Here is a 96573-nt window from a genome sequence, read left to right as displayed (position 1 = left end):
AGCCTCGGCCGGGTGCCGCCCCTCACCTTCATGCCGAGGCGAGCAAGCGCTGGAAAGTCTACTTTGGAGTTGTGTCCTTGACGGGGGAGCTTACGACAAGATGACTGGACGAAAGATTCTGGATGGTCTTTTCGTGCTGCTCGTCATTGCAATTGGTGTGGCTTTCGCCGCGGAGCTTCTCTATCAAAGTTCTAGCAACTATTGGAGCTGCGATAGTTCTGTGCCATCCAACTTCGCGCAATCAGCGGCGCTGGATGATGCCCGCTCAAGGTGGGCGGATGTCTGCCTCAATTCGCAGCGCGTTTGCACATTCTCAATCCAAGCGGAGTCCGATGGCACGGTGAGGATCAGTCTCTATCTTTCTGAGAAGCATCCCGCTACAGGCTGCATCTACAAGGGGCAAGACGCGGATGTGTTCGTTTACAGCCGAGAAGGGAAATTTCTCCGAACTGATGAGGCTCCGTTTGGTTAGTCGGATGCCACCTAACAAGCGCATCAACACTGCACGCACTGCGTGCCCGACCGCCCAAGCGCTACGCACTTGTGCGGCGAGTTATGCGCGGCGCTAGCCATGCCCAAGCAGGGTCTACCTGTTTGGCGGGTTGGCCTTGTTGCTCGCGCTGGCGTATCTCGCGCAGCATCTTCTAGGCTTGTGATGCAGAAGGCAGCTACAATCGCGTCGAGTCTGCGCGCAGTGCGCGACTGACTTGAAAAAGCGATGCGCTTTTTCTGACGCCTCACGCGGGACGTTATTCGGAATCAGAGCGTTCATTGAATCCCGCCAGACGCTTCGACCGCTGGCAGCCCACAGAGAAAGATTGTGCGAAGGACTCATCTACCAAACGTCACGCTCGTCGCCCTGGCGGCAAGCTACCTGATTCAGATCGGCGCGGGATTCTTTGCGCTCGCTACCATTGCCCGAACGGTGAGTTCTGCACCCCCGCGCTCGCTTGCAGTGCTGCATGGCGCGTATCCCTACGACAGTAGCGTCTTCTGGCAAACCGTCCCGCCAATCACCGGAGCGCTCTTTCTGCTGGCGATCATCGCCAATTGGCGGACACAGCGCCGTAGCTTGCTGCTCGGGGCACTAGCTGTCTTCGTGCTCGCCGGCGTGGTGACTGTCGCTTACCTTGATCCTCTCTTTGCTGACATCGTCGCGACAGGCTACCGTGACACTGTGGACTCGGCTCTGCAGCGCCGGGCGGCTTCCTGGTACGCCTTTGACTGGGGCATCCGATGCATCGAGGTGACAGCAGGCGCCACACTGCTCATTGCGCTCACTCGGCCTCCAACCGAGCCTGTGGTGTTGCCCGCCTAACGAATCGCTAGAACCTGACGCCGTATCAGTTCAAACAACAGTTGTCACAACCACGCCCGGAAGAAGCCATTTCCTAGAATCCTTTGGTCCGCAAAAAGCCAGCAGGTCACGAGCCCGAGCGCTTACCTCATCGTCCCTTGGGCCGGAACGCCAGCAACACGTTCCCGGGCGGCTGCCCGAACATGCCATAGCCCGACGAGACGAAGAGCTGCCCGTTGGCTGCGACGATGGTCGCATTGTCGATCGCGCCCCCTCCGCCCGGGACGCCGTTGACCGTCGAGAACTTCCTGGCGGTGTCGTACGAGAACAGCACGGCGCCGCTCTTTGCGTCGAACACGCGCAGATAACCATCGTTCGAGCCCTGCGCGACGGCGCCGTCAATCACGGTCGGCGCGCCCGAAAAACCAATGTTCTCGCAAGTGCGCAGGCGAGTCTTGCGCTCAACGCTGCAGTCGGGCTCGGCGGCGAATGTCCACAGTACCTTGCCGGTGCTCGCATCGATCCCATGAATGCCGGGCTTTTCTTTTTGCTGTACTTCCGGCGACGGATAGAAGCCGTTGGGGAAATTGATCGGCGCGTACACGCGCTCGCCGTCGAACGCGATGCCCCAGTGAATGCCGCCGAGAGACGAGCCTGGACCGAAGCTGTCCTGCCGCCAGATGAGCTTGCCGTCATCCGGATTCAGCGCCCACACCGTGCCGGATTTCTGACCGGCGAACAGGACATCGCGGCCGTCCTTGAGTTTGCCGAGCACCACGGAGGCGCCGAAATCGGCATCGCGATTCACTGAATGGGGTGGCGGACAATTCAGACCAAGCTTCAGAGGCGGTGCGCCCGGCGGCACCGCGGACGTGTCGCAGCCGGACAGATAGATATCGTTGGCAGTGGCTTGAAAGCTCCAGCGAATCGAACCGTCCTTCAGGTCGACGGCGAGAATCGCATCCGTCGTCTTGGTCGCGGGCTCCGAAGTCGCTTCTCCCGTGCCCACGAACAGTAAACCGCGTTCCGCGTCGATCGCCGGCGAATTCCAGATCGGCGCCCCGGAAGGCCCCCAGATCATCTTGCCGTCGCCGCGGTCGCGAACCGGTTGGGCATCCGGCATGGGACGCATCGTCCACAGCTTCTCGCCGGTCTTGCCATCGAGCGCCGTGACGCCACCATGCGTCTTGCAGCACTCGAAGTTATCGACGTGCGCCACCGAGATTTCATATTGCGAGATGGGCACGTAGACGCGATCGTCATGAATGATCGGCGTGCCGGTACCGATCGAGAGTGAGAACAGGCGCACTGACTGTGTCCACAGCTTGGTGCCTGTCAACGCATCGATTGCATGAACCGTCGCGTCGGCACCATTGACGACGAGTACTTTGCGTCCGGCAATCTCGCCGTAGGCTGCGCCCGAGCGCAACGGCGACGCACTGTTGTACACCCACTTGAGACAGGGCTCGCTCTGGCTGATATCGATTGCGTATACCTGCAAGGCTTCGGCAACGGGCAGGAACAAGGTATTGCCGACGACGACCGGCTGCGAGCGCATCATCGTCGCACGTGGGAACGCCAGCGCCCAGGCGAGCTCGAGATTCGCGAAGTCCCCCGTCTTCAATCCAGTCTGTGCTTGCGTCAGATGGCGGTGATTGCGCGGATCGAAACCGAAGCCCGTGACGCTTGCGGCCGGGCTCACGTCCACGGCGCGACGATCGGCCGGGCACATCATCTTCGCGATCCAGGCATCGTTCGCCTGCTCTGCACCCGCCAGATAATCCGCCACCGCTCTTTTCTCGGCGTCGCTCAAGCTTGCGGCTTGCAGCTTCATCTTGCCTTCCACCAAGGCATGGTTGATGTTCGAGAAACGCATCTGGCGCAGTGCATCGAGCCCCGGCGAACGCGTGGCTTCGGGATTGTTATGGCAGGCGGCGCACACGCGATCGTAGATCGCCTTACCCGGGTGGCCATCGTTGCTTGCGGGCGGCGGGCTTGCACTCGAGGTGTGCGGCGTTGCCGGAGCATTCGATGCGCCAGCGGAAGCCGGCTCCTGCCGACCAGACGACGCGCAACCCAGAACCAGCAAAGCGGTGGCGGAGCACACCAGTCCCAACCATGAACGCAACGACATCGTCATCGAGACTCCTACTGAAATCACAAAAATCGATTTGCCAAATCTGACCTATCGATTGCCCTGATCTCAACGCAGTTGCAATCGCTTGTAACGCCAGGTCGATCGAAATCGATAGTTGAAGTCTCCACGGGATCGCGGGTACCTCAGGGTCGTGATTTCAGCGCAGGAGGGAGCAATGAGCAAGCAACGTTTACGGACGACGTTCAAGGTGCGAGGCTGTGCGTGACTTCGCTGCGCGCGATCATGCGGTATTGGAACAGCAGCAATCACGTGATCACAATCCGCACACCAACAGCGTGAGTCAACGCTTCCGAGTCGTCCCTTGGGCATGACATATGTGTCGGGTGGTCAAGGTCTACGGTCCACCGTCGACGACTACCTCGCCTTCGCGCGGCTGTTCATCGAAGGAGGAACGTTGATGGCAATCGTCTTCTCAGCTCTTCCACGCTGTCGTTGCTGATGAGTAGCCAGGTCCCCCAGTGGCAACGTGCCGAAGCAACGATTCTTGGCAGCCGCTCTTCGATGAAGGACACGGCTTTGGACTGGGCGTTGCCGTCGTGCTCGATGAGGAGCAGGCAGTTTGACACTGGAATTGGGCTCGAGATCTATGGCGTCATTCGCCAATTCCAGCACCTGGCAGGCCAGGCGGTGTAGGCCGGGGTTTTCAGAACGAACTTTCCAGGCGAGGCGGGCGTTTCGCGGACACCGTAAGCCCGGTAGGTGGTGTCACAGTGTTTGCCGTTTGGATGCTGCTGGGTGCGCTGCTCACGCGCATATATCTGCTGTTTGCGCACCAGCGTCATACACCGTATCTGGAACTCGACCTGGACGCGCTGCCGGCGCTGGAAGATGGCCTTGAAACGCTCGCCGGGCTGACGGATGGCGCCATTCACGAAGGCAACGCGGTGGCGGTCTTGCAGGATGGAGCACTGTTCCCCGCCATGCAGGCGGATATTCGAGCAGCGCGCCACACCGTTCACCTGGAGAGTTTCGTCTGGACGAAGGGAACCCTGGAGAACCAGTTCGAGCGGCTGCTTTGCGACAAGGCGCAGCAGGACGTGAAAGTGCGGCTGCTGGTGGATGCCATCGGTGCCTCGGGTGCCGGCAAGGCCTGTTTCAAACGGTTCGCAGAAGGTCCGGTTGAATTTGCGGAGTACTGCAAGGCGCGTCTGGTCAACCTGCGCCGATTCAATCAGCGCACGCACCGCAAGCTTCTGATCATCGACGGAGAGATCGGCTATGTGTTCGGCCACGGCATCGCCGACCAATGGCTGGGTCGCGGCGAAGATCGTGAGCACTGGCGTGACACGGCCGTGCGCCTGGAGGGTCCGGTCGTGCGGGCGCTGCAGGCGGTGTTCATGGAGAACTGGATCGAAGAAACGCACCGCGTTCCCTGCGGTCCCGGTTGCTTCCCGACGCTGGCTGCCAAAGGACCCGTTCCCGTACACGTATTCAGTAGCGCGTCAGGCGACACGGTGTCGTCCGTGGCACTTGTCTACACGGTTGCGATCGCATCGGCGCGCCGTGAGGTAATCATCCAGAATCCCTACTTCGCTCCTGACGATGGCGTGTGCGAGTTGCTGGGCAAGATGGTCGACCGCGGCGTGGCGGTCCACCTGATGGTGCCGGGTAAGCACACGGACAGTCCGTTCGTACGCGATGCAGGTTGCCACCTGTACGATTCGCTGCTGCGCGCAGGCGTACGCCTCTACGAGTTCGAGCCCACGTTGCCGCATCAGAAGGTCGTCGTCGTCGACGGAGTCTGGTCGCATGTGGGTTCCACGAACTTCGACGCTCGATCGCTGGCATTGAACGAGGAGGTCGGCGTCGGCATTCTTGATCGTGATATCGCGAGTCAGTTGCGAAGTGCATTTGAGGCAGATCTCAAGCGCAGTTCCGAGATAACGCTTGCTCAGTGGCGAAAGCGCTCCTGGCGGGCGCGCGCGTGGAGCTGGCTTGCCTACCGCCTCCATGATCAGCTCTGATCGGCTCTGAATGCGTGGTCACGAGAGTTACGACCGCATGAGAAACAGCCTGTGCCGCATCGTCCGGTTCCTCGTAGTCGCAGCCGCGACGCTCGCGCCCTGCGTGTCATCCGGTGCCACGCCTGTCGTCGTCGAACTGTTCACTTCGCAGGGTTGCAGTTCGTGTCCTCCGGCTGACCAGTTGCTCGGTGAACTGGCGCGGCGGCCCGGCATCATTGCGCTCGCCTATCACGTGGACTACTGGGATGAACCGGGATGGAAGGATCGCTTCTCCATCCCAGCGGCGGCGCAACGCCAGCGCGGCTATACGCGCCGTCTTTCTCGTGCGGGCCCCTTCACGCCGCAGGCGGTAGTGAGCGGCGACACCAGCCTCGTAGGATCGAACCGGACCGCCATGAACGAGGCACTCGCTCAGCAGCGCGATTCGCTGATGATGAGGCTTTCGAGATCGGGCAACAACCTCATCGTGGAGTTGCCGGAGCGATGGCGCGAAACACTCGACGTCTATCTCGTGTCCTATCTCGATGCAGCCGTCACGCATCCGGCACGTGGCGAAAATGCACGACGCGAGCTGAAGGAATTCAACATCGTTCGTTCCTTCTCACGCCTCGGCAAATGGAACGGCACGCCACAGCAGATGAAGGCACCCTTGGCCTCGCTGCCTGCGGATGCGACTTCCGTGGTCGTGCTGCTGCAGCGTCAGAAGCAGGGAGCGATCGCGGGAGCCGCTACGCTCCCGTTGCGCTGAAGTCGCAATCCACTGTGTTGGTCTTCGTCTTCTTGTTCAAAGACGGTCGTGCATCGACGCTCAGATGAGTCCCAGCCAGCGACCGGCGACGACCACCGCACTCCACAGAAGCAGGGAACGATTGCGGCGACGCGAACTAGCGCCTTCGCGCAGCAGGCTATGAGTTCGACGTCGCTGCCGCGCTTTTGGCGCGAAACTCTCCGGGCGTATTGCCGGTCCATTGCCGGAAGCTGCGGTGTAGCGAGCGGGTTTCGCTGAAGCCGAGTTTCTCGGCCACATCGTCGAGCGACAGCGATTCATCCTTCAGATACTGAACAGCGAGTTCGAGACGCACGGCGTTGAAGACATCCTTGTAGGACGAACCCTCCATCAGCAGACGGCGCTGCAGCGTTCGGCTGCCGACATGCAGCCGATCGGCAACGTCTTCGCGGGTCGGGGCGCTGTCGTGAAACATCCTCCTGATCAGGGACTTCACCTCATGGCTGAACGGTGGTGTCGTTTCGATACTTCGAATGCGTGTTGTCGCATGCCCGATCAGTACGTCGCGTAGCGCCGGGTCGGCACGTGCGATGCGGGTGTTGCGCAGGAATGCACGATCGAAGACGACCGAATACTGTTCCTGGTCGAAGAGCAGCGGACACTTGAAAGTTTCTTCGTAGAGCTGCAACGCCCGTGCACTCCTCGGGGCAGCGTGCTTGAAGGTGACGAACTCGACGCCTCGCTCCATCTGCAGATTCAGGCGACCGAACCGGACGTAGGTTGCCAGCAGGCTGTCGGCAAAATTACGTTGTGCGATGTCGCTGCGTTCCGCCAGCTTCCAGTGGCAGGTCACATATTTCTGCCCTTCGGTCACATGGAGCACTCTGTGATCGGAAAGAACGCGGTAGTACTCCGACGTCAGCGTCAGCGCCTCGAGCAGATTGGCGCAGTTGATCGATATGTAGCCGTTGATGTCGTAGCTGCCGACGTCCACATACTTCGCCGAATGCAGTCCGATCGATTCATTCCTCGACGTCTGGATGAGGCGATCGATGACCTCCATGAAGCAGGTCAGCGGTAGTCGCGATTGCGGTGTCTCGATGGTATCGATGCTGAGATTCAGATCGGCGAGAAGCCCGGCCGGATCGACGCCTAGCTCGCTGGCAGTGCGCAGATACGGGGACAGGGTGCTGGATGCCAGACGGTAGTCTTCCACGGATCGTCTCTTTAATCAGTGTGCCGCGTTGTGCTCAGGGCGATTTCCCGCTGACCGGGAAAGTGACTGTCTCGTCCGTTTTCGACACTGCGCGGCGGAATGATAGCCCAAAGAATGACCTCGCATCGTGCCGGCCGGTCCGCACGCGACGCAGCATGAAACCGCAAGCACTGGCATGTGACGCGTTTCCGGGTTCAGGTTTTGACCAACTCATTCCCAGCGAGACTCTGTGAGACGAATCCTTGCGGCCGTCGCAGCGGCGATCTTTGGTACATCGAGCCACGGGGCGGATGCTCAATGGGAGTTTCCGGCCGGTGACGCAGGAGGGCAGCGTTACTCCTCGCTGACACAGATCGACAAAAGGAACGTCGACCAGCTGGAGCAGGTGTGGACCTACCATTTCAAAGAGCCCGAAAGCGTTCGCGGTCTACACAGCCTGCAGATGACACCGTTGTTCCTGCCGGAGCGCGCCGGCGGCAGGCTGGTCACGTGCAGTCCGTTCGGACGCATCGTCGCCATCGATCCGGAAACCGGTGTCGAACAATGGCGCTTCGATTCGAAGCTCGATGAGTCGAAGATCAGGAATCACTTCAAGTGCCGCGGCATCACCTGGTGGGAAGACCCGGGCAAGCAGGCGGGGGAAGCATGCAAGCAACGCCTGTACATGGCGGTAATCGACCGCCGCATCGTGGCGATCGATGCCATCACCGGCCGACCCTGCAACGAATTCGGGCAAGCCGGTGTGGTGAAGCTCTATGAGCGGGAAGGGTGGGACGAGCGGATTCCCACAGTGTTCTCCACCTCGCCGCCCGTCGTTGCAGGAAGCAACTTGATCGTCGGATCCCAGGTCGAGGATTTCAATCACGCGAACATGCCGAGCGGCACGGTGCTGGCACTCGATGTGCGCACCGGTGAGCTACGTTGGTCGTTCAGTGCGATTCCTGAACAGCAGCAGTCGACGGACAGCTGGCCTGCGAATCCTCGATCCGTAAGCGGGGCTGCCAACGTCTGGGCCCCCATCTCCGTGGATGAGGCGCGCGACATGGTGTTCGTGCCCACGAGTTCGCCTTCGCCGGACTACTACGGCGTTGCCCGCCCTGGCGACAATCGCTACGCGAATTCAGTCGTGGCGCTGCAGGGCTCCACCGGCAGAGTGCTCTGGCACTTCCAGTTCGTCCATCACGATCTGTGGGACTACGACACGCCGTCGCAGCCGATTCTCACGGATGTCAGGCGTGACGGAAGAACCATTCCGGCGCTGGTGCAGACCACCAAGCAGGGCATGGTGTTCGTGTTCAATCGAGAAACGGGTGAATCGCTGTTTCCGATCGAGGAGCGACCCGTCCCACGCTCGCGCATCGACAACGAACTCGCATCGCCGACGCAGCCCTTTCCCGTGAAACCGGCGCCGCTTCTGCAGCATCGGCTTTCGGAGAAGGACGCGTGGGGTCTGACGTTCTGGGATCAGGGAAAGTGTGCCGAAACGATCCGCTCCCTGCACAACGAAGGCATCTACACACCGCTCGGCAAGGAGCGGACCCTCTATAACCCCAGTGCACTGGGTGGCATGAACTGGGGCGGCGGCGCGGTCTCGTCGGCCGAGCAATTGCTGATCGTCAATCTGAGCAACGTCGCGATGTTCGGGCAACTCGTTCCGATCAATCAGGCGAATGCGCAGGGTCACGCGAATCCGGCATTCACTCAGGTGAACGCGATGAAAGGCACGCCGTACGCCGTGGTGATGGGATTGATCCTGTCGCCGCTCGGCATTCCGTGCTCGGCGCCGCCATGGGGCAAGCTCGCGGCAATCGATCTCGAATCGGGCGACATCCGATGGCAGAGAACGCTAGGGTCCGCGCATGAGATGGGCCCGGTGAAACTGCCGTTCGAGATCGACTGGGGCACACCGAACCTCGGCGGCCCATTGCTGACGAAAAGCGGACTCGTCTTCATCGGTGCAACGACCGACCGGCGGTTGCGCGCGTTCGACAGTGCAACGGGCGAGAAGCTCTGGACCTCAGAGTTGCCGCACGATGGCTCGGCCGCGCCGATGACCTTCATGCATCGCGGACGCCAGTATGTCGTGATCGCCGCGGGCGGGCAGATTGCCTTCGGACGCCCGCTCGGCGATTCGCTCGTCGCGTTCGCCTTGCCCGCGCCCAGACACAAAACGAAGTGAGGCCAACCAGGTGTCCGAACCAATGCAGCCCATGCGGCCGGCGGAACGTTTTGCCCGTGCCTTGCTACGACACGGAGTCGAGTATCTCTTCGGTCAGAGCAATCCACCCTCGCTGACCCTGGCGGCGGCAGATCTGGGAATCGAGCAGATTGGCTATCGGCAGGAGAATGCCGGCACCTACATGGCGGATGGCTACGCTCGCGCGACGGGCAAGGTGCCGGTCGTCACCGCGCAAAATGGGCCTGCGGCTACGCTGCTGGTGGCGGGCCTTGCGGAATGCCTGTCCGCCTCCATCCCCATCGTTGCGATCGTGCAGGACGTCGGTCCGCGAGCCCGTGATCGCAACGCGTTTCAGGAACTGGATCAGCTGGAGCTCTTCAAGGGCGTGGCGAAGTGGATCAAGCGCATAGATATCGCTGATCGCATTGAAGACTACGTCGATATGGCGTTCGCGGCGGCGGCAAGCGGCCGGCCGGGGCCCGCCGTGCTGCTCGTGTCGATGGAGTTGCTGGCGGATTCCGAAGAGCGTCCGCCTGCGCCGCGTCGCATGAGGCTGGGTCACTATCCACTCGATCGCACGCAAGCCGATCCGCAGCGGATCGCAGAGGCGGCCGTGCTGATTGCCAATGCCCGGGCGCCGATCGTGTACGCAGGCGGCGGCGTGATCGGATCGGGAGCGCAGCAAGAACTGCGTGCACTGCAAGAAGGTGCGCATCTGCCCGTCGCCACGAGCACGATGGGAAAGGGCGGGGTGGATGAGACACATCCGTTGTCCATTGGTGTGATCGGTTACTACATGGCGGCTCGCGGCATGACCAGGTTCGCGAAGCCCCTGATCACCGAGGCGGACGTGATTCTCCTGATCGGAAATCGCACCAATCAAAACGGCACCGATTCCTGGAAGTTGCTGCCCCGCGACGCTAGTTACATTCACATCGATATCGATCCGCTCGAGATCGGACGCAACTACGAGGCGCTGCGGCTCACGGGCGATGCCAAGCTGACGTTGAGTGCCTTGAATGCAACACTCGCGGCGTGCGAGCTCACGCGCCGACGCGAGGGGCGAGCCGCACTGGAAGCGACGATAGCGGCGAGCAAGCTGCGCCACCGGGAAGAAATCGCGACAGTCACGCGATCAGACGCGGCGCCCATCCGCCCGGAGCGGTTCATGGCGGAGCTGGAGCAGCAGCTGGCTGACGACCACATCGTGGTGGCGGACGCAAGCTTCTCTTCCATCTGGGTCGCAAACTATCTCACTGCGAAGGGGCGTCGCCGCTTCATCACGCCGCGCGGCCAGGCTGGGCTCGGGTGGGGCTTCCCGCTGGCGATGGGTGCACGACTTGGCAATCCCGCCACGCCTGTCGTCTGCATTGTCGGCGACGGCGGCTTTGGCCACGTCTGGTCAGAGCTCGAAACTGCAAAACGCCATGGCATCAGGGTCGTCATCGCCGTGATGAACAACGCCGTACTGGGCTATCAGCTGCACTCGGAAGATGCATTTCTCGGCAGACATACGAATGTCTGCAAGTTCGAGCCTGTGGATCACGCAGCGATCGCGCGCGCCTGCGGCGTGCAGGGAATCCGGCTGGAAAAAGCACAGGACACAGCGCGGGTGATCCGCGAGGCGCTGGCAACGGATGAATCGGTGCTGATTGACGTGATCGCGGATCCCCAAGCGATGCCGCCGGTGCCCGTCTTCTCGCGCCTTCCCAACTATTGAGAACGTGGCAGATCAATCCGCCAGTCTTTTCAGCACCGCCTTGCGAAAGCCGGTGAGACGTCCGCCATCGACGACGATCGTCTGACCCGTGATATAGCGGCTCTGATCGCTGGCGAGGAAGTGATACACGCCGACGAGATCGTCCACCTCGGCAATGCGACCGAGGGTGGAGAGGTGCTTCGCCAAAGTGTTCAGGTAGTGCTGCGGTGGCAGCATCGGAGTTTTCACTGGGCCTGGAGCGATTGAGTTGCAGCGGATGCCGCGCAGACCTAGTTCGACGGCCGCCGTTTTCGTCATGCTGATCGTGGCGGCTTTCGTTGCGCTGTAGTCGAAGAAGCCTTCGTTCTGCTGCAGGCCCGCGACGGAAGCGGTCGTGATGATGGATCCGCCGTCGCGCATGTGTCGCGGGCCGTACTTCAGGAGGTAGTACGTCCCGTAGAAGTTCAGGCCTACGACGCTGTCGAGAACCGCCTCGTCCGAATCCGTCAGATGATCGTTGCGGCCCGGCTTGCCGGCGTTGTGAATGATCACATCCAGTTTGCCGATGGTTTCTTCAGTTCTGGCGAATGCTTCGATGACCTGAGAGCGGTCGCACACATCGACACTCAGATGGAGCGCGCCGGCGGCGAGCAGCGGTGCCGGTGGAGTCTGGATATCCGCCACGACGACTCGGGCGCCTTCCTGCAGGAAGCGGTCGCATACGCCGAGGCCGATGCCCGAAGAGCCGCCGGTCACGAAGACAGCCTTGTCCGCAAGACTGAAGGGATGAGGGTTTGTCATGGAGGCGCAGTCTCATTGCATGTGAGCGTCAGTGCCATGTCGAGGGTGGACAGCGGCTGCACATGTCTGGCCAACGCAACGCCGGCGCTGGCAACGACCGTTGTCCGGATTTGTCACTGCCGTGACCGGAACGGTCACTGAGTTTTTCCTGTCGAGGCGACTACTTTTACGCAGCCGACCGGAATGTCGGTGATATCAGCGCGCCTGAAGGAAGCGTCGCGGTGTATCGCGACGACAACAGCTGCGCCTGTGGATCAACGTCAAGAGAGATTCGTCAGCGGGGGACTATGAAGCAGCGCAGAAAGTCATGCATTCCTTTGTGTGCGGCAATGGCCGTGGCAGTGGGTCCGGTTTGGGCGCAGAACGCTGGAACCGAAGGATTCACTCTCGAAGAGATCATCGTTACCGCGCAGAAGCGCGAAGAGAATCTCCAGGACGTGCCAGTGGCCGTCTCCGTGGTCGAGGGCGCGCAGCTTGCCCAGCTGAACATCGAAGATTTCGCGGGCATGTCCGACTACGTTCCCAGTCTCAGCGTAACCAACGCAGCCAATGTAACCGTCATCAGCATTCGCGGCGTCGGCACTGCTGATAACGGCGGTTTCGAGCAGTCGGTCGGTTTGTTCATCGACGGGGTTCATCAGCCACGCGATCGCATGTACCGTGCCACTTCGTTCCTGGACGTGGAGAACGTGCAGGTGCTGCGAGGTCCGCAGGGTTATCTGTTCGGCAAGAACACCACCGGCGGTGCACTCATGGTCGCGTCCGCCCGGCCGGGCGACAAGTTCGAGGCCGGCTTCAGCGGCACCTACACACTCGACGAGGGCTATCAGAACGGCGGCTACAACGTGGTTGGCTTCCTGTCCGGACCGCTGAGCGATACGTTCGGGATGCGGCTCGCGGTGCGCCAGCTGGAAGACCACGGCAATTTCAAGAACGTGCTCGATAGCGGCACGATCGACGCGGACGATGAAGAGCAGCTCGCCGTGCGCCTGAGCATGCAATGGCAGCCGAGCGACAGCTTCTCGGCACTGCTGAAGCTCGAAACCGGTCGCAGTCGCATCGATGGCGAACCGAATCGAACCTTCAACTACGACACGGCGCAGTTTCTGCTGAACCCTGCCGTTTCGCCCGCCATGGTGAACGCGCTGGTGGGCGCGTCACCTCTCGTCGAGGGCCCCTATGTTCAGAGCTGGACCGAGGGCATGTTCGATGACACCGACAGCGAGTCCGCGACGTTGACCCTGGATTGGGATCTGGGTGAACACAACCTGCTGTCGATCAGCGGCTATTCCGAGTACGACTTCACGCAGAAGCGCGATGGCGATCTGATCAACGCCGATCTCTTCAACCAGGATGACACCGAGGAATTCGATGTCTTCAGTCAGGAGTTCCGCCTGGTATCGCCGCTTGGCGGCAAAGTCGACTACGTTGCCGGTCTCTACTATCAGCAGCAGAGTCATCAGTCGCTGGAAGTGAGAAACATCAACTTCGCCCAGATTGGCGTCGCGGATACCGACACCAATCGCAGCTTCTCGCAGGAAGGCGAGACGATGGCCATCTACGGCAACATGAACATCCACTTCGCCGAGAAATGGACGGTATCGCTGGGTGCGAACTACACGCACGAAGAGAAGGAAGCCGAACGTGTCCTGACCATTGGCGGTGCTGTGCCGCTGGCCAACGCCGTGAATGAATTCGCACATGATCTGTCCGGAGATCGCTCCGGCGACCAGGTCATCGGCTCCGCGAAACTGCAGTACAACCTCTCCGATGACTTCATGCTGTACGGCAGCGTCAGCCAGGGATTCAAGTCGGGCGGCTTCGACGAAGTGGGTACGCAAGGTGACGAACCGGGCGAATACAACCCCGCCGCCGGCCCGGCGCAGTTCGAGTTCGACGACGAGGAACTGCTGTCATATGAAGTGGGCGGCAAGGGCGAGTTCGTCGATGGCCGTCTGGTCGCGAACTGGGCTGCCTTCTACCTGGATGTGACCGATCGCCAGTTCAGCCGCTACACCACCGATGGTTTCATCGTGGGCAACTCCGGCGAGACCAACTATCGTGGCGTGGAACTGGATACGCAGTTCCTGATCACCGAGAACTTCCGCTGGGACCTGTCGGTTGCCTACGTGGAAGGCAAGGTCGTCGAGCCCATCGTGGCGGGCGACTTCACGGAGGAGGTGGGTACGCTACCGGGGGCGAACTGGAACTTCACCAATCATCTCGGCTACGAGGTCGAGATGGGAAATCTGCTGGTCAAGGCCGAGATGTACAACATCTACGAGGATGCCCAGGAGTTCACCAGCGCCAACCTGGACCGCGATTCGGCAATCCGCACCAATCTGCGCCTTGGGCTCGGCAGCAGCGATGACGTGTGGGAGGTGGCGCTGCTGGCCAACAACGTCACGGATGAAGAGGTCGTGATCTTCCCTCAGTTCAACGCGATCTTCCCGAACTCCGCAGCGGGTCCGAATACTGCGGCGGCGGGGTTCATGTTCCCGTCGCGTAGCTACTCGCTGCAGTTCAACTACAACTACTAAGAGTGCATCGGGGCCTTCTCTGCGCGACAGAGAAGGTCTCCCATCCGCTGTTGAGACGAGGTATTGAGCATGAACCGAACTGCATCTGTTGTGATCGCACTGATGACCGTCGGTGGAGCGGCAAGCGCCGGCACACTGACGGGTACGATCAAGGACGATGCAGGCAAGCCTGTTGCGGGCGTAATCGTGCGTGTGACCGAGTCCGTGCCGAATGGCAATTCGGAGGTCGTATATTCGAACGCGCAGGGTCTGTTCTCGCTGCAGACCGCTCTGAACGGCAAGCTCGAGGTTCGCCTGCGCTCGCCGTATCTGGAGGATCTCAAGGAGACATTGATACTGGGTCAGTCCGACGCCGCGAGTCGCGACTACAAGATGAAGAGGATGACCGATCCGCAGCAGATCTCGGACAGCCTGCCAGCCGGCTATCACTTCGGACAGCTCCCGTTCGAGACGGCGCCGGACTCACCCTTCACCAAGTACCAGTTTCAACGCGACTGCCTGACGTGTCATGCATTGGGCAACTCGCTGACCCGCTTCCCGCGCACGCCGGAAGGTTGGGTCGGGACGATCGAGCGCATGCACCGCTATCTGGGCAACTTCGACAAGGAACTGCGCGAGAAGCGTGCCGTCATCCTCTCAAAGGGGCTCGATGGCAAGCCGCTCAAGGTTCGGCCCGTGTTCCCGATCGACCCGGAGGTGTTCACCGCGAAAGTCTACGAGTACCCCATGCCCAAGTCCGCTCAGCCGCATGATGCCGCGGTGAGCCCGGCGGATGGTCTGGTCTACACGGTTGATCAGGCCTCGGATCTGATGGCTGTGACCGATCTCGCCACTCGACAGACGAAATACTTTCCTCATCCCAAGGAAAGCAAGCCAGCGCAGACGGTCGGCACGATGAGCGGTTCGGTGGTCAACGGTCCGCATTCGCTGGCTCTGGGACCGGACGGCAAGTGGTACACCACGAATACGTTCACCTCGCGCATCGGCGTCTTCAATCCGAAGACGATGCAATGGGAGCCGTCGATCGAGATCGGCAGCAAGGCCAACTATCCCCACACGATCCGTTTCGACAAGCAGGGCATCGCTTGGTTTACGATCTCGCAGAGCGAGCAGGTCGGACGGCTGGATCCGAAAACCCGGGAAGTGAAGGTGCTCGATCTGCCGCCGGTGAAATCTCTGGGTACGGCGTTCGTCACCGTGCCCTATGGTATCGATGTCAGTCCCATCGACGGCACCATCTGGTATACGCGGCTGTTCGGTGACAAGGTCGGGCGCATCGATCCGAACACGCTGCAGCTCAAAGAATATCAGTCGCCTGTCAAAGGCCCGCGCCGCATGCGCTTCGACAAACAGGGCGTGCTGTGGTTGACGGGCTACTCCGACGGCATTCTGGCGCGCCTCAAACCCAAGGACTTTGCATCGGCCGAAGGGTTCACGTCAGAGCTGTATCCGTTGCCGCAGTTTGCGAAGGGATATGAGCCCGCGCCCTACGCATTGGGTGTTCACCCGCAGACGCAAGACATCTGGATCAACGAGAACCTGACGGACCGTATGTTCCGCTTCATTCCGGGCGAGAAGCGTTTCGTCGTGTATCCGATGCCGCTGCGGGGAACGTACACACGCGACTTCAGCTTCACCGCCGACGGCAGGGCTTGTACAACCAACAATCCATCGCCAGCGGCTGCGCTCGAAGGTGGAGTGCAGGAGCTCTTCTGTATCGCCCCCTGACTCGAAGCGTGCATGAGGCAAGTGCCATGGCGCACGCGTGGTTCCTCGCCGCGATTCGCTGACTTCTCGCCGCCGGTCGCGGCTCGCCGTCGGACCCCCTGATGGCGGCTCGCTCCGGTCGGCGAGAAGTCGCACATGATTGTTGAGGCGGGTGAAAGCAGCCTAGAGGACAGCGCGAGCTGCCGGAGATCGCGCTGAGCAATCGTGCAATGCGCGTTGCGCGGCGCGCGTTTTGTGCTGCAATGCCCGGTAGTCCCTACGTATAGAAGGGTCGATCGGTGCGGAATAGAATCCGGGCCGTCCCAGGGCGCGCTCATGAAAAGAACAGGCGCTGAGGGGTCCGAGTTCGAACCCAGGCCAGCAAGCATGTCCTCTGAGGTAGAGCAATCCACGCTCAAGTTCTCGATCGCCCTGACCCTGTTGCTTGGCGTGCTCGGCATTGCGAGCGGACTTGCCACCGGTTCTCAGGCGATTGTTTTCGACGGCATGTACAGCTTCGTCGATGTTGTGCCCACCGTCGTTTCGTTGGTCGTGGTGCGACTGATCGCTCACGGGTCGAGTCACCGCTTTCAGTACGGCTACTGGCATCTGGAGCCGTTGGTGGCTGTGCTTCGCGACAGCATCCTGGTAGTTGCATGCATCTATGCGGCCGTCGATGCTGTGGGCGCTCTGGCCGGCGGGGGAAATGAGGTTGCTTACGGCATGGCGGCGGTTTGGGCGGGTGTCCTGTCCACCATCGGGCTTGCGATGACGCTGTACCTGAGCCGCCTTGCCCGCAAGCTGCGATCTCCGATGCTGCGGCTCGACGCCAGAAGCTGGCTGGTGAGCGCATTTCTCAGCCTGGCGCTTCTGATCGGCTTTGCCATCGCCGCCGGACTCGCCAGGACCCGGTATCAAGGCTGGACACCCTATCTGGACGCCATCGCGCTGTTGGCCATCGCACTTTGCATGCTTCCAATGCCGCTCATCGGACTATGGCGCTCGATGAGCGATGTCTTGCAGGTGGCACCGGACGATCTCGACAAACAGGTGCACGCCGTAATGAACGGCATCGTGGGGGAGCGTGGTTTTCTCGACTATTCGAGTTATGTCGCGAAGGTTGGTCGCGCGCGCTTCGTCGAGATCCATGTACTGGTCGCGCCGGATGCCCGAATCGACACTGCTGCGGCTGATGCGATCCGGCGGGACATAGCCAAACGGCTCAATGCCGTATGGCCGAACTTCTGGCTCACAGTTGATTTCACCGCTGATCGCGCCTGGCTCTGAAGAGCGCAAGGGAATCGCAGTTGTCGGCGAAATCGCGGCTGGCGGCTCTCGGTGCAGTACAGTATCTGCGACGAAGGCGGGTGCGTTATTGAGGCAACGCTCGCGAACGGACAGTCAAATGCCCGACTCGACGGTCGCCACCGCCATGACCCGCTCCTGACCCGAAACTACTACGCCGCCCGGTTGCTCCAGTGTGACCACGAATGCTGCGGGTTTCCCGACCGGCAATTTGGCGATGAAAGGAATGATCACGTCGCCGCTGCCATCGGGGGCGACATCGAATACACCGCCGTCGACAGGTTGCGGCTGGGCGCGTCCAGCGTCTGCGATCCAGAGCTGATACTGGGCAAGGCGCGGGTCGTTGGCGGGGATGCCGCGGAAGCGCAAGAAACCGCGTTGTGTTACTGGATCAAACACGACATCGCCGACGATTGGCGAGGCTTCCTGCGGGGCCCACGAGACTTCGAGCGCCCGGCCGCTGGCCAGCAGTTCGGTGCGCTGCTGTCCAGCCGTCTTCGCCACGGATTCAATCTCAGAGCCGGTGCCGATGAGTCGCGGCCACCACCCAAGTACCGCCAGGACGAAACAAGCCGCAGCGACCCACCAACCGGCCGCCGACTGAGTGCGCGTCAGAATCCGTGCGGGCTTGAGCCCGACCACTTCCGCTGATGCGGGACCGCGCGCAGGCGCAGCAGCAACGATACGTTCGCGCAGCGCCTGCGGCATCTGTTCTCTGCCTGCATGTGCAGCGACAGTGATCGCAGCTACCGTGTTCTCGATCTCTGCTCGTTCGGATGCTGTCAGGGACTGCGCAAGCGCCTGCAACTCACTAGCTTCGTCGCGAGTAAGTCCCTCAGTCGCTTCCTTGATGAGTAGATCGACCAGGAGGTCGTTGTCGCGCCAGGAAGTGCTCATGACTGCACCTCACCGAGCAATGCCCGTATTGCGAGCAGGCCGCGGCGCATCAGGGTCTTGACCGTGCCGAGCGGCATTCCCGTTTGCGCTGCTATCTCGCTCTGTGACAAGCCCTCGACTACCGCGAGCGAGATCACTTGCTGTTGCTCCGGTCTCAATGCCGCCAGCGCGGTCGCAGCGCGACTGGCTTCCAAACTGTTCTCGCCATTCGACGGCGCCACCCACGCCAGCGGCTCGAGATCGTCCATCGGGACTTCGACAGGCCGGCGCTGTCGCTGCCGCAATCGATCGATCAGTGATCGCCGCGCAATTGTGGCGATGAAGGTGGCCTCTGAGCCCTTCTGGGGATCGAAGCGGCTGGCATGCTTCCAGAGCGTCAGGAAAATCTCTTGCGTTGCATCCTCCGCATCGGCGGCATTGCGGGTCATCTTTCTGGCGAGCGACCACACGAGGCCGCCATAGCGGTCGATGCATTCGGTGAATGCTGTGTTGTCGCCTTGAGCGATGCGGGCCAACACCGACATCACCGTCGCAATCCCCTTTGTTCTCCTTGTACAGGATCGGGAGTATAGCGCGCCTGAGACGCTGGCTGGTGTTCACGACATGTCAGGCCCCGACAGGTAACCGACAACCGGGCTTGGCAAAGAGAATCTGAACGTCGCCGAGCTGTCGTTCCAGGAAGCCACCCTCGCAATAGCACAGATAAAACTCCCACATCCGGATGAAGGTGTCCGGATAGCCGAGCTGACGCACCTGGCTCAGGTTACCCGTGAACCCTTGCCGCCAGCGACGCAATGTCGTTGCATAGTGTGGGCCAATGTCTTCGAGGTGTACCGCCTTCATATCGGTCTGCGCGGCGAATGATTGCAGGATGGCCGTGATCGAGGGGATGAAGCTGCCCGGAAAGATATAGCGCTGGATGAAATCGACCGAGCGCAGCGCGGACCGGTAAAGTTGGTCCCGCAGCGTGATCGCCTGCAGCAGCATCGCGCCGTCCGGCTTCAGCAGGCGCGAGCATGTGGCCGTGTAAGTATCGAGGTAATTGGCACCGACTGCCTCGATCATCTCGATCGACACGATCTTGTCGAACTGACCCTGCAGGTCACGGTAGTCGCTCAGCAGCAGAGTGACACGGTCGGATACTCCCGCCGCGTCGATGCGCTGTCGCGCCAGATCGTACTGCTGACGAGAGATGGTCGTTGCAGTCACATGGCATCCGTAGCGTGTGACCGCATGCAGCGCAAAGCCACCCCACCCGCAGCCGATCTCGAGCACGCGATCGTTTGGCCCGAGCTGCAGCTTGCGGCACGCGGCGTCGAATTTCTCGACCGAAGCCTCGTACAGCGTACTGTCGGGCGTACGAAAGATGCCGCAGGAGTACGCCATGGTCTCATCGAGCATGAGTTTGTAGAGATCGTTGCCGAGATCGTAGTGCGCGGCAATGTTGCGTAAGCTGCCAGCCCTGGTGTTGCGCCGCAGGTGGTGGAAGGCCGCGAGCAACGGCCGGCTCAACCAAGACCAGCCGCCGTCGACATCTGTCAGGACGTCGCGATTGCGAATGAAGAGGCGGATCAGCGCCACGAGATCGTCGCAACGCCAGCGGCCTTTCATGTAGGCCTCACCGGCGCCAACGGTGCCGCCGAAGGCAATATCCACGAACAGTTCTGGATCGTCTGAGTGGATCGTCACGGGCAGTTTGCACTCGTCATCGCACTGGCCAAATCGGTGCGTCGTCCCGTCCGGCTCGATTAGCGTGACATCGCCGTGCTGGATCCGGGCGAGCTTGGCGAGCACTAGCCGGCGGGCCAGCATCACGACTGCGCTGCCGCGTTCAGACCGACCCTCGTCGTCAATGGCAACCGATCGAACCTCTGAGTTCATCGAGATAGACTCCCAGGATGGGCGAAGAACGGCGTGCGACGTAGGGCCAGCTTGAGCGCCTGCCAGTAGATGAGCGCGGACACTTTCAGAGTCATGAGCGGAAAGCGCAGCAATGCACCAAGCGCAGAGGTGCGCGTGAGCGCACGGCGCCTCAGGTTCAGCGTCGCATCCAGCATCAGCTGACCCGCGTGGCGCGTCTGCATGTGGACGTACAACGCTTCCGCTGGCGCACAGAAACGCCAGTCGTAATGCATGTCCATGGGCAGGAACGGTGACACGTGAAAGTCCTTGTCGAATTGCCAGCGCCACACGTCGCCACCATGACCTGCGACACGCCGTTCGCCGGCGTCGGTGGGCAAGACGTAGGTATGGCGTTGCCTCCAGGGTGTGTTGGTGATCTCGGCGACCACGTAGTCAACGCGAGCACCGCTCGCGTCATAGACGTAATAGAAGCTCACGGGATTGAAGTTGTGGCCGAAGTAGCGCAGATGCGTGAGCAGGCGAATGGGGCCCTCCGGCCGCACGCCTACATGCTGTTCGACCAGTTCGCGCACGCACACATCGAGCGGACGCGACGGGTCGCCGTAGTAGTCGGCACGACGGAATCGCGCGGGGGCGGCATGACGCGCTGACCATAGCCACAAGCTATCGAACGCGTGAGGCAGCTCGGCGAGGTCGATGAAGGCCATGAACAATCGGTAGTGAAACCGGTTGGGGCGCGGAGCGAAGCGCCGATGACGCACCGAGCCCACGTAAAGGCAACTGTTCACGCGAGCACCTGCTTCGCGGTGTCGATTGGTCGTGCCGCAGCGGCCATCAAGTCAGCCGCAGCACGTTCACCGCTTACTACAGCGTCCTCGTGAAAGCCGCTGGCCCAGTAGGCGCCACAGTAGAACGTGCGTTGCTGGCCGCTGATCTCGCCCAGGCGGCGTTGCGCATCAACGGCCTGCAGTGTGTAGACCGGGTGGTGGTACGTGAAGGTGCGCAGGATTGATGCGGGGTCGATGGCGGCACTGTGGTTGAGTGTCACCATGAAACGGTCCGCTGCACTCAAAGACTGCAGCACGTTCATGTCATACGTCACTGCGGCCGCTGCCTGCGGCTGGGCCAGGATGTGATAGTTCCAGGCGGCGCGCGCCAGCGGTCGTCGAGGCAGCAGGCTTGCATCGGTGTGCAGCACGACTTCGTTGCGTTGATACGCGAAGGCACCGAGAAGCCTGCGCTCCGCATCCGTCGGTGCCTCCAGCAAAGCCAGCGCCTGATCGCTGTGACAGGCGAGGATGACCTGGTCGAAGCGCTCGATGTCGCCTCGGCGCGTGCGCACCCACACGACATCCGCATCGCGACGCACACCGGCGACGGGCGTATTCATGCGCACGGTGAAGAGTTTTACGAGTCGCTCTACATATGTGCGCGAGCCGCCGCGCACGGCACGCCAGACAGGACGTTCGTCGATGCTGAGGAAGCCGTGGCGATGGAAGAAATCGATGAAGAACCGGGCCGGAAAACCGAGCAGGGCGCTTTCCGTCGCCGACCAGACTGCGCGGCCCATCGGCACGAGATAGCGATCGCGAAAGTCGTGCGAGTAGCGTCCGGCATCCAGGTATTCGCGCAACGTCGTGGAGTCGTCGAGCGTGCCCGTTCGTGCAGCCCGGTTGAATCGCAGGATCTCCAGAAGCATGCGCAGGAACGCGGGCCGGAAGGCATTCGAACGCTGCGCGAACAGCGTGTTCAACGAGGTGCCGTTGTACTCGAAGCCGCTGCGCTCGCAGCGCACCGAGAAGCTCATGTTCGAAGGTTGCGAGGCGACGCCGAGTTCCTCGAGCAGCGCGATGAAGCGGGGATAGGTCCAGTCATTGAACACGATGAAGCCCGTGTCGATGGCCCAGTGCTGCCCATGGTGCTCGACGTCCACAGTCGCCGTGTGCCCGCCGGCGTAGTCGTTGGCTTCGAACACAACGATTTCGTGATCGCGATGCAACCTGTAGGCTGCTGTCAGGCCTGCGACACCTGCGCCGACAATGGCGATCCTCATGGCACTCTCCGCAGGCGGCGTGAAACATCCTCGCGGATCTCTACTGGGACGGTCTTCAGGTCCCAGATCAGGCCAACCTGTGCCAGCCCCTTGAGTGCGTAGTAGGTGAGATCGACCTCCCACCAATAGAAGCCCTGCCGCGCCGATGCGGGATAGTGGTGATGATTGTTGTGCCATCCCTCGCCCAGCGTGAGCAGCGCCAGCCATGCGTTGTTTCGGCTGTCGTCGTGTGTCTCATAGCGCTTGCGTCCGAAGCGATGACACAGAGAGTTGATGGTGTACGTGCCGTGGTAGCAGGCAACTGTTGAGATGAAAAATCCCCACACCAGCATCTGCGAGCCGGAGGTACCGAGCCCCGGAACCCAACGCTCGAGGGCGATGCCGAACCCGAAGAGCAAAACCGCAAGTGCAACGGGGACTAGCACATCGAACCGGTCGAGCCAGCGCAGCTCCGGGAATCGCGACAGATCGCGCACGCGGTGCAGGTCCGCAGAGAATCCTTTGCGCGTCAGGAACCAGCCCATGTGGGCGCGCCAGAATCCATGTTGGGCGGGCGAGTGCGGATCCTCAGGGCGATCCGAGTGCGCGTGATGATGGCGGTGATGGGCTGCCCACCACAGCGGGCCGCGCTGCACCGCAGAGGCGCCGAGCACTGCGAACGCAAACTGCGCCGCGCGCGATGTCTTGAACGATCGATGCGAAAAGTAGCGGTGGTAGAACGCCGTCACCGCGAACATCCGGATCCAGTAGAGGGTGACGGCCACGGTTACAGCGATCGCGCTTGCGCCCACGAATACCACCGCCAGGCAGGCGACATGCATCAGGGCGAATGGCACCACCCGCAGCCAGTCAATGGGATCGTCACGCCATGAAGCCCCGGTCTCCGACGCATCGGGTGTGGCGTCGAACCATCGGCGCAGTCGCGCCGTGTAGCTGAGTGCGCCACGCGGCGCTGAGGTGGAAGAGATCATGTACGACTATTCGTACGACGTTACGTTCCGGATTCATGTGAATCCGAATTCGCCGTGCCGACGAATAGTCGAAGAAGCTGCTCTCCATTCGGTGCGCAACGCCTCAGTCGAGTCAGTTGGTGGGTTTGAAGAAGCGAGGGACGTCATGACGGTAGCGATGTCGCTGGTCGAAAGAGGGCTCGTGCCTGACTTCCTGGTCCGGCACGGCATCCGACGCCTTCTGGCGCAACGGCTGGCCAATGAGGATCTCGGTAACCCGGAAGCGCAGCAGGCTCACCTGATGAGCTTTCTGGAGACATTGCGACACAGTCCGATCGCCACTCATGCTGACGCGGCCAACGACCAGCACTACGAAGTTCCGCCGGCCTTCTTCGAGGCCGTGCTGGGTCCGCACCTCAAGTACTCAAGCGCCTGCTTCAAGCCCGGTGTAGCGACCCTCGACGAGGCCGAACAGGTCATGCTCGATCTCACCGTGCAGCGTGCGGAACTCGCGGATGGGGACCGCATTCTGGAACTGGGGTGCGGTTGGGGCTCTCTGACGCTGCACATGGCCGCGCGCTTTCCTTCCAGCCGGCTTGTTGCCGTATCCAATTCCCGCAGCCAGCGTGAATTCATCCTGTCGCGCGCCAGGGAGCGGCGCCTTGCCAACATCGAAGTCATCACCTGCGACGTGAACCGCCTGGAGTTTCCCGTCGGGCAGCACTTCGATCGCGTTGTGTCGGTGGAGATGTTCGAACACATGCGCAACTATCGCGAATTGCTGAGGCGCATTTGCGGATGGCTCGATCCGGACGGAACCCTCTTCGTGCACATCTTCACGCATCGTTCGTTCGCTTATCCATTCATCGTGCGGGACGATTCAGACTGGATGGCCAGGCACTTCTTCACCGGTGGCATCATGCCGAGCGACGACACCCTGCTGTACTTCCAAGAGCACTTGCGGCTCGAGCGGCATTGGCGATTGGATGGGCGGCACTACCAGAAAACGGCCGAGGCGTGGCTGCGAAACATGGACAATGCTCGCGGGCGCATCGCGCCGATTCTCGCCGCGACCTACGGACCACACCACGCGGTACGCTGGTGGAACTACTGGCGCGTGTTTTTCATGGCGTGCGCCGAGCTGTGGGGCTACCGAGATGGAACTGAGTGGGGCGTATCGCATTACCTCTTTCGCAAAGGTCAAGCATGAAGTCCACCACACTCGTTCTAGTTGCCGCCATGTTCCTCTCAGCTTGCGCCAACAGCCCGCCGTCGCAGCCGCTGCGCACCGTCAAGCAGGTCGATCTCGCACGGTACATGGGCGATTGGTACGTGATTGCCAACATTCCGTACTTCGCCGAGCGCAATTGCTTCGACTCCGTCGAAAGTTACGCCCTGCGCCCCGATGGCCGCATCGACAATTGGTTCAGCTGTCGCCGCGGCTCACCCGACGCACCCTTCGAGCGCAAGGTGTCGGCGCTGGCCAAAGTCGAAGACGCCACGACCAATGCCCGCTGGAGCGTGCGCTTTTTCGGTCTGATCAGCGTGCAGTACCTTGTCATTGATCTCGATGAACAATACCGCTGGGCGGTTATCGGTCATCCTTCGCGCAACTATGGCTGGGTACTGGCGCGCGACAAGATGCTGCCCGATGCAACCTACGACCAGATCCTCAGGCGCCTGGGCGAGCAGGGCTATGAAGTCAGCCGCTTCGCCAAGGTACCGCAGCGGACGTGATTGCGTGCTGCGCACCGTTTGGAATTTCGTCGCCTATCAGATCGTCTGGTTCGCCTGCGTGCTGAGTGCGGCTCGCGGCGCAGCCTGGATCGGTGTACTGGCCGCAGTCATTGCGATCTGCACGCACCTCGTTCTCGTCCGTGGCGCAAGAGTCGATCTCCTGCTTATCGGAGTTGCTGCAGTCGTCGGCTTTGTCACTGACAGCGTGCTACTGCTTGCCGGTTGCATCTCTTTCGCACCCGCCGCGGCGCTGCCGGGCGGGCAACCTCTATGGATGCTGGCGTTGTGGATGGCGTTTGCTACCACGCTGGGACACTCGATGCGCTGGGTGACTCAGCAGATATGGGCCGCGGCGCTCGTCGGCGCGGTCGGCGGACCGCTTGCCTATTGGGGCGGCGCAAAGCTCGGCGCTTTGACCGTCATCCCGGAGTGGCCTGCGCTGACCGGTATCGGCGTCGCGTGGGCTGTCAGTCTCGCCACGCTGGCGGTGGCCGCGCGCAGATGGCTGCAACCACAGCAGGCTGGGTCGACGGTTACCGATCTCAGTCGGCAAACACCAACCGCACTAGCGGTCGCCTTCGTGCTGGCAGCCGTGCTCGATCCCTCACCGACCCATGCCGCGACGCGCGAGTGGCAATTCGATGTCTTCCTCGATGACAAGCGCATCGGCGAGCACCGATTCGAAATGCACCAGACCGATTCGGTGCGCGAGATCCGCAGCGATGCATCGTTCGACATCCGCTTTCTGTTTATCAACGCGTACCGCTACCGCCACAGTGCCCGCGAACTGTGGGAAGGTAAGTGTCTCGAACGCGTGGACGCGACTACTGATAACAATGGCAAGAAGCTGAGGGTGACAGGGAACCGTCATGACTCCGCGTTCGTCGTCACGAGCACCGCAAGCGGCGATGCCACGAGTATCGCCGCGACGTGCGTCCAGACCTTTGCGTACTGGAATCCTGGGTTTCTGGAAGCCGATCGTCTGCTCAATCCGCAGACCGGCGAGTACCTGACCGTGGACGTTCAGTTCGTCGGTCCCGAAGAGCTGAATGGCGTGGCTGCCAATCGCTACCGGCTGACCGGTACCGACAAGACCGCGCCGCCGCTGCAGATCGATCTCTGGTACTCACAGGCAGGCGACTGGCTCGCGCTGGAATCGCTTGTGACCGAGAAGCGCCGCCTGCGGTACGTGCGGCGCTGATCCTTTCGCGACCGGCGGGGACGAGCCCTGTCTTCGGCAAAAAGCCGCCAGCCTGAATCCAGTCAGCACTTCTCAGCGAACAGTCTGCGGGGAGGCGCTCGCTCGACGCGAGAATTCTCTATTACTTGTCCCGACAGGAGACGGCCATGCCATTTGCCAATCGCTCGCTGCTCGCAGTGTTTCTGTCCACCATCCTGTGCCTCACCGCAGCCCAAGCCGAGGAGCACAGTCCGCGGCCCGAGTTCACAAGACTCACCCGGGTCCATGGAACGATCGTCGATGTCGCAGTCTCGAATCCGGACTTCTCAACGCTGGTCGCCGCGCTGCAGGCAGCCGATTTGGTTTCGACGCTGCAGGGACCAGGGCCATTCACAGTGTTTGCGCCGACCAACAGCGCATTCGCAAAAATCCCGGAGGGGATTCTGAACTTCCTATTGGCTGATCCCGCGGCCTTGACGTCGGTTCTTACGTATCACGTCACTGCCGGCCGCAAGGACCTTCGGTATTCGTTCATTCCGTGGAAACTGAAGACCGTTCAGGGGCAGGTTGTATATGGAGATCGTGACCGCTTCAGCCTGAGCATCAACAACGCGCAGGTACAGGGCCGCGTGATCGTGGCGGACAATGGATTGATCTACGTGATCGACAGCGTTCTGCTGCCGCAGTTCCAGTAGTGATCGCACCAGCGCCGGACTCCGACGCACGAATTGTCCGCCGAGGTGTTCGGCGCTGCTGCGTATGCAAGGAGAGGAACGCTTGTTGAGTACGCGGGAGGAGTTGGCGTTCGAGCCGCGAAAGCCCGCGACAAATGTTAGTTGCGCGTACCGCCCGAGGCAGATAAAAGTGCGTGGAGAGTGGCGTTACCTGGTCACGGTCATAGGAGAGCAGCGCACCTCGCAGCTATATCTGCAATCCGCACTTTCAATTGACGGATCCTGGTGGTCGCACTCATGAGTATGAGCGCCATGTGCTGGAACTCTCGGCGAGCGCGCTCTCAGCCAAGCAGGTAGATACGAGCCTGCCCGGCGTTAGCAATCTCGGCCACCGCAGCCTCGATGGCGTCTCACGGTCATACGCCCCAGTTTCGCGGGGATCGTTCGTCCGTTTATCCAGGAGGTTGCGGGAGTGTTTGCCGCAAACCATCCGCGGCATTGCCGAACTGGCATTGCTCGGCTCTTGGACATCAGCGCCCACGAAACCGCAGAGCGTCAACAAGCAATGCAAATGCCGCCGACAGGTGACGTCGGCTCGGATAGTAGAGGTGGTATCCAGCGAAGGGCGGGCACCAATCCTCGAGCACTCGAATGAGCTTCCCCTTGGTGATGTGGGAAAGCGCGAGATCCTCGGGCATGTAGGCGAGCCCGAGGCCCTGGAGTGCCGAGACGACTCGCAGAGCCGAATTGTTGAAGATCAGCTGCCCTTCAACGCGAACATTGACCTCGCGTCCATTCTTCTCAAGATCCCAGGGGAAGAGACCGCCGTACGTCGGCAGGCGCATGTTGATGCAGTTGTGTGTCGTCAGGTCCTGAGGGGACATGGGGATGTCATGGCGCTCGAAGTACGAAGGTGCACCGACGACCGCCATGCGCATATCGGGTCCGATGCGGACTGCAATCATGTTCTTGGCAACCTGCTCGCCCAATCGCACACCCGCGTCGTAGCGCTCGGCCACGATGTCGGTGAGTCCATAGTCGACGATGATCTCGACTTTGATATCCGGGTACTGCGGCAGAAACTTTCCGAGCGCCGGCTGGAGGACAGTCAGCGCGGCGTGCTCACCGGCAGTGATGCGGATGGTGCCGGCAGGCTTTTCCCGCAGTTCGTTCAACGACGCCAATGCAGATTCGATTTCATCGAAGCGCGGCGCTATGGCGCTCAGCAGCCTTTCGCCCGCTTCCGTCGGCGCAACGCTGCGCGTCGTTCTTGTCAGCAGGCGCAGCCCGAGACGTGTTTCCAGCGCACGAATCGTCTGACTCAAGGCCGACTGTGAAACGCCCAACTTTGCGGCGGCCTTCGTAAAGCTGCGCTCCTTGGCCACGGAGGCGAACGATGCCAGGTCGTTGAAGTTTTCAATCGGCATTGATTAGTCCACCTTATGACTGCATGCCGATTAGAGCACCTTATCGTTTAGTGCGGGGAGTCCTATAGTGCTCCGGTCGATAACCTCAATGAGCGCCTCCCGGGGTGTGACCGCATGAGTATCAGATCGCATTTTTCGGCACACAGGGTCCTCATTACCGCAGGCATCCTGGTCGCGGCTTGTGTTTCGCCGGTCAAGTCGCCTCAGGCGCAGAGCTTGGGCGAGCTCCAGACTTCCAGCACGCCATTGGTGCTGAAGGCACAAGGCAGCTTCTTTGTGGGCGGCGAGAAGGTCGAACAAACGAAGGGCGAACTCGGCAACCTGGGTCCCGGCGGACACATCACCGTCAATCAGATGTATGTGCGCTATATGGTGCCGCAGCAGGGCGGCAATCTTCCGATGGTGCTCGTCCACGGAGCCACGCTGACAGGCAAGACGTGGGAGACCACGCCGGACGGTCGCATGGGGTGGGATGAGTACTTCGTGCGCAAAGGCTATCCGGTCTACATACCGGATCAGGTCGGGCGTGGGCGATCAGGCTTCAACCAGGGGCCCTTCAATAATGTGCGTGCAGGCGCCGCCACGCCTGCCAGCCAACCGGAACTGTTTCGCTTCAGCGATGAGAACGTGTGGACGAATTTTCGCTTTGGTCCGAAGCCTGGCGTCGCGTTCGACGACAACCAATTTCCTGTTGCAGCCCTTGACGAACTGTCGAAGCAGGCGGTACCCGACCTCAACCGCGGGCTACCAACGCCGACACCGACGATCAAAGCGCTTTCGTCTCTCGCCACACAGCTGAACGGTGCGGTCCTCGTGGGTCACTCGCAGTCGGGCTCGTTCCCGCTGGCCGCGGCGCTCCTCGATCCGAAAGTTACCAAGGCGCTGGTGCTCGTGGAGCCCGGGACATGTCCGGCGAACTACACAGATGATCAGGTCAAGGCATTGGCAACAGTGCCGGTCCTCGTCGTCTTTGGCGATCATCGGACCAATCCGACCGGGCTTCCGACGCTGCCGACATGGCAGGCGCGATTCGAGGAATGCCAGAAACTCATCGAGCGACTCAAGACCGCTGGCGGTGACGCTCAGATGCTGGACCCGGCGGATCGCGGCATCCGTGGCAACACGCACATGATCATGCAGGACAGGAACAGCCTGCAGATTGCGGATCTGATTCTGCAGTGGCTCAGTGAGCGCGCCGGCAAGCAAGGCGCGAGGCAATAGCGATAGGGCATTCAACCTGGATGTGATCGTGGGAGATTTGTCGATGAAACTCATGACTGCGACAGCCGTCGCCGCAATCCTCGCGAGCGCAGTAGCGGAAGCACAGGAGCGTCCTTCTGTTGCGCCCAAGAACATGCAGGCGATTGCGCCGGCGCTTGCCAACTACACGGACGATGTCTTGTTCGGTGACGTGTGGTTGCGGCCGGAGCTGGCGCCCCGGGACCGAAGTCTCGTCACCGTGTCCGTTCTCATCTCGACAGGCAAGACGGCCCAGCTCAAGGGACATCTGAATCGTGCACTCACCAATGGCGTCAAACATACCGAGGTTGCCGCAGTCGTCACGCACCTTGCCTTCTACTCGGGGTGGCCCAACGCAGTGTCAGCGCTCAATGTGGTGGAGGAAGTATTCGGGGAGCGGAAGATTGAGATCGCGGCACCGGAGCCGCCACGCAAGGTACATGCAACGCCCAGCGGTGAACGCGAGCGCGTCTCCGGTGCTGCAAAGCTCACTCAACTCATCAATGACGTAGTGGTCGCGGATCTATGGCGGAGTCCCGATCTGAGCCCACGTGATCGCAGCCTCGTCACGATCGCTGCGCTGGCTGCGAATGGCGATGACGCAGCGCTTGAGCTCCAAATTCGCCGTGGCCTGGACAATGGCCTGTCTACCATCCAGATCGACGAGGCACTCACTCATCTTGCTTTCTACGCAGGTCTGCCCAAGGCCACAACCGCGGTTGAGGTCGCAGGCAAAGTCTTCGGTAGCCGACCTACCGGGAAGACAGGCGATGCGCCCCGGCTCTCCGTGTTCGAACCGAACACCGAGCCCCGCGCTGCTCCTGTGAGCAATTTCACAGGGGAGGTTTCCCTTGCATCCTCGTTCAAGGGTACCGGCGACTCGCGCATCGGTGGCGCGACCGTCACCTTCCAGCCAGGCGCCCGCACGCATTGGCACGTCCACCCGATTGGTCAGCTTCTGGTGGTGACCGACGGGGAGGGCTGGGTGCAAGCTGAGGGAGAACCGGTTCGCGCGGTCAAGAAAGGAGATGTCGTATGGACCGCTCCAGGCGTCAAGCATTGGCATGGAGCTAAGCCGACACAGGCCATGACCCACGTGGCGGCTTCCGAAACGTCGGCGGGAAGTACGGTCAGGTGGCTCGAGCCCGTAACGAGCGGCCAGTATCGCGAGCGCTGAGCGTTCTCGCGCTCGGCTCCGTGCGGGGAAGCGTCAACTGGCTGCCACCTGCTTTAGATAGGAAACTGCCCCGTCCGAAGGTGTGGCCAACGCATGACCGGACGCTGTAGGCGCACGCGAGTTTCACTGCAACGCTCGGGCGGTGAGACTCAGAAACTTCAGCACGCAAGGCCTGCTTGCAGTATCGCTGCTCGCTGTCTCGCTGTGTGGGCAAGCCACTGACGCGATGCTCAATCACCAGGTCGCGTCGAACGCGATGTCCACGTCTCGGTTATCGGAATTCGCACTGCTGCCGCCGATCATCGCGGCGATCGAGCGCGGTGAGTTCGGCAGCACCGCTGAAGATAAACGCAGGGCTACCACCGGCGCGACAAATTTCTTTGCGCCGTTTCCAGGAGGGAACGGCAGGTCGTGCGCGACGTGCCACAATCCCAATGACGGGTACTCGCTCTCACCGCATACCGTTGAAGCACGCTGGCGTCGATTGCAGGAGGCACCTCGCACTGACCCTCGTGCTGATGATCCGCTGTTTCGCAACATCGACGCGGATGATGGGAAGGACGACTACACGCTGCTGCGAACGCGAGCGCTCATCAAAGTACGTGTTCCGCTGCCGCCGCGTGTTCGCTTGACCGATGCGCCGAACGCCACGCATGTCACCGTTTCACGGGCCGTACCTGCGTTGAGCGGACTCCAGTTCACAGCGCCGTACCAACAGGATCGCACCATTGCGACGCTTGAGGAGCAGGCGAGGGCAGCGCTCAAGGCTCACATGCAATCAAGCGTCGAGCCGACCCCAGAGTTTTTGGAAAGCATTGCTTACTTCGAGCGCCAGCTGTTCGCCAATGCGGGCGCACGGCGAGTGGCTGCCGCCCTTGTGGAGGGTCTCGCAGCGCCGGAGGTGGATCCACCTCTCACGGCACTCGAGAAGCAGGGCAAGGAAAAATTCGAACTCTTTTGTGGGAAGTGCCATGGAGGTGCTGCGCAAGTGAAGAACCTGGAGAACCGAATCTTTCCGCCATTCGATGGCACCACCAATCCCGTCTCCATCAACGTCGGTGTGTCAAATCCGTTGCCGAGCGGAATGACGAGTGAGATCCATGGCATCGGGTTCGATCTGCCGACTCAGCGCTTCACGATTGACCTTCCGGCAGGTGGCAGTGTGCAGCTCCTTTCAAGCGACCCTGGCACGGTACTCACTGACGTTCACGCACTGGAGACGGTTGGTGGCAATCAGGTCTTCAACCGCTTTGACATCCCGCAGTTGCGCGGCATCAACGATACCGCGCCGTATTTCCATGATCACAGGGCGCAGTCGCTGGAGGATGTGGTTCGGCACTATCAGCGGTTCTTCGCCTTCATCAACGAAGTTCGCGGCTTTCCGCTTCCGAAAATACCGGACGAGGATGTCGACCCCATGGTCGCGTACATGCGCAAAGTCTTCTGAGGTGAAGGTTATGCCATACACCGTATCTGGAACTCGACCTGGACGCATTGCCGGCGCTGGAAGACGGCCTTGAAATGCTGGTCGGGCTGACGGATGGCGCCATTCACGAAGGCAACGCGGTGGCGGTCTTGCAGGCCGGTCACGAAGTGCTACGCCAGCGGGTGGTGCATAAGTTGTTGATAGACTGGTCGCCGCAGCAGATCAGTGGCTGGCTAAAGGTTGCGTATCCCGATGATGAGACGATGCGCGTATCCCACGAAACGATCTATCGCAGCCTGGTTCTCCGGGGGGGGGGGCGGCTGCCAAATGAAGGTGGCCCAACAAATTGCTCCACGCGTGCGAAGACGCACGCGCGTGAGCAATGGCGTTGGGCTTCGAACTGAGAGGAAGAATGGTCGTACTACGAGCGACGCAGAAGGTGCTGAGGTTGCTGCCAGATATCGCTGGCGATCCTGCGGCTTCCTCGGCAGCACTCGGAGATTGGTACGTCAATCGCATCGTGATCGACCGGCGGCCGTTGTTGCTGCTTGTAAGTTCGGCTTCGCGCCTCGCCATTGTTGCGGCCGCGAGAGATGTCAAGGAATTGCCGCAGCGCTTGGCGGTGCTAGTTGAAGGGCGTATTCAACGCCTAGGAATTGAGGCAGCAGCACTGGTCTCGGAAGTCCAGGCTTCGACCCTTGTGCGTATCGGAAAGACCGTTGATCGTTCGGTAACCGGTCAGATGGTCGACTTCGCCAAAGCGATTCCTTACTACTTGCCAGAGCGGGAATGGGGCGAAGCGGATCTGGAGTTCGTGGAAAACAGGCTGGCGGAAACCCCATGTCGGGCGGGCGGTTCATTCAAAGACGTCATCTTTCCAAGAGAGACTGCAATCCGTCTTTTGGAAAGCCACTGGAGTAGGCGTGTCAGACACTAGCGCGGCATGAGAGATACACGATATGAATGCGGAAGGAACTACCGTTGAACGCCCCGGGGTGGGTATGGGTGATCTCCATTTTTCTCGGGATGTCTGCGGGGTGGTCGCTCATAACTCGCCCACCACCGTTTAGCCCAACCGCACCCAATCTACGGCTTCGAGCGCATAAGGAGCGAACAGGAAATCGCGGATCGCGATGATCTGGTCTGACCGCCAGTCGATCAGGACAAAATGCGCAGGTCGTTCCATCGGGCCGGTACTGTCGAAGACCAACATTGCCGGTTTCCCTTCAATCGCACCGAAGGAGAACCGCCACTTCTTCACTTCCGCATAGCGCGTGAAATAGTGGCCAATCTTGTCGCGGCCTTCGAGCTGGAGCCGGTTGACCAGATCAAGCTTCACGTCATCGGCAAGCATGGCGCGAATCGCATCGAAATCGCCGACCTGAAACAGATGAACATAGTCCGCAATCTTCTTGCGGGCCACATCGGACATCAGCGGCAGCCGCGGGTCATCGGAGGCCTGCGCGAGTTGCCGCAGTGCTACGCGACCGCGTTGAAGCGCTGATTTGGCGGCGGCAGGCGTGCATTCGGCGATGCTCGCGATCTCGTCCACCGAATGGCCCAGCACATCCTTGAGGATCACCGCGCAGCGCTGAAGTTCAGGTAGCTGCAGGAATGTCTGAACGCCGACCGCGACAATGTCAGCCTCGGGTATTGGTGCCGCTTCGGTGTCTGCAGTAAGCGGAACGATCGGGTTCCGGGACTTGCCGCGCAGGAAGTCGAGGCTCGCATGATGGGCGATTCGAAGCAGCCAACCCTCGAAGTTGTCCACCTTTGTGCCGTCGGCCTGCGCGCGCAGGGCCTTGACCAGTGCGTCCTGCAACACATCCTCGCCGTCGACCGCCGAGCCTGTCATGCGTGCGCAGTAGCGGTGAAGGCGTGGCCGGAATGCTTTCAGACGATTCTCGAATTCGTCTGTGTTCATGTGTCGAGACCAGCAGAGCGACGGCGATCGTCAGTCGCCGAAATTCCAATGAGAATTTTCGACAGGGCGGCCGGTTGTGACAGAAATGGCGAGTGGCTGCTTTCCAATGTGTGGATAGTTGTCTTGCCGCCGATGGCGCCGTCAACCGTCGCAATCATGTGATCCTGGCCGGCCAACGGAATCGCGCGATCCTGTGTGCAGCGGATGTAGTGGCGCGGCACCGCGCCGAATCTTCCAGGCGTGATTGCCGATGGAGTTACGGCGCCGACCGGTTCATCGCAATGAAGTTGCGACGTTGCCAGCGCGAAATCCGACTCCGACACGTCGCCGTAAAACGTGGCTTTGAGCCGCGATCTGTAAGCGTCGTCGGATGATCCAGTGTTGATCCTCGTCGCGCCGGTGGCGGCGGGGTTGCCCACGAACAGCCCGGGCCCTAGAGACGAAGACATGGTCTCGTGCTGGAGCATCTCGAACACCTGCATGCCGTTCGGCAGCATGAACCCACTAAGATACACGACAGCGAAGAGCAGCTCTGGAACTTGCTCGGCGACGGCTGAAATCGTCAGCCCGCCGGCCGAGTGACCGACCAGGATGACTTTGCCGTCGCCGAGCGACGCAGCTTCTCTTACCAAAGAGACTACCGCTTGCGTCCGTTCCTCCTGCGTAACGCCTGCGACGGGTGACCGCTCGGCGGCGAACACAGCGGGGTCGAATGGGCGAAGGTTGAGCGACTTTGGCGCGATTGCATTTAACCCGGCGCCGGGAAGGTCGATCGTTAAAGCCGCGAAGCCCTGAGCTTCAAGCATGGGTACGACCTTGTCCCACGTCGAATGATTGTGCCAACCACCGTGGACCAGGACAAAAGCTGCTTTGGATATGGACATCGTCGATCCTTCTTCGTTCGTATTACGGTCTTTCCGACCCGCGTCAGCCGCAGCCGGCCGTTTCGCCGTCATTTGCCGCTCTCGCCCACCGAGGCGATCGAAGGTGGACGGGGTTCAAACTTCCCGGTCCTCAAAAAGGAACATTTGAACGCCCGTGTCGTTGGGCGCATAGACTTGACGGTCCGCTGCGGCTGCTTGTCCTTCCGGGCTTTCGAATGCTCTTTTCATCGCCGCAAGGTCGTCGAAATGCACCGTCCCTATCAAATAGACGTCGGTCGATCCGGCGAGTACTGCGACAGGGCCGTAACTGATTTCGTATTTCCTGAGACCCGGAAGTTTCTTGGCGAGCGGTATGTGTACGTCGAAATAGTGTCGGTCGAATGCTTCGACGTCCTTCGGCGTGCGGTAAATTACTACCATTCGAGCCATCGTGATTCTCCAGTTGCTGCTCGAGTGAGGGAAGCTCACTTGTCTGGCCCGTCCTCACGGGCTTTCGCTTAGCACAGTCGCGCCCACAATCGAGTCGACGCTCGCCAATTCCAGGATCTTGGGGAAACAGGCTTTCATGCGCGGGTCGTCACGCATCGCCTCGAAGGCGGCGGGTGTCTCCCACTCGGAGCAGATGACGACTGTCGCGCCGTCTGCGGCGACGATCAGTCGGCTCGTTTTCCAGCCGTCGAGGTTGCGGACCACTGTGTCGATGTTTTGCTTCAAGAGCGCGATCAGCGCTTCCTGCTTCTTCGGTTCGACCTTCAGGACATTGATGAGGACGACAGGTTTTCTGGGCATGGGGGTGATCCATTTACTAGGGACGCACCAAGGACGAAACAGAGGGTGGAAACGGATCGGGAGGGTGGAAATATCCAGCACCTGCCGATGACGACCTGAGCGTGTGCGAGAGAGGCCGCCCGCAGGAACCCGATGATCTGCTCCTCGGTGTATCGCTTCTTCTTCACGTCCAACCTCCTCACTTGGGGTCGGACTCTAATCACCGTGCTACTGAAAAGTGGGGGGACGTCGGCATGACATAAGCAGTTCGGCTCTATACATAAACCGGAGAAGCCTGTGCGAACAAGCAGAGTCCGTCTTCGGTGTGTTGCCGTGTCAACGCCTCGGGAGATTCCTGACGCCGCGAGTCAATTATGGAAAATGGTCGAGAAAAAATGCGACGCACCCCACATCTTCGCCGCAATTGTGAGACGTGATTCACAACTTCCTGGCTGATCTTGCGAGCAAAGTCCGCCTCGATTTAGCGACAAGGGCAAAGCCATCGAAAGGTGGCGACGCAAAGTCTCCGGTCTAACGAGCTGCTCGACTCGGGCACTCCACGATAGCGGGACCGCCGGAATCGACGTCCGACTCGAAGTCGGGCTACCTCGATCCCACGCGCAAGCGTGCCCTGTGAATGGAGGTGGCTGATGACTCGACGGAGCATGATTGCGAACACACGCACGCCGGTGCGGTGTTCGACACACGGCGCACTTGCTGCAACGGCAATGACGCCGAACCCAGTGGCCGAGCCCACTCTGTGGGCGCTGGCAGCCACGCATGCCGGCCCCATCCATGGCGGATGCGCATCGGCCTCTACCTCCTGGCGCGGTATCCCTGGCTCTCACTGAGCCGAATCTTTTCCGTCACTCAACGGACGACCAACATGCGAAAGATTTCCTGGACCTTGTCGTTCAGCACCCTCGGTGCGCTCTGGTTTTCCGTGAGCTGCGCTGACGACAGCTATCGCGCGCAGATGAAGGGCCTCGATGAGCAGGTGCAGGAGATCAAGTCCGACGTGCTCAGCATCGATGCGGAGCTGCGACGTCTCGAAGAGAAGCTCCTGTATCCCTCGAACACGCACGTCGCATTGTTCATCGCGCTTGCCAAGGACGATTCGCTGCGGGTCGATGCGGTCCAGATCCAGATCGACGGCAAGCTGGCCGCCCACTACATCTACAGCTTCAAAGAGCTCGAGGCGCTGCAGAAGGGCGGTGTCCAGCGAATCTACACGGGCAACCTGCCGACTGGTTCGCACCGGCTCGACGTCTCCGTGATCGGCAAGCTCGACGGCGGCAAAGACTACGCGCAGACGCAGAGCTTCGCGCTGGACAAGGGCATCGAGCCGAAGCTGCTCGGCATCACGCTCGCCGGACCGGCTTCGGGCAAGTCCATCGCCGTCTCGGATTGGTAAACGATGCGCACGATCAAGACCAATGTCGGTGTGGCAGTGGCAGCGTTGCTTGCTGTCGCAGGCGCAGCGCGTGGTGGCGACCTGAAGGACCTGCACTTCGGCGAGGCGCTGTACTACGCGCATCAGGGGCAGTACCTGGAAGCGCTCGAGCGCCTCGATGCAGAGCTCGGGCAGCATCATGACCTCGACGAGCCGGAGCTGGACACGCTGCACTTCCACATCGGCGAAGCGGAGTTCTCCGTCGGCGATTTCGAGCTCAACTACCGGATGCACCATCGCGCTGGTCGCGCCATCAAGGCCGTGCTCGAGAGCAATGTCGACGAAGCGATCCGCAACGAGGCGGCGTTCCGTCTCGCACGAATCCATTTCCAGAAGGACCAGCTCGACGAAGCACTACGTGCGCTCGACCGTATAAGCGGCCGCATCCCGGCTGGGATAGAGGACGAGATCGAATTCCTGCGCGCCAACGTCTACCTCGCCAGCGGTCGCCCGGGCGATGCGGTTGGCGTGCTGAAGACGCTGCAGGGTGCTGACGGTCTGACGGGTTTTGCCGAGTACAACCTCGGTATCGCGCTGCTGCAGGACAAGCGCTCGCAGGATGCGGTCGACCAACTCAATCGCGCAGGCCAGGTCAAAGTCAGGGACGACGCCTCGAAGGCGATCAGGGACAAATCCAACCTGATTCTCGGGGACCTGTTGTTCGAATCGAATGATTTCGATCGTGCGCAGCTCTCGTTCGATCGCGTGCGACTCGATGGGCCGTACTCGAACCAGGCGCTGCTGCGCGCGGGCTGGGCTGCGATGTCGGCAGAGCAGTACGACCGGGCGGTGGTGCCGTGGAGCGTGCTGGTTGATCGTGATGTAACCGATGGCGCCGTTCAGGAAGCGCTGCTGGCGCTGCCGTATGCGTACGGCAAGCTGAACGTGCATGGCCGCTCGGCGCTCATGTACGGCCGCGCGCTCGAAACCTTTCGCAATGAACGCGAGCGCGTCGACGCATCGATCGAGAGCATTCGCGACGGCAAGTTCCTCAAGGCGCTCGTGCGCGAAGAGATCAGGCAGGACAAGGACTGGGTCATCCGCCTGCGCGATCTGCCGGATTCACCGGAGACCTACTACCTCACGGCGCTCATGGCGTCGCACGATTTTCAGACGGCACTCCAGAACTACCTGGATCTCGAAGATGTCCGCAGGAAGCTCGAAACCTGGCAAGGCAGTTTCGCTGCATTCGAGGACGTCATCGCGAAGCGCCGCGCCAACTACGAGCCACTGCTTCCGGAAGTCGACGCGAAGTTCCGTGAACTCGACTCGCAGATCCGCCTGCGCCAGGAGCAGCGCACGAACATCGAGAAGCGGCTGCAAGGGATGCTGACGATGCCGCGGCCGGACTACCTCGCGACCGCGGACGAGCGCATCGTGCGCGAGCGTCTCAACGCGATCGAGTCAGCGCTGAAGACACAGGAAGGGCCCGCCATCGAGGCGCTGCAGCAGCGCGCCGAACGCCTGAACGGCGTGCTGACGTGGAACCTGCGCACGCAGTATCACGAGCGTTTCACCGCAGCCTACCGGCATCTTGAGGAGCTGAACGCCGACATCGCGCGCATGACGACGCAGTACCAGTCATTCGTCCGCGCCCGCCAGGCGGCGGTGCATGGCTACACGGGCTACGACACCGCGATCACCCGACTGCGCCGCCGTGTCGATGATGAGCTGGCCCGGGTTGCGCGCGTCATGGCGCGCCAGGGGAACGTACTCGAGATCGTGGCGATCACCGAGCTGGGCCTGCGCCGCGATCGGCTGGAGTCGTACGAGAGCCAGGCGCGGTACGCGGTTGCGGACAGCTACGACAGGGCCACTCGTGCGCAGGCGGATGAGGGAGTGCAGCAATGAAGCGTCCACTGCGCATTGCGTTGATGCTCCCGCCTGTCCTTGCGGTCGGCTGCGCGCCTGCGCCAGATCGGCAGACGCTCGCCGAACTGCGCAAGGTGGCAGCGGACACTGCAGACGTGCGAGTCGAGCAGGGACTCGACAAGGCGATGGAAGGCTACAAGCGCTACCTGCAGGAAACACCGAAGACTGCGCTTACGCCCGAGGCGATGCGGCGTCTCGCCGATCTCAAAGTCGAGAAGCAGTTCGGCATCCTTGGCGACGGCAAGTGGGTCGAGATGGAAGCACCCGAGCCCACGACGAATGCGAGTGCCGTTGCAGTGGGCGCGCCAGTGACCTCCACCGCTGGCGCAAGGCGCCAGTCGGCGCCGGCCAGGCAGGCACAGGCCAAGCCGGTACAAGCCCAGCCGCCCGAGCGCATGGCGCTCAGTACGACAGACAGCGCCCGCCCGCAGGCCGCTGGAATCGCCGACCTGTCGGAATCGCAGAATGACTTCGAGCGCCGCGCGACGCAGCAGACGCCGGTTGCAGCGAGCGAACAGGGGTTCAGCGTGAGCACGCCCAGCGGCGCGGCCGGGGAATCTGCGTCCGGACCGCTCGAGGCGATCGCGCTCTATGACCAGCTGCTCGCCGAGTATCCGAACTACGAGCACAACGACAAGGTGCTGTACCAGAAATCGCGCGCCTACGACGAGCTGGGGCGCACCGAAGAGGCCATGGAAACCATGCAACGGATGATCGCTGCATATCCCGGGTCGAGATACCTCGATGAGGTGCAGTTCAGGCGCGCCGAATACTTCTTCACGCGTCGCAAGTTCCGCGAAGCGGAGCCCGCGTATGCGTCGATCATCGCACTCGGCCCACGCTCGGAGTACTACGAGCTTGCGCTCTACAAGCTCGGCTGGACGCTCTACAAGCAGGAGTTCTACGACGAGGCGCTCGACCGCTACATCGCGCTGCTCGACCACAAGGTGTCCATCGGCTACGACTTCGATGCGACGAACGAAGAGGGCGACGAGCGGCGCATTTCCGACACGTTCCGGGTCATCAGCCTGAGCTTCTCGAATCTCGGTGGTCCTGAGATCGTCGGCGAATACTTCGGCTCGAAGGGCAGCCGCACGTACGAAGACCGCATCTACAGCAACCTCGGTGAGTTCTATCTCACCAAGCTGCGCTACCACGACGCAGCGAATGCATACAGGTCGTTCGTCGGTCTCTATCCATTCCATCGCAGCTCGCCGCACTTCGGCATGCGGGTGATCGAGATCTACACGAAGGGCGGTTTCCAGAAGCTCGTGCTCGATTCGAAGAAGGACTTCGCGAAGACCTACGGGCTGCAGGGGCAGTACTGGCGGCACTTCGAGATCGGCGAGTCGCCTGAAGTGCTCAGTTACCTCAAGAGCAACCTGAAGGATCTCGCCAACCACTACCACGCGCAGTACCAGCGCGAAGACCTGCGCGCGGAGAAGCCGGCGAACTTCCGTGAAGCGTCGCAGTGGTACCGCGAGTTCCTCGTTTCGTTCCCGAAGGATGCCGAGTCACCGCCAATCAACTACCAGCTCGCAGACCTGCTCCTCGAAGAGAAGAACTTTGGCGAGGCGGCCCGCGAGTACGAGCGTACGGCCTATGACTACGCCATCCACGACAAGGCGGCTGCGGCCGGCTATGCGGCGATCTTTGCGCATCGTGAGAACCTGAAGGGTGCGACCGAGGAGCGCCAGCCGCAGATCAAGCGCGACACGATCGCGAGCTCGCTGAAGTTCGCGGACACGTTCCCGGCGCACGAGCACGCACCGAACGTTCTCGGCGCCGCCGCCGACGACCTGTATGAACTCAAGGACCTGCGTCCAGCGCTCGCAACCGCGCAGAAGCTGCTTGAACGCTATCCCGCGGCGGACCTGCCGATTCGTCGTGCGGCATGGACGGTTGCCGCGCACGCTTCGGTCGAGCTCGGCGAGTATCCGCAGGCCGAAGTCGCCTACACGCGCGTGCTCGAACTCGTGCCCGGGAACGACGAGAAGCGTGCGGCGCTGGTCGAGAATCTCGCCGCTGCCATCTACAAGCAGGGAGAGCAGGCGAACACGGCACAGGACTATCGGGCCGCGGCGGATCACTTCCTGCGCATCAAGCAAGCGGCGCCAACTTCGCAAATCCGTGCAGCTGCTGAATACGATGCGGGCGCGGCCCTCATCCGACTCCAGGACTGGACTGCTGCTGCCGAAGTGCTCGAGGCTTTCCGGCGGACGTATCCGGAGCACGAGTTGCAGCGCGAATCGACGAAGCAGATTGCCTTCGTGTATCGCCAGAGCGGCCAGGTGGCGCGTGCAGCCAGCGAGTACGAGCGCATCGCTGCGGAGGCGGACAAGCCGGAGCTGCGTGGCGAAGCCCTGCTGCTCGCCGGCGATCTGCACGAACAGGCCAAGAGTGCCGACCGCGCTCTCGCGGTTTACCTCGCTTACGTCCAGGAATTCCCAAAGCCGGTCGATCTTGGCGTGGAAACGCGTTTCAAGATTGCGGACATCTACAAGGGAATGCACAACGAGCAGCTCTACCACGAGCAGTTGAAGCAGATCGTCGCCATCGACGCGGCGGCAGGTGCAGAGCGAACCAACCGAACACGCACGCTCGCGGCCCGCTCGGCGCTCGTGCTCGCGGAAAAGTCCTATGAGCAGTTCGCGCAGGCGCGGCTCGTGCAGCCGTTCGAACAGAGCCTGCAACAGAAGCAGAAGCTCATGGACGCCACGATGAAGTCGCTCGGCGCGCTCGTCGACTACCAGGTCGGAGAAGTGACGGCAGCGGCGACGTTCTACATGGCCGAGGTCTACTACGGTTTCAATCGCGCGCTCATGGAATCGGAGCGCCCGCGCAACATGAAGGCAGCGCAACTCCAGGAGTACGAGCTGGAACTCGAGGACACCGCATTCCCGTTCGAAGAGAAGGCGATCGGCGTGCATGAGAAGAATCTCGAGCTCATCCGCTCCGGGATCTACAACGCCTGGATCGAGAAGAGCCTGGCGAAGCTGGCCCAGCTCATGCCAGTCCGCTATGCAAAGGCGGAGATGAGCAGCGGCTTGCTCGGTTCGATCGACCGCTATGCCTATCGCACACCGTCCGCGCCGCCGCTCGACGGCGTTGCGCCGCAGCCCGGTGCACCAGCACCGGAGATCGCAGGCGCAGAGCCACAGCCTTCTGCTCCGGCGTCATCGATACCCGTCGCAGCAACAGGAGCAGCCAATGCGATCGCAAACTGACACGGGCTTTGCGATGCCGGGTCGTGTCGCGCTGCTTGCGGTCGCCTGTTGCTTGGCCGCGTGCTCGGCGCCCGCGCTGCGTGAGAAGCCGAAGCAGACAGAGAAGGCGGTTCAGCCCCTGCGCGTCGACATCCAGCAGGACGCAACCGGCTTCACGATCATGGAGGACGTTCGCGTGAGTCCCGCCGTGCGCGCTGAGTACGAAAGCGCCGTTCGCCTGCTCGAGCAGGATCAGTACGAGCAGGGCATTGCTGCCTTGCTCAAGGTGATCGAGAGCGCGCCGAACGTGACAGCTGCGCACATCGACCTCGGCATCGGTTACGCCCGTGCGGGCGAGCTGACGAAGGCAGAGGAGAGCCTGAAGAAAGCGGTGCAGCTCAATCCGCGGCACCCAATCGCGTACAACGAACTCGGCATGGTCTACCGGCGCGATGGCAAGTTCGACCAGGCGCGTGCGAGTTACGAGAAGGCGCTCGAGCTGTTCCCGCTCTTTCATTTCGCGCAGCGCAACTTGGCGATCCTGTGCGATGTGTACCTCGCCGACCTGAGCTGCGCGAGGCAGCACTACGAAGCGTATCGGCAGGCCGTGCCTGGCGACGCCGAGACCACGAAGTGGCTCGCCGACCTGGATGCACGGGCATCGCGCTAGGAGAAGCACATGTTCCAGAAACTCGTCATTCCCGCATGTTCACTGCTTGTGGCCGCTTCAGCACTCGCCGCCGAACCGCCGACAGCGAGCGCGTCGGTCGCGGCGATAGCAACTACCCCGGCGCCGGCAGCGACGCCCGCACCGAAACCGAAGGCGGCGAATGCGACGGACTCCGGCGCGAAAGAACTGTCCGGCATGTCGATCCTGGGCAATCAGGAAGCGCCGAAGGCGCTGGTCATCGTGCCGTGGAAGAGCTCGCAGCTCGGCGACACGCTCGGTATCGCGAAGAGCCTCGACGATGGGCGGCAGCCCGTCGACAAGGAAGTCTTCATGCGACAGCTCAGCTACTACGAGATCCGGACCGGCGCGAAGAAGTGAGCCCGGTGCGAGCGCGCATTCTCGACGTGAAATTCGTTTGATTCATCGTTAGCCAAAGAGGCCTGCAACAGTGGACATTTTCTACTCGATCGTGGATTTCTTCGTCCGGGGCGGCGTATTCATGTACCCGATCCTGCTCGTTGGCGCCGTCGCGACCGCCATCGCGGTCGAGCGCTACGTGACGCTGACGCGGCTTTCCATCAAGAACCGGGCGGCTTGGAATGCCATCGAGCCCGTTCTGACAGAAGGTGATTTCGACAAGGCGCGTGAGGCGACCGCCAAGGATGAAACAGCGGTCGCGCAGTTGATGGCCGTCGGCCTGGCGCGCCAAGGCGCGGTCCGTCGCGTCGATGACGTCGAGAAGGCGATGCGCACGAATCTGATGGAGCTCATTCCGCGGCTCGAGAAGCGCACGCACTACCTCGGCACGTTCGCGAACCTTGCGACCCTGCTCGGCCTGCTCGGTACGGTGAGCGGTCTCATCCACGCGTTCACCGCCGTCGCTTCGGCGAATCCCGCCGAGAAGGCCAACCTGCTCGCAGCCAGCATCTCGGAGGCGATGAACTGTACGGCGTTCGGCCTGATGGTTGCCGTTCCGTTCCTGTTCATCCACGCGTTCCTGCAAACCAAGACAGCCGACCTCATCAGCGGCCTCGAGACGGCGGCGATGAAGTTTCTGACGCTTCTCGGCGACCGCCAGTCTGCACGGATGCAGACGCGCCTCGAACTGGCGCAGGTGCAGAAAGACCAGAAGGCGGCATAGGGAGCCGTCATGCCATCCAACTACACACGTTCGTTCGCGTATGACGGACCGCTCATGCAGTCGAGCTACAAGACTCGCATGCGCAAGCCCGTCGAGCTGTTGCTCGTGCCGATGATCGACATCTTCACGGTGCTGGTCACGTTCCTGCTGATGACGGCAGTGTTCTCGCGCATCACGATCCTGCAGCTCGACCTGCCGAGCGAGAACGCGACCAGTGCCGGTACGCCACCGGCGTTCCGGCTCGAAGTCATCGTGCGTCACGAGGGTTTCGAACTCACGAACGGCACACAGCTGATCGCGACGATTCCCAAGGTCGACGGGGAGTACGACTTCAAGGCGCTGACCAACATGGCAGTGACGCTGAAGCGGGAGTATCCGGACGCGAAGGATGCGTCCGTGCTGCTGGTGCGCGATGTGAAGTACGACTACCTGATTCAGTCGATGGATGCGATCCGCGCCGCTGAAGTGACCGAACCCGCTTCCGCAGCGACAGTCGGCGCGCCTGCGGGTGCAGCAACGAGGATGGAGTTGTTCACCAGCATTGCCGTCGGTGAGGCGCCGTGAGCAAGACGCTTCAGCCAACCTCTCGAACATCGAGGAAACCAGTCGCATGAGTCTCCTGAATCGATCGAAGCCGCGCGAAGACGCCGAGCTCAACCTGATCCCCCTGATCGACATCATGTCGGTCCTGGTCGCGTTCCTGCTCATCTATTCCACCGAAGTGGAAAGCGTGCAGAACTCGAAAGGCGTCGAGATTCCGCAGTCCACGGCGGAGGTGAAGCCAGAGAGCTCGGTCGTCGTGATGATCACGAGAGAACACCTCTTCGTACAGGGCGAGCCGGTCGCGACGATTGCAGAAGTCCAGAGTTCGGCAACGGTGCTCGTCGAACCGCTGCGGGAAGTTCTCGAGCGGCCAATGCTGGCAGGTTCCGTGGGAGCGGAGGAACTGTCGTCGCGTGAAGTGACTGTGATCGCCGACAAGAACCTGCCGTTCGAGGTGGTGAAGCGAGTGATGGCCACCTGCAGCTCTTCCTCGTACGGAAAGATCTCGCTGGCCGTGTTGCAGAAGGAGAAGCCCGCCAATGTCGCGAGCTGAAGCACATATCGAGATCGACGATCTGCAGGCGGTGCTCGACATTCCCGATGCCGTTGCATCAGAAGGCATCGCCAGGCCGGATGCGGAGAGCATCTCGGATGAACAGAATCGGGCTGCGCTCGCGGCCGAACTCGCGCAGGCGCGCCAGGTGCTCGATGCGCTGACGGGTGACCTGCGCGCCGTCGATGCCGAACTGGAAAGCCTTGCGATGGAGCGCGAACAGCATCGCCTGGCCATCGATATCTGCACCTCGCTCGACAGGTTGGCCGGCATCGGCGGTGCCGCGGTGTTCTGGGGCGCTGGCGGCGAAAGCCGCGCAGGCGCAGACCATGTGCGCGCTGTGCGTATGCGCGTCGACCAGTTCAGCCAGCGCCTCGGTGAAATCGAAGCGCGCCGCGCGGATGTCATCGACCGCATCGGGCAGCAGGAAAGCCACGCCGGCTTCATGGAAGACGTGTTGTTCGAAGCACTCGAAGAGGAGGAGCGGCGCAAGCAGGAATGGATCGTCGAACGCGAGATCAGCAAGCTGCCGGCCTACAAGGCATTCATGCCCTGGAGTCGCGGCGGCGAGGACGACCAGCGGTTCCGCAAGAACGTGGCGACTGCGCTGCTCGTGTGCGTCATCTTTGCGCTCGTCGTGCCGTTCATCGAACTGCCGCAGAGCATCCTGAAGCCGGAGGTGGAAATCCCCGAGCGGGTCGTACGCCTGCTGATCGAATCCCGGCCGAAGCCGCCAGCACCGGCACGCGAGATGCCGAAGCCGAAGCTCGAAGAGAAGCTTGAGCAGCAGAAGCCCAAGGAAGCGCCGAAGATCCAGGTCGCGAAGCGCGAGACTGAGGTTCCCGAGCCCACTGTGGTTGAGCCCGAGGCGAAGGACCAGGGCATTCTCGCGTTCCGCGAAAAACTGGCGAGCGTGCAGGAAGAGCAGGCGTTGTCGCGGCTCGGCTCGCAGGCGCAGATCAACAGCGCGGGCGATGCAGGACCTGCGCAGCGCGCGATGCTGACGACGAATGCACCCGGCTCGAGCGGTGGCATCAACCTCGCATCGATCAGCCGCAGTGTCGGCGGCAATGGCGGCTCTGGCGGGATGACCCGCTTGGCCACCACTCGTGCGACCAGCGCAATCGGCGGCATCGGCCGGCCTGGTGCGGATCGTCCGCTGAGCGGCGACAGCGTCGCGAACTCGCGCACCGATGAAGAAATCCAGATCGTGTTCGACCGCTACAAGTCGGCGTTGTACCGCCTCTACAACCGCGAGCTGCGCAAGGACCCCACGCTGCGCGGACAGATGGTGCTCAAGCTGACGATCGAGCCGGACGGTAGCGTGTCGATGTGCCAGCTCGAGGCCTCCGACATGAATGCGCCGGAACTGTCCGCGCAGGTCGTCGAGCGCGTGAAGACGATCAACTTCGGTGCCAAGGATGTGGCTGCGCTGACCATTCTCTATCCGATCGACTTCCTGCCCGCCGCCTGAGAAGCGGCACGAGACAGTTGAGGAATCGAAGCTGGATCTTTCGTAGTCAATCGACAAGGGCAAAGCCACCGAAAGGTGGCGACGCAAAGTCACCGGTCTAACGAGCCCGTTCGCGGGCTCCACGACAGCGGGACCGCCGGAATCCGCACCCGACGTGCGGACACTCCCTCGGTCCGTTCGTGACTTGCTTCGCAGGCGAATGGAACGAGGGTTATGAGATCAAGGGTCACAATCAGTCCGGGAACGAAGCACAGCTGGATCGCGATCCTGCTGGTTGCATTGTTCGTGCTGAGTCCGGCGGAGAGAGCATCCGCGGCCGAGATCACCTATCAGTCCGTGACCGGCATCTGGCACGACCCGACGGTCACCGACGCGAGCAATCCAGGCGATCCGGGTTATCCCGTCGCGGTCAACGGCAGTCCGGCCGCGAGCATCAACTGGGGCATCACGACGGGTCCCCAGAGCGGTTACGACTTCATCGGTTCGCCTCCGCCGCCCCTGCAGTTGCCGGGGCCGATTCCATTCTTCTCCCTCGGATCGTTCGCGCATCGTAACAACGTGGTCGACGAACCCTGGCTGTCGTCAGTCCAGCTCGACGTCGTTCTCGCGATCAGCGTGGACGGCACTCCGCGCCCGCCGTTGACCTTTACATTCACGTTCAACCACGTAGAGACCCCGAACGACCAGACGCCGTGTCCCTTCCCGACGCCGCCCAACGAAGGCTGCACGGATCGCGTGACGATCGTCGCGTCACCGACGCCCACGACCTTCGAAGTCGACGGCATGGAGTACACGCTGTCGCTGAACTTCCTCGTCAACGGCCAGCCGACGAACGAATACATCACGCGCGAAGGCGGCGTCTCGAACAGCTCCGGCCTGGTCGGCGAATTCACGTCGCCGCCGATCCCGCCCGGCACGCCTACGCTGGTAATGGACAAGTCCGGCCCGCCCACGATGGTCCCGGCCGAGTGGGGCAACTTCATGCTCGACGTGCGCAACACCGGCACAGTCGAGGCGTTCAACGTGACGCTGCTCGATCGCCTGCCCGATGGTCCTACCGGAGGCATGTGCGACACCACACCGCAGGTGACGAGCGCGCGCGTGTTCGCAGCCGACGGTGTTACACCGGTCGCCGGCAAGGGCCCGCTGGTGCAGGGCACGGATTATTCGCTTCTCTACGACAGCGCGACCTGTCAGCTCACGGTCAATGCGATCACCTTAGCTTCGGTGATCGGCGTCGGTGAGCGCCTGCGCATCGGCTACCGCACGCAACTCGACGACGGCAGTCAGTACAACGTTCCGCTGACCAATGTGGCTGGTGCGATTCAGTGGTACAACGCCGCCGCCAACAATCCGGCCCGCAGCACCTACACGCGCACGCTCACCGATGGCACGACAGCAGTCGTGGACCATGAGGATGCACACACCGTTCGCATCGTCCCCCGGTTCTTTGCGGACAAGGCGGCGGCGCTTCAGGTTGACTCCATGTCGCCCGGCATCGTTGATGCCGGCGACGTGCTGCGCTACACGATCCGCGTCTACAACAATGGCTCGTTGCCGCTCACGATGGCCATGCTGCGCGATGCGGTGCCCACCAACACGACATACGTTGCCGACTCGCTGACACTGAACGGACAACCGGTAGGCCGTCCCGACGGCGGCGTGTCGCCTCTGGTGGCAGGAATCGCTGTCAGCTCATCCGACCTGACGCCGCCGCTGCCGGCAGCGGGGCAGGGCACGCTGACACCGGGCGGACAGTCGGCCATCGTGCAGTTCGACCTGCGCGTCAACGACGGCGTGCCGCCCGGCACGGTGATTTCAAACCAGGCCGTTGTCGACACGGCGGAACTGCCGGATCTGCTGACCGACGGTGACGGCAATCCCATGACCGGACCCGAGCCGACAGTCGTTGTCGTCGGCAACCTGCAGGAACTGCGGATCACCAAGGCCGTGAGCGTCGTCGGCGGAGGCTATGCAATCGCGGGCGCGACACTCGAATACGTCGTGCAGGTTACCAATGTCGGCGTCGTGCCGGCCTATGCAGTCGAGATCCGCGATGACATCGCGATGCCGACGCCGGGGTACCTGTCGTTTGTGGATCAGTCATGGTCGATGAACGGCTCGACGACTGGCATCACCGTCGTGGGATCGCTACTGACTGCCGACTATTCGACGACCTATGGTGCCCTGCAGCCGGGTCGCGTGATCACGCTGCGTTTCCGCGCGCTCCTGAATTCCACTCTCGCGATCGGCACGCGTGTCACGAACACGGGCACGGTCTATTGGAATACACCGCAGCGGCAGGCGAGTGCGACAGTTGCGATCGACATCGGCGGCATGGTCGGCGTCGCAATGCTGAGCGGCACCGCGTGGCACGACGCGAACTTCAACCAGACGGTCGATGCCGCGGAAAGGTTGCTCGAGGGATGGACGGTCGGGCTCTACCGCGACGACCAGCTCGTTCACTCTGCTGTTACCGATGCTTCGGGCAACTACGCGATCGGCGGGATCGCCCCCAACGCTTCGACCAACTATCGCTACGAGCTGCGCTTCACGGCGCCGGGCGCCGGGACGGCCACGGCCGCGCTGGGCAGAGCACATTCCGTCTTCACGAATGGCCTGCAGCGCATCACCAACATCGTCGTGCAGTCGGGCAGCAACTACCTGAATGTGAACCTGCCGATCGAGCCGAACGGCGTCGTCTACAACACAATCACGCGTGCGCCGATTGCAGGTGCCACGCTCACCATGCTGGACGCAAGCAGCCAGACACCGTTGCCAGCAAGCTGCTTCGACGACACTGCGCAACAGAACCAGGTGACGTTGCCGTACGGCTACTACCGGTTCGATCTCAACTTCTCGGATCCAGCCTGTCCGAGTGGCGGCAGTTACATCGTCGAGGCTAGGGCTCCTGCTGTCGGCTACATCGCGGGTCCGTCGCAGATCATTCCGCCAGCCTCCGACGTTGCGACGGGTCCGTTCTCTGTGCCGTCATGCCCGGCAAGCACCGATGACGCCGTCATCGCGACCGCCCAGCACTGCGAGGTGCAGGCCTCCGAACTCGCACCGCCAACGTCGGTGCGCGCGCGTACCGCCGGCACTCGGTACCACAGGCACTTCACGTTCAGTGATGCGCCCATTCCGGTCTCATCGCAGGTTTTCAACAACCACATCCCGCTCGATCCGGACCTGCAGGGCGTGCTGCAGCTCTCGAAGACGACGCCGCTGTTCAGCGTGACGCGCGGCCAGATGATTCCGTACACGATCACGTACACGAACGTGACGGACGTGCCGCTGTTCGATGTTTCCCTGGCCGACCGATTCCCGGCCGGCTTCCGTTACGTCGAGGGGTCGGCACGCATCGATGGGACGCCGGTCGAGCCGACGCTCGTGGGCCGGGTGCTCACCTGGAATGACCTCATTGTCTATGGCAGGGAGCGTCATTCGATCGTGCTGCTGCTGGCGGTAGGCGCTGGTGTCAGCGAAGGCGAGTTCACGAATCGTGCCCAGGCATCGCACGCGCTGACCAACAGTCCGTTGTCGAACGAAGGCGCGGCGACCGTGCGCGTCATCCCGGATGCGACATTCGATTGCACGGATGTCACCGGCAAGGTGTTCGACGATGCGAATCGCAATGGCATCCAGAATGCGGGTGAACGCGGTCTGTCAGGCGTACGCCTCGTCAGCGCGCGCGGGCTGACGGCGATTACCGATGCCTTCGGTCGCTTCCACATCACTTGCGCCGTCGTGCCGCGAGAGGGACGCGGGAGCAATTTCGTCCTGAAGCTCGATGACCGGACGCTTCCCGCCGGATTCCGTGCGTCGACGGAGCAAGTGAAGGTGCTGCGCGCTACCCGCGGCAAGGCGCTGCGATTCAACTTCGGTGCCTCGATCCATCGCGTGATCGGGCTCGACATTGCCGACGCCGTGTTCGAGCCGGGTACGGCGAACATGCGCCCGCAGTGGCAGCCGCGCCTGAGCCTGCTCCTTGAAGAGCTGCAGCGTGGCCCGGCCGTTCTGCGCCTGTCGTACATGGCTGATCTCGAAGACAAGCAACTCGTCGATCAGCGCATGGCGGCGGTGAAGAAGCAGATCACGCAGTCGTGGAAGGGAATCTCTGCGTCTGCTTGCGGCGAGGAGAGTGCCGCTGGACCTGCAGGCGCCTGTTACCAGCTCACGACCGAACAGGAAGTGTTCTGGCGGCGCGGCGGACCCAGGAAGCCCGCGGCCGTGCAGGAACTCGGGCAGGTGAACGAATGATGCACACGAAATACAGGTCCGTGCAGGGCGCGACCCGCAGCGTGCGCGCCTCATTCTTCGTTGCGATTGGTCTGACGATCGCGTCCGCGCAGGCGCAATCCGTCCAGGAGGAGGCACTGGGCGAATCCGTCGAGCGCCAGCTGTCGAAGGACGAGGCGCTCACGCAATGGGTGTCCGATGCCGACCGCGTGAACAGGGAGGCGGGCGACATGATCATCGCGACGCAGGTCACGAAGGAGGAGATCGAAACGGTCAAGCTCCGGAACGTGATCCCGCCGATCCGCTTCGAGTCGGGCGTTGCCGGCATTTCGCCTCAATACATCGAGGCATTGCGCAAGGTGCTCGACGACATGCGTGACCACCGCAATGTGCGGCTGCATCTTGTGGGGCACGCCGACGACCAGCCGCTGTCAGGGATGCTGGCGCAGCGCTACGGCGACAATGCCGGTCTGTCGCGCGAGCGCGCGGGCGAGGTGGCCGAGTTCCTGAAGTCCCGCCTGAACCTGCGGCCAGAAGCGATCTCGTACGAATGGTTCGGCGATGCAAAGCCGGTGGCGACCAATCTCACGGATGAAGGTCGCGCGCTCAATCGTCGGGTCGAAGTTGAAGTGTGGTACGACGCGACGGGGCACCGGGCCGGCGAGGAGGAGGTTCTGCTCAGGGAGAACTTCCGGCGCATGAAGGTTTGCCGCATGGAAACAGTCTGCAGAATGCGATTCGTGGAAGGCCACGCACGCCGAGCCCGCATCAGAAACCTCGTGCCGGCGCTGCGCTATACGGAAGAAGGCGTCCAGGTCACCGACGCATTCGTTGCGCAGGTGCGCAAGACGCTGCTCAACCTCCAGGACAAGCAGAACGTGGTGGTGAAATTCACAGGTTTCACCGACGACTTGCCTCTGGCGGGTCGCGACGAGCGGATCTATGGAACGCATCTCGCGCTCTCGAAGGCTCGTGCGCAGCGCGTGGCGCTCGATATCCAGGGGCGGCTGGGACTGCCGATGACGGCAGTTGCGAGCGACGGGCGCGGCGAGGCATTGCCGCTGGCATCCAACGCGACCGCGCAGGGGCGTGCGTTCAATCGGCGCGTCGAGGTGGAGTTCTGGCATGACGATCCGTTGCAGGAGATGCCGGAGGATGTGCAGCTGTGCCCGAAGGACAGCGATGCCGCGATGGTGACGAAGGTCCACGATCCGGCCTGGGGCCGTATTGCGCCGCTCGAACTCGAGGGGGGCAGGGCCGTGATTCCCGCGGGGTACGTCGATCAGTTGCGGCGTGCGATGGCTGACGTCGATGGCAAGACCAATGTTCGCCTGCGCTTTGTCGGCTACACAAAGAACGAGCGCATCGATCGCAGGACGGCCAGCGTGTACGGCGACGACATCGGCCTGTCCGCCGCGCGGGCACGGCGGGCGATGGAGACGATCCGCGAGCAGATGGCACTCACTCCCGAACAGGCAGAGCACGAAGGTCGCGGGTACGTGCACTCCGACGACGTAGTCAATGCAGGCTTCACGCAGGGCGAGACCTCGCACGTCGTAGTGCAGGTGGTCTACGACGAGCGTGCCGTGGTCGATGACCTCGATGGTGTCGATATCACGAAGCTCACGCGCGAGCTGTCGCCGGAAGATCCATTCGCCCTGAACCTCATGCGAATCACCGTCGACGGCAAACCGATCGATGATCCGAAGCGCAGCTCCGCGGACATCCAGCGCTGTACGGACGTCGCGCTGGAGGAAGCAGATATCCAGTTCCAGTTCGACAGCCTGTCATCGAGCCGGCGGCTCAGTGTTGCTGCAGCTCCGTCGACGATTGTGTTGCGGGATGCCGCCATTGCAGGGGAAGTCCCGCAGGCAGCACCAGCGGATGACGCTGGTGTGCAGGATGCCGAGACCGAGGCGCCAGATGCAGAGCCCAGCGAGTCTCCTTCTGAGGAGGACGAGCAGGAAGTCGCGGCGCACGGTGATGAGGAAGCATTGACCGACGCACCAACGGAGCCGGCTACCGCCGCTGGGGACGAGCCAGCAATGTCCGCTGGCGAAGCTGCCGGCGAAGCGAAAACGACGTCGCCGGTTGAACCACGCTACATCGGCGATCCGGTGCGCTTCCGCATGTACGCGAACTACTCCGCGTTCATCGAACGGTCGGAGGTTCGCATCTTCACTGCCGATCAATCGCCCCAGGCGCATCCGCTCGACGTCATCCCGTTCGATGCCAACGGCTTCGCGGAATGGGTGCCGACTTCCGGCGTCGTTGCGGCGCCGGCACGCGATCTGAAGTACGTCCTGAGGGCGTACGACACGAAGGGAAATTTCGATGAAACGGTCCCGCAGCCTCTGTGGCTCGTATACGGCCATGCAGGCGAAGTCGAACCCGACCAGGAGAAGGTGAAGCAGCGGCGCGATCAGGAACTGCTCGCGGGCTATGGCGACAACGCGTTGTCCGTCAGCAATATTCGCCTCGGCAGCGGGACGGTGAAAGTGCGGGGCACCGGCATCCCGGCGCAGCACACGGTCTGGGTCGCGGGCCGGCAGGTGCCGGTCGACCACAGCGGCAGCTTCGTTGCGGAAGAAGTGCTGCCTTCGGGCATGCACACGGTCGAAGTCGCCGTGCTCGACGAAGGTGGAAACGGTTCGATGTATCTGCGCGATCTGAAGTTCGAGCGCGACGACTGGTTCTATCTCGGCCTCGCCGACGTCACCGTGTCCGAGCACCGGGCACGCGGTCCGGTCGACCTGTTGCAGGGCGAGAACACGCCGTACGATTATGACTCGACGCTCGACGGTCGCCTTGCGTTCTACATCAACGGCAAGTTCAGCGAACACTGGGGACTCACCGCAAGCGCGGACACCCGTGAGGGGCCCGTGAAGGATCTCTTCAGCAACTTCCTCGACAAGTCGCCGGACTCGCTGTTCCGCCGCATCGATCCCGATTACCACTATCCGACCTTCGGCGACGATGCGATTGTCGAGGAAGTGGCGCCGACGCTCGGCAAGTTCTACGTGAAGGTCAATCGCGATCAGAACCATGCGCTGTGGGGCAACTTCCGGATCAGCTACATGGGCAACGAACTGGCGCACGTCGACCGCGGCTTGTACGGCGGCAATCTCCACTTTGAAACGGAAGCCACGACAAGCTTCGGTGAGCAGCGGGCGGCGATCGATGGCTTTGCTGCCGAACCCGGCACGCTCGCGAGTCGCGAGGAGTTCCGCGGTACTGGTGGTTCGCTCTATTTCCTGCGTAACCAGGACATCCTCGTGGGTTCGGAGCGTGTACGCATCGAGTTGCGCGACAAAGACTCTGGGCTCGTCACAGGTGTGAAGAACCTGCAACCGATCCTCGACTACGACGTCGACTACCTGCAGGGACGCATTCTCCTCGCCGAGCCGCTCAACTCCACCGTCGACGACGGCTTGCTCGTCCGCACGGGTGGGCTGAGCGGTGACGAGGCGCACCTCGTGGTTCGCTACGAATACACGCCGGGCTTCGACGAGATCGACGCCATGGCGACCGGTGGGCAGGCGCACTACTGGATCAACGACTACCTGAGGATCGGCCTGACTGCGAGTACCAATGAAGAAGGCACGAGCGACAGCACATTGAACGGCGCCGATGTGACGGTACGGATGAGTGCCGACACCTTCCTGAAGGTCCAGGGGGCGCAAAGCGAGGGTCTGGTGTCGAGCTCGCTGTACTCGAGCGATGGCGGGTTCGACTTCGTCGGCGATTCCTCCACGGGGTTCGATGATGCTGACGCGACTGCATGGCGAGCGGACCTGAGCATTGGGTTCGGCGAGTTCACCGAGGCACTGCCGGGTCGCATCACGCTGTACACGCAGTCGCAGGGTGCGGGCTACTCGGCGCCAGGCCTGACGGCGCTGACGGACACGAAATACCAGGGCGGCACTCTGAATACGGAACTGCCGTTTGGTGTGCGGCTGCGGGCGAAGGCCGACCAGAGGGAACAGGATCAGGGTTACTCGGTGAATGCCCAGGAGCTCGATGTGGGCTACCAGATCACCGAGCGTTGGGACATCAGCACGGGTGTGCGCAAGGACGAGCGTGAGTATGACGGCACGCTGACGCCGTTGAACCTGCAGCAGGGCGAACGCACAGATGCGGTCGTGCAGCTCGGCTACGACTCACGCTCGACCTGGCGCACCTATGGCTTCGTGCAGGAAACATTGTCGAAGTCAGCGGAGCGTGAAGAGGATAGTCGCGTCGGCGTCGGTGGCGCATACCGGTTCACCGACCGATTCCGTGCGGACTTGGAAGTCTCCGATGGCGACCTCGGCCCGGGCGCCAGAGTGGGCACGAACTACCAGTACTCCGAACGCACGAGCCTGTATCTGAACTATGCGCTCGAGAATGAGCGCACGGACAATGGCCTGCACGGGGAGCGTGGCAACCTGATCTCAGGTGTGAAGCGCAAACTGTCGGATGCGAGCAGCGTGTATCTGGAGCAGCGCTACCAGGAAACCGAATCGACTTCCGGACTCACGCATGCGACCGGCATGAGCCTTGCGCCGAACGATCGCTGGAACCTGAGCGCTAACACCGACATCGGATCCCTGGTCGACCAGCGTACCGGTTCGAAGATCGATCGCGAAGCGGGTGGCGTCAGCGTCGGGTACGGCTTCGAGACCGTACAATTCTCGAGCGCGGTCGAGTATCGCCTCGACAAGACGCAGCAGCCGGACCAGACGATGGCGGAGCGGACGACCTGGCTCTATCGCAACGCTTTCAAGTATCAGCTCACGCCCGACTGGCGCGTGCTTGGCAAGTTCAATCATGCCGACAGCACCAGCTCGCTCGGGCAGTTCTACGACGGTGGTTACACGGAAGCCGTGATCGGATACGGATATCGCCCCGTCGCGCACGATCGCCTAAATGCACTGGCCAAGTACACGTACTTCTTCAACGTGCCGACGACCGAGCAGGTGACGCCGCAGCACCTGCCAGCGCAGTTCATCCAGAAGAGCCACGTCGGGGCACTCGACGTGACCTATGACATCACCGATCGCTGGTCGCTGGGCGGAAAGTATGCGTATCGACTCGGGCAGGTGAGCCTGGACCGGGAAGACCGGCAGTTCTTCGACAATCGCGCGCACCTCTACATCGTGCGCACCGACCTGACGTTCGGCCTCTGGGAGGGGTTGATCGAAGGACGCATGCTCGATATGACCGATCTGAACGAGCAGCGCAGCGGCGCGCTCGCGGCGGTGTATCGCCAACTCGGGGATCACGTGAAGGTTGGCATAGGCTACAACTTCACGGATTTCTCGGACGACCTGACCGACCTGAGCTTCAGGCACGAAGGCGCGTTCCTCAACATCATTGGTGCGATGTAGAGATCCCGCCGGTTCAGACGACGCAGTGCACGCAACATTGATGAGGCACTCCCGCTGCCTGCGTGAATCAATTGGAAACCAAGACAGTTTCAGCGTCGTACTCCAATTCCGACCGCCGCGCACTTTGCTCGCGGCTCATTCGCGACGGTGGAGGGCCAAAGATGAGTAGAGTTGCCCCGATACTGTTTGCAACGTTGCTGCTGCTCAGCGCTGGCGATGCTGCCGCGACCTGGGTGAGGCCGGATACCCAGTTCGCATTCTCATTGCCCGCTGCAGATGCGAAGGATGCCTTGAACGAGATTGCCGCAGCACTTGAGCTACTGAACTTCAAGCTCACGCTTAACCCGCCGCCGCTGATGCGCAAGGATGGGTTCATTGGGGCCGAATTCTGGGGAGCTCATAGGGCCGCGGTGACTGTGTCCGGGTTTGCCGCGTGCGTGCGCGTGGCGATCTATACGTCCAGCCCGTCCCAGGCGCATGAACAGTCGATGTCGGACGCAGCGGAACTGTCGGCCTATTTGGTGAGCCATCTAAGGTCTCGCGAAGGAGTGCTTCTATTCAAGTCCTCGGGTGCGCGCGCGACCTGTGAAGAAGCGCTCTAGCGAACGATCGGCGCTGGACTAACAACAAGGCTCCTGTGCGTTGATGTCGTCGTCGGTGGGATTCGAACCCACGAACACCCGTGAAGGTGTTACTGGAATTCCAAGTGTGGGCATCGGTCAACAAGCAGATGTCGACCTGAGCGAAGACAACGGGTTAGCGACAATCTGGTTGATGAGAAGTGATGCTCAGTGACCTGGAATTCTGCTGGTTTGGAAACCAAGTGGAAACACAGTTTCGCCAGCAGAAGCTCCCTGTGCCGCTGTCCGAGGCCATTGAGTTGTATGTCGCGGTTGGTTCTCTTACCTGATCGTCTCTATCTGCGGGAGGCGTTGCTGGGCTGTCCGGCAGGACGTCCAGGGGACTTCGAGTCCCCGCTGCCGAGGAGGGCAGCACGTGGGTGTAGATCATCGTCGTGCTGACGTCGCTGTGCCCGAGTAGTTCCTGTACTCGACGAATGTCGACGCCGGCATCGAGCAGGTGAGTCGCGAACGAATGGCGCAGCGTGTGGGCTGTCACTTTCTTCTCTATCCGTGCGCTGGCGGCTGCTCGCGCGATCGCGCGGCCGACGGTTTGCTCGTATCGATGATGGCGGCGTCGAATTCCGGTTCTGGGATCGGTGGACAGCGCAGGTGCTGGAAAGACCCAATGCCAAGTCCACGCCAGCGGCGCATTCGGGTACTTGCGCGCGAGCGCGTCGGGCAGTTCGACACCGGGATGACCCTGAGCCCGATCATCAGCCCACAACGCGCGCGATACCTTGAGCTGGTCGCGCAGTGATGTCTCGAGCGCCGCGGGAAGCATCACCACGCGATCCTTGCCGCCTTTGCCTTCCCGCACGACAACGACCTTACGGTCGAAATCGACGTCCTTGACGCGCAGGCGCAAGCACTCCATCAGTCGCAGCCCCATGCCATACAGCACCTGAGCGATCAGTCGATCGTTCGGTTCCATGGATTGAAGTAGCGCCGCGATCTCCAATCGGGACAGAACGACGGGAATGCGGGGCTGCGACTTGGGGCGGCCGATCTGCTGCATCCAGGGCAGGTCGATATCCAGGACCTGTCGATACAAGAAGAGCAGGGCGGCCAAGGCCTGCTTGTGCGTCGAAGGTGACGCGTTTCGCTGGACGGCGAGGTCAGACAGGAATCGCTCGACGTCTGTGGCGCCCAGCGTGCGTGGATGACGAATGCCATGGAAGCGGACGAAGCGACGTACCCAATAAACGTACGCCTCTTCGGTGCGCAGGCTGTAGTGAAGGTAGCGCACGCGTTCGCGCACTTGGTCCAGCAGTCGCGCGGCGCGCAGTGGCGGACGTTGCCCAGGTCGACTATCCATGCTGACCTCCGGTGGGGACGGTTAGTGCTGTTGTTATATACAGGTATGGCGATCGAGATCAATGGTTCTTATGGCAAAAACCAGGAATCCATCGGCAAGGTTTAACGGATAGCGCCAGGTTTAATCGCAGCCGGTCTCGCCGGCGGGTGGAGACGAGGCGGATTGTCTGGAATTTAGGTAGGCTGACGAACGATGGCGGCGTCAAAAATTACAATGGGCACTAAAGTTTGCGATCGTGACCTGGTCCAGGTTTATCGCCTGGTCGCCAGGTTTAACGGCAGGCTGGTGCTGTCTAAATCAAGTTGGGCTTAAGAGTAAAGCCAGAGATGAGCGTGCCGCCGGATAAGGTTCCAGGTGCCGACGAACTGTGCAACCAGTGCGGGCATCTCTTCAATCCGCACAGATTGTGCGGGTATGGTTCTCCTCCGACGGAAGGATGGATGGAGTGCCCTGTAGAAGGCTGCAATTGCAAAATGACATGGAGCTTGGAGCCAGAGGTGGCAGCGCAGATTAAGGCGCAAGGCGACAACGGTCGGAGCGGGAACGAGGCACAGAAAGAGCGCGTTCGGCGTCCGTGGCACCACTACCTTCTGCTGTGGCCTATTGTTCTGGACAAAGACAAACACAGGCGCAACGGACGCCTTTTTACGGCCCGTGAGTGGGTCGGCTGGGCAATAGTCGTGTTGGTCATTGTCTTGGCAGTTGCCTTCACGTAGCGAAGAGGATGCGATGCACGTGGAAACAGAGCCCAACAAATTGCTGCACGCGACCGCGCAAAGCGCGGCGCGTGAGCAGTGGCGTTGGATTGCATGAAGAACATCCTTAGGAGGTCGGTGAAGTTCGTTGCTTGGGGCATTGTCGTCGGCGCGGCCGTTCTATTCTTTCGCGTGTGGACGGCTCCGGGTACATGCTTGGACCTTGGTGGCAGCTTCAACTACGAAACGTGGCAGTGCAACGATCAAATCAATCAGTTCGTAGCTGTCCATTTCTACGAACTCAAGAGCTTCTGGTTGCTCGTGGTCTCGTTCGGGGCTGCGTACTCGCTGCAGCGAGGTTGGCGGGGAGCAATCCAACAATCCGTTCAACCCGATCGCCGCGAAGACGCGGCTCCGGGTTAACGGTACGTTAGCCGGAGAAGAAGGATATGCGCGGAAGCAAGCGACTCATCCTGTTGTGTGCGGTCTTGCTCGGCTGCGGCAGCTCCGTCCAATGGCAAGCAGCGTGCGGATGCATGCCTACGTTCCAGCATGTGGCGTTCGAGCTGGGTCTAGACGGCTACAGCATTCAAGACAATGCTATGACGCCCGAGTTCGTGGCAGCAGCCACCATCAAGAAGCTGCAAGGCAAACCGTTTCATCCGGACTCGGTCAGGGGCCTTGGCAGCACGTTCGACTCCTCCTGTACATGGGATGCATGGAGCAGACTGGGGTGCACATTCTGGATGTGGAGCTTTGAGGAACAACATCGCGGCCTTGAGCTACGATTCGGAAGATCTGAGGCCGACGGATCAATCGCCACCGTATCGGTGAGGTATGTGTACGACACCTACGAAGTCTGGAATCGCGGCTAACAAGTTGTTCAAGAGCCGACGTGCGAAGACGCACGCGGCTTAACAACGGCGTTGGCCAGATCAAATCTGATGGAACTTAGAGACTATCTCTTGGCGTTCGGGCTGGGCCTGTTGGCAATGGGGGCTGCTGCGTTTCCTCTCATAGCTGCTGCCGTCGTGGCATGGTGGCCGGGTGCTCGACCGAAATTAAAAGCAAGATTCGTTATAGCTTGTGCCGTAGTTGTCTACGGAGTGGCAGGCATCTTCATGGTGGTCTCCTTGCCTTTCGAGCTCTTCGGAACCTATTTATCGCCGCAGCTTCAGTATGAAGGCCACGAAGCCGTTCCCACCGCGGTTTCTTGGGTCTATGGGGCGGCTGTTTGGTTGCTCTACATCATCATTGCAGTCGGTTCAGTCATCGTGCCCATCGTCGCGCGGCGCAGCTTCTGGGCCCGCCTCTGTACCGGGATGGCCAACAAACCCATGCACGCGACGTGCGAAACGCACGCGCGTGATGGGTAGCGTTAGGCATCGAAGAATGAGAACCGCAGGTGTCTTAGGGCTGGTCGGGGGTACGCTCTTCGCAAGTGCGGGAATTTTCTTTGCACCGTCTCCCGCCTACGATCCTAGCGGATGGGGCAACTGCCCATTGCGCGCGGCCTATCCCCTTCGGTATCCGACAGAACCAGTGTTCGGCCTCGATGCCTATGAATGCCTCGTAGATCCCAGAGGGGTTGTGCTATTGCTGATCTATCTCGCTGTAGTGTTCGGAATTGCAGGGGCTCTTGCTGCGCGCATCGGTGATTCAGTGTCACCGCTTCGAGGAGTGTACGCAGCGGCGCTGGTGGCTGCGCCCACACTCGTGTTCATGGTTGTCGATCGAGAAGCTGTTAATCTCGTTTCAACGACGGCGGTGGGGTTGGCAGTCTTTGTTGGTGCAGTGCTTTCAGCCTTCTGCGGTGGCTGGCTAGCGAGGCGGAATGCCTAACAAGTGGGTCAAGTCCGTGCGCGCTGCGCACCCGACTCACAAGGTGCGATGCACCTTGTTCGCGGCTTACCCACGGCGTTGATATGACTTCCGCCGTCAAGTGTGGCGGTGAGTTGATCGAAGCGATTCTTTGGCTACGTCATGACGGTCATCGAGTCTGCTGTGAGCGGCGCAGCCAGCACTCATCGACGGTAGATCATGCTGATATTCGCGGGTTGGTTACCGCAGTGCTGTGATCCGTCTGTGCGCCTGCCGCGCCTCTAGAAGCGCGAGTCGGAACACGTCCGTCGCGTAACGCCGTTGCGGGTTGCGCACCTTACCGGGGCTGCGCCGCCGACAGCAGACTCGATCTCCTGCTTCAATAACCGAATCAAAGTTTAGTGCGCGACCTTGGTCGGCGCGCTCATTCGCCCGATGTCCCAGATGAAGCCCGCGAGCTCGCGCGCCACCGCGACCAGCGCCACGTTGTGCGGTTTGCCGCGGGCGGTGAGTTTGCGGAAGCGTTTGCACAGACGCAGCTGAGCGTCCCAAGCGCGCTCAAGGATCACTTTGGGCAAGCCCGCATGTCGCTGCTGGATGGAAGGGCTCACCTTCGGCGGATAGCGATACGCCCAGGCGGCCTCAACAAGCAACCGCCGTGCGTTCGCGTTGCCGCACCTGGTGATCGCGCCCTGGCGACGGCGCTCGCAGGTGGAGTGCTCACTTGGAGTCAGCCCCAACCAGGCCATCAACTGCGGCGCCGAGGCGAAGCGGGAGATCTCGCCAATCTCGGCAATGAGTCCGACCGCGACCTTGAACTGCACGCCACGCAGCGCCTGGAGAGCAAGAATGGCCGGGTAGAAGCGCCAGTAAACGGCTGATTCACGCAGCAAGGCTTCGACTCGCTCGCACTGCGCGAGACGATCGTTGATCGCATGCAGGTGTTCCTGGAAGGCGAGCTGCGAGTTCGTCTCCTTGAAGACGAACCTCGCCAGCCAACGCCGATGCGCTTCACTCCAGTTGGCGGTACCGGCATAGCGCACATCGTGCACGAGCAGGAAGGACTTCAACCGCTGCTTGGCTTTGGCCAGGTCCTGACGTGCCGCGCTCCACACCCGCACCAGATCACGGAATGCTTCATCGGTGGCGTCAGGAACGTGCACGGCCGACAGATCGTTCATGCGCAGTGCCCGCACCAGCTTGCGCGCATCGCGCTGATCGGTCTTGACCCGATCCCCGGGCTTGCGGGCAATCAGCGAGGGAGCGCACACCGTGCAGTCGAAGCCCTTGCCCGTGAGGTAGCGATAGACCGCATAGCCGCAGGGACCCGCTTCATAGACGAAGCGAACCGTCTGCGCCTTACGGCGCATCTGCTGACATAAGCGATCCAGATCGCGCTGCAAAATACCGATATTGCCGAGGTCCTCGGGCTCTGCCGCATCCACTGCGTAAGCCGCAACGATCGACTTCTGGTGGACGTCCAACCCGACAAAGACGGTGCTATCGTTACGCATGCTGACCTCCATTGAAGAGACCGCGCAATGAGCGTCAGGTCCACACCTCGCTCCTGCGGCTCTGGCTCTACGCTAACCCGCGTTGCGGCCTTCGTGGGGGTCAGCACTACCCACAGCGGAAGTCATACTGTCTAGGTGATGTAGTGAGTAGCACAGCAAGTCAAGAGGTCGACCATCCGGGATCACTCCGCGCCGCCTGGTCGGGCCTCGAGCCGCTGTGGCTTGTGTTTTGGATATACGGTGTAATCGGTGGCAATGCCTTGAGTTACGCATTCGAGAAGACCAGTGAAAGGCTTCCTTCGTACGCAGTGTTATTGCTCTGTCTGCCGCTGATGGCCTTCCATGTCTGGCTGAACGTGGCCATCTGGCGTTGTGCGGCCAACTCGAGTCCACTGTGGTGCTTTCTGGCGCGGGCGACCGTTGTGCTCACCGTACTCTATGTTCCTTGGGCATTCTGGAGTGGATTTAGTGGCGGGGACACCTAACAAGTTGTTCAAGTGCCGACGCGCGAAGACGCGCGCGGCTTAACAATGGCGTTGGGCCTGATGGAAACGAACTCAAAGCACCGTGCGTTCCGGGAATTCGTAGTCTCATGTGGCTTTGTTCTCTTCTGCGCCGCTCTTGTCTGGCTTGACCGGAATGACTCTACCGCTCTTGAGCATGTGACAGTCTCGGGAACATTGAAGGAACACGAGGTGTTCGGTCGCCGCAAGTCGCCGACGCTGCGCTTCAAACTGGCTGAAAGCGAGTTAGATTTCAGAGTGGACCCTTCTCTATATAGATATGCGATGGAGAAGGTACTTCCACCTGGCTTCGAACCGGGTGCCGCTATCAGCGTCTTGGTGATGAAGAGCGAACTTGCCCAACCCGACTCGCCTATTCTAAATGGGAATCTGCGCATCGCTTGGGTCCACGGATTAACGGTCAATGGTCGCGAGATCTTTGGTCTCAGCGAAATGCGTACGTGGGAAAGAGAAGATCAATACTGGGGCTACGCATTGCTTGCCGGCTCACTGGCGGCGGCAGTCTATTTTGGCGTCAAGTGGCGCCGCAGTTCAGGCCCAACAAGCCGTTCAACCCGACCGCGCGCGAGAACGCGCGCGCCGGGTTAACGGCAGCGTTAGGTGACGAATGCAGATGCGCAGCCGCTGGTCCAAGATCGCAAGGGCATCTGCACTGATTGCGGTACTTGCGGTGGCGCTCGTCAGTGTGGGCGTGCTGTCACCCGAGGGCCGCGAGGCGATTGAGCACTATCAATGCTCAAAGCGTGACGAGGCGAGGGCGGAGGCCGTGTGGAAACTGATCGGCGCTAGGCTCAAGGAGGGCGAATCCACGAGAACCGACGTGCGCAAATTTCTCGAGCAGAACTTTACCGACCTCTCGATTCGCGAATCGGAAACAGAGATTTCTGCTGGGCCCATGTTCTTTTCCTTTGACCAGGTCGGTGTTCTAACTGAATTTGCACAAGAGGTGGGGTGCCCGATCGATTAGGCATATATTTGCATTGCACGGTTTTAGTCCAACAATGAAGACGTCACCTAACAAACGGCTGGTTCCGACTCGCAACGGCGAAGCGCCGTTGCTCGCGGCACAGCCGTGGCGTTAGGTGGCAAGAATGGAATCTGTTGGCGACGTAGTAGACCTCGATCCGGCAGTAGTACGCGCGATTCAAGAGAGGGAAGGCTATGTGGCCCTCATCTTCTCGCAGCAGCCCGCGTACTCCCGAGCAGTTGGTAACAATCCGCGGTTAGTCCCGCTATACGACTGCGAGATACATGTGGAGGGCGCGAGAATAGAACTGCTTCAGGTCGAACTGCCGTACGAGACGACCGAATGGGAGATCGAGTACAACGGTGGGAGTAGAAGCTACTTCCTTCCCACGCAGTTCGCAGCTGCCGGTCCAGTGCGGCTCAAGCTAGGGCCATCTGATGAGCCAAGAATTGTGGTTAGCGGAAGCAGCGTCAGGCTGCACCTGGGGGAACAAGTTGGAACGTTCGAACAGCGCGCTGCCACCTAACAAGTGGGTCAAGTCCGCGCGCACTGCGCGCCCGACTCACAAGGTGCTTCGCACCTTGTTCGCGGCTTACCCACGGCGTTCGGCTTGAAGGAAGAATCGGAATGGTCGTGTATGTTGACGTCGACGACACATTGGTTCGCTGGGTAGGCACGAAACGAATACCAATCCCACGTGTTGTCGGGCGCGTCCGTCAGCTTCACGCGGAAGGCGCAACTCTTTACCTATGGAGCACGGGCGGAGCAGAGTATGCGCAGTCGGTTGCTAACGATCTTGGAATCAAAGACTGCTTCATCGGCTTCTTGCCAAAACCGACACTCATCATTGACGACCAAGCAGTTCAAGACTGGAACAACTGCCAGCATGAGCGTCCAATCTGAGATCGCCGAACAATCCGTTCAACCCGATCGCCGCGAAGACGCGGCTCCGGGTTAACGGGACGTTAGATGTTATGAGCAGCAAAACCCACCCAGATCGTGACGGCCCTGAGTACGTCGATGGGCATGGCGACAAGCTCGAGATCTACCCAACCATTGGTGGAAGGGTTTGTATTCGCCAGACCAAAGCAAAGGTTTCAGAGGACTATCCCTGCATCTTCATCCATCCAGACAATGTCGGCGCACTCATTGATGCGCTTCGGCTGATCAAGCAGGAAGCTGCGGCTCTGGCGGTAGACAATGCAGAAAGAAACATCTAACAACACATTCAACGCCGACCGCCGCAAGGCATGCGCCTTGCGGTTCACACTGCGCCAGCGCAGTGTCGGCGGGTTAATGTGAGCGTTAGGCATCGAAGAATGAGAACCGCAGGTGTCTTAGGGCTGGTCGGGGGTACGCTCTTCGCAAGTGCGGGAATTTTCTTTGCACCGTCTCCCGCCTACGATCCTAGCGGATGGGGCAACTGCCCATTGCGCGCGGCCTATCCCCTTCGGTATCCGACAGAACCAGTGTTCGGCCTCGATGCCTATGAATGCCTCGTAGATCCCAGAGGGGTTGTGCTATTGCTGATCTATCTCGCTGTAGTGTTCGGAATTGCAGGGGCTCTTGCTGCGCGCATCGGTGATTCAGTGTCACCGCTTCGAGGAGTGTACGCAGCGGCGCTGGTGGCTGCGCCCACACTCGTGTTCATGGTTGTCGATCGAGAAGCTGTTAATCTCGTTTCAACGACGGCGGTGGGGTTGGCAGTCTTTGTTGGTGCAGTGCTTTCAGCCTTCTGCGGTGGCTGGCTAGCGAGGCGGAATGCCTAACAAGTGGGTCAAGTCCGTGCGCGCTGCGCACCCGACTCACAAGGTGCGATGCACCTTGTTCGCGGCTTACCCACGGCGTTAGCGGTCAGAGGAGAGAAGAGATTGGGGCGTTGGGTGGCACTGATGTTCGTTGTTGCCGTACCTCTGTCCATGCTGATTGGCCGAGCAAGATCGATGCTCATTGACGGCTCCTGGCGCCGTAGAGTTTGGCTGTTCCTTGCTGTTCTTGCCGCGCTCGGTCTCATCGCCCTGATGGGATACTTCCCAGTGGAAACACGGACAGGTCCGGCGTTGCTTTTGACCATTCCTGCGATTCAATCGCTGATCTTCGTGGCGTTACATGCGACCTTCACAGCCATCGTGCGCCGTGCGCCTGTGCCGCTCTCGCAAAGCCAGGTTTCCGTGGCAGGGTTTCGCTATATATTGGATGCCGGGTTCTGGGTGATCTTGTCTTTTGCACTTATCGCAGGGGCCGCACTTGCTTGCGCACATTGGGACGTCGAGCTACCTACACGTGGCAGCCGCTAACAAGTTGTTCAAGGGCCGACGTGCGAAGACGCACGCGGCTTAACAACGGCGTTGGATGTGAGAGATCGGGAATGAGAGTACTACTCGCGACGGGGCTCTGGGCAGTTTCGACGGCAGTTCTTGCGTGCGAACGAAACGAGTACGGCGTGTTTGAGGATATTGCCTGTGCTGCTGAGGCAGTCGAGAACGCGCGGAAGGAGATGGAGTCCGTGCTGGACAATCTGGCGGCTCGGCTCGACCCCGAGGTGCGAGAGGCATTAGAGAAGGCCCAAGCGGCTTGGTCTGACTACAGAGAGGCTGCGGTGCAGTTCGTATATGCTCAAGAAGGAGGCTCTTCCGGCCGCCTTGTAGTGGCAAATGACACCGAGCGAGCGATCCGGGCGAGAACGGAAGAATTGAAGCAATGGCAACCTCAGTGAAGACATCCAACAAGCCCATGCACGCGACGTGCGAAGACGCACGCGCGTGATGGGCAGCGTTATCCCTCATGAACTTGCGCAACTTTGGCATCGTGGCTACGCCGGGCCGTCGATTTGCCGGTTTCGTCGAAATCACCTGCCCTCTCCTGGTATCGCAGCTTGAGCCGCTGCTGGCCGCTCTCCCAGTCGAGGCCGAGATCTTCACTCCCGACCCCGAGAGTGGGGACTGCCGGCGCGAAGTTCGTCGGACCGCCAAAGGCTTGGAGAAGAAGCGTGGGTGCCACGGTGCCTATGGGACATGGCGTGGCGCAACGTTGGAAGAGTGTGTTGCTTGGCTTTCGGATGGCCTACCGGCGATCGGAAGGCTTACCAAGCCAGGCTTTGGCGCTGGGCTGGTGATACCCGAAGTGGAATATGAGGGATAACAGGGCGGCTCACCTTCACGTTAGCCATCAAAGGAAAGGTATGAGCTACGACTACATCTTGATGAAAGGAGAGGCGAAGGCGGGCTTGGAAGCGCTTGCAGCGTTGTCTGAAACAGTAGGCCAAGTAGAGAGCGTCAAGACATCGATCAGCCAAGCCGTCCCCTCGGTGCGCTGGAAGGAAGGGCCGGGCAACTGTTGGCACGGTCGGTCAGAAGAGGCCGAATTCATGTTCTTGGTGGCAGGCACCGATGACGTTCGGATGTTGCACATGTCGCATTGCGAGCGGGCGGTTGTTGAGCGAGTCGCCAAAGCGCTCGGCCTGGTAGCCATCGATGAGCAATCTGAAGAGTTGTTTGATGGCTAACAATCGCGTCAAGTTCGCGGGCTGCGCCCGCCCGACCAGCAAAAGCGAGGCGCTTTTGCTGGCGGCTTACGCGAAGCGTTATAACTCATGAAGAAAATTGTACTCGCGCCATTGCTGGCTGCCGTCGCGCAAGTGAGCGTCGCCACGACCGTCACGTGCCCGGCACAAGAATCTCTCGCAGGCGAGTACGAAGCTGCCGCCGCTCCGGGTTTCACTTCGAACAAGCTGATTGTCAGTGCCTCGTCCCGTGCGTCGTATTCGATCGCTCTGAGCAGCTATTGGGCACCGAAACCTTTCGACGACGGTGCGCAAGGAACCGTCGGCGATTTCAGCGGTGAACTCGTTGTCCCGCACCCTTGGTCGTGCGTGGCCTTCCTTGAAGTATCAGACAAAGGTAAGAGCGACGAAACCACTCCTGTTGCCTGCTTTCTGCTTCTTCGCTTTGTCGATACATCGTCAATCAACGTCTCGACCTTAGGGCAGTGCGAATACTTTCATGGTCATCGAGCCACACCGGCCGGTTCATACAAGCGCCGCGGATCATGAGTTATAACAAGCGCATCAAGTTCGCGCACTACGTGCGCCCGACTCGCAACGGCGAAGCGCCGTTTCTCGCGGCTTATGCGCGGCGTTGGGCGTGAAACCAGAATGACAAAGAAAGTAAAGACGTGGACTGCCGAACACTTCTCGCAAGCGAATCCTGTTGGACCGGGACAAAGTGATGTCGTCTCCCTTTTACGTCGTGTTGCAGGAAGCCTCGAAAGGCTTGGGCCTGTTGAGGTGCAGGACCTCATCCTTCACACGGAGGTAACAACCGATGGCCTTCACCCCTCGCTAACAGTCTATTTCCGTCGGTCGCGTGCTATACCAGCGAAGAATCGCAGATCATCGAAGGGTCGTGCTTCAAAATGAGTGACGGTGTGTTGCCCAACAAGCGGCTCAACAACGCACGCGTTGCGTGCTCGACTCGCAAAGTGCGATGCACTTTGCTCGCGTGTTAGCCGCAGCGTTGGGCGTCATGAACGAAGAAGCCAGCGCAGCAATCAGAGTCTATCTTGGAGCCGGGCCAACCGGCGGGTATCAGCCGATCGGTCAGATGGATCGGATGAAGCAGGCTTTCCCGCATGATCATGAGCAGAAGCTGACGCGGATCAAGAAGTATCTGGAGGAAGATCATCCGCCGGCTGAATGGTCTAGCCGCGAATTGGCTAAAGAACAGAAGGTGTTCGAAGCAATGCTAGCCAAGAAATTTCCAGAGCTGGACAGCGTGGCAATCAATGCTCTGGCCTGCTGCTGGTCGTATCAGTGGAGGTAGGCCGGATGCGAAGCGCAATCAAGGCATGCCCAACAAACCCATCAACGCGACGTGCGAAGACGCACGCGCGTTATGGGTGGCGTTGGACCCCAGAGAGAAGACATGAAGAAGATCGCCTCGCTACTTGTTGGTCTCGTATTGGCCGCGACATCCGTGGGTCAGACAGCTCCGCCCATCAGCAAATCGCAGCTTCAATCCATGTTTGACTCCATGCGGCGAGATGCACCGTGGAACGTCGATGGGCCGCTGCTGTGGGGTTACTTCTTTACGAACAAGACACCGGAGCCGCTTCGCAGAGCCGGTGAGCAGCTAGAGGTAATGGGATATAGAGTCGTGGATCTCTCCGAGAGAGCAGATGCGGCGGCTTCTGCTCGATGGTGGCTGCATGTTGAGAAGATAGAGACTCACACCGTCGAATCGCTTCATGCCAGGAATCAAGAGTTGCACGCCTTGGCTTCAAAGATGAGTTTGAATTCATATGACGGAATGGATGTCGGCCCTGTACCGTAGAAGGTCCAACAAGCCCATGCACGCGACGTGCGAAACGCACGCGCGTGATGGGCAGCGTTGGGCTGCATGAAGAAGATCTATGAACTGAAGACCGATGCAGCGACTATCGCTGCCCTGCAGAGAGCGTCTCTGAGTTCCGGGGTGACCGGATTGAAAACGACGCATGGGCTCATCGGCTCCGAGGAATGGTGGAGCCAGATTCGAAACGGAGTATTGAGGTTGCAGACTCGAGAAGGCGTCGTGTCTGGGTTTTGGCCCGGCCAGCATGGTGAAGGACCTGCCGAGTTCCAGTTGAGAGAACCGGATGGAACCGAATCAATCTGGATGTGCGAGCTGGAGCCAAGCGCAGCACGCAGCGAGTTCCGGATAGGGCGAGACGTGCGTGTCGAGTTCGTACTCCAGCAGCTCAAGACCGCGTTTGGCGGCGCCAATGACACGAAGGTTGTCGTTTCCTTGGCAACTGGAGAAGCCCAACAATCCGTTCAACCCGATCGCCGCGAAGACGCGGCTCCGGGTTAACGGTAGCGTTAGGCATCATGAGTCCTTCGATTGCATGCCCCAATTGCGGCCAAGCGCTTGGGGTCGAGACTTTCCTGGATAGGTGTCCGAAGAGCTCGACGGAGGCTTCGGCCGTCGTGCTTGAATGCCACAATTGCGAACACGAATCGACGTACATTGTCGAAGACGGAAGGATCACGTCAGAGCGCGGTGCGCAAACGACGATCATCCCTGGGTTGCGTGCTCGGGCTTACGAAAACTTCGTGCATGTGTGGTACGCAGAGAAACATTGGGCGTTGCCGGACTACAGGAAGCGACAATGATGCCTAACAACCGCGTCGAGCCCGCGCACGGTGTGCGCTCGACTCGCACAGGCGAGGCGACTGTGCTCGCGGCTCACGCGGGACGTTGGGCGTCATGAACGAAGAAGCCAGCGCAGCAATCAGTGACCTGCTAGGCGTTTTTCGGACCAGCTGATTCTTGAGAAGATGGCTCCCAAGGGCAAGCGAGGGAGTCATGAAGAAGACCCGATTCACCGAAGAGCAGATGGTGCGGATTCTGCGTGAGGCGGATGCCGCGCCGGTGGCCGACGTCGCCAAGAAGCACGGGATCTCGGACGCCACGATCTACGCCTGGCGCAAGCGATTCGGCAAGCTCGAGAGCGTGGACGTGAAGCGATTGCGCCAACTCGAGCAGGAGAACGCGAAGCTGAAGAAGCTGCTCGCCGATCGTGACCTTGAGATCGACGTGATGAAGGAGATCAGTCGAAAAAAATGGTAAGCGCGCGTGTGCGACGTTCTCAGGTCGCTTATGCTCACGCGCGCGGAGTCTCGTGGCGAAGGGCGTGTGGATTGTTGTCGGTGGCGCGCTCAGCGCTGCACTACCGATCACGCCTGGCGGCGAAGGATGCGCCGATCCTGACCCACCTGCGGGAGCTCTCCATGCAATACCCACGGTTCGGCTATCGACGCGTTCAAGTATTCCTGGATCGTCTCGGCTACTCGATGAGCGCCGATCGAGTCCACCGCCTGTGGCGCTGCGCGGGGCTTCAAGTACCGAGGAAGCGGCCACGCCGGCGTATTGCGGCATGCCGGCCGCGGCCATTGGCACCGACCGGCATGGGCCAGATGTGGGCCTATGACTTTGTGTTCGACGCCTGCGCCAACGGCCAGCAACTCAAGTGCCTCACCATCATCGACGAGTTCACGCGCGAGGCGCTGGCGATTGATGTTGCCGGCAGTATCCGAAGTAACCGGGTGATCGAGGTTCTCGCCAAGCTCGTCAGCGTACATGGGGCGCCGAGATACCTGCGATCCGACAATGGCTCGGAGTTTCTGTCTCGTGCCATTCTGCGCTGGCTCACGCACGAGAAGATCGAAACCGCGCTTATCGATCCGGGTAAGCCATGGCAGAACGGCGCCAATGAATCCTTCAACGGCAAGTTCCGTGATGAGTGCTTGTCGATGGAGTGGTTTCGCAATCGAGTCGATGCGAAGATCGTGATCGAGAACTGGCGGCGGCACTACAACGAGGTCAGGCCGCACTCCAGTCTCAAGAACCTGACGCCGTTCCAGTTCAAACAGCAGTTGTCACAACCACGTCCGGAAGAAGCCATTTCCTAGAATCTTTTGGTCCGGAGAAAGCCAGCAGGTCAAATCGGCTTGGCTGGGTTCGCGATTACCTCTATAGGATTCGTGCTTGGCTTTGTGCTCGAGCTTAAGGGCGCCATATTCGTTGTTATGCTCGGAGTGCTGCTGGGCCTGATCGGCACCGTCCTGCACTTTGTTCAGTTGTACCGTGAGGCGCGTGCGAAGGTCATATCGTTGTATCGGAAAGCGCAGGGGAGGAGGAGCAATGCGTTCTAACAAGCGCATGAAGTACGTGAGCTGCGCACACCCGACTCACTACGGCGAAGCGCCTTTGCTCGCGGCTTATGCGCAGCGTTGTATCGCCTATGGCTAAGCGTCACTTTCGGCTTGCCCACTACTACGGCGTCGTCGCGGCCGTCTATTTCGTAGCCTTCTTGGTCATTGGACTTGTGTTTGACGGCTCTGCGCCATCAGGCACTCTATTCCTGGCTTGGTCGGCTCCATTCGTCGGTGCAGCGTTCGGCTGCGTTGTAACGTTTGTGTTTATCTTTCGCTTTGGGAACATGGGCGGCTCACGCTACTTCGCACCGACTGTAGCTCACATCGGCCTGGTTCTGAGTGCCATTTGGGCGTTTTGGTGGGCTGCACATGCGAACTAGGTCGAGAAATGCAGCTAGTGGGCGTTACTACGCGCATGGTGCAGCTTCATGTCGAGAATGCACATCCTATGGGACTGTTTACCAAGTGAAGGGTGAGATGCCGAGCAACCGCATAGGTACGCGCGCGCGTTGCGCGCCCGACTCGCAAGGGCGATGCGCCTTTGCTCGCAGCTCACGCGGGACGATGTGATCAATAGCCCTCCGCAGTGAGGTTTTGACCAGTTTTGCGTTGAAACTCAACGATACTTTGCGTTTCGCCGGCGCAATACTTATCCCGTGATCTCTCGTCCTGGGTTCATCGTAGCCACACCACGTGAGTGACCGCGATGCATGAGCGGTTGCGCTTTTCGGAAAGCGCGAGTGGTGAAGGGAGGGACGAGCGTAGCGATTCGACACCGTTGCCACGGAGACTCGGCTATGCACGGCAAGACATCGAACGGACTTGATCGAGCTGCGTGGAACCGCCGCAACCTGGCACTCGAGAATGCGCTCGCGGACCCCTCCGTCGTCATCGTAGCGTTGCCGGGCATCGGAACGCTCAAGCTACCGAAAAAACTCTTCGACCAGCATTTGCTGCAAGAGTCTTCGGCAGGATCGACAGACGGTCCCGCACCCGCGCAGTTGCTGGATGCCGCGCAGCTCGAAGCGCGCACTGGCATCCCGGCGACCTGGTGGATGAACCAGGCGCGGGAGCGTCGCATCCCATTTCACAAGTACGGACGCTACGTGCGCTTTGACTTCGCAGAAGTCATGGGATGTGAGGCGTTCAAGCGCCGCGAGGTCAAGACCACGGGCTATCCCATCCTGGGGCGCAATTCCGATCCCGACTTAAATGCCTAGAACCGTCTAGACAGAGTGCGCGATCTTCGTTCGAGTGAAGCGATGCATGATGCGTCCCGGCGCTGCGTCGAACACCGCAGTCTTGCTTTCTCGGCTACATCGCGTCCTCAGGGGCAGTTTGCGGAGTAGTGCATGGCAGTCGTTCGCAAGAATCGCGGTCGTTGGGTCGCAGACTTCCGCGACCAGCACCAGCGTCGACGGATCGAAGCGCCGCAGGGCCCATTCGACAGCGCTGCATTCGAGAAACGCGCCGCGGAGGAACTGCTGCAACAGCGCCTCGCGCAGGTGCGCGGCCAAACCTATCTCCCCGAACGCCTTCGACCGAGTTTCCGCGAACTGGCCCAGCAGTGGCTCGCGAGCAAGGTGCGCGTCGGTCAATCGACGCGCTCAGACTACGAAACGATGCTCGAGTGTTACTTGCTGCCGTACTTCGGCACCCGCAAGGTGGAGGTGATCTCACGTTTCGACATCGAGTGCTTTCGTGCCGCCTTGCGTGCGGAGGTGCTGCCGGACTGCATCGTCCAGGCGCGCGATGAGAAGCGCCTTCAACTCCAAGCGACGAATCCCAGCGCGGTGTTGAAGCCCCTGCGACCCGGTCCGCGCACCATCAACAAGTGCCTGGGGATCCTGGTGTCGATCTTCGGCTACGCGCAGGACCACAAGGTGCTGGTCGGCAACGTGGCGGCGCGGATCGACAAGCTGCGGGCGACCCAGGGCGATGAGTCGCGCGTCATCGCCGAGAACATTCTCGCACCGGCAGAGCTGTCGGCGCTCCTCGCGCACGCCCTCGATCCGTATCGCGTCCCGATCGCGCTCGCGGTTTTCTGCGGACTTCGCATCGGGGAAGTGGTGGGCCTCAAGTGGAGTGACATCGACTGGGTGGGCCACACCGCGAACATCCGTCGGCAGCAGCGTCGCGGCGTCTTCTTCGTGCCCAAGACGCGAGCGAGTCAGCGCACGATTGAGCTGCCGGCTGCTCTACTGGCGTTGCTCGAGCCGTGGCAGAAGCGCATCGGCGTCAACGAGCATGATCTTGTGTGCCCTTCGGTGCTTGGCAAACCGATGCAGGGCAGTGCGCTCTTGCAGCGAGGACTGCGCCCGGCACTTGAGCGCGCGGGTCTTCGGCCCGTGCGCTTTCATGACCTTCGGCACTCGTTCGCGAGCAACCTGCTCGAGGCCGGCGTGAACATCGTCACGGTGTCGAAGGCGCTCGGGCATGCGAACGTGCAGATCACGCTCACGATCTATGCGAGCGCGGTCCCGAAGGCGCGGCAGGGCGCGAGCGACCGGATGGCGGCGCTCGTGGGGCTTCCAAAAAAAGTGGAAACCAAATGGAAACAAATCGAGGCAAATGAGCAAAAGGCAGCGAGAACCGACGTGAAGCCGGCCTCGCAAGTCCTTGAAATGGCGGAAAGGGTGGGATTCGAACCCACGAACACCCGTGAAGATGTTACTGGAATTCCAGTCCAGCGCCTTCGACCACTCGGCCACCTTTCCGCGGCAGGAAAATCGCTGGGGCGCGAAGGTTACACGTCGCCCCTAGGCCCACGCAAACGGACCTAGGCGAACGCGATTCCGGCGGTCTGCAAAGCGTCGATGACCTGGCGGTGGTACTGGCTGGCGAACGGGGTCAGGGGAAGCCTGATTCCGTCGCCCATCAGGCCCATGCGGGCGAGGGCCCACTTGGCCGGGATCGGATTTGACTCCAGAAACAATGTCTTATGCAGCGGAATTAAAGTGTCGTTGATGCGGCGTGCTTCGTCCGGGTTGCCGGCCAATGCGGCTGCGATCGCGCTGTGCATGGCACGGGGGGCGACATTGGCGGTCACGGAGATGACCCCGCGGAAGCCGGCGAGGGTGCTTTCGACCGCAATGTCGTCGTCGCCGCTCAGCAGCGCGAGCTTGTCGCCCACCATCGAGATCAGGCGGCGATTGCGATCCATGGAGCCCGTGGCTTCCTTCAGGCCGACGATGCCGGGGACGCTTGCCAGGCGCGCGACGGTTTCAGGCTGCATATCGCAAGCCGTGCGGCCCGGCACGTTGTACAGGACGAGCGGAATCTTCACGGCTTCCGCGATCTTCTTGTAGTGCTGGTACAGGCCTTCCTGGGTGGGCTTGTTGTAGTACGGCGTGACGAGCAGGCAAGCATCGGCTCCGACGTCCTTCGCTCGCCGCGTGAGCTCGATCGCTTCAGTCGTGGAATTCGCGCCGGTACCGGCGATTACAGGGATGCGTTTGGCGGCCTTCTCGACGGTGCGGCGGACGACTTCGATGTGCTCTTCGACATCGAGCGTGGCGGATTCGCCCGTCGTGCCGACCGAGACGATGCCGTCGGTGCCGTTGTCGAGATGGAACTGGATCAGGCGATCGAGCGCGCCATAGTCCACTGCGCCGTCCGCCTGCATCGGCGTGACGATCGCCACGATACTGCCGCTGAACATGGGAATCCTTGGAAATCCGCGGGAGACAAAGATCGTACTGGCCGTCGTCATGCGCGCGCAAGCGGGTTTTAGGGTCCGCGACGCGAGACAACAAGCGAATAGATCGCCGCTACGCGAGGCTGTACACTCGCATGCGGTTAACTTATTCGCTCACTCTTTTGCGCCTGCTGTCAGCGCCGATTCCGTAGGATGCAATTCATCGTCATTTCCGCACTGGGCAGCGATCGGACCGGACTGGTCTATGACCTGACCCGTGTCGTGCTCGACTGCTCGGGCAACATTCACGACAGCCGCATGAGCGCGCTGGGCAGCGAGTTCGCGATGTTGCTGCTCGTGTCGGGCAACTGGCACACGCTGGCGAAGCTGGAAACGGAGCTCAAGAAGCTCAGCGATTCGACGGGCATCACCGTCAGCCTGCGGCGCACCGAACAGCGCCCGCAGCGCAAGGACGTCGTTACCTACTCGGTCGATGTCGTCTGCCTCGACCAGCCGGGCATCGTATTCAATCTCGCCGGGTTCTTCAGCTCGCGCGGGATCGACATCGCCGAGCTCAACAGCCGCAGCTATGCCGCCGCGCACACCGGCGCGCCGATGTTTTCCGTGCAACTGGTCGCGCACATCCCGGCCAAGATTCACATCGCAGCGTTGCGTGAAGAGTTCATGGATTTCTGCGATCAGTTCAATCTCGATGCTATTCTTGAACCCCTGAAGTCCTAGATAAGGATTGCCTGTCGCGCAATGCCGACCCGATCCGCGAAGCTGGACAAGAAGATCCCCACCTTCTCGCTGCCGTCGACCGGCGGCAGGACTTTCAAGCCGGCGGATGTCGTCGGCAAAAAACTCGTCATCTATTTCTACCCGCGCGACAACACGCCGGGCTGTACGACGGAAGGCGTGGCCTTCCGCGATCTCCATGCGGATTTCAAGAAGGCGGGCGCCGTCATCGTCGGCGTATCGCCGGATTCGCTGAAGTCGCATGAGAAATTCAAGGAGAAGATGTCCTTTCCCTTCGAGCTGCTCGCCGACGAGGATCACGCCGTCTGCGATCTGTTCGAGGTCTACAAGGAAAAGAGCATGTACGGGCGCAAATACATGGGCGTCGAGCGCAGTACGTTCCTCATCGACGAGGAAGGCGTACTGAAACGTGAGTGGCGTAAAGTGAAAGTGCCCGGACATGTGCAGGAGGTGCTTGCTGCAGTCAAGGATCTCTAGTGCCCGCGAATGCGGACGCTCGCGATCACCCACGACAAGTCGCCTGTCGAGCCTGTTCGATGATCTCTTCAACCTCATCCACGGAGCTGTTCAGTAAGCCATGACCAAAGGCGACACCAGCGAAGCCCGCCGCGGCCGCAAGACCGCGCGCGCGAGCAAGAGTCGGGAACGACGGATCTTCGTGCTCGACACGAACGTGCTGATGCACGATCCCACCGCGATTTTTCGCTTCGAGGAACACGACATCTACATACCGATGATCGTGCTCGAGGAGCTCGACGCCGGTAAGAAGGGCTTGTCGGAAGCGGCACGAAACGTGCGGCAGGTGAGTCGCTTCCTCGACGAGCTCATGGCGAATGCGACTAAGGCGCAGATCGACAACGGCCTGCCGCTGCCGACGACGAGCAACGCCAACGGCAACAAGAAACGCCCGACCGGGCGGCTCTTCTTCCAGACGAAGGTGCTGACCGGCGGGTTGCCCGCCACGCTCCCAGGGCATGGCGCCGACAACGCGATCCTCGGCCAGGCGCTCGCATTGCAGCGCGAACATCCGCAGACGCGCGTCACCCTGGTGTCGAAGGACATCAATCTGCGCATCAAGGCCTCGATCATCGGTGTGCAGGCCGAGGACTACTACAGCGACAAGACGATCGAAGACGCGGACCTGCTTTACACCGGTGTACTCGAGCTGCCTGCGAATTTCTGGGACAAGCACGGCAAGAACATGCACTCGTGGCAGGACCACGCGCATACGTTCTATCGGGTGCAGGGGCCGATGGTCCGCGACTGGCACGTGAACCAGTTTCTGTATCAGCGCGATTCGAACGGCCTTGAGGCGATAGTGCGCCGGATCGACGGCAACGGCGCGGTGCTGGAACTCGTGCGCGACTATCGCAACGAGCGTCACGGCATCTGGGGAATCACTGCCCGCAACCGCGAGCAGAACTTCGCGCTGAATTTGCTGCTGGATCCCGAGATCGACTTCGTGACGGTCCTGGGTCCCGCCGGCACGGGCAAGACGTTGCTGACGCTGGCGGCCGGTCTTGCTCAGACGCTCGAGAGCAATCGTTACAGCGAGATCATCATGACGCGCGTGACGATTCCGCTGGGCGAGGACATCGGCTTCCTCCCGGGTACCGAGGAGGAGAAGATGGAGCCCTGGATGGGCGCGCTGATGGACAACCTCGAGGTGCTGACACAGAGCCAGGAAGGCGGCAACTGGGGCAGGGCAGCGACTAACGATCTGCTGCGCAACAGAATCAAGATCCGTTCGCTCAACTTCATGCGCGGCCGTACCTTCCTCAACCGCTTCCTGATTCTCGATGAAGCCCAGAATCTCACGCCGAAGCAGATGAAGGCGCTGGTCACGCGCGCAGGCCCGGGAACGAAGCTCGTCTGCCTCGGCAACATCGCGCAGATCGATACGCCGTACCTGACAGAAACCACGTCAGGCCTGACGTACGTCGTCAATCGCTTCAGCGGCTGGGAGCATTCCGGCCACGTGACACTGACACGAGGCGAACGCTCGCGGCTTGCCGACTACGCTTCGGAAAACTTGTAACTGGAGAGTTGACAGTTGACGGTCGACAGTTGACGGTCGTCACTCCCGCGCAAGCGGGAGTCCATCTGATCAGCGAGAGAATCTCTCTTTCGGAGCATAGAGTGCCGCAACGTAAATCTTCGCCCAAGCGCGCCGCGCCTACGCAATTGGGGCGCGATGTGCCGTGGCCGCAATCTCCGGAAGAGGCAACGCTCGAGCGCGTGCCCAATCCGCACCCTGACAAGCTCTATCTCACCCGTTTCACGGCACCCGAGTTCACCTCGCTCTGTCCGGTGACCGGCCAGCCCGACTTCGCCCATCTCGTGATCGACTACGTGCCGAGAAAATGGCTGGTGGAGAGCAAATCCCTCAAGCTCTACCTCGGCTCGTTCCGCAATCACGGCGCATTCCATGAAGATTGCACCGTAGGCATCGGCGATCGCCTGGTGAAGTTCCTGACACCGCACTGGCTGCGGATCGGCGGCTACTGGTATCCCCGTGGCGGCATCCCGATCGACGTGTTCTGGCAAACCGGCCAACCCCCTGCCGACATATGGATCCCCGATCAAGGCGTCCCGCCATACAAGGGCAGGGGATAGCGGTTAGAGCCGGCCCCCTTCTTTCTCCGACTAACCGCTAACCGCCAACCGCTAACCGCTTCTTCTTGCTATGCTGCGCGCCCACTTTCGGGCCGCCCGGCCCGACGCCGCCGGTAAGGTTCCATGGCGGCTCGCGTCGGTTTCTCCGCGACGATCAGCCGTGAACCCCGCCAGGCCCGGAAGGGAGCAACGGTAACGGTGATATCGGGTGCCGGAGAGGTGCCGGCGCGGGCCGTCTCCAATGCGGAAGGCAATAGCGGATAGCGGATGGTGAATGGTCAGAGCCCGGAACCGGACATGAACAGGTAAACTGCGGCTCGGCTCGAGAGGCCGTCAGTTTTTCGGGTCTGACTAGTCACCATCCGCTATCCGCCATCCGCTTCCTCAAAATGTCCTATCTCGCTCTTGCCCGCAAATGGCGGCCGCGCAATTTCGGCGAACTGGCCGGCCAGGAGCACGTCATGCGCGCGCTCACGAACGCGCTGGAGACGGGCAGGGTGCATCACGCGTTCCTGTTCACGGGCACGCGCGGGGTCGGCAAGACGACGATCGCGCGCATCCTGGCGAAATCGCTGAACTGCGAAACGGGCGTCACCGCCACGCCTTGCGGCAAATGCGCCGCCTGTAAGGAAATCGATGAAGGTCGTTTCGTCGATTTGATCGAGGTGGACGCCGCGTCGCGTACGAAGGTCGATGACACTCGCGAGCTGCTCGATAACGTTCAGTACGCACCGACTCGCGGGCGATACAAGGTCTATCTGATCGACGAAGTGCACATGCTGTCGGCGCACTCGTTCAACGCGCTGCTGAAGACGCTCGAAGAACCGCCGCCGCACGTGAAATTCCTGCTGGCGACGACCGATCCCCAGAAGCTTCCGGTCACAGTGCTGTCGCGCTGTCTGCAATTCAGCCTGAAGCGCTTTCCGCCCGGGATGATCATGAAGCGCCTGACGGAGATCGCGCAGGCCGAGAACCTGGATTTCGAGCCAGACGCGCTGCGGCTGGTGGCCAGGGCAGCGGAGGGCAGCATGCGCGACGCGCTGAGCCTGCTCGACCAGGTGATTGCTTTCGGCGGCGCGAAGCTCACCGCGGAAGATACGCGCACGATGCTGGGCACGCTCGATCGATCGCAAGTGTTCGGCATCATCGAAGCGGTCGTTTCGCGGGACGCGCGAAAGGTTCTCGACTGTGTGGCGCAACTCGACGAACGCGCGCCCGAATATCGAGATGTGCTCGCGGAGCTCGCCGCCGTCCTGCAGAAGGTTGCGCTGCTGCAAGCGGTGCCCGATCTGGAGCTGGACGAGGCGGAAGACATCGACGCATTCCGGCGGCTCGCCACAACGCTGACGCCGGAGGATACGCAGCTGTTCTATCAGACCGCGATCATCGGTCGTCGCGACCTCGAACTCGCACCGGACTCGAGAGCTGGGTTCGAGATGGTGTTGTTGCGCATGCTGGCATTCGGTCTCGCGGATGCGGGCACGTCCGCAGCATCAACGACGGTCCCGACGCCGACGTCGGTAGCGACCGGATCGACATCGCGTTCTGCCCCGGCAGCAACGGCGCGGCCGCAGAAGGCATCGGCAGTCGCGACCGAATGGAGTGCAATCGTGGCGGCGCTCAATCTGAACGGGCCAGTGAGTCAGCTCGCTGCGCACAGCGTCCTCATCGGTCGCGAGCCCGGCAAAGTGCGCCTGAATCTCGACGCGGAAGGCGAAACGTTCCGGCGACCGGCGCTCGAAGAAAAGCTCGCCCAGGCGCTGTCCGCGTACCTCGGCGAGGAAGTAAAGCTCGAAATCAATACGGTCGGCGCAGCGAGTGACACGCCTGCGCGACAGCAGCGGGCCGCAGCGGACGACCGCATGCAGAACGCCCGTCGAAGCATCGATGAAGATCCGAATATCCGCGCGATGCGCGATGTATTCGGCGCAACTGTTCAACCGGATTCCGTCAGACCCAGCGAATGAATGGGGTACCCATGAAAGGCAATATCGGCAACATGATGAAACAGGCGCAGCAGCTGCAAGCCAACATGCAGCGCGCGCAGCAGGAAATCGCCAGCATGGAGGTCACCGGCGAAGCGGGTGGCGGCATGGCGAAGGTGACGATGACCGGCAAGCATCAGGCGCTGCGCGTGACACTCGACCCGTCGATCATCTCGAGCGACGACAAGGAAATGCTCGAAGACCTCGTCGCCGCCGCAATCAACGACGCCGTCCAGAAAATCGAACGCACCTCCCAGGAAAAGATGTCTTCCCTCATGGGCGGCCTGAATCTTCCTCCCGGCATGAAACTCCCTTTCTGAGAGCAGCGGTGGATGGTCCAGTGAACATCCGCGCGATGCGCGAGCAAGTGAGCGGTTCGCATTTTCTCCCTTCTCGCCAACCGCCAACCGCTAACCGCCAACCGCTTCTCTTCTGATGATTTATCCTCCAACGCTCACCCGCCTCATCGAAACGCTGCGCTGCCTGCCCGGTGTCGGACCGAAGTCGGCTCAGCGGATGGCGTTCCATCTGCTCGAGAAGGATCGCAACGGTGCCGCGGCGATCGCGGAAGCGTTGCAGAAGGCGGTCGAAGGGATCGGGCGTTGCCAGCGCTGCCGCATGTTCGCCGAGTCGGAGCTGTGCCCGATCTGTGCCTCGTCCAGCCGCGATCGTTCATTGCTCTGCGTGGTCGAGTCGCCGGCTGACGTGGCGGCTATCGAGCAATCAGGAAGCTATCGCGGTTGCTATTTCGTGCTGATGGGGCATCTGTCGCCGCTCGACGGCATCGGCCCGAACGAGCTGGGATTCTCCGAGCTCGAAGCGCTGCTGAAGGAAGGCGAAATCAAGGAAGTGATTCTCGCGACCAACGCGACCGTTGAAGGTGATGCCACGGCTCATGTGATCTCAGAGATCGCTGGCCGCAAGCAGATCAAGTCGAGCCGCATCGCCCATGGCGTCCCCGTGGGTGGTGAGCTCGAATACGTCGATGGCGGGACGCTGGCTCACGCGCTCGCGGGCCGCCAGGTGCTTTGACGCCGTCATTCCCGCGGAATCCGTCATTCCCGCGCAAGCGGGAATCCATCCGATCGGGTCGGCTTACCAAGCCAGCCTCTACTTCCGCCTCTCATAATCCGGCGCCAGATCACGCATGATGTTCAGCAGCCGCTTGTAGCTCTCATAGCGGCGCGCGGACAACGTGCCTGCGTCGATACCCGCAATCACTGCACATCCCGGCTCGCGAAGATGCAGGCAGTTCGCAAACCGGCATTGCGGTGCGGCTGCGACGATTTCCGGCCAACCCCTCTGAACGACCGCATCGCTGACGAGAGCGGGGGCGAAGTCGCGAACACCTGGCGAATCGATCAGTTCACCGCCTCCGGGCATCCTGAAGAGAGCGGTGGAGACCGTCGTGTGTCGTCCTTCGCCCGTCGAGTCGGACAGCGTGCGCGTCTGCCGCTCGAGGTCAGGGATCAACGCGTTCGTGAGCGTCGATTTTCCGACACCCGACTGACCGGCGAACATGGTCGTCTTGCCCTTGAGGAATGCGCGCAAATCGTCGATGGCATGGCTGTTCAATGCCGAGACGGTGAGTACCGGATAGCCTGCGCGTCGATACTCTTCGACGGCTTCGCCGAGCGTGGACGAAGAGTCGAGATCCGACTTGTTCACTACGATCGCGCCATCGATATGGGCATAGGCGGCGCCGGCGAGATAGCGATCCACCATGTAAGGATCGGTCGGCGGCTCGGGGGCGACGACGATCGCGAGCAATGTGAGGTTCGATGCGAGCGGCTCGTTGCGGCCCCGGCTGTCGGTTCGCTGCAGCAGCGTGCGACGCGGCTGTACGGACACGATTCGGGGCTCATCGCCGGCCGCTGCAGCTACCGGTCGCGGCATACGCACGTTGACTTCGTCGCCACACACGATCGAGAGCCGCTTGCCAAAGAGCTCGGCGGGCAGGCGTTCCCCGTCCGCTGTGCGCACGATCGCTCGTCGTCCGAACGACTCGACGACACGTGCAGTGAACTCGACCGGCGTATTCATGAATGTCATGCCAGCGTGCTCCCTGCTGCCTCAGGCCTGCCGAGTCGCCAGGGCTTGCAGGCGCGCGATGCGCACAAGCGCGGGCGGGTGTGAATCGTAGAAGGTCGAGTGCAGCCGATCGGGTGTGAGCGTGGTGGCGTTGTCGCGATAGAGCTTCACCAGGGCTTCCGCCAGCTTGCTGGCGTCGGAGAACTTCGCCGCGAACTCATCCGCCTCGAACTCGTGCTTGCGTGACCACCACGCGCCGACCGGTGTGAGGAAGAAAGTGAAGGACGGAAGTACCAGCATGAAAAGAAGCAGGGCAGCGTGGGGCGTCGGCATGCTCACACCGAGCGCCCGATAGAAATCAGGCCATGCCGTGAGCGCGCCGAGCAAGGCGAATCCCCCGATGCCGAAGAACAGCGAGAGGATCAGTCGTGAGCGGACGTGATGCAGCCGGAAATGCCCCAGTTCATGGGCCAGCACGGCTTCGATCTCGGGCCCCTGCAGGCGCTCGATCAGCGTATCGAAAAATACAATGCGCTTGTTGCGACCGACCCCGGTGAAGTAGGCGTTCCCGTGCACGCTGCGGCGCGAGCCGTCCATGACGAAGACACCTTTCGAGGAGAAGCCGCAACGCGCAAGTAGATCCTCGGTGCGTTGCTTGAGCGCCTCATCGGCGAGCGGAACGAACTTGTTGAAGAGCGGCGCGATGAAGGTCGGCCAGGCCCAGGTGATGAAGAGCGTGAATCCGATCCAGACGAAAGCAGCGTACAGCCACCAGAGCGTTCCGGCTTTCTGCATCAGGTACAGAATGACGAACACGAGTGGACCGCCGAGAATCAGCGTGAGCGCCAGGCCCTTGAGCAGATCCACGAGGAACAGGCCGACCGTCATGCGATTGAAGCCGAAGCGGGCCTCGACGCCGAACGTTCGGTAGATGCTCAGCGGCATGCCGATCGCGGAGATCATGAGCAGCGTCGAGAGGACGACAGCCGTCCCGTGCCATGCCAGGGGCAATCCAGCGGGTTGCCATGCCCGGTCGATGTAGTCCAGGCCTCCGCCGAGGGTGAGAAAGAGAGCAAGGATTGCGTCCAGAAGCAGGTCCCAGCGATTGAGCCCCGCGAGCGCCACCGTGTAGTCGGCGGCCTTGCGATGGGAATCGATGTCGACCTGGGATTCGAAGGCCTTCGGCACTTCGTCCCGATGTGCACTGACGGCCGCGATCTGCCGCTGGTTCAGCCAGCTGCGCAACAGGGTCGAGGCCAGCAGCATGAGCGCGAACAGCGTTGTGAACCAATGCATGACGTTCTTGTATGTATGGGAAAATTCGTGCAGAAATGCGCCCGATGAGAGCTTAGCGGCTGCTGTTATCATGGGCAACGCACCTATTTCCGAGGTTTCGCTGTGAGCGACCGTGACCCGACCCGGCTGATCTGGATCGACCTGGAGATGACCGGGCTCAAGCCCGAGTCCGATCGCATCATCGAGATCGCCACGGTCGTCACCGACAAACATCTGAACACGCTCGCCGAAGGGCCCGTCATCGCCATTCACCAGAGCGATGCGACGCTCGATGCGATGGATGACTGGAATCGCAGGCAGCACGCGGCGTCAGGGCTGAGCGCACGCGTCCGGGCCAGCGCCGTGAACGCAGCGGAGGCGGAGAGGCGCACGATCGAGTTCCTGCGCGTCTGGATCGAGCCCGGTGTTTCCCCGATGTGCGGCAACAGCATCTGCCAGGATCGACGCTTCCTGGCGCGGGAGATGAAGGATCTCGAGCGGTACTTCCACTACCGCAACCTGGATGTAAGCACCCTCAAAGAGCTGGCCAAGCGCTGGGCGCCGGAAGTCGCCACGGGCTTCCAGAAGGCTTCCACGCACCTGGCGCTCGATGACATTCGCGACTCGATCCGCGAACTGGCCCACTACCGCACGCATTTCCTGCGAGTACCGTGACTGAGAGTGCAATGACGGCCCGGCCTCATTCAGAGGCCTGCGACCGCAACAAGGACCCGATTCTCGCCGTACTGAAAGGCTGGTTTCTCCGGCCCGGTGTCGTGCTGGAGATCGGTGCGGGGACCGGGCAGCACGCAGTGCATTTCGCTCAGGCGCTGCCGCACCTCCAGTGGACGTCGACCGACCGCGAGGAGAACCTGGAAGGAATTCGCCAGTGGTTGGACGAGGCCGCGCTGCCGAATCTGAAAGGACCGTTGGCGCTCGATGTGCTGCAGGCCGAGTGGCCCCTGACGAAGGCCGACTATGCCTTCAGTGCAAACACGGCCCACATCATGGGCTGGCCCGCCGTCGAAGCGATGTTCGTGGGAGTAGGCCGCGTGCTGGAGGCAGGAGGCCGGTTCTGCCTGTACGGACCGTTCAACCGCAATGGCGAGTTCACCAGCGATTCCAATCGCGCATTCGATGAGATGCTGCGCTCGCGGGATCCCGTGATGGGTATTCGCGACGATCGGGCATTGTTCGAGCTGGGCCGCCGCAACGGTCTCGGGGTCCTCGCCGACCACTCGATGCCAGCGAAGAACCGGCTCCTGGTCTTCGGCAAGACCTGAACACGGCCAGGAGTTTCACACGGAGTTCACCGAGGGTACGGAGATCAGGAGGTCAGACAGACATTGTCCTCTCTCCATGGTCTCCGTGAACTCCGTGTGAAATCCGGCTCTCTTGCCCTGCTCTCAGACCTTGTTGCCCGCCAGGAACAGCCACGTCTCGACGACGGTATCCGGATTGAGCGACATGCTCTCGATCCCCTGCTCGACCAGCCAGCGTGCGAGATCCGGGTGATCCGAAGGGCCCTGGCCGCAGATGCCGATGTATTTGCCTGATTTGCGGCACGCATCGATCGCCATCTTGAGCAGCGCCTTCACCGCGTCATCGCGTTCGTCGAAGAGCTTGGCAATGATCGCGGAGTCGCGATCGAGGCCGAGTGTCAGCTGCGTCATGTCGTTCGAACCGATCGACATGCCGTCGAAGAACTCGAGGTAGCGATCAGCGAGCAGCGCATTCGTCGGCAGCTCGCACATCATGATGACCTTGAGTCCGTTCTGGCCGCGTGCCAGCCCGTTCGCTGCCAGCAACTGCGTGACCTGCTCGGCTTCCTTCAGCGTGCGGACGAACGGCACCATGACCTGAACGTTCGTCAGGCCCATCTTCTCGCGTACACGCTTGAGGGCGCGGCACTCGAGCTCGAAGCAGGGGCGGAACGCTTCATCGATATAACGCGATGCGCCACGGAACCCGATCATCGGGTTCTCCTCGTGCGGTTCGTACTGCGGGCCGCCGATGAGATTCGCGTATTCGTTCGACTTGAAGTCGGACAGACGCACGATCACCGGCTCTGGAGCGAACGCGGCTGCGATGGTGCCGATGCCTTCACACAGCTTATCGACGTAGAACGATACCGGATCGGAGTAACCCGCCATCTGGCGGCGAATGGTCACCTGCAAGTCCTGCGACAGGCGATCGAACTCGAGCAGTGCGCGCGGATGCACGCCGATCATGCGATTGATGATGAACTCGAGGCGAGCGAGGCCGACGCCCTTGTTCGGGATGCCGGCGAAGTCGAATGCACGATCGGGATTGCCGACGTTCATCATGATCTTCGTCGGGATCGAGGGCAGGGCATCCAGCTCGATGAGCTTCTGCTCGAACGGCAGCTCGCCTTCGTAGACGAAGCCCGTGTCGCCTTCGGCGCACGAAACGGTGACGCCCGCGCCTTCGCGAATCGTCTCGGTGGCGTCAGTACAGCCGACCACGGCGGGAATACCGAGCTCTCGCGCGATGATCGCTGCGTGGCACGTGCGGCCGCCGCGATTCGTCACGATCGCGGAAGCGCGCTTCATCACGGGTTCCCAGTCCGGATCCGTCATGTCCGCGACCAGGACGTCGCCGCTCTGAACGCGCGTCATTTCCTTCACATCGCGAATGATGCGGGCGGGGCCCGCGCCGATGCGCTGACCGATCGAGCGGCCGGTGGCGAGCACTTTCGTCTTCTTGCCCTTCAGCGAGAAGCGCTGCACGCTGCGACCCGCGCGGCTCTGCACGGTTTCGGGCCGGGCCTGCAGGATGTAGATCTTGCCGGTCTCCCCGTCCTTGCCCCACTCGATGTCCATCGGGCAGCCATAGTGCTCCTCGATGATGAGCGCCTGTTTCGAAAGGTGGAGTACGTCTTCGTCAGTGATCGAGAAACGGCGCCGATCTTCGTTCGGCACGTCGACGGTGGTCACGCGTGCGGCACTGCCCGGCGCGGCGTAGACCATCTTGATCGCTTTCGCGCCGAGCGTCCGGCGTAATACCGCTTCGTGTCCTGCACGAATCGCAGGCTTGTACACGTAGAACTCGTCCGGATTCACGGCGCCCTGAACCACGGTTTCGCCGAGGCCGTAGGAGGCAGTGATGAAGACGACGTTGCGGAAACCGGAGTCCGTGTCGAGCGTGAACATCACGCCGCTGGAGCCGACATCCGAACGAACCATGAACTGAATGCCCGCGGAGAGCGCGACCTGGTCGTGGGCGAAGCCCTGGTGCACGCGATACGCAATCGCGCGATCGTTGAAGAGCGAAGCGAAGACTTCGTGCACGCACTTGAGCAATGCATCGCGCCCGCGCACGTTCAGGAACGTTTCCTGCTGGCCTGCGAATGATGCGTCCGGAAGGTCTTCCGCTGTCGCCGACGATCGCACTGCAACGGCGATGTCGCGGCCGCCGCTCATCTGCTCGAACGCTTCGAGGATTTCTTTCTCGAGCCGTGGCTGGAACGGCGTCGCGAGGATCCATTCGCGGATCTGGCCGCCGACCGTGGTCAGCTTCTCGACGTCATCGACATCGAGGGAGGCGAGGGCCTGCGAGATGCGCCCCGCCAGCCCGTCATGGGCGATGAAATCGCGATAGGCCTGGGCCGTCGTCGCGAAGCCGCCCGGCACGGTGACGCCGAGCTTGGCGAGGTGGCTGATCATTTCACCCAGCGATGAATTCTTGCCGCCCACGGTATCGACATCGTGTCGGCCCACTTTCTCGAAGGGCAGGATGTAAGCAGTCAAAGGAAGTCCTCTTGATCTACGCCTTGCGGGGATGGAACACTGGTGAAACGTCGTCGGGGCGGCGATTCTACGACGAACGCGGCCCGCTGAAGAACGTTCGATAGGGCATAGAGTTTCGTGGGAGCGCTAAAGCGGCCCCGGCATTCAACAGAATTCCCGGCCAGAACCATCGCTGGCCAGTGAGATCAACGGCCAGGTGATCAATGGAAAGACGAACGGTATTTTTCGTGTCGGACCAGACGGGGGTGACCGCGGAGACGATGGGTCACAGTCTGCTCACGCAGTTCGACGGGCAGGCATTTCGACAGGTGACTCTGCCATTTATATCCACCCTTGACAAGGCGGAGGAGGCGGTCCGGAGGATCAACGCCACCGCGGAAAACGAGGGCGTGCGCCCCGTCATTTTCAGTACTCTGGTGCAGGAGGACCTGCGCGAAATCATCAAGCTGGCCAATGGCCTCTTTCTCGACTTCTTCGACGCCTTCCTCGGTCCGCTGGAGCTCGAGCTCAAGGTCAAATCGTCGCGCGCCCAGGGCAAGGCGCACGGCATGCAGGACCTCGGGGCATATACATTACGTATCAATGCCACCAATTTTGCGTTGGCCAACGACGACGGCGCGGTCGCCCACGACTACGACCGGGCCGACCTGATACTTGTCGGAGTTTCCCGATCGGGCAAGACGCCGACCTGCCTCTACATGGCGCTCCAGTACGGCATATTCGCCGGGAACTATCCGTTCGCCGACGAGGAGTTCGAGTCGGGGCGCCTGCCGCAGTCGCTGATCCGCTACGAAAAGAAACTCTACGGGCTCACGATCGCGCCCGAGCGCCTGCAGCAGATTCGCAATGAGCGCAAGCCGAACAGCCGCTACGCGTCTCCCGCGCAAGTCGAATATGAACTGAGGGCAGCGGAGGGATTGTTCAAGCGCTACGGCATTCCCTATATCAACACCACCGAGTGCTCGATCGAAGAGATCGCAAGTCGCATTCTCGACAAAACCGGCGTGGAGCGGCGGCTGCGACCGTGACACACGTCTCATGCACGTGGCCGGCGCGCGAAATCGCTGTGTTATATTCGATCCATGAACGTTGCTGAGCTGCCGACAGATACAGACTGCGCAGTGAGCTGGCGGGCACGGCCTGCCAGCTTCGTGAGTCTGATGTCGCTGTATGAGAGCAACTACATTCGCCTCGGCTGGCTGATCGAAGATCTCTCCGCCGTCGAAGGCCGTCTGATCTCAGCCGTCGACGGCGATTGCCCGCTGCATCTGAAAGTCGAAGAGCGCAGCCGTTACACCACGACGGTGACGCTGACTTACATCTTCGAGCAGGAGATGGCGTCGCTCGCCGATCCGGACCTGCAGATCCGCGTCTATCACGACGCGCGACTTGCGGAAGTCCAGTCCTGCGCCCGCTGGCATCGTCATGCCATCCTCGAATCGATCCGTTCGGGACTCGCGCGTGCACTCGGCGAGCGCTGGCTGCGCAACGTCATGCTGAACAAATGGCTCGACTACTGCGTCGAGCGTGGCCATCGATTCGGGGCGACGCCTGCTCTGGCGCGCTGATCCCGACATCATCCTCATCCAGCACCGCCGTCGCTCAAGCCTATCCTCATGGGCATCTCCGAACGGCTGGGACAACTCCTTCAGGGCAATCGGCAGTCTGCTGAAGACGAGCGGCTGCTGCAGCTCTACTGGAATCGCGCGGAGCTCAAGAAAGAACTCGTCCGGCTCCAGAACGAACGCTACGAGCTGATCGAGGAACTGAAGAAGCAGGAAGCCGCGGTTCTGCGTGCGGGCGAACGCATGGAGGAACTTCAGCAGCACCTGGGAGATCCGGACGCTGCGACCCACGCGCTGGTCTACTTTCAGCTTCGAGCGCTCTGGAAAGCGTGCGCGGCGCGGCTGGCCCGCTTTGCCGAGCATCTGCAGAACCAGCAGCAGGATCGCGAGCGGCGAAGGCAGCTCATCGAATTCGATCAGACGCGCCGCCGGCAGCTGGCGGACTTCGATCGACGCGTCGGTGAAGCGCGCAACGAGGCCCAGAAGCTCGAAGGTCAGATGAAGGAGATGGAAGCGCGCCTCGCCTCGATGCGCGGCTTCTGGAATTACTTCCGGCGCAGGCGCCTGGCTGACGAGCTGGAAGTCGTGCGCAACCAGTGGGACACGGCCGCTACACGCGTCACGGACGTTTCCGACGATCGGGCGGCAATCGAGGACCAGCAACCGTCCGAGTTTCCTGGCATGTCCATCGACGGCAAGCGCATCGTCAATACGGCGGTCATCGCCTACGCACAGCAGATGGTCAGCCAGCTCTCGACGGGTGGATTGGCGCTGCTCGCGAAGGAGGCGACAGCCAAGGCCGTCTTCGAGATGCGTTACGGGAGTCGCGAGGACTGCGTGCGGCTGATGGCGTTGCTCCGTGAAGCACACAGCATCGCAGGACGTGAGAGCGAGGATCTCGCGGGGCTCAAGGAGCACACGGATTCACTGCGCGCGAAAGCGAGCTACCGCAGCGATGCGGACACGACGCCTTTGACGGATTCGATCGGCACGCTGTCGCCGCCGACATCACCGGTGTCGGGGCTCGAAAGCATCAATCGGGCGGGGATCAACGTCCTGGTGGACGACTACTGGGACCTTTACGAGGTCCTGCTGAAATAGCCTTCGAACGAGGGGATGCGGGATGAATGGTCAGCCATTCATCCCGCACTGTCCTTACGGCGTCGCCGGGCTGGCGCTGTTTTCCGTCTTCAGCTTCGACAGGTACAGGCTGCCGATTCCGTTCATGTCTGCTGCGATCTGCGCTGCTTCCGCGAGCGTGGGATCGGGAGCCTCGTTGGAGTTGAGGTCCGACAGCTTCGCGAGCGGCGCCTGGCCGTGTGCCGCGCGACGGGTGTTCTCGCGAGCGAGGCGTTCCTTCTCGAGCGTCTCGCGCTCCTCGATCCGCTTCTGCAGGTTCAGCGACACCTTCTTCTGCGTGCGAACCTTCTCGAATGAATCCAGATCGCCGAGCAGCGACACGAAGTCCGCGTCCTGCGCGATGCGACGCTGGTGAGACTGTTCGAGTGTCGCAATGGCCTGTGTGAGCGGGCCTTCGCGGCCGAATTCCACGGGACGAATGCGATCCCAGGGCAGGGCGCTCTCGCGGGTGCTTTCACCGACTTCTTCGGGGCTGATTGCGGTCGGCATCGAGATGTCAGGCTGTACGCCGCGGTGCTGAGTGCTTTCGCCCGTCACGCGATAGTACTTGCCGATCGTCACCGTGAGCTGGCCGAAGCCGGGTTCAGGTCCGAGTGCGTAGCGATCGAGCGGATACAGGTTCTGCACTGAACCCTTGCCGTAGGTCTGCTGGCCCACAACGACGCCGCGGCCGTAGTCCTGGATCGCGGCAGCGAAAATTTCCGAAGCCGACGCACTGAAGCGATCGACCAGAACGATCATCGGGCCGTCCCACGCGATGCTGGGCTCCGGATCGTCGAGGACTTCCACGCGGCCGCCGGTTTCGCGCAACTGCACGATCGGGCCACCCGGGATGAAGAGCCCCGACAACGCAGTGGCTTCGGTCAGATGGCCACCGCCGTTGCCGCGTAGGTCCATCACGAGCGCGTCCATGTGTTCGGTCTTGAGCTCCTCGATGAGCTTGCGCACATCGCGAGTGGTACTGCGGTAGTCCTTCTCGCCAGCCGACTTCGCTTCGAAGTCCTGGTAGAAGCTCGGCACGTTGATGACGCCGACGGTGAGTTCGCGGTCATCGCGCTTCACCTTGCGGATTTCCTTCTTCGAAGCCTGCGCTTCGAGCGTCACCTTGTTGCGGGTCAGGAAGATGTCCTTCATCGGCGAGCCGGGTGTTGCGCCGGCCGGGAGGATCTGCAGGTGAACGACCGTGTTGATCTTGCCGCGGATGAGCTGGACTACATCGTCGAGGCGCCAGCCGACCACGTCGGTGGGTTTGCCGCTCTTGCCTTCGCCGACGGCAACGATGCGATCATTGACGTTGATCTGGCCGCTTGCAGCAGCGGCGCCGCCGGGCAGTACGTTGAGCACGGTCACGTAGTCATCCACGAGCTGCAGCGAAGCACCGATGCCTTCGTACGACAGGCTCATCTGGATGCGGTACTCCTCGGAGTTGCGCGGCGAGAAGTAGCTCGAGTGCGGGTCGAAGACATGCGCGAAGGCGTTCATGAACACTTCGAAGATGTCGTCGCTCGTGACCTGCTCGGTGCGCTTCAATACGCGCTCGTAGCGCTTCTGCAGCACGTCGCGTGATTCGGCCCACGGCTTCTCGGTGAGCATCAGGGATAGCGCATCGTTTTTCACTCGCTGGCGCCAGATTTCGTTGAGTTCCACCTGGCTCTTGGCCCACGGAGCTTTCTCGCGGTCGAACTCGAAGTACTCATCGACGGTGAAATTCGGCTCGGTCTTGAGCAGTTCGAGGGCGTAGTTGATGCGCTCGCGGTTGCGGACCTGGAAGCGATTGAAGATCGCGAACACGGGTTCGAGCTTGCCGGACACGACTGCGTCGTCGAGCTGGTACCGATAGCGTTCGAATTCGGCGATGTCGCTCGCGAGGAAGTAGCTGCGCCCGCCGTCGAGCTGTTCGATGTAGCGGTCGAGGACGAGGGCGGAGACCGGATCGTTGATCGGCGACTGGCGATAGTGCGAGCGCTCGATGACGTTGCTGACCAGCTTGCTGACGCGGCGCTGGCGTTCGGTCGGAGTCAGATCCTGCGTCGATGCCGTCGCAACTGCGTTGGCAACGGGGGCCTGTGCGGTCCCGGCGAGCAGGGCACACGCGATGAGCAATGCAGGCAGACTGAACAGCAAAGTGAAGCGACGCGGCGCGCTGCCGGTGCTGTTGCTGGGCTGGGTCTCACGCGAGGGCTGGTACACTGTTTCACATCCTCAGTCTGTCGGGCCAACGCCCGAGGGCGGGCACCGGTTGCAACGTCGAACCTAACGGTTCGACGGGGTACGACTCAAGTCAGCGGACTTCGAGCAGGTGTCTTCTTCCATAGAGTCATCTGCGCCAGGAACGTTTCCGATGCGACCACTCGCCGTCCTCAATGCCATCCTGTTCGGCTCCGCCGCGGCCATCACGTTCGGACTGTGCGCTGTCCTGGTCATCTATCTGGTCCTGCAGGGGCGTCATCCGCAGTTAGCCACGGAATTCGGACCGTTGCTGCGCAGTAGCGGCATGTTCGCGGCGCTGTCGATCGTGTCGGGCCTGAGTCTGTACAGCAGTCTCAAGGAGCTGAACTGGCGTTGGGCCGCGCAGATCGCAATGTGGGTCGCCGTCGCGCTCACAGTTGCGTTTTACTGGCCCCGATGACTTCAGGGACATGAGGGAAAGCCCCAAAACCGCGTGGGGCAGGGATGGATTTCCCGAAAACGCCGCGGGCACGACGCCCGATCGGGCTTTTTGCTTCAAACCACGGCGAATCCAATCGCTAACCCCCTGACACCGATGCGAATGGATCGAGCGTACGCGGCGGGAGCGGCGGCGGTCAATGAACTGGGACCGCAGACACGACGAGGCGACTGCGGCGGGCGATTATGAGCGGCGCTTGACGCTGCCCCAGGCGTTGCGGCGTTCGAAAGCACCGCTGTTGTAGGGGTCGAAACCACCCTTGCCCTTGGCCGGCTTGGCAGGCGCGGGAGCGGCGGTCTTCGTTGTCGTGACGGACGTTGCAGGCGGTGGAAGGGGTGCGACCGCGGTCGGCAGCTCATCGTCCCTTCCATCATCGCGTCCGCCGAAGAGTCTGGCGAACCACATAGGCGTCTTCCCGGTAAAACAATCAGCAGAATCTACTTGTTGTGGGGAAGAGCTTACCTCCCGCCTCGGCGTCGCTCACCGCCGATTGCTCAAACTGTGACGCCGGTCACGCCCGCCGTTCATTCAAGTATGCGTGTCGGAAAACCTTCCACTTCCCCTTGGAAAAGCGTCATTCCAGGCTGACGCGGGGCTCCACGCGGCGCTGATCCTGCGTTGGGGGCTGCGGCGGCGCAGCAGGGACCTCCTGCTCCGCGCCAGTTCCCTCGGCGCGGCGTTTCACGAACAGCAGGCGAATCAGAGACACCACCACCAGCGGACCCAGTGCGAGCGCCCAGGCGCGGCCCACGCCCGACGCCAGATCTCCGTAGAAGTCACCGTAGAAGGTGCCCACGCCGGTGCCCTGGCCATAGGGCCCCAGCAACGAGGTCCCAACCCAGAAAATGACGCCGGGAAGCGCGAAGAGCCCCAGGCCCAGCAGCACGCTGGCGACGATCAGTTCGAAGCGGAGTCGGTGATTGCTCGTCATGAGGAAGGAAAGGGGGCTCCTGGAGTGGCGCGCGCATCTTACACCGAGCATTTTGGCACCGAGCGTATGATCGCGGCCGGACACATTCTCTCCGGGGACAGGCATGAGCGATTCGAAGAGCCTCAGGACGGCGGTCATCGGCGTCGGCTATCTGGGACGGTTTCACGCGCAGAAGTACCGCCAGCTCGAAGGCTCGAACCTCGTGGCCGTCGCGGATGCAAATGCGGAATCCGCCCGGAAGGTTGCGGAGGAGCTCGGCGTCGAAGCCGTGACCGACTATCGCGACGTGCTCGACCGTGTCGATGCCATCAGCATTGCCGTGCCGACGCCGCTGCATCACGCCGTCGCCTGCGCGGCGCTTGAGCGCGGCATTCATGTGCTCGTGGAAAAGCCGATCGCAACGACCGTCCAGGAAGCAACGGAAATGGTGGCGCTCGCGGCCCGCAAGGGATGCGTACTCCAGGTCGGGCATCTCGAGCGTTTCAATCCCGCGATCGTTGCGGCGGTGAATCGCCTGCAGACGCCTCGCTTCGTCGAATCCCACCGGCTCGCGCCTTTCAAGCAGCGCGGAACGGACGTCAGCGTCGTGCTGGATCTGATGATCCACGACATCGACCTGATTCAGGAGCTCGTGGGCCGGCCGATTGAAAGCATCGATGCCGTGGGTGCGCAGGTGTTTTCAGGTGAGATCGACATCGTCAACGCGCGCATCCGGTTTGAAGGAGGCTGCGTCGCCAACACCACCGCGAGCCGTGTGAGTCTCAAGCAGGAACGGAAGATCCGGATCTTCCAGGACGACGCCTATCTGTCGATCGATATGCAGCAGAAGATTCTCACGGTGATCCGCAAGAAGGATGCGGCACCGGTGGAATCGCCGGCCCAGGTCTCGATCGAGGAAGAGTCGTTCGATCAGGGCGATGCGCTTCGCGATGAGATCGCGGCGTTTCTGAAAGCCATTCGCGAGAAGACGCCGCCGGTCGTCACGGGCGAGGACGGCCTTCGTGCGCTGCAGACGGCGTTGAAGATTGCGGAGCTGGTGACGGGGAAGGGGGCCGGCTGATTGCCTGTCATCCCCGCGAAAGCGGGAATCCATGCCTTGGACAAGATGGATTCGCGCCGTCGCGGGAATGACAGCGGGCGCGGGAATGACCGGTCACGGATTCGTCAACACCTTCCGCTCGAGCGACTTGAGCGGCTGCCCCGCAACTTTCTGCGCGATCGACTGCAGCGTCTGCAGATCGATGATTCCACCGCGATGCGCCAGTTCACGAGCCACGTCATCGAGGCTGGCCTTGCCTGAGGTCGCCAGGCGAATCTCGTCGTCGACGAGCTTGAGTGCAATCACCGCGCGCGCAGTCGTCGCCCCGGAAGACTGGGAATCGAAAAGGTTGGGCGATCGCTTGCCCCACTGCTGCAAGCGACGCAATGCCTCTTCATAGCGCTGCTTGCCGATGCCGCCTGAGCGCCGCAACGTTTCGATCGAGTAGTACTCGGCGAAGCCTTCGACGATCCAGTCGCTCTCCTCATCAGCACGAATGCCCATCGCGACGTGAACGAGCTCGTGCAGCAGCGTGCTCGTGCGGTTCTCGCTGATCAGCGGCCGGTCGGCATGAATGAAAAGCGATGACGGTCCGGACAATCCGCCGCGCCACATCGGGTCGCCGGCGGATGCGACCAGCACGCGCGGCGGAAAGTTGGGGAACACGTTGAGCAGGTGCGGCAGATTCCAGTTCAGGAACGAAAGCATGTCCTGTCGACGCGCCGCGTCTCCCGCGGGTGCCGCAACGATGGTCTGAACGCCGCCGATCAGCTCGCTGCGCTTTCCGAGCTTGCCTATGAGCATCCAGCCTTCCGGCCGATCGAAACGTCTCGTGGGGTCGTCGATGCGAACCGTGCCCGCCTTCTGATTCGCCTTGTCTTCGGCGTAGGCGCTGACCGCAGTCCATTCACTCGGCAGCACGAACTCCAGCGTCGCACGCGACTCCAGGCCGCGCACCGCAGTCGCGCTGATTCGCGGCACCATCTTGTCGGCGCGGAAAAGCGCCCAATCCTTGGCGAGCAGCGAATCGTAGCGGCCGGAGGAGCGCTCATGATTGACGACGAAATCGTAGTTGAGCCGCGAGAACTTTCCGGTGGGTCGCCACGTCACGGTGCGCTCGGCGATTCCGAGCTTGTCGGTCGAAGTGAAATTGCGATGACGCTTCGGATCGATGTGCAGCTCGACGCGGCTCGGCAGCTTCTCGCCGGACAACCTGAGCTCGATGTGAATCGTTCCTGCTTCGGGCTTTACTTCCGCGCGGTAGTGCGCGTCGTAGGTCGCAGCCGCGGCGGGGAGGGCGGCGAGCGCAAATGCGCCGAGGATCGCGAACCGCTTCAGCATGTTCCTGCCCGGAAGATTCATGGCGTCGCAGTGTACAGGACGCGCCTGAACAGATTGTGCACGGAAGGCGCTTGAAATCCTTCGGGCCAGCCACACGTCTTGGGGCAAGAGGGTGCGGAACCCTTCGTCAACCAACCTGGTATTTTTTCTAATGGAGAGTACGACTATGGCGCTTGCACGCTATGAACCGTGGGATGCACTGAATCAGCTGCATCGTCAGATCAACCGCATCTTCGACACGCAGACGGCGGCGAATGCGGAAGTGGGATCTTCGGCCACTGCTGACTGGATCCCGGCGGCGGATATCGTCGAGTACGGCGACCGCTTCGTGCTCAAGTTCGACGTCCCT

General features: G+C 61.4%; 84 protein-coding genes, 1 tRNA gene, 1 other RNA gene, 3 pseudogenes and 2 riboswitches (1 of these 91 running past the window's edge). Of the genes and pseudogenes, 61 read left to right on the top strand and 28 right to left on the bottom strand.

Annotated features, from left to right (window positions below):
- On the top strand, positions 1-472 hold a 472-nt coding region (locus tag HNQ60_RS06395), incomplete at its 5' end, for a hypothetical protein (RefSeq protein WP_221304038.1).
- A gap of 348 nt (positions 473-820) precedes the next feature.
- Positions 821-1318 (top strand): hypothetical protein, encoded by a 498-nt coding sequence (locus HNQ60_RS06390; RefSeq protein WP_184330133.1) that lies wholly within the window; start codon positions 821-823, stop codon positions 1316-1318.
- Positions 1319-1445: 127 nt separating this feature from the next.
- Here HNQ60_RS06390 and HNQ60_RS06385 read toward each other — a convergent pair whose 3' ends face one another.
- Positions 1446-3437 carry an outer membrane protein assembly factor BamB family protein gene (locus HNQ60_RS06385; protein ID WP_184330132.1) on the bottom strand — a complete coding sequence of 664 codons (1992 nt, stop codon included), beginning with the start codon at positions 3435-3437 and terminating at the stop codon, positions 1446-1448.
- A gap of 728 nt (positions 3438-4165) precedes the next feature.
- Here HNQ60_RS06385 and HNQ60_RS06380 point away from each other — a divergent pair.
- Together HNQ60_RS06380 and HNQ60_RS06375 are read left to right on the top strand one after the other, a co-directional pair.
- Complete coding sequence (locus HNQ60_RS06380) at positions 4166-5419, top strand: phospholipase D-like domain-containing protein (RefSeq protein WP_184330131.1); 1254 nt, start codon at positions 4166-4168, stop codon at positions 5417-5419.
- Between the two features lie 37 nt (positions 5420-5456).
- Positions 5457-6167, top strand: a complete 711-nt coding sequence (locus HNQ60_RS06375) for a DUF1223 domain-containing protein (protein ID WP_184330130.1) — start codon at positions 5457-5459, stop codon at positions 6165-6167.
- A gap of 157 nt (positions 6168-6324) precedes the next feature.
- Here HNQ60_RS06375 and HNQ60_RS06370 read toward each other — a convergent pair whose 3' ends face one another.
- The gene (locus HNQ60_RS06370) at positions 6325-7362 is read right to left on the bottom strand and encodes an AraC family transcriptional regulator (RefSeq protein ID WP_184330129.1); all 1038 of its coding nucleotides are present in this window, start codon (positions 7360-7362) and stop codon (positions 6325-6327) included.
- A 229-nt stretch (positions 7363-7591) separates the two neighbouring features.
- Between HNQ60_RS06370 and HNQ60_RS06365 the strand changes: the two genes are divergently transcribed.
- The gene (locus HNQ60_RS06365) at positions 7592-9541 is read left to right on the top strand and encodes a pyrroloquinoline quinone-dependent dehydrogenase (RefSeq protein WP_184330128.1); all 1950 of its coding nucleotides are present in this window, start codon (positions 7592-7594) and stop codon (positions 9539-9541) included.
- Positions 9542-9563: 22 nt separating this feature from the next.
- The gene (locus tag HNQ60_RS06360) at positions 9564-11261 is read left to right on the top strand and encodes an acetolactate synthase catalytic subunit (RefSeq protein WP_184330127.1); all 1698 of its coding nucleotides are present in this window, start codon (positions 9564-9566) and stop codon (positions 11259-11261) included.
- 12 nt (positions 11262-11273) lie between these two features.
- On the opposite strand, the gene HNQ60_RS06355 is transcribed toward HNQ60_RS06360, so the two are convergent.
- Positions 11274-12041 carry an SDR family NAD(P)-dependent oxidoreductase gene (locus HNQ60_RS06355; protein ID WP_184330126.1) on the bottom strand — a complete coding sequence of 256 codons (768 nt, stop codon included), beginning with the start codon at positions 12039-12041 and terminating at the stop codon, positions 11274-11276.
- Positions 12042-12328: 287 nt separating this feature from the next.
- Between HNQ60_RS06355 and HNQ60_RS06350 the strand changes: the two genes are divergently transcribed.
- The 3 genes from HNQ60_RS06350 to HNQ60_RS06340 all read left to right on the top strand — a co-directional run bounded on the left by HNQ60_RS06350 (position 12329) and on the right by HNQ60_RS06340 (position 17575).
- A complete protein-coding gene (locus tag HNQ60_RS06350; protein WP_184330125.1) occupies positions 12329-14581 on the top strand; it encodes a TonB-dependent receptor in 2253 nt (750 codons plus the stop codon).
- 69 nt (positions 14582-14650) lie between these two features.
- Positions 14651-16309, top strand: a complete 1659-nt coding sequence (locus tag HNQ60_RS06345; RefSeq protein ID WP_184330124.1) for a virginiamycin B lyase family protein — start codon at positions 14651-14653, stop codon at positions 16307-16309.
- Positions 16310-16675: 366 nt separating this feature from the next.
- Positions 16676-17575: a cation diffusion facilitator family transporter gene (locus HNQ60_RS06340; protein WP_184330123.1), complete on the top strand. Its 900-nt coding sequence runs from the start codon at positions 16676-16678 to the stop codon at positions 17573-17575.
- Positions 17576-17689: 114 nt separating this feature from the next.
- Here HNQ60_RS06340 and HNQ60_RS06335 read toward each other — a convergent pair whose 3' ends face one another.
- From HNQ60_RS06335 to HNQ60_RS06310, 6 genes are all read right to left on the bottom strand, one after another.
- Positions 17690-18490 (bottom strand): anti-sigma factor, encoded by an 801-nt coding sequence (locus HNQ60_RS06335; protein ID WP_184330122.1) that lies wholly within the window; start codon positions 18488-18490, stop codon positions 17690-17692.
- Positions 18487-19014, bottom strand: a complete 528-nt coding sequence (locus tag HNQ60_RS06330) for a sigma-70 family RNA polymerase sigma factor (protein ID WP_184330216.1) — start codon at positions 19012-19014, stop codon at positions 18487-18489. The genes HNQ60_RS06335 and HNQ60_RS06330 overlap by 4 nt, the downstream gene beginning before the upstream one ends.
- An 82-nt stretch (positions 19015-19096) precedes the next feature.
- Positions 19097-20371, bottom strand: a complete 1275-nt coding sequence (locus tag HNQ60_RS06325) for an SAM-dependent methyltransferase (protein WP_221304037.1) — start codon at positions 20369-20371, stop codon at positions 19097-19099.
- Positions 20368-21141, bottom strand: coding sequence for a DUF1365 domain-containing protein (locus HNQ60_RS06320; protein WP_184330121.1), 774 nt, complete (start codon positions 21139-21141; stop codon positions 20368-20370). Before HNQ60_RS06320 ends, HNQ60_RS06325 begins: the two co-directional genes overlap by 4 nt.
- On the bottom strand, positions 21138-22406 hold the full coding sequence (locus HNQ60_RS06315) for an NAD(P)/FAD-dependent oxidoreductase (protein WP_184330120.1): 1269 nt from the start codon (positions 22404-22406) through the stop codon (positions 21138-21140). The genes HNQ60_RS06320 and HNQ60_RS06315 overlap by 4 nt, the downstream gene beginning before the upstream one ends.
- Positions 22403-23377 carry an acyl-CoA desaturase gene (locus HNQ60_RS06310; RefSeq protein ID WP_184330119.1) on the bottom strand — a complete coding sequence of 325 codons (975 nt, stop codon included), beginning with the start codon at positions 23375-23377 and terminating at the stop codon, positions 22403-22405. The genes HNQ60_RS06315 and HNQ60_RS06310 overlap by 4 nt, the downstream gene beginning before the upstream one ends.
- Positions 23378-23522: 145 nt before the next feature.
- Between HNQ60_RS06310 and HNQ60_RS06305 the strand changes: the two genes are divergently transcribed.
- The 4 genes from HNQ60_RS06305 (at position 23523) to HNQ60_RS06290 (ending at position 26968) form a co-directional block, all read left to right on the top strand.
- Positions 23523-24566, top strand: coding sequence for an SAM-dependent methyltransferase (locus HNQ60_RS06305; RefSeq protein WP_221304036.1), 1044 nt, complete (start codon positions 23523-23525; stop codon positions 24564-24566).
- Positions 24563-25093 (top strand): lipocalin family protein, encoded by a 531-nt coding sequence (locus tag HNQ60_RS06300; protein WP_184330118.1) that lies wholly within the window; start codon positions 24563-24565, stop codon positions 25091-25093. Before HNQ60_RS06305 ends, HNQ60_RS06300 begins: the two co-directional genes overlap by 4 nt.
- 4 nt (positions 25094-25097) lie before the next feature.
- Positions 25098-26294 carry a DUF6134 family protein gene (locus HNQ60_RS06295; RefSeq protein ID WP_184330117.1) on the top strand — a complete coding sequence of 399 codons (1197 nt, stop codon included), beginning with the start codon at positions 25098-25100 and terminating at the stop codon, positions 26292-26294.
- A 146-nt stretch (positions 26295-26440) separates the two neighbouring features.
- Positions 26441-26968, top strand: a complete 528-nt coding sequence (locus HNQ60_RS06290; protein ID WP_184330116.1) for a fasciclin domain-containing protein — start codon at positions 26441-26443, stop codon at positions 26966-26968.
- A gap of 509 nt (positions 26969-27477) precedes the next feature.
- Here the strand turns inward: HNQ60_RS06290 and HNQ60_RS06285 are convergent.
- The gene (locus tag HNQ60_RS06285; RefSeq protein WP_184330115.1) at positions 27478-28374 is read right to left on the bottom strand and encodes a LysR family transcriptional regulator; all 897 of its coding nucleotides are present in this window, start codon (positions 28372-28374) and stop codon (positions 27478-27480) included.
- Positions 28375-28488: 114 nt separating this feature from the next.
- Here HNQ60_RS06285 and HNQ60_RS06280 point away from each other — a divergent pair, with 114 nt between their 5' ends.
- Both HNQ60_RS06280 and HNQ60_RS06275 read left to right on the top strand, forming a co-directional pair.
- A complete protein-coding gene (locus tag HNQ60_RS06280) occupies positions 28489-29595 on the top strand; it encodes an alpha/beta fold hydrolase (RefSeq protein WP_184330114.1) in 1107 nt (368 codons plus the stop codon).
- Positions 29596-29638: 43 nt separating this feature from the next.
- On the top strand, positions 29639-30790 hold the full coding sequence (locus HNQ60_RS06275; protein ID WP_184330113.1) for a (R)-mandelonitrile lyase: 1152 nt from the start codon (positions 29639-29641) through the stop codon (positions 30788-30790).
- A 234-nt stretch (positions 30791-31024) separates the two neighbouring features.
- Here HNQ60_RS06275 and HNQ60_RS06270 read toward each other — a convergent pair whose 3' ends face one another.
- Positions 31025-31225, bottom strand: a complete 201-nt coding sequence (locus HNQ60_RS06270; RefSeq protein ID WP_184330112.1) for a hypothetical protein — start codon at positions 31223-31225, stop codon at positions 31025-31027.
- Between the two features lie 193 nt (positions 31226-31418).
- Here HNQ60_RS06270 and HNQ60_RS06265 point away from each other — a divergent pair, with 193 nt between their 5' ends.
- From HNQ60_RS06265 to HNQ60_RS06255, 3 genes are read left to right on the top strand one after another with little or no spacing between them, the layout of a single operon-like run.
- Entirely contained in the window at positions 31419-32237 is an 819-nt protein-coding gene (locus HNQ60_RS06265; protein ID WP_184330111.1) for a hypothetical protein, read from the top strand.
- Between the two features lie 47 nt (positions 32238-32284).
- Entirely contained in the window at positions 32285-32620 is a 336-nt protein-coding gene (locus HNQ60_RS06260) for a hypothetical protein (RefSeq protein ID WP_184330110.1), read from the top strand.
- A gap of 8 nt (positions 32621-32628) precedes the next feature.
- Positions 32629-33153 carry a DUF6933 domain-containing protein gene (locus HNQ60_RS06255; protein ID WP_184330109.1) on the top strand — a complete coding sequence of 175 codons (525 nt, stop codon included), beginning with the start codon at positions 32629-32631 and terminating at the stop codon, positions 33151-33153.
- A 129-nt stretch (positions 33154-33282) separates the two neighbouring features.
- Here HNQ60_RS06255 and HNQ60_RS06250 read toward each other — a convergent pair whose 3' ends face one another.
- The 4 genes from HNQ60_RS06250 to HNQ60_RS06235 form a co-directional block, all read right to left on the bottom strand.
- Positions 33283-34140: a sigma-70 family RNA polymerase sigma factor gene (locus HNQ60_RS06250; protein ID WP_184330108.1), complete on the bottom strand. Its 858-nt coding sequence runs from the start codon at positions 34138-34140 to the stop codon at positions 33283-33285.
- Positions 34137-35024, bottom strand: a complete 888-nt coding sequence (locus tag HNQ60_RS06245) for an alpha/beta fold hydrolase (protein ID WP_184330107.1) — start codon at positions 35022-35024, stop codon at positions 34137-34139. The genes HNQ60_RS06250 and HNQ60_RS06245 overlap by 4 nt, the downstream gene beginning before the upstream one ends.
- A 114-nt stretch (positions 35025-35138) precedes the next feature.
- Positions 35139-35453, bottom strand: a complete 315-nt coding sequence (locus tag HNQ60_RS06240) for an EthD family reductase (RefSeq protein WP_184330106.1) — start codon at positions 35451-35453, stop codon at positions 35139-35141.
- Positions 35454-35507: 54 nt separating this feature from the next.
- Positions 35508-35813, bottom strand: coding sequence for a putative quinol monooxygenase (locus tag HNQ60_RS06235; RefSeq protein WP_184330105.1), 306 nt, complete (start codon positions 35811-35813; stop codon positions 35508-35510).
- A gap of 461 nt (positions 35814-36274) precedes the next feature.
- A riboswitch (cyclic di-GMP riboswitch) is annotated at positions 36275-36371 on the top strand.
- 307 nt (positions 36372-36678) lie between these two features.
- Here HNQ60_RS06235 and HNQ60_RS06230 point away from each other — a divergent pair.
- The 12 genes from HNQ60_RS06230 to HNQ60_RS06175 all read left to right on the top strand — a co-directional run bounded on the left by HNQ60_RS06230 (position 36679) and on the right by HNQ60_RS06175 (position 56914).
- Positions 36679-37206, top strand: coding sequence for a hypothetical protein (locus tag HNQ60_RS06230; RefSeq protein ID WP_184330104.1), 528 nt, complete (start codon positions 36679-36681; stop codon positions 37204-37206).
- Positions 37207-37209: 3 nt separating this feature from the next.
- A complete protein-coding gene (locus HNQ60_RS06225; protein ID WP_184330103.1) occupies positions 37210-39096 on the top strand; it encodes a tetratricopeptide repeat protein in 1887 nt (628 codons plus the stop codon).
- The gene (locus tag HNQ60_RS06220; RefSeq protein WP_184330102.1) at positions 39093-42344 is read left to right on the top strand and encodes a tetratricopeptide repeat protein; all 3252 of its coding nucleotides are present in this window, start codon (positions 39093-39095) and stop codon (positions 42342-42344) included. Before HNQ60_RS06225 ends, HNQ60_RS06220 begins: the two co-directional genes overlap by 4 nt.
- On the top strand, positions 42328-42993 hold the full coding sequence (locus tag HNQ60_RS06215; protein WP_184330101.1) for a tetratricopeptide repeat protein: 666 nt from the start codon (positions 42328-42330) through the stop codon (positions 42991-42993). The genes HNQ60_RS06220 and HNQ60_RS06215 overlap by 17 nt, the downstream gene beginning before the upstream one ends.
- A gap of 9 nt (positions 42994-43002) precedes the next feature.
- Positions 43003-43371 carry a hypothetical protein gene (locus HNQ60_RS06210; protein ID WP_184330100.1) on the top strand — a complete coding sequence of 123 codons (369 nt, stop codon included), beginning with the start codon at positions 43003-43005 and terminating at the stop codon, positions 43369-43371.
- A gap of 70 nt (positions 43372-43441) precedes the next feature.
- Complete coding sequence (locus HNQ60_RS06205; protein WP_221304035.1) at positions 43442-44134, top strand: MotA/TolQ/ExbB proton channel family protein; 693 nt, start codon at positions 43442-43444, stop codon at positions 44132-44134.
- A gap of 9 nt (positions 44135-44143) precedes the next feature.
- Positions 44144-44698, top strand: a complete 555-nt coding sequence (locus tag HNQ60_RS06200) for an ExbD/TolR family protein (protein WP_184330099.1) — start codon at positions 44144-44146, stop codon at positions 44696-44698.
- Between the two features lie 46 nt (positions 44699-44744).
- On the top strand, positions 44745-45230 hold the full coding sequence (locus HNQ60_RS06195) for an ExbD/TolR family protein (RefSeq protein WP_184330098.1): 486 nt from the start codon (positions 44745-44747) through the stop codon (positions 45228-45230).
- The gene (locus tag HNQ60_RS06190) at positions 45217-46704 is read left to right on the top strand and encodes an AgmX/PglI C-terminal domain-containing protein (protein ID WP_184330097.1); all 1488 of its coding nucleotides are present in this window, start codon (positions 45217-45219) and stop codon (positions 46702-46704) included. Before HNQ60_RS06195 ends, HNQ60_RS06190 begins: the two co-directional genes overlap by 14 nt.
- A gap of 48 nt (positions 46705-46752) precedes the next feature.
- Positions 46753-46845, top strand: a riboswitch (cyclic di-GMP riboswitch).
- Between the two features lie 72 nt (positions 46846-46917).
- Positions 46918-50964: a THxN family PEP-CTERM protein gene (locus HNQ60_RS06185; RefSeq protein WP_184330096.1), complete on the top strand. Its 4047-nt coding sequence runs from the start codon at positions 46918-46920 to the stop codon at positions 50962-50964.
- Positions 50961-56312, top strand: a complete 5352-nt coding sequence (locus HNQ60_RS06180) for an OmpA family protein (protein ID WP_184330095.1) — start codon at positions 50961-50963, stop codon at positions 56310-56312. Before HNQ60_RS06185 ends, HNQ60_RS06180 begins: the two co-directional genes overlap by 4 nt.
- A 71-nt stretch (positions 56313-56383) precedes the next feature.
- On the top strand, positions 56384-56914 hold the full coding sequence (locus HNQ60_RS06175) for a hypothetical protein (RefSeq protein WP_184330094.1): 531 nt from the start codon (positions 56384-56386) through the stop codon (positions 56912-56914).
- A gap of 343 nt (positions 56915-57257) precedes the next feature.
- On the opposite strand, the pseudogene HNQ60_RS06170 reads toward HNQ60_RS06175, so the two are convergent.
- Positions 57258-58250, bottom strand: a pseudogene (locus HNQ60_RS06170) (integron integrase); the annotation flags it as partial.
- Between the two features lie 1639 nt (positions 58251-59889).
- Here HNQ60_RS06170 and HNQ60_RS06165 point away from each other — a divergent pair.
- Positions 59890-60321, top strand: coding sequence for a hypothetical protein (locus tag HNQ60_RS06165; protein ID WP_184330092.1), 432 nt, complete (start codon positions 59890-59892; stop codon positions 60319-60321).
- 843 nt (positions 60322-61164) lie between these two features.
- On the opposite strand, the gene HNQ60_RS06160 is transcribed toward HNQ60_RS06165, so the two are convergent.
- Positions 61165-62280, bottom strand: coding sequence for an IS110 family RNA-guided transposase (locus tag HNQ60_RS06160; protein WP_184330212.1), 1116 nt, complete (start codon positions 62278-62280; stop codon positions 61165-61167).
- Positions 62281-62777: 497 nt separating this feature from the next.
- Here HNQ60_RS06160 and HNQ60_RS06155 point away from each other — a divergent pair, with 497 nt between their 5' ends.
- From HNQ60_RS06155 to HNQ60_RS06100, 12 genes are all read left to right on the top strand, one after another.
- A complete protein-coding gene (locus tag HNQ60_RS06155) occupies positions 62778-63392 on the top strand; it encodes a hypothetical protein (protein ID WP_184330091.1) in 615 nt (204 codons plus the stop codon).
- A 19-nt stretch (positions 63393-63411) separates the two neighbouring features.
- Positions 63412-63771 (top strand): hypothetical protein, encoded by a 360-nt coding sequence (locus HNQ60_RS06150; protein ID WP_184330090.1) that lies wholly within the window; start codon positions 63412-63414, stop codon positions 63769-63771.
- Between the two features lie 974 nt (positions 63772-64745).
- Complete coding sequence (locus tag HNQ60_RS06145) at positions 64746-64991, top strand: hypothetical protein (RefSeq protein WP_184330089.1); 246 nt, start codon at positions 64746-64748, stop codon at positions 64989-64991.
- Between the two features lie 723 nt (positions 64992-65714).
- Positions 65715-66068 carry a hypothetical protein gene (locus tag HNQ60_RS06140; protein WP_221304034.1) on the top strand — a complete coding sequence of 118 codons (354 nt, stop codon included), beginning with the start codon at positions 65715-65717 and terminating at the stop codon, positions 66066-66068.
- Between the two features lie 71 nt (positions 66069-66139).
- Entirely contained in the window at positions 66140-66487 is a 348-nt protein-coding gene (locus tag HNQ60_RS06135) for a lysozyme inhibitor LprI family protein (RefSeq protein WP_184330087.1), read from the top strand.
- 465 nt (positions 66488-66952) lie between these two features.
- A complete protein-coding gene (locus HNQ60_RS06130) occupies positions 66953-67276 on the top strand; it encodes a hypothetical protein (protein ID WP_184330086.1) in 324 nt (107 codons plus the stop codon).
- 87 nt (positions 67277-67363) lie between these two features.
- On the top strand, positions 67364-67822 hold the full coding sequence (locus HNQ60_RS06125; RefSeq protein ID WP_184330085.1) for a hypothetical protein: 459 nt from the start codon (positions 67364-67366) through the stop codon (positions 67820-67822).
- A 472-nt stretch (positions 67823-68294) separates the two neighbouring features.
- The gene (locus HNQ60_RS06120; protein ID WP_184330084.1) at positions 68295-68591 is read left to right on the top strand and encodes a hypothetical protein; all 297 of its coding nucleotides are present in this window, start codon (positions 68295-68297) and stop codon (positions 68589-68591) included.
- Between the two features lie 102 nt (positions 68592-68693).
- Positions 68694-69101 (top strand): ribonuclease E inhibitor RraB, encoded by a 408-nt coding sequence (locus HNQ60_RS06115; protein WP_184330083.1) that lies wholly within the window; start codon positions 68694-68696, stop codon positions 69099-69101.
- A gap of 66 nt (positions 69102-69167) precedes the next feature.
- Positions 69168-69620 carry a hypothetical protein gene (locus HNQ60_RS06110; RefSeq protein ID WP_184330082.1) on the top strand — a complete coding sequence of 151 codons (453 nt, stop codon included), beginning with the start codon at positions 69168-69170 and terminating at the stop codon, positions 69618-69620.
- Between the two features lie 495 nt (positions 69621-70115).
- Positions 70116-71221 (top strand): IS3 family transposase gene (locus HNQ60_RS06105; protein WP_184330081.1). Its coding sequence is split into 2 segments (ribosomal slippage): positions 70116-70362 and positions 70362-71221, totalling 1107 coding nucleotides; the frame shifts between segments, so codons are not numbered across the junction.
- 1043 nt (positions 71222-72264) lie between these two features.
- On the top strand, positions 72265-72687 hold the full coding sequence (locus HNQ60_RS06100) for a MerR family transcriptional regulator (RefSeq protein WP_184330080.1): 423 nt from the start codon (positions 72265-72267) through the stop codon (positions 72685-72687).
- A 6-nt stretch (positions 72688-72693) separates the two neighbouring features.
- Here HNQ60_RS06100 and HNQ60_RS06095 read toward each other — a convergent pair whose 3' ends face one another.
- The gene (locus tag HNQ60_RS06095; protein ID WP_184330079.1) at positions 72694-72984 is read right to left on the bottom strand and encodes a hypothetical protein; all 291 of its coding nucleotides are present in this window, start codon (positions 72982-72984) and stop codon (positions 72694-72696) included.
- On the opposite strand from HNQ60_RS06095, the pseudogene HNQ60_RS28270 reads away from it, so the two are divergent.
- Positions 72973-73113 (top strand): annotated as a pseudogene (locus HNQ60_RS28270) (site-specific integrase); the annotation flags it as partial. The gene HNQ60_RS06095 and the pseudogene HNQ60_RS28270 overlap by 12 nt on opposite strands.
- Positions 73114-73143: 30 nt before the next feature.
- On the opposite strand, the gene HNQ60_RS27395 reads toward HNQ60_RS28270, so the two are convergent.
- A complete protein-coding gene (locus tag HNQ60_RS27395) occupies positions 73144-73575 on the bottom strand; it encodes a hypothetical protein (RefSeq protein WP_246433374.1) in 432 nt (143 codons plus the stop codon).
- Between HNQ60_RS27395 and HNQ60_RS28265 the strand changes: the two are divergent.
- Positions 73495-73881, top strand: a pseudogene (locus HNQ60_RS28265) (site-specific integrase); the annotation flags it as partial. The gene HNQ60_RS27395 and the pseudogene HNQ60_RS28265 overlap by 81 nt on opposite strands.
- 211 nt (positions 73882-74092) lie before the next feature.
- Here HNQ60_RS28265 and HNQ60_RS06085 read toward each other — a convergent pair.
- Together HNQ60_RS06085 and dapA are read right to left on the bottom strand one after the other, a co-directional pair.
- Positions 74093-74184, bottom strand: a tRNA-Ser gene (locus HNQ60_RS06085).
- Positions 74185-74246: 62 nt separating this feature from the next.
- Positions 74247-75128 carry a 4-hydroxy-tetrahydrodipicolinate synthase gene (dapA, locus tag HNQ60_RS06080; RefSeq protein WP_184330078.1) on the bottom strand — a complete coding sequence of 294 codons (882 nt, stop codon included), beginning with the start codon at positions 75126-75128 and terminating at the stop codon, positions 74247-74249.
- Positions 75129-75317: 189 nt separating this feature from the next.
- Between dapA and HNQ60_RS06075 the strand changes: the two genes are divergently transcribed.
- The 8 genes from HNQ60_RS06075 to recR all read left to right on the top strand — a co-directional run bounded on the left by HNQ60_RS06075 (position 75318) and on the right by recR (position 81496).
- The gene (locus HNQ60_RS06075; RefSeq protein WP_184330077.1) at positions 75318-75845 is read left to right on the top strand and encodes a glycine cleavage system protein R; all 528 of its coding nucleotides are present in this window, start codon (positions 75318-75320) and stop codon (positions 75843-75845) included.
- Between the two features lie 21 nt (positions 75846-75866).
- Positions 75867-76340 carry a peroxiredoxin gene (locus HNQ60_RS06070; RefSeq protein ID WP_184330076.1) on the top strand — a complete coding sequence of 158 codons (474 nt, stop codon included), beginning with the start codon at positions 75867-75869 and terminating at the stop codon, positions 76338-76340.
- Positions 76341-76440: 100 nt separating this feature from the next.
- Positions 76441-77901, top strand: a complete 1461-nt coding sequence (locus HNQ60_RS06065; protein ID WP_184330075.1) for a PhoH family protein — start codon at positions 76441-76443, stop codon at positions 77899-77901.
- A 101-nt stretch (positions 77902-78002) separates the two neighbouring features.
- Complete coding sequence (gene queF / locus HNQ60_RS06060; protein WP_184330074.1) at positions 78003-78479, top strand: preQ(1) synthase; 477 nt, start codon at positions 78003-78005, stop codon at positions 78477-78479.
- 134 nt (positions 78480-78613) lie between these two features.
- Positions 78614-78710, top strand: an RNA gene (gene ffs, locus HNQ60_RS06055) — signal recognition particle sRNA small type.
- 158 nt (positions 78711-78868) lie between these two features.
- Positions 78869-80446, top strand: a complete 1578-nt coding sequence (gene dnaX / locus HNQ60_RS06050; protein WP_184330073.1) for a DNA polymerase III subunit gamma/tau — start codon at positions 78869-78871, stop codon at positions 80444-80446.
- A gap of 11 nt (positions 80447-80457) precedes the next feature.
- On the top strand, positions 80458-80784 hold the full coding sequence (locus HNQ60_RS06045; RefSeq protein WP_184330072.1) for a YbaB/EbfC family nucleoid-associated protein: 327 nt from the start codon (positions 80458-80460) through the stop codon (positions 80782-80784).
- A 115-nt stretch (positions 80785-80899) separates the two neighbouring features.
- Positions 80900-81496, top strand: coding sequence for a recombination mediator RecR (recR, locus tag HNQ60_RS06040; protein ID WP_184330071.1), 597 nt, complete (start codon positions 80900-80902; stop codon positions 81494-81496).
- A 78-nt stretch (positions 81497-81574) separates the two neighbouring features.
- On the opposite strand, the gene rsgA is transcribed toward recR, so the two are convergent.
- Both rsgA and HNQ60_RS06030 read right to left on the bottom strand, forming a co-directional pair.
- Positions 81575-82516 (bottom strand): ribosome small subunit-dependent GTPase A, encoded by a 942-nt coding sequence (gene rsgA / locus HNQ60_RS06035; protein ID WP_184330070.1) that lies wholly within the window; start codon positions 82514-82516, stop codon positions 81575-81577.
- Between the two features lie 21 nt (positions 82517-82537).
- On the bottom strand, positions 82538-83791 hold the full coding sequence (locus tag HNQ60_RS06030) for a M48 family metallopeptidase (RefSeq protein ID WP_184330069.1): 1254 nt from the start codon (positions 83789-83791) through the stop codon (positions 82538-82540).
- Positions 83792-83893: 102 nt separating this feature from the next.
- Between HNQ60_RS06030 and orn the strand changes: the two genes are divergently transcribed.
- Complete coding sequence (orn, locus tag HNQ60_RS06025) at positions 83894-84445, top strand: oligoribonuclease (RefSeq protein ID WP_322096841.1); 552 nt, start codon at positions 83894-83896, stop codon at positions 84443-84445.
- Positions 84446-84456: 11 nt separating this feature from the next.
- Positions 84457-85053: a DUF938 domain-containing protein gene (locus HNQ60_RS06020; RefSeq protein WP_184330068.1), complete on the top strand. Its 597-nt coding sequence runs from the start codon at positions 84457-84459 to the stop codon at positions 85051-85053.
- A 123-nt stretch (positions 85054-85176) separates the two neighbouring features.
- Here HNQ60_RS06020 and ppsA read toward each other — a convergent pair whose 3' ends face one another.
- Positions 85177-87540, bottom strand: a complete 2364-nt coding sequence (gene ppsA, locus HNQ60_RS06015; protein ID WP_184330067.1) for a phosphoenolpyruvate synthase — start codon at positions 87538-87540, stop codon at positions 85177-85179.
- 203 nt (positions 87541-87743) lie between these two features.
- Between ppsA and ppsR the strand changes: the two genes are divergently transcribed.
- From ppsR to HNQ60_RS06000, 3 genes are read left to right on the top strand one after another with little or no spacing between them, the layout of a single operon-like run.
- Positions 87744-88568 (top strand): posphoenolpyruvate synthetase regulatory kinase/phosphorylase PpsR, encoded by an 825-nt coding sequence (gene ppsR / locus HNQ60_RS06010; protein ID WP_184330066.1) that lies wholly within the window; start codon positions 87744-87746, stop codon positions 88566-88568.
- A 54-nt stretch (positions 88569-88622) separates the two neighbouring features.
- A complete protein-coding gene (locus HNQ60_RS06005) occupies positions 88623-89108 on the top strand; it encodes a DUF1249 domain-containing protein (protein WP_184330065.1) in 486 nt (161 codons plus the stop codon).
- 48 nt (positions 89109-89156) lie between these two features.
- Positions 89157-90206, top strand: coding sequence for a hypothetical protein (locus HNQ60_RS06000; RefSeq protein ID WP_184330064.1), 1050 nt, complete (start codon positions 89157-89159; stop codon positions 90204-90206).
- Between the two features lie 54 nt (positions 90207-90260).
- Here the strand turns inward: HNQ60_RS06000 and HNQ60_RS05995 are convergent, their stop codons facing one another.
- Positions 90261-92435: a carboxy terminal-processing peptidase gene (locus tag HNQ60_RS05995; protein ID WP_184330063.1), complete on the bottom strand. Its 2175-nt coding sequence runs from the start codon at positions 92433-92435 to the stop codon at positions 90261-90263.
- Positions 92436-92586: 151 nt separating this feature from the next.
- On the opposite strand from HNQ60_RS05995, the gene HNQ60_RS05990 reads away from it, so the two are divergent.
- Entirely contained in the window at positions 92587-92874 is a 288-nt protein-coding gene (locus tag HNQ60_RS05990) for a hypothetical protein (protein ID WP_184330062.1), read from the top strand.
- A 222-nt stretch (positions 92875-93096) separates the two neighbouring features.
- Here HNQ60_RS05990 and HNQ60_RS05985 read toward each other — a convergent pair whose 3' ends face one another.
- Both HNQ60_RS05985 and HNQ60_RS05980 read right to left on the bottom strand, forming a co-directional pair.
- Entirely contained in the window at positions 93097-93318 is a 222-nt protein-coding gene (locus tag HNQ60_RS05985; RefSeq protein WP_184330061.1) for a hypothetical protein, read from the bottom strand.
- A 169-nt stretch (positions 93319-93487) separates the two neighbouring features.
- The gene (locus HNQ60_RS05980) at positions 93488-93844 is read right to left on the bottom strand and encodes a hypothetical protein (protein ID WP_184330060.1); all 357 of its coding nucleotides are present in this window, start codon (positions 93842-93844) and stop codon (positions 93488-93490) included.
- Between the two features lie 103 nt (positions 93845-93947).
- Here HNQ60_RS05980 and HNQ60_RS05975 point away from each other — a divergent pair, with 103 nt between their 5' ends.
- On the top strand, positions 93948-94904 hold the full coding sequence (locus HNQ60_RS05975; RefSeq protein ID WP_184330059.1) for a Gfo/Idh/MocA family protein: 957 nt from the start codon (positions 93948-93950) through the stop codon (positions 94902-94904).
- Between the two features lie 93 nt (positions 94905-94997).
- Here HNQ60_RS05975 and HNQ60_RS05970 read toward each other — a convergent pair whose 3' ends face one another.
- Positions 94998-96224: a hypothetical protein gene (locus HNQ60_RS05970; protein WP_184330058.1), complete on the bottom strand. Its 1227-nt coding sequence runs from the start codon at positions 96222-96224 to the stop codon at positions 94998-95000.
- A gap of 166 nt (positions 96225-96390) precedes the next feature.
- Between HNQ60_RS05970 and HNQ60_RS05965 the strand changes: the two genes are divergently transcribed.
- On the top strand, positions 96391-96573 hold the 5' end (the start) of the coding sequence (locus HNQ60_RS05965) for an Hsp20/alpha crystallin family protein (protein WP_184330057.1). Its footprint extends 264 nt past the window's final position; 183 of the gene's 447 nt are visible here — the first part of the coding sequence; it begins with the start codon at positions 96391-96393; the stop codon falls past the right edge of the window.

This window comes from Povalibacter uvarum (assembly GCF_014202975.1).
In the GTDB taxonomy this organism is placed as follows: Bacteria; Pseudomonadota; Gammaproteobacteria; order Steroidobacterales; family Steroidobacteraceae; genus Steroidobacter; species Steroidobacter uvarum.
Note: the sequence above shows the minus strand (reverse complement) of the source record. Positions and strands in the feature narration are given on the sequence as shown.

What these genes read in the sequence shown, in the direction of transcription:
- HNQ60_RS06385 (WP_184330132.1), bottom strand. Translation starts at nt 3,437, where the DNA reads ATGACGATGTCGTTGCGTTCATGGTTGGGACTGGTGTGCTCCGCCACC.
- HNQ60_RS06375 (WP_184330130.1), top strand. Translation starts at nt 5,457, where the DNA reads ATGAGAAACAGCCTGTGCCGCATCGTCCGGTTCCTCGTAGTCGCAGCC.
- HNQ60_RS06360 (WP_184330127.1), top strand. Translation starts at nt 9,564, where the DNA reads ATGCAGCCCATGCGGCCGGCGGAACGTTTTGCCCGTGCCTTGCTACGA.
- HNQ60_RS06355 (WP_184330126.1), bottom strand. Translation starts at nt 12,041, where the DNA reads ATGACAAACCCTCATCCCTTCAGTCTTGCGGACAAGGCTGTCTTCGTG.
- HNQ60_RS06350 (WP_184330125.1), top strand. Translation starts at nt 12,329, where the DNA reads ATGAAGCAGCGCAGAAAGTCATGCATTCCTTTGTGTGCGGCAATGGCC.
- HNQ60_RS06345 (WP_184330124.1), top strand. Translation starts at nt 14,651, where the DNA reads ATGAACCGAACTGCATCTGTTGTGATCGCACTGATGACCGTCGGTGGA.
- HNQ60_RS06340 (WP_184330123.1), top strand. Translation starts at nt 16,676, where the DNA reads ATGTCCTCTGAGGTAGAGCAATCCACGCTCAAGTTCTCGATCGCCCTG.
- HNQ60_RS06335 (WP_184330122.1), bottom strand. Translation starts at nt 18,490, where the DNA reads ATGAGCACTTCCTGGCGCGACAACGACCTCCTGGTCGATCTACTCATC.
- HNQ60_RS06330 (WP_184330216.1), bottom strand. Translation starts at nt 19,014, where the DNA reads ATGTCGGTGTTGGCCCGCATCGCTCAAGGCGACAACACAGCATTCACC.
- HNQ60_RS06325 (WP_221304037.1), bottom strand. Translation starts at nt 20,371, where the DNA reads ATGAACTCAGAGGTTCGATCGGTTGCCATTGACGACGAGGGTCGGTCT.
- HNQ60_RS06315 (WP_184330120.1), bottom strand. Translation starts at nt 22,406, where the DNA reads ATGAGGATCGCCATTGTCGGCGCAGGTGTCGCAGGCCTGACAGCAGCC.
- HNQ60_RS06310 (WP_184330119.1), bottom strand. Translation starts at nt 23,377, where the DNA reads ATGATCTCTTCCACCTCAGCGCCGCGTGGCGCACTCAGCTACACGGCG.
- HNQ60_RS06305 (WP_221304036.1), top strand. Translation starts at nt 23,523, where the DNA reads ATGACGGTAGCGATGTCGCTGGTCGAAAGAGGGCTCGTGCCTGACTTC.
- HNQ60_RS06300 (WP_184330118.1), top strand. Translation starts at nt 24,563, where the DNA reads ATGAAGTCCACCACACTCGTTCTAGTTGCCGCCATGTTCCTCTCAGCT.
- HNQ60_RS06290 (WP_184330116.1), top strand. Translation starts at nt 26,441, where the DNA reads ATGCCATTTGCCAATCGCTCGCTGCTCGCAGTGTTTCTGTCCACCATC.
- HNQ60_RS06285 (WP_184330115.1), bottom strand. Translation starts at nt 28,374, where the DNA reads ATGCCGATTGAAAACTTCAACGACCTGGCATCGTTCGCCTCCGTGGCC.
- HNQ60_RS06280 (WP_184330114.1), top strand. Translation starts at nt 28,489, where the DNA reads ATGAGTATCAGATCGCATTTTTCGGCACACAGGGTCCTCATTACCGCA.
- HNQ60_RS06275 (WP_184330113.1), top strand. Translation starts at nt 29,639, where the DNA reads ATGAAACTCATGACTGCGACAGCCGTCGCCGCAATCCTCGCGAGCGCA.
- HNQ60_RS06255 (WP_184330109.1), top strand. Translation starts at nt 32,629, where the DNA reads ATGGTCGTACTACGAGCGACGCAGAAGGTGCTGAGGTTGCTGCCAGAT.
- HNQ60_RS06250 (WP_184330108.1), bottom strand. Translation starts at nt 34,140, where the DNA reads ATGAACACAGACGAATTCGAGAATCGTCTGAAAGCATTCCGGCCACGC.
- HNQ60_RS06245 (WP_184330107.1), bottom strand. Translation starts at nt 35,024, where the DNA reads ATGTCCATATCCAAAGCAGCTTTTGTCCTGGTCCACGGTGGTTGGCAC.
- HNQ60_RS06240 (WP_184330106.1), bottom strand. Translation starts at nt 35,453, where the DNA reads ATGGCTCGAATGGTAGTAATTTACCGCACGCCGAAGGACGTCGAAGCA.
- HNQ60_RS06235 (WP_184330105.1), bottom strand. Translation starts at nt 35,813, where the DNA reads ATGCCCAGAAAACCTGTCGTCCTCATCAATGTCCTGAAGGTCGAACCG.
- HNQ60_RS06230 (WP_184330104.1), top strand. Translation starts at nt 36,679, where the DNA reads ATGCGAAAGATTTCCTGGACCTTGTCGTTCAGCACCCTCGGTGCGCTC.
- HNQ60_RS06225 (WP_184330103.1), top strand. Translation starts at nt 37,210, where the DNA reads ATGCGCACGATCAAGACCAATGTCGGTGTGGCAGTGGCAGCGTTGCTT.
- HNQ60_RS06220 (WP_184330102.1), top strand. Translation starts at nt 39,093, where the DNA reads ATGAAGCGTCCACTGCGCATTGCGTTGATGCTCCCGCCTGTCCTTGCG.
- HNQ60_RS06215 (WP_184330101.1), top strand. Translation starts at nt 42,328, where the DNA reads ATGCGATCGCAAACTGACACGGGCTTTGCGATGCCGGGTCGTGTCGCG.
- HNQ60_RS06210 (WP_184330100.1), top strand. Translation starts at nt 43,003, where the DNA reads ATGTTCCAGAAACTCGTCATTCCCGCATGTTCACTGCTTGTGGCCGCT.
- HNQ60_RS06200 (WP_184330099.1), top strand. Translation starts at nt 44,144, where the DNA reads ATGCCATCCAACTACACACGTTCGTTCGCGTATGACGGACCGCTCATG.
- HNQ60_RS06195 (WP_184330098.1), top strand. Translation starts at nt 44,745, where the DNA reads ATGAGTCTCCTGAATCGATCGAAGCCGCGCGAAGACGCCGAGCTCAAC.
- HNQ60_RS06190 (WP_184330097.1), top strand. Translation starts at nt 45,217, where the DNA reads ATGTCGCGAGCTGAAGCACATATCGAGATCGACGATCTGCAGGCGGTG.
- HNQ60_RS06185 (WP_184330096.1), top strand. Translation starts at nt 46,918, where the DNA reads ATGAGATCAAGGGTCACAATCAGTCCGGGAACGAAGCACAGCTGGATC.
- HNQ60_RS06180 (WP_184330095.1), top strand. Translation starts at nt 50,961, where the DNA reads ATGATGCACACGAAATACAGGTCCGTGCAGGGCGCGACCCGCAGCGTG.
- HNQ60_RS06165 (WP_184330092.1), top strand. Translation starts at nt 59,890, where the DNA reads ATGGAACTTAGAGACTATCTCTTGGCGTTCGGGCTGGGCCTGTTGGCA.
- HNQ60_RS06160 (WP_184330212.1), bottom strand. Translation starts at nt 62,280, where the DNA reads ATGCGTAACGATAGCACCGTCTTTGTCGGGTTGGACGTCCACCAGAAG.
- HNQ60_RS06150 (WP_184330090.1), top strand. Translation starts at nt 63,412, where the DNA reads ATGCAGATGCGCAGCCGCTGGTCCAAGATCGCAAGGGCATCTGCACTG.
- HNQ60_RS06145 (WP_184330089.1), top strand. Translation starts at nt 64,746, where the DNA reads ATGAGCAGCAAAACCCACCCAGATCGTGACGGCCCTGAGTACGTCGAT.
- HNQ60_RS06140 (WP_221304034.1), top strand. Translation starts at nt 65,715, where the DNA reads ATGCTCATTGACGGCTCCTGGCGCCGTAGAGTTTGGCTGTTCCTTGCT.
- HNQ60_RS06135 (WP_184330087.1), top strand. Translation starts at nt 66,140, where the DNA reads ATGAGAGTACTACTCGCGACGGGGCTCTGGGCAGTTTCGACGGCAGTT.
- HNQ60_RS06130 (WP_184330086.1), top strand. Translation starts at nt 66,953, where the DNA reads ATGAGCTACGACTACATCTTGATGAAAGGAGAGGCGAAGGCGGGCTTG.
- HNQ60_RS06125 (WP_184330085.1), top strand. Translation starts at nt 67,364, where the DNA reads ATGAAGAAAATTGTACTCGCGCCATTGCTGGCTGCCGTCGCGCAAGTG.
- HNQ60_RS06120 (WP_184330084.1), top strand. Translation starts at nt 68,295, where the DNA reads ATGAACGAAGAAGCCAGCGCAGCAATCAGAGTCTATCTTGGAGCCGGG.
- HNQ60_RS06115 (WP_184330083.1), top strand. Translation starts at nt 68,694, where the DNA reads ATGAAGAAGATCGCCTCGCTACTTGTTGGTCTCGTATTGGCCGCGACA.
- HNQ60_RS06110 (WP_184330082.1), top strand. Translation starts at nt 69,168, where the DNA reads ATGAAGAAGATCTATGAACTGAAGACCGATGCAGCGACTATCGCTGCC.
- HNQ60_RS06100 (WP_184330080.1), top strand. Translation starts at nt 72,265, where the DNA reads ATGCACGGCAAGACATCGAACGGACTTGATCGAGCTGCGTGGAACCGC.
- dapA (WP_184330078.1), bottom strand. Translation starts at nt 75,128, where the DNA reads ATGTTCAGCGGCAGTATCGTGGCGATCGTCACGCCGATGCAGGCGGAC.
- HNQ60_RS06075 (WP_184330077.1), top strand. Translation starts at nt 75,318, where the DNA reads ATGCAATTCATCGTCATTTCCGCACTGGGCAGCGATCGGACCGGACTG.
- HNQ60_RS06070 (WP_184330076.1), top strand. Translation starts at nt 75,867, where the DNA reads ATGCCGACCCGATCCGCGAAGCTGGACAAGAAGATCCCCACCTTCTCG.
- HNQ60_RS06065 (WP_184330075.1), top strand. Translation starts at nt 76,441, where the DNA reads ATGACCAAAGGCGACACCAGCGAAGCCCGCCGCGGCCGCAAGACCGCG.
- dnaX (WP_184330073.1), top strand. Translation starts at nt 78,869, where the DNA reads ATGTCCTATCTCGCTCTTGCCCGCAAATGGCGGCCGCGCAATTTCGGC.
- HNQ60_RS06045 (WP_184330072.1), top strand. Translation starts at nt 80,458, where the DNA reads ATGAAAGGCAATATCGGCAACATGATGAAACAGGCGCAGCAGCTGCAA.
- recR (WP_184330071.1), top strand. Translation starts at nt 80,900, where the DNA reads ATGATTTATCCTCCAACGCTCACCCGCCTCATCGAAACGCTGCGCTGC.
- rsgA (WP_184330070.1), bottom strand. Translation starts at nt 82,516, where the DNA reads ATGACATTCATGAATACGCCGGTCGAGTTCACTGCACGTGTCGTCGAG.
- HNQ60_RS06030 (WP_184330069.1), bottom strand. Translation starts at nt 83,791, where the DNA reads ATGCATTGGTTCACAACGCTGTTCGCGCTCATGCTGCTGGCCTCGACC.
- HNQ60_RS06020 (WP_184330068.1), top strand. Translation starts at nt 84,457, where the DNA reads ATGACGGCCCGGCCTCATTCAGAGGCCTGCGACCGCAACAAGGACCCG.
- ppsR (WP_184330066.1), top strand. Translation starts at nt 87,744, where the DNA reads ATGGAAAGACGAACGGTATTTTTCGTGTCGGACCAGACGGGGGTGACC.
- HNQ60_RS06005 (WP_184330065.1), top strand. Translation starts at nt 88,623, where the DNA reads ATGAACGTTGCTGAGCTGCCGACAGATACAGACTGCGCAGTGAGCTGG.
- HNQ60_RS06000 (WP_184330064.1), top strand. Translation starts at nt 89,157, where the DNA reads ATGGGCATCTCCGAACGGCTGGGACAACTCCTTCAGGGCAATCGGCAG.
- HNQ60_RS05990 (WP_184330062.1), top strand. Translation starts at nt 92,587, where the DNA reads ATGCGACCACTCGCCGTCCTCAATGCCATCCTGTTCGGCTCCGCCGCG.
- HNQ60_RS05985 (WP_184330061.1), bottom strand. Translation starts at nt 93,318, where the DNA reads ATGTGGTTCGCCAGACTCTTCGGCGGACGCGATGATGGAAGGGACGAT.
- HNQ60_RS05980 (WP_184330060.1), bottom strand. Translation starts at nt 93,844, where the DNA reads ATGACGAGCAATCACCGACTCCGCTTCGAACTGATCGTCGCCAGCGTG.
- HNQ60_RS05975 (WP_184330059.1), top strand. Translation starts at nt 93,948, where the DNA reads ATGAGCGATTCGAAGAGCCTCAGGACGGCGGTCATCGGCGTCGGCTAT.
- HNQ60_RS05970 (WP_184330058.1), bottom strand. Translation starts at nt 96,224, where the DNA reads ATGCTGAAGCGGTTCGCGATCCTCGGCGCATTTGCGCTCGCCGCCCTC.